General features: G+C 53.7%; 99 protein-coding genes, 4 tRNA genes, 1 pseudogene and 1 other annotated feature (2 of these 105 cut by a window edge). Of the genes and pseudogenes, 72 read left to right on the top strand and 32 right to left on the bottom strand.

Annotated elements, in window-relative coordinates; all coding sequences use genetic code 11:
- Together dcd and asmA are read left to right on the top strand one after the other, a co-directional pair.
- On the top strand, positions 1 to 313 hold the 3' portion of the coding sequence (gene dcd, locus ACTJI7_RS09015; RefSeq protein WP_028013805.1) for a dCTP deaminase. The gene continues 269 nt to the left of window position 1, outside the view; only the last 313 of its 582 coding nucleotides appear in the window; the start codon falls outside the window, past its left edge; its stop codon occupies positions 311 to 313.
- Between the two features lie 22 nt (positions 314 to 335).
- Complete coding sequence (asmA, locus tag ACTJI7_RS09010) at positions 336 to 2,186, top strand: outer membrane assembly protein AsmA (RefSeq protein ID WP_045260421.1); 1,851 nt, start codon at positions 336 to 338, stop codon at positions 2,184 to 2,186.
- Positions 2,187 to 2,278: 92 nt separating this feature from the next.
- On the opposite strand, the gene ACTJI7_RS09005 is transcribed toward asmA, so the two are convergent.
- Positions 2,279 to 3,862, bottom strand: coding sequence for a TerC family protein (locus ACTJI7_RS09005; RefSeq protein WP_045260420.1), 1,584 nt, complete (start codon positions 3,860 to 3,862; stop codon positions 2,279 to 2,281).
- A gap of 692 nt (positions 3,863 to 4,554) precedes the next feature.
- On the opposite strand from ACTJI7_RS09005, the gene ACTJI7_RS09000 reads away from it, so the two are divergent.
- From ACTJI7_RS09000 to ugd, 36 genes are all read left to right on the top strand, one after another.
- Positions 4,555 to 5,694 (top strand): polysaccharide export protein, encoded by a 1,140-nt coding sequence (locus tag ACTJI7_RS09000; protein ID WP_014170829.1) that lies wholly within the window; start codon positions 4,555 to 4,557, stop codon positions 5,692 to 5,694.
- A 6-nt stretch (positions 5,695 to 5,700) separates the two neighbouring features.
- Positions 5,701 to 6,144 carry a low molecular weight protein-tyrosine-phosphatase Wzb gene (wzb, locus tag ACTJI7_RS08995; protein WP_041909108.1) on the top strand — a complete coding sequence of 148 codons (444 nt, stop codon included), beginning with the start codon at positions 5,701 to 5,703 and terminating at the stop codon, positions 6,142 to 6,144.
- A 2-nt stretch (positions 6,145 to 6,146) separates the two neighbouring features.
- Positions 6,147 to 8,309: a tyrosine-protein kinase Wzc gene (gene wzc, locus ACTJI7_RS08990; RefSeq protein WP_045260419.1), complete on the top strand. Its 2,163-nt coding sequence runs from the start codon at positions 6,147 to 6,149 to the stop codon at positions 8,307 to 8,309.
- 116 nt (positions 8,310 to 8,425) lie between these two features.
- Entirely contained in the window at positions 8,426 to 9,268 is an 843-nt protein-coding gene (wcaA, locus tag ACTJI7_RS08985) for a colanic acid biosynthesis glycosyltransferase WcaA (protein ID WP_028013800.1), read from the top strand.
- Positions 9,268 to 9,759 (top strand): colanic acid biosynthesis acetyltransferase WcaB, encoded by a 492-nt coding sequence (gene wcaB, locus ACTJI7_RS08980; protein ID WP_045260418.1) that lies wholly within the window; start codon positions 9,268 to 9,270, stop codon positions 9,757 to 9,759. The genes wcaA and wcaB overlap by 1 nt, the downstream gene beginning before the upstream one ends.
- On the top strand, positions 9,756 to 10,973 hold the full coding sequence (gene wcaC / locus ACTJI7_RS08975; protein WP_045260417.1) for a colanic acid biosynthesis glycosyltransferase WcaC: 1,218 nt from the start codon (positions 9,756 to 9,758) through the stop codon (positions 10,971 to 10,973). The genes wcaB and wcaC overlap by 4 nt, the downstream gene beginning before the upstream one ends.
- Positions 10,948 to 12,168: a colanic acid polymerase WcaD gene (gene wcaD, locus ACTJI7_RS08970; protein ID WP_045260416.1), complete on the top strand. Its 1,221-nt coding sequence runs from the start codon at positions 10,948 to 10,950 to the stop codon at positions 12,166 to 12,168. Before wcaC ends, wcaD begins: the two co-directional genes overlap by 26 nt.
- 16 nt (positions 12,169 to 12,184) lie before the next feature.
- Positions 12,185 to 12,931 carry a colanic acid biosynthesis glycosyltransferase WcaE gene (wcaE, locus tag ACTJI7_RS08965; RefSeq protein ID WP_045260415.1) on the top strand — a complete coding sequence of 249 codons (747 nt, stop codon included), beginning with the start codon at positions 12,185 to 12,187 and terminating at the stop codon, positions 12,929 to 12,931.
- Between the two features lie 15 nt (positions 12,932 to 12,946).
- Positions 12,947 to 13,495 (top strand): colanic acid biosynthesis acetyltransferase WcaF, encoded by a 549-nt coding sequence (gene wcaF / locus ACTJI7_RS08960; protein WP_045260414.1) that lies wholly within the window; start codon positions 12,947 to 12,949, stop codon positions 13,493 to 13,495.
- 24 nt (positions 13,496 to 13,519) lie between these two features.
- Entirely contained in the window at positions 13,520 to 14,641 is a 1,122-nt protein-coding gene (gene gmd, locus ACTJI7_RS08955; RefSeq protein ID WP_003863514.1) for a GDP-mannose 4,6-dehydratase, read from the top strand.
- A gap of 2 nt (positions 14,642 to 14,643) precedes the next feature.
- Positions 14,644 to 15,609, top strand: coding sequence for a GDP-L-fucose synthase (gene fcl, locus ACTJI7_RS08950; protein ID WP_024908102.1), 966 nt, complete (start codon positions 14,644 to 14,646; stop codon positions 15,607 to 15,609).
- Between the two features lie 2 nt (positions 15,610 to 15,611).
- The gene (locus tag ACTJI7_RS08945; RefSeq protein WP_074135958.1) at positions 15,612 to 16,091 is read left to right on the top strand and encodes a GDP-mannose mannosyl hydrolase; all 480 of its coding nucleotides are present in this window, start codon (positions 15,612 to 15,614) and stop codon (positions 16,089 to 16,091) included.
- Positions 16,088 to 17,311: a colanic acid biosynthesis fucosyltransferase WcaI gene (gene wcaI / locus ACTJI7_RS08940; RefSeq protein ID WP_100169988.1), complete on the top strand. Its 1,224-nt coding sequence runs from the start codon at positions 16,088 to 16,090 to the stop codon at positions 17,309 to 17,311. Before ACTJI7_RS08945 ends, wcaI begins: the two co-directional genes overlap by 4 nt.
- 3 nt (positions 17,312 to 17,314) lie before the next feature.
- Positions 17,315 to 18,751, top strand: coding sequence for a mannose-1-phosphate guanyltransferase (gene cpsB, locus ACTJI7_RS08935; protein ID WP_028013792.1), 1,437 nt, complete (start codon positions 17,315 to 17,317; stop codon positions 18,749 to 18,751).
- Positions 18,752 to 18,860: 109 nt separating this feature from the next.
- Positions 18,861 to 20,231: a colanic acid biosynthesis phosphomannomutase CpsG gene (gene cpsG / locus ACTJI7_RS08930; protein ID WP_041909126.1), complete on the top strand. Its 1,371-nt coding sequence runs from the start codon at positions 18,861 to 18,863 to the stop codon at positions 20,229 to 20,231.
- 46 nt (positions 20,232 to 20,277) lie between these two features.
- Entirely contained in the window at positions 20,278 to 21,672 is a 1,395-nt protein-coding gene (gene wcaJ, locus ACTJI7_RS08925; protein WP_028013790.1) for an undecaprenyl-phosphate glucose phosphotransferase, read from the top strand.
- 1 nt (position 21,673) lies between these two features.
- Positions 21,674 to 23,152 carry an MOP flippase family protein gene (gene wzxC, locus ACTJI7_RS08920; RefSeq protein WP_248204050.1) on the top strand — a complete coding sequence of 493 codons (1,479 nt, stop codon included), beginning with the start codon at positions 21,674 to 21,676 and terminating at the stop codon, positions 23,150 to 23,152.
- 17 nt (positions 23,153 to 23,169) lie between these two features.
- On the top strand, positions 23,170 to 24,450 hold the full coding sequence (wcaK, locus tag ACTJI7_RS08915) for a colanic acid biosynthesis pyruvyl transferase WcaK (protein ID WP_088204823.1): 1,281 nt from the start codon (positions 23,170 to 23,172) through the stop codon (positions 24,448 to 24,450).
- Complete coding sequence (gene wcaL / locus ACTJI7_RS08910; RefSeq protein WP_047367929.1) at positions 24,447 to 25,667, top strand: colanic acid biosynthesis glycosyltransferase WcaL; 1,221 nt, start codon at positions 24,447 to 24,449, stop codon at positions 25,665 to 25,667. The genes wcaK and wcaL overlap by 4 nt, the downstream gene beginning before the upstream one ends.
- Positions 25,668 to 25,679: 12 nt before the next feature.
- Entirely contained in the window at positions 25,680 to 27,071 is a 1,392-nt protein-coding gene (wcaM, locus tag ACTJI7_RS08905; RefSeq protein WP_248204048.1) for a colanic acid biosynthesis protein WcaM, read from the top strand.
- Between the two features lie 176 nt (positions 27,072 to 27,247).
- Positions 27,248 to 28,144 (top strand): UTP--glucose-1-phosphate uridylyltransferase GalF, encoded by an 897-nt coding sequence (gene galF, locus ACTJI7_RS08900; RefSeq protein ID WP_440670219.1) that lies wholly within the window; start codon positions 27,248 to 27,250, stop codon positions 28,142 to 28,144.
- A gap of 375 nt (positions 28,145 to 28,519) precedes the next feature.
- A complete protein-coding gene (locus ACTJI7_RS08895) occupies positions 28,520 to 29,470 on the top strand; it encodes an NAD-dependent epimerase/dehydratase family protein (protein ID WP_080454789.1) in 951 nt (316 codons plus the stop codon).
- On the top strand, positions 29,470 to 30,513 hold the full coding sequence (locus ACTJI7_RS08890; RefSeq protein ID WP_063155004.1) for an MraY family glycosyltransferase: 1,044 nt from the start codon (positions 29,470 to 29,472) through the stop codon (positions 30,511 to 30,513). The genes ACTJI7_RS08895 and ACTJI7_RS08890 overlap by 1 nt, the downstream gene beginning before the upstream one ends.
- Positions 30,506 to 31,066, top strand: a complete 561-nt coding sequence (locus ACTJI7_RS08885; protein ID WP_063155003.1) for a PglD-related sugar-binding protein — start codon at positions 30,506 to 30,508, stop codon at positions 31,064 to 31,066. Before ACTJI7_RS08890 ends, ACTJI7_RS08885 begins: the two co-directional genes overlap by 8 nt.
- Before the next feature lie 38 nt (positions 31,067 to 31,104).
- Positions 31,105 to 32,991, top strand: coding sequence for a polysaccharide biosynthesis protein (locus tag ACTJI7_RS08880; RefSeq protein ID WP_063155002.1), 1,887 nt, complete (start codon positions 31,105 to 31,107; stop codon positions 32,989 to 32,991).
- A 102-nt stretch (positions 32,992 to 33,093) separates the two neighbouring features.
- Positions 33,094 to 34,179 (top strand): dTDP-glucose 4,6-dehydratase, encoded by a 1,086-nt coding sequence (gene rfbB, locus ACTJI7_RS08875; protein ID WP_063155001.1) that lies wholly within the window; start codon positions 33,094 to 33,096, stop codon positions 34,177 to 34,179.
- Entirely contained in the window at positions 34,179 to 35,078 is a 900-nt protein-coding gene (gene rfbD / locus ACTJI7_RS08870; RefSeq protein WP_063155000.1) for a dTDP-4-dehydrorhamnose reductase, read from the top strand. Before rfbB ends, rfbD begins: the two co-directional genes overlap by 1 nt.
- Before the next feature lie 52 nt (positions 35,079 to 35,130).
- On the top strand, positions 35,131 to 36,009 hold the full coding sequence (gene rfbA, locus ACTJI7_RS08865; RefSeq protein ID WP_047174557.1) for a glucose-1-phosphate thymidylyltransferase RfbA: 879 nt from the start codon (positions 35,131 to 35,133) through the stop codon (positions 36,007 to 36,009).
- A gap of 3 nt (positions 36,010 to 36,012) precedes the next feature.
- Positions 36,013 to 36,561 (top strand): dTDP-4-dehydrorhamnose 3,5-epimerase, encoded by a 549-nt coding sequence (rfbC, locus tag ACTJI7_RS08860; RefSeq protein ID WP_074147965.1) that lies wholly within the window; start codon positions 36,013 to 36,015, stop codon positions 36,559 to 36,561.
- 62 nt (positions 36,562 to 36,623) lie between these two features.
- On the top strand, positions 36,624 to 37,844 hold the full coding sequence (locus ACTJI7_RS08855; protein ID WP_041909152.1) for an oligosaccharide flippase family protein: 1,221 nt from the start codon (positions 36,624 to 36,626) through the stop codon (positions 37,842 to 37,844).
- Positions 37,841 to 39,007, top strand: a complete 1,167-nt coding sequence (locus tag ACTJI7_RS08850; RefSeq protein ID WP_440670224.1) for an O-antigen polymerase — start codon at positions 37,841 to 37,843, stop codon at positions 39,005 to 39,007. The genes ACTJI7_RS08855 and ACTJI7_RS08850 overlap by 4 nt, the downstream gene beginning before the upstream one ends.
- A complete protein-coding gene (locus ACTJI7_RS08845) occupies positions 39,004 to 40,092 on the top strand; it encodes a glycosyltransferase WbsX family protein (RefSeq protein ID WP_063154998.1) in 1,089 nt (362 codons plus the stop codon). Before ACTJI7_RS08850 ends, ACTJI7_RS08845 begins: the two co-directional genes overlap by 4 nt.
- Positions 40,093 to 40,105: 13 nt before the next feature.
- A complete protein-coding gene (locus ACTJI7_RS08840) occupies positions 40,106 to 40,975 on the top strand; it encodes a rhamnosyltransferase (RefSeq protein ID WP_063154997.1) in 870 nt (289 codons plus the stop codon).
- 74 nt (positions 40,976 to 41,049) lie between these two features.
- A complete protein-coding gene (locus ACTJI7_RS08835; protein ID WP_045629816.1) occupies positions 41,050 to 42,162 on the top strand; it encodes a glycosyltransferase family 4 protein in 1,113 nt (370 codons plus the stop codon).
- A gap of 208 nt (positions 42,163 to 42,370) precedes the next feature.
- On the top strand, positions 42,371 to 43,777 hold the full coding sequence (gene gndA, locus ACTJI7_RS08830; protein WP_028013772.1) for an NADP-dependent phosphogluconate dehydrogenase: 1,407 nt from the start codon (positions 42,371 to 42,373) through the stop codon (positions 43,775 to 43,777).
- A gap of 225 nt (positions 43,778 to 44,002) precedes the next feature.
- On the top strand, positions 44,003 to 45,169 hold the full coding sequence (ugd, locus tag ACTJI7_RS08825) for a UDP-glucose 6-dehydrogenase (RefSeq protein ID WP_440670228.1): 1,167 nt from the start codon (positions 44,003 to 44,005) through the stop codon (positions 45,167 to 45,169).
- Positions 45,170 to 45,220: 51 nt separating this feature from the next.
- Here ugd and ACTJI7_RS08820 read toward each other — a convergent pair whose 3' ends face one another.
- On the bottom strand, positions 45,221 to 46,225 hold the full coding sequence (locus tag ACTJI7_RS08820) for an NAD-dependent epimerase (RefSeq protein ID WP_063154995.1): 1,005 nt from the start codon (positions 46,223 to 46,225) through the stop codon (positions 45,221 to 45,223).
- Positions 46,226 to 46,417: 192 nt separating this feature from the next.
- Here ACTJI7_RS08820 and wzzB point away from each other — a divergent pair, with 192 nt between their 5' ends.
- Complete coding sequence (gene wzzB / locus ACTJI7_RS08815) at positions 46,418 to 47,398, top strand: LPS O-antigen chain length determinant protein WzzB (RefSeq protein ID WP_045629815.1); 981 nt, start codon at positions 46,418 to 46,420, stop codon at positions 47,396 to 47,398.
- A gap of 40 nt (positions 47,399 to 47,438) precedes the next feature.
- Here wzzB and hisIE read toward each other — a convergent pair whose 3' ends face one another.
- The 9 genes from hisIE to hisL all read right to left on the bottom strand — a co-directional run bounded on the left by hisIE (position 47,439) and on the right by hisL (position 54,655).
- Positions 47,439 to 48,050, bottom strand: coding sequence for a bifunctional phosphoribosyl-AMP cyclohydrolase/phosphoribosyl-ATP diphosphatase HisIE (gene hisIE, locus ACTJI7_RS08810; RefSeq protein ID WP_045260396.1), 612 nt, complete (start codon positions 48,048 to 48,050; stop codon positions 47,439 to 47,441).
- Entirely contained in the window at positions 48,044 to 48,820 is a 777-nt protein-coding gene (gene hisF / locus ACTJI7_RS08805; RefSeq protein ID WP_045260395.1) for an imidazole glycerol phosphate synthase subunit HisF, read from the bottom strand. Before hisF ends, hisIE begins: the two co-directional genes overlap by 7 nt.
- The gene (gene hisA / locus ACTJI7_RS08800; RefSeq protein ID WP_041909171.1) at positions 48,802 to 49,539 is read right to left on the bottom strand and encodes a 1-(5-phosphoribosyl)-5-[(5-phosphoribosylamino)methylideneamino]imidazole-4-carboxamide isomerase; all 738 of its coding nucleotides are present in this window, start codon (positions 49,537 to 49,539) and stop codon (positions 48,802 to 48,804) included. Before hisA ends, hisF begins: the two co-directional genes overlap by 19 nt.
- The gene (hisH, locus tag ACTJI7_RS08795) at positions 49,539 to 50,129 is read right to left on the bottom strand and encodes an imidazole glycerol phosphate synthase subunit HisH (RefSeq protein ID WP_028013765.1); all 591 of its coding nucleotides are present in this window, start codon (positions 50,127 to 50,129) and stop codon (positions 49,539 to 49,541) included. The genes hisA and hisH overlap by 1 nt, the downstream gene beginning before the upstream one ends.
- A complete protein-coding gene (gene hisB, locus ACTJI7_RS08790; protein WP_028013764.1) occupies positions 50,129 to 51,196 on the bottom strand; it encodes a bifunctional histidinol-phosphatase/imidazoleglycerol-phosphate dehydratase HisB in 1,068 nt (355 codons plus the stop codon). The genes hisH and hisB overlap by 1 nt, the downstream gene beginning before the upstream one ends.
- Entirely contained in the window at positions 51,193 to 52,254 is a 1,062-nt protein-coding gene (gene hisC, locus ACTJI7_RS08785) for a histidinol-phosphate transaminase (protein WP_028013763.1), read from the bottom strand. The genes hisB and hisC overlap by 4 nt, the downstream gene beginning before the upstream one ends.
- Entirely contained in the window at positions 52,251 to 53,555 is a 1,305-nt protein-coding gene (hisD, locus tag ACTJI7_RS08780) for a histidinol dehydrogenase (protein ID WP_063155065.1), read from the bottom strand. The genes hisC and hisD overlap by 4 nt, the downstream gene beginning before the upstream one ends.
- A 5-nt stretch (positions 53,556 to 53,560) precedes the next feature.
- Positions 53,561 to 54,460 carry an ATP phosphoribosyltransferase gene (gene hisG / locus ACTJI7_RS08775; RefSeq protein WP_000886595.1) on the bottom strand — a complete coding sequence of 300 codons (900 nt, stop codon included), beginning with the start codon at positions 54,458 to 54,460 and terminating at the stop codon, positions 53,561 to 53,563.
- Between the two features lie 45 nt (positions 54,461 to 54,505).
- Positions 54,506 to 54,629 (bottom strand) — a sequence feature (His leader region).
- The gene (gene hisL / locus ACTJI7_RS08770; RefSeq protein WP_001364200.1) at positions 54,605 to 54,655 is read right to left on the bottom strand and encodes a his operon leader peptide; all 51 of its coding nucleotides are present in this window, start codon (positions 54,653 to 54,655) and stop codon (positions 54,605 to 54,607) included. (Overlaps the previous feature by 25 nt.)
- Positions 54,656 to 54,830: 175 nt before the next feature.
- Between hisL and ACTJI7_RS08765 the strand changes: the two genes are divergently transcribed.
- The 4 genes from ACTJI7_RS08765 to plaP all read left to right on the top strand — a co-directional run bounded on the left by ACTJI7_RS08765 (position 54,831) and on the right by plaP (position 58,256).
- On the top strand, positions 54,831 to 55,655 hold the full coding sequence (locus ACTJI7_RS08765; RefSeq protein WP_028013761.1) for an SDR family oxidoreductase: 825 nt from the start codon (positions 54,831 to 54,833) through the stop codon (positions 55,653 to 55,655).
- Between the two features lie 41 nt (positions 55,656 to 55,696).
- Complete coding sequence (locus ACTJI7_RS08760) at positions 55,697 to 56,626, top strand: LysR substrate-binding domain-containing protein (RefSeq protein ID WP_063154994.1); 930 nt, start codon at positions 55,697 to 55,699, stop codon at positions 56,624 to 56,626.
- 219 nt (positions 56,627 to 56,845) lie between these two features.
- Positions 56,846 to 56,908, top strand: a complete 63-nt coding sequence (gene yoeI / locus ACTJI7_RS08755) for a membrane protein YoeI (protein ID WP_099458931.1) — start codon at positions 56,846 to 56,848, stop codon at positions 56,906 to 56,908.
- On the top strand, positions 56,898 to 58,256 hold the full coding sequence (gene plaP, locus ACTJI7_RS08750) for a putrescine/proton symporter PlaP (protein WP_028013759.1): 1,359 nt from the start codon (positions 56,898 to 56,900) through the stop codon (positions 58,254 to 58,256). Before yoeI ends, plaP begins: the two co-directional genes overlap by 11 nt.
- Positions 58,257 to 58,314: 58 nt before the next feature.
- Here plaP and sbcB read toward each other — a convergent pair whose 3' ends face one another.
- Positions 58,315 to 59,751: an exodeoxyribonuclease I gene (gene sbcB / locus ACTJI7_RS08745; RefSeq protein ID WP_370552060.1), complete on the bottom strand. Its 1,437-nt coding sequence runs from the start codon at positions 59,749 to 59,751 to the stop codon at positions 58,315 to 58,317.
- 198 nt (positions 59,752 to 59,949) lie between these two features.
- On the opposite strand from sbcB, the gene dacD reads away from it, so the two are divergent.
- The 4 genes from dacD (at position 59,950) to ACTJI7_RS08725 (ending at position 63,354) form a co-directional block, all read left to right on the top strand.
- On the top strand, positions 59,950 to 61,116 hold the full coding sequence (dacD, locus tag ACTJI7_RS08740; protein ID WP_048961279.1) for a serine-type D-Ala-D-Ala carboxypeptidase DacD: 1,167 nt from the start codon (positions 59,950 to 59,952) through the stop codon (positions 61,114 to 61,116).
- Positions 61,117 to 61,235: 119 nt separating this feature from the next.
- Positions 61,236 to 61,709, top strand: a complete 474-nt coding sequence (gene sbmC, locus ACTJI7_RS08735) for a DNA gyrase inhibitor SbmC (RefSeq protein ID WP_248204043.1) — start codon at positions 61,236 to 61,238, stop codon at positions 61,707 to 61,709.
- 92 nt (positions 61,710 to 61,801) lie between these two features.
- Complete coding sequence (locus ACTJI7_RS08730) at positions 61,802 to 62,860, top strand: FUSC family protein (RefSeq protein ID WP_028013755.1); 1,059 nt, start codon at positions 61,802 to 61,804, stop codon at positions 62,858 to 62,860.
- 158 nt (positions 62,861 to 63,018) lie between these two features.
- On the top strand, positions 63,019 to 63,354 hold the full coding sequence (locus ACTJI7_RS08725; RefSeq protein WP_028013754.1) for a DUF496 family protein: 336 nt from the start codon (positions 63,019 to 63,021) through the stop codon (positions 63,352 to 63,354).
- 164 nt (positions 63,355 to 63,518) lie between these two features.
- On the opposite strand, the gene ACTJI7_RS08720 is transcribed toward ACTJI7_RS08725, so the two are convergent.
- Positions 63,519 to 63,594, bottom strand: a tRNA-Asn gene (locus tag ACTJI7_RS08720).
- A gap of 161 nt (positions 63,595 to 63,755) precedes the next feature.
- Here ACTJI7_RS08720 and emmdR point away from each other — a divergent pair.
- Positions 63,756 to 65,210, top strand: a complete 1,455-nt coding sequence (emmdR, locus tag ACTJI7_RS08715) for a multidrug efflux MATE transporter EmmdR (protein ID WP_120266864.1) — start codon at positions 63,756 to 63,758, stop codon at positions 65,208 to 65,210.
- Between the two features lie 103 nt (positions 65,211 to 65,313).
- A tRNA-Asn gene (locus tag ACTJI7_RS08710) sits at positions 65,314 to 65,389 on the top strand.
- Positions 65,390 to 65,531: 142 nt separating this feature from the next.
- On the opposite strand, the gene ACTJI7_RS08705 is transcribed toward ACTJI7_RS08710, so the two are convergent.
- The 3 genes from ACTJI7_RS08705 to shiA all read right to left on the bottom strand — a co-directional run bounded on the left by ACTJI7_RS08705 (position 65,532) and on the right by shiA (position 70,161).
- Complete coding sequence (locus ACTJI7_RS08705; protein WP_440670233.1) at positions 65,532 to 67,298, bottom strand: aminopeptidase P family protein; 1,767 nt, start codon at positions 67,296 to 67,298, stop codon at positions 65,532 to 65,534.
- A gap of 18 nt (positions 67,299 to 67,316) precedes the next feature.
- Positions 67,317 to 68,771, bottom strand: coding sequence for an AMP nucleosidase (locus ACTJI7_RS08700; protein ID WP_041909184.1), 1,455 nt, complete (start codon positions 68,769 to 68,771; stop codon positions 67,317 to 67,319).
- 73 nt (positions 68,772 to 68,844) lie between these two features.
- Complete coding sequence (shiA, locus tag ACTJI7_RS08695; RefSeq protein WP_063154990.1) at positions 68,845 to 70,161, bottom strand: shikimate transporter; 1,317 nt, start codon at positions 70,159 to 70,161, stop codon at positions 68,845 to 68,847.
- A 255-nt stretch (positions 70,162 to 70,416) separates the two neighbouring features.
- On the opposite strand from shiA, the gene pagP reads away from it, so the two are divergent.
- Positions 70,417 to 70,992, top strand: coding sequence for a lipid IV(A) palmitoyltransferase PagP (gene pagP, locus ACTJI7_RS08690; protein ID WP_028013749.1), 576 nt, complete (start codon positions 70,417 to 70,419; stop codon positions 70,990 to 70,992).
- Here the strand turns inward: pagP and ACTJI7_RS08685 are convergent.
- The 3 genes from ACTJI7_RS08685 to ACTJI7_RS08675 are packed head-to-tail and all read right to left on the bottom strand — an operon-like array spanning position 70,989 to position 76,098.
- On the bottom strand, positions 70,989 to 71,954 hold the full coding sequence (locus ACTJI7_RS08685) for an acyltransferase (RefSeq protein ID WP_045629806.1): 966 nt from the start codon (positions 71,952 to 71,954) through the stop codon (positions 70,989 to 70,991). The genes pagP and ACTJI7_RS08685 overlap by 4 nt on opposite strands.
- Positions 71,951 to 75,013, bottom strand: coding sequence for an efflux RND transporter permease subunit (locus ACTJI7_RS08680; RefSeq protein ID WP_063154989.1), 3,063 nt, complete (start codon positions 75,011 to 75,013; stop codon positions 71,951 to 71,953). Before ACTJI7_RS08680 ends, ACTJI7_RS08685 begins: the two co-directional genes overlap by 4 nt.
- A complete protein-coding gene (locus tag ACTJI7_RS08675; RefSeq protein ID WP_045260384.1) occupies positions 75,013 to 76,098 on the bottom strand; it encodes an efflux RND transporter periplasmic adaptor subunit in 1,086 nt (361 codons plus the stop codon). Before ACTJI7_RS08675 ends, ACTJI7_RS08680 begins: the two co-directional genes overlap by 1 nt.
- Before the next feature lie 395 nt (positions 76,099 to 76,493).
- Here ACTJI7_RS08675 and ACTJI7_RS08670 point away from each other — a divergent pair, with 395 nt between their 5' ends.
- The 3 genes from ACTJI7_RS08670 (at position 76,494) to ldtA (ending at position 80,624) form a co-directional block, all read left to right on the top strand.
- Entirely contained in the window at positions 76,494 to 76,925 is a 432-nt protein-coding gene (locus ACTJI7_RS08670) for a universal stress protein (RefSeq protein ID WP_063154988.1), read from the top strand.
- 47 nt (positions 76,926 to 76,972) lie between these two features.
- Positions 76,973 to 79,666 carry a cation-transporting P-type ATPase gene (locus ACTJI7_RS08665; protein WP_063154987.1) on the top strand — a complete coding sequence of 898 codons (2,694 nt, stop codon included), beginning with the start codon at positions 76,973 to 76,975 and terminating at the stop codon, positions 79,664 to 79,666.
- A gap of 61 nt (positions 79,667 to 79,727) precedes the next feature.
- Entirely contained in the window at positions 79,728 to 80,624 is an 897-nt protein-coding gene (gene ldtA / locus ACTJI7_RS08660) for a L,D-transpeptidase (protein ID WP_045260382.1), read from the top strand.
- A 145-nt stretch (positions 80,625 to 80,769) separates the two neighbouring features.
- Here ldtA and ACTJI7_RS08655 read toward each other — a convergent pair.
- Positions 80,770 to 80,845, bottom strand: a tRNA-Asn gene (locus tag ACTJI7_RS08655).
- A gap of 320 nt (positions 80,846 to 81,165) precedes the next feature.
- Here ACTJI7_RS08655 and nac point away from each other — a divergent pair.
- The 3 genes from nac (at position 81,166) to ACTJI7_RS08640 (ending at position 84,578) form a co-directional block, all read left to right on the top strand.
- On the top strand, positions 81,166 to 82,083 hold the full coding sequence (nac, locus tag ACTJI7_RS08650) for a nitrogen assimilation transcriptional regulator NAC (protein ID WP_028013742.1): 918 nt from the start codon (positions 81,166 to 81,168) through the stop codon (positions 82,081 to 82,083).
- A gap of 96 nt (positions 82,084 to 82,179) precedes the next feature.
- The gene (cbl, locus tag ACTJI7_RS08645; protein WP_048998856.1) at positions 82,180 to 83,130 is read left to right on the top strand and encodes an HTH-type transcriptional regulator Cbl; all 951 of its coding nucleotides are present in this window, start codon (positions 82,180 to 82,182) and stop codon (positions 83,128 to 83,130) included.
- 161 nt (positions 83,131 to 83,291) lie between these two features.
- Positions 83,292 to 84,578 (top strand): hypothetical protein, encoded by a 1,287-nt coding sequence (locus ACTJI7_RS08640; RefSeq protein WP_063154986.1) that lies wholly within the window; start codon positions 83,292 to 83,294, stop codon positions 84,576 to 84,578.
- A 160-nt stretch (positions 84,579 to 84,738) separates the two neighbouring features.
- Here the strand turns inward: ACTJI7_RS08640 and ACTJI7_RS08635 are convergent, their stop codons facing one another.
- A complete protein-coding gene (locus ACTJI7_RS08635; protein ID WP_192979478.1) occupies positions 84,739 to 85,659 on the bottom strand; it encodes a LysR family transcriptional regulator in 921 nt (306 codons plus the stop codon).
- Positions 85,660 to 85,800: 141 nt separating this feature from the next.
- Here ACTJI7_RS08635 and ACTJI7_RS08630 point away from each other — a divergent pair, with 141 nt between their 5' ends.
- From ACTJI7_RS08630 to ACTJI7_RS08600, 7 genes are all read left to right on the top strand, one after another.
- Positions 85,801 to 86,190 (top strand): RidA family protein, encoded by a 390-nt coding sequence (locus ACTJI7_RS08630; RefSeq protein WP_192979477.1) that lies wholly within the window; start codon positions 85,801 to 85,803, stop codon positions 86,188 to 86,190.
- A 48-nt stretch (positions 86,191 to 86,238) separates the two neighbouring features.
- Positions 86,239 to 87,198, top strand: a complete 960-nt coding sequence (locus tag ACTJI7_RS08625; RefSeq protein WP_192979476.1) for a quinone oxidoreductase family protein — start codon at positions 86,239 to 86,241, stop codon at positions 87,196 to 87,198.
- Between the two features lie 277 nt (positions 87,199 to 87,475).
- Positions 87,476 to 87,682, top strand: a complete 207-nt coding sequence (locus ACTJI7_RS08620) for an AbrB/MazE/SpoVT family DNA-binding domain-containing protein (RefSeq protein WP_063154982.1) — start codon at positions 87,476 to 87,478, stop codon at positions 87,680 to 87,682.
- Between the two features lie 753 nt (positions 87,683 to 88,435).
- Positions 88,436 to 88,696 carry a hypothetical protein gene (locus tag ACTJI7_RS08615; protein ID WP_126818426.1) on the top strand — a complete coding sequence of 87 codons (261 nt, stop codon included), beginning with the start codon at positions 88,436 to 88,438 and terminating at the stop codon, positions 88,694 to 88,696.
- A 139-nt stretch (positions 88,697 to 88,835) separates the two neighbouring features.
- Positions 88,836 to 89,333, top strand: coding sequence for a hypothetical protein (locus tag ACTJI7_RS08610; protein WP_063154980.1), 498 nt, complete (start codon positions 88,836 to 88,838; stop codon positions 89,331 to 89,333).
- Positions 89,334 to 89,336: 3 nt separating this feature from the next.
- Complete coding sequence (locus ACTJI7_RS08605; RefSeq protein WP_126818428.1) at positions 89,337 to 90,902, top strand: colicin E3/pyocin S6 family cytotoxin; 1,566 nt, start codon at positions 89,337 to 89,339, stop codon at positions 90,900 to 90,902.
- Positions 90,899 to 91,153, top strand: a complete 255-nt coding sequence (locus tag ACTJI7_RS08600) for a pyocin S6 family toxin immunity protein (RefSeq protein WP_063154979.1) — start codon at positions 90,899 to 90,901, stop codon at positions 91,151 to 91,153. Before ACTJI7_RS08605 ends, ACTJI7_RS08600 begins: the two co-directional genes overlap by 4 nt.
- Before the next feature lie 99 nt (positions 91,154 to 91,252).
- Here the strand turns inward: ACTJI7_RS08600 and ACTJI7_RS08595 are convergent.
- From ACTJI7_RS08595 to ACTJI7_RS08565, 7 genes and pseudogenes are all read right to left on the bottom strand, one after another.
- Positions 91,253 to 91,516, bottom strand: a pseudogene (locus ACTJI7_RS08595) (Arm DNA-binding domain-containing protein).
- Positions 91,517 to 91,695: 179 nt separating this feature from the next.
- Positions 91,696 to 91,771: transfer RNA gene (locus ACTJI7_RS08590), tRNA-Asn, on the bottom strand.
- A gap of 164 nt (positions 91,772 to 91,935) precedes the next feature.
- Complete coding sequence (locus tag ACTJI7_RS08585) at positions 91,936 to 94,125, bottom strand: TonB-dependent siderophore receptor (RefSeq protein WP_192979427.1); 2,190 nt, start codon at positions 94,123 to 94,125, stop codon at positions 91,936 to 91,938.
- A gap of 26 nt (positions 94,126 to 94,151) precedes the next feature.
- On the bottom strand, positions 94,152 to 95,477 hold the full coding sequence (locus tag ACTJI7_RS08580; protein WP_047367864.1) for a lysine N(6)-hydroxylase/L-ornithine N(5)-oxygenase family protein: 1,326 nt from the start codon (positions 95,475 to 95,477) through the stop codon (positions 94,152 to 94,154).
- A complete protein-coding gene (gene iucC, locus ACTJI7_RS08575; protein ID WP_063154978.1) occupies positions 95,474 to 97,216 on the bottom strand; it encodes an IucA/IucC family protein in 1,743 nt (580 codons plus the stop codon). The genes ACTJI7_RS08580 and iucC overlap by 4 nt, the downstream gene beginning before the upstream one ends.
- Entirely contained in the window at positions 97,213 to 98,160 is a 948-nt protein-coding gene (locus ACTJI7_RS08570; protein WP_049000072.1) for a GNAT family N-acetyltransferase, read from the bottom strand. The genes iucC and ACTJI7_RS08570 overlap by 4 nt, the downstream gene beginning before the upstream one ends.
- A complete protein-coding gene (locus ACTJI7_RS08565; RefSeq protein ID WP_063154977.1) occupies positions 98,160 to 99,902 on the bottom strand; it encodes an IucA/IucC family protein in 1,743 nt (580 codons plus the stop codon). The genes ACTJI7_RS08570 and ACTJI7_RS08565 overlap by 1 nt, the downstream gene beginning before the upstream one ends.
- Positions 99,903 to 100,040: 138 nt before the next feature.
- Between ACTJI7_RS08565 and ACTJI7_RS08560 the strand changes: the two genes are divergently transcribed.
- Positions 100,041 to 101,252 carry an MFS transporter gene (locus tag ACTJI7_RS08560; RefSeq protein WP_048960076.1) on the top strand — a complete coding sequence of 404 codons (1,212 nt, stop codon included), beginning with the start codon at positions 100,041 to 100,043 and terminating at the stop codon, positions 101,250 to 101,252.
- Here the strand turns inward: ACTJI7_RS08560 and mtfA are convergent.
- On the bottom strand, positions 101,249 to 102,046 hold the full coding sequence (mtfA, locus tag ACTJI7_RS08555) for a DgsA anti-repressor MtfA (protein ID WP_045260370.1): 798 nt from the start codon (positions 102,044 to 102,046) through the stop codon (positions 101,249 to 101,251). The genes ACTJI7_RS08560 and mtfA overlap by 4 nt on opposite strands.
- Before the next feature lie 189 nt (positions 102,047 to 102,235).
- Here mtfA and ACTJI7_RS08550 point away from each other — a divergent pair, with 189 nt between their 5' ends.
- The 3 genes from ACTJI7_RS08550 to ACTJI7_RS08540 all read left to right on the top strand — a co-directional run bounded on the left by ACTJI7_RS08550 (position 102,236) and on the right by ACTJI7_RS08540 (position 104,898).
- A complete protein-coding gene (locus ACTJI7_RS08550) occupies positions 102,236 to 102,382 on the top strand; it encodes a DUF2256 domain-containing protein (RefSeq protein WP_072001212.1) in 147 nt (48 codons plus the stop codon).
- A complete protein-coding gene (locus ACTJI7_RS08545) occupies positions 102,379 to 103,908 on the top strand; it encodes a cryptochrome/photolyase family protein (protein ID WP_080461430.1) in 1,530 nt (509 codons plus the stop codon). Before ACTJI7_RS08550 ends, ACTJI7_RS08545 begins: the two co-directional genes overlap by 4 nt.
- A 90-nt stretch (positions 103,909 to 103,998) precedes the next feature.
- Positions 103,999 to 104,898, top strand: a complete 900-nt coding sequence (locus ACTJI7_RS08540; RefSeq protein ID WP_028013727.1) for a LysR family transcriptional regulator — start codon at positions 103,999 to 104,001, stop codon at positions 104,896 to 104,898.
- On the opposite strand, the gene ACTJI7_RS08535 is transcribed toward ACTJI7_RS08540, so the two are convergent.
- From ACTJI7_RS08535 to ACTJI7_RS08525, 3 genes are all read right to left on the bottom strand, one after another.
- Entirely contained in the window at positions 104,873 to 105,661 is a 789-nt protein-coding gene (locus ACTJI7_RS08535) for a substrate-binding domain-containing protein (protein WP_063154974.1), read from the bottom strand. The two genes, ACTJI7_RS08540 and ACTJI7_RS08535, sit on opposite strands and share 26 nt — an antisense overlap.
- On the bottom strand, positions 105,658 to 106,971 hold the full coding sequence (locus ACTJI7_RS08530; RefSeq protein WP_440670243.1) for an MFS transporter: 1,314 nt from the start codon (positions 106,969 to 106,971) through the stop codon (positions 105,658 to 105,660). The genes ACTJI7_RS08535 and ACTJI7_RS08530 overlap by 4 nt, the downstream gene beginning before the upstream one ends.
- A 209-nt stretch (positions 106,972 to 107,180) precedes the next feature.
- On the bottom strand, positions 107,181 to 107,876 hold the full coding sequence (locus ACTJI7_RS08525) for an EAL domain-containing protein (RefSeq protein WP_080461429.1): 696 nt from the start codon (positions 107,874 to 107,876) through the stop codon (positions 107,181 to 107,183).
- A gap of 962 nt (positions 107,877 to 108,838) precedes the next feature.
- Here ACTJI7_RS08525 and ACTJI7_RS08520 point away from each other — a divergent pair.
- From ACTJI7_RS08520 to stbD, 5 genes are all read left to right on the top strand, one after another.
- The gene (locus tag ACTJI7_RS08520) at positions 108,839 to 109,657 is read left to right on the top strand and encodes a winged helix-turn-helix domain-containing protein (RefSeq protein WP_157859378.1); all 819 of its coding nucleotides are present in this window, start codon (positions 108,839 to 108,841) and stop codon (positions 109,655 to 109,657) included.
- 418 nt (positions 109,658 to 110,075) lie between these two features.
- Positions 110,076 to 110,612: a fimbrial protein gene (locus ACTJI7_RS08515; RefSeq protein ID WP_047367856.1), complete on the top strand. Its 537-nt coding sequence runs from the start codon at positions 110,076 to 110,078 to the stop codon at positions 110,610 to 110,612.
- 120 nt (positions 110,613 to 110,732) lie between these two features.
- Positions 110,733 to 111,494 (top strand): fimbria/pilus periplasmic chaperone, encoded by a 762-nt coding sequence (locus tag ACTJI7_RS08510; RefSeq protein WP_063154971.1) that lies wholly within the window; start codon positions 110,733 to 110,735, stop codon positions 111,492 to 111,494.
- Complete coding sequence (locus tag ACTJI7_RS08505; protein ID WP_370552062.1) at positions 111,478 to 114,033, top strand: fimbrial outer membrane usher protein; 2,556 nt, start codon at positions 111,478 to 111,480, stop codon at positions 114,031 to 114,033. The genes ACTJI7_RS08510 and ACTJI7_RS08505 overlap by 17 nt, the downstream gene beginning before the upstream one ends.
- Position 114,034: 1 nt before the next feature.
- A protein-coding gene (stbD, locus tag ACTJI7_RS08500) for a fimbrial usher protein StbD (protein WP_063154969.1) crosses the window boundary here: on the top strand, positions 114,035 to 115,343 show its 5' portion. Its footprint extends 23 nt past the window's final position; only the first 1,309 of its 1,332 coding nucleotides appear in the window; its start codon is at positions 114,035 to 114,037; the stop codon falls past the right edge of the window.

The raw sequence follows: 115,343 nt of genomic DNA, 5'->3' as shown, positions 1-115,343 counted from the left end.
GGCGGTGACGTATGAATCCGTGACCCTGCCTGCGGATCTCGTCGGCTGGCTTGATGGCCGTTCTTCTCTGGCCCGCCTGGGGTTGATGGTTCACGTGACCGCGCACCGTATCGACCCAGGCTGGTCCGGCCGTATCGTGCTGGAGTTCTTCAACGCCGGTAAACTGCCGCTGGCGCTGCGCCCCGGAATGATGATCGGTGCGTTAAGCTTTGAACCTCTCACAGGCCCGGCAGACAGGCCTTATAACCGCCGCCAGGACGCAAAATACCGCGACCAGCAGGGTGCGGTTGCCAGCCGTATTGATAAAGACTGATCGTTAGTCCATTGAGGATGCCATGAGAAGAGTTCTGACAACGCTGATGATTTTGCTGGTAGTGCTGGTTGCTGGCCTTTCGGCGTTGGTTCTGCTGGTTAACCCGAATGATTTCCGCGCTTACATGGTGCGGCAGGTCGAGGCACGCAGTGGTTACCAACTGAAGCTTGACGGGCCGCTGCGCTGGCATGTCTGGCCGCAGCTCAGCATTCTCTCTGGCCGCATGTCGTTAACCGCGCCGGGCGCGGCACAGCCGCTGGTCTCTGCGGACAACATGCGTCTCGATGTGGCGCTGATCCCGCTCATCTCCCATCAGCTGCAGGTTAATCAGGTGATGCTGAAGGGCGCGGTCATTCAGCTTACCCCGCAGACCGAAGCCGTGCGCGACGCGAATGCGCCGGTTGCGCCGCGCGAGAATACCTTACCGGATGAACCGTCCGATACGGGCTGGTCCTTTGATATAGGCAAACTGAAAGTGGCCGATAGCGTGCTGGTGTTCCAGCATGAGGATCAGGAGCAGGTCACCGTTCGCAACATCAACCTGCAGATGGAACAGGATGAACACCATCTTGCGTCGCTGGAATTTAGCGGACGGGTAAACCGCGACCAGCGCGATCTGTCCCTCTCGTTGAATGCAAACGTGAATGCGTCGGACTATCCGCATCAGCTGACGGCCGACATCCAGCAGCTTAGCTGGCAGCTGACGGGAGCGGATCTCCCGACCCAGGGGATCGCCGGGCAGGGGACGCTGCAGGCCGTATGGCGCGAAGAGCAAAAACAGCTGGCGCTGGATAACCTTAACCTGCAGGCCAACGACAGCAGCCTGAAAGGGCAGGCGAGCGTCACGCTCGACGATAAGCCGAAGTGGGTGCTGAACCTGCAGTTTGACAAGCTCAACCTGGAGAACATCCTGCCACCGGTGCCAGCAAGCGCAACGGACAGCGATGCCGTGCAGACGGGGCAAAGCCAGTCACCGGTGTCGCGTCCGGTTATCTCATCCAACCTTGAACAGCCTGACTATAACGTGCTGCGCGGCTTCACGGCGGATATTCTGCTGAAAGCCAACAGCGTGCGCTGGCGCGGTATTGATTTTACCGACGTGAGCGGCCAGATGTTCAACCACAACGGGTTGCTGGTAATTTCAGAACTGAGCGGCAAAATGGGGGTGGGTCACCTGTCACTTCCGGGTACGCTGGACGTGCGTAAGGACGTTGCCAGCGCTGAATTCCAGCCGCGTCTCGACAACGTTGAGATTGGCAGCATCCTCAAAGCCTTTAACTATCCGATATCCCTGACGGGTCAGCTGACGCTGGCGGGCGATTTCTCAGGCACCAAAATTGATGCCAACGCCTTCCGCCGTGAGTGGCAGGGCGAGGCGCATGTTGACCTGAAAGATTCGCGAATGGAAGGGCTCAACTTCCAGCAGCTGGTTCAGCAGGCGGTGGAGCGCAGCAGCGATGTTAAAGCCCAGGAAAACTACGACAGCGCAACTCGCCTCGACAGCTTCACCACTGACCTGACGCTGGATAACGGGGTGCTGACGCTGGCCGGGATGCAGGGAACTTCATCTATGCTGTCGTTAACCGGAGAAGGCTCGCTGGATCTCGTCAAAGAGACGGCGGACACGCGCTTTAACGTCCGGGTGCTTTCCGGCTGGCAGGGCGAAAGCAAGCTGATTGACTTCCTCAAAGAGACGCCGGTTCCGCTTAGCGTATACGGCAAATGGCAGGCGCTGAACTACAGCCTTCAGGTAGATCAGATCCTGCGTAAGCATCTGCAGGATGAAGCGAAGCGTCGGCTCAACAGCTGGGCGGATCGTAATAAAGATTCCCAGAACGGCAAGGATGTGAAGAAGCTGCTGGATAAGCTTTGACGGCGGTGCGGCCTGATGCCCTCACCCGGACCCTCTCCCACGGGAGAGGGAGCAAACACTAAAACGGCAACGGGGTTGCCGTTTTGGTTTACCTAAACCTCAAAATCCAGCTCTTCCTCATCCCGCAGTGGAATTAGCTGCACTTTCTGCACGCGATGGTTTTCAATCTGCAGGGTTTTAAGCAGATAGTCGCCCACCTGAACCTCTTCTCCCGGCTGCGGGATGCGCTGCAAATACTCCATCAGCAGACCGGCAATGGTGTGGTATTCCCGTTTTTCATCCAGCGGTAGCGGCACGAACTGCACAAGGTCTTCCAGCGGCATGTGGCCGTTGGCCGTCCACGAGCCGTCAGCGTTTTTCTGAATGTCGTGGCGGGCATCAATCTCATCCACCTCGTTTGGCAGATTACCGGCGATGGTTTCCATTACGTCGCTGAGCGTGACCAGCCCTTCCACCGAACCAAATTCATCCACCACAAACGCGAAGTGGGTGCGCGCGTTGCGGAACTGCTCCAGCGCGGAGAGCAGCGGAAGCGCTTCCGGGAAGACCAGCGGCTGGCGTACCAGCGCGCGCAGATTGAGCGGCTCGCCGTGCAGCTGCTGCTGGAGCAGGTCAATCACGTGTACCACCCCCAGCAGCTCCTCTTCCTCTTCACCGCCGGTGACCACCACGCGGGTGTGCTGGTTTTTATCCAGCAGGGCGCGGATCTGCTCTTCCGGTGCCGTGAGGTCAATATGCTCAATGTCATGCCGGGAGGTCATGATGCTGCTGACCGTGCGCTGATTCAGGTTAAGCACGCGCTCGATCATCAGCCGCTCCTGCGGGTTAAAGATCTGCCCGTCGCTGTGATCGGCCAGCAGGGCAGAGGATTCGGCGTCCAGCTCGGCATCCTCTTTCCTGCCGCTCAACAGGCGCATCACGGTGTCGGCCGTGCGCTGGCGCAGGGTCTGATTCGCGGAGAGAAACCGGCGGCGGTTAAATATCGCCAGCTGGTTGAGCGCTTCAATCATGACGGAGAAGCCAATGGCGGCGTACAGGTAGCCTTTCGGAATGTGGAAGCCGAAACCGTCGGCGACCAGGCTAAAGCCAATCATCAGCAGGAAGCTGAGACAGAGGATCACGATTGTCGGGTGGCTGTTCACAAAGCGGGTCAGTGCTTTGCTCGCCATCACCATCAGCGTGATGGCGATAATTACCGCGGCCATCATGACGGCGAGATGGTCCACCATCCCGACGGCGGTAATCACCGAATCCAGGGAGAAGACCGCATCGAGCACCACAATTTGCGCCACCACCGGCCAGAATCTCGCCCCGCGTCGCTGGGTCGGGTTCTCGCTGTCCTTGCCTTCGAGCCGCTCGTTAAGCTCCACCGTGGCTTTGAACAGCAGGAACAGCCCGCCGAAGAGCATGATCAGGTCGCGCGCGCTAAAGCTCAGGCCGCGAACGGAGAACAGAGGCTGAGTGAGTGTGACCATCCAGGAGATAGAGGCCAGCAGCAGTAAACGCATCACCATCGCCAGCAGCAGACCCGTCACGCGCGCGCGGTCGCGCTGGGAAGGGGGCAGTTTTTCAGCGAGGATGGCGATAAACACCAGATTATCGATACCGAGCACTAATTCGATGACGACCAGCGTCACCAGCCCGGCCCAGATTGATGGATCGGCAATCCATTCCATAGTAATAGCAATACCTTCTGTTATATGACGAATGTCACACTTCGATCATGGATAAAGCTGGGGGAAAATGCAATGTCGGGCTGAGATTTCTCTTAATACGATGCGTAAAAAAGAGAGCAGTCTCAGATGAGTGTAAATAAGCAAAATACGTATATTTTATTATTTTGAGTGCTTTTTAGGATATATCGCAGATAATGGTTTTTACTCTCTTTTTGTCAATATAAAGAAAATCCTAAAAGGTCAAAACTTTGCTCTTAATATTAATCTTAAAAACAGATATTAGGACAGTTGTCTCCTTGCCTGCTATTAGGTTAGCTGCAACAATTCTCCCAGCATCAAATGTTAAATCTTGTTGTTGCTATTATTGTTTTGGTCTTCGGAATGGTCATTCATTATCCGTTGTGTATTTCAAGCGGCTGATATATTTCCAGAAGACCTTACTCAAGAGGGTGTCTATCCATAACACATTGTTTAGTCAGTGGATTGGTAACTGAAAGCCAAGGGCGGTAGCGTGCCTGAAAGCGTGTGAATCAGCCTCGATTATTCTGTCAATAGCCAATGGATGAATAAGCTTTTTTTAGGACTGATGCCAGTTATATTTCTATTTGATTAACTGCATGCTGAAACCCAATACGTCTCAGGCTTATTTAAATTGCACAGGATAATTACTCTGCCAAAGTGATAAATAATCAATGATGAAATCCAAAATGAAATTGATGCCATTATTGGTGTCTGTGACCTTGATGAGTGGTTGCACGGTCTTTCCCGGCAGCAATATGTCAACAATGGGTAAGGATGTGATCAAGCAACAGGATGCCGATTTTGATCTCGACAAAATGGTGAATGTTTACCCACTTACGCCACGTCTGGTCGAACAATTACGTCCACGTCCGAATGTTGCCCAGCCGAATATGTCTCTGGACCAGGAAATTGCCTCCTATCAGTATCGCGTGGGGCCGGGCGACGTGATCAACGTGACCGTCTGGGACCACCCTGAACTGACCACGCCAGCGGGCCAGTACCGTAGCTCAAGCGACACCGGGAACTGGGTACAGTCAGATGGCACCATGTTCTATCCGTACATTGGTAAAGTACATGTCGCCGGGAAAACGCTTGCCGAGATCCGTAGTGATATTACCGGCCGCTTAGCGCAGTACATCGCCGACCCGCAGGTGGACGTTAATATCGCCGCATTCCGCTCGCAAAAAGCCTATATCTCCGGTCAGGTGAATAAATCCGGCCAGCAGGCCATCACCAACGTACCGCTCACCGTTCTGGACGCCATTAACGCCGCGGGCGGTTTAACCGACGGCGCCGACTGGCGCAACGTGGTGCTGACCCACAACGGCAAAGAGCAGCGCATTTCGCTGCAGGCGCTGATGCAAAACGGCGACCTGACCCAGAACCGCCTGCTCTATCCGGGCGATATTCTCTACGTACCGCGCAACGACGATCTGAAAGTCTTCGTGATGGGTGAAGTGAAGAAACAGAGCACCCTCAAAATGGACTTCAGCGGCATGACCCTGACCGAAGCGCTGGGCAATGCTGAAGGTATCGATCTGACCACCTCTAACGCGACCGGTATCTTCGTCATCCGTCCGCTGAAGGGTGAAGGCAGCGCGAAGGGCAAGATTGCCAACATCTACCAGCTGGATATGTCCGATGCGACGTCTCTGGTGATGGCGACGGAGTTCCGTCTCCAGCCATACGATGTGGTTTACGTCACCACCGCGCCGGTTGCCCGCTGGAACCGTCTGATCAACCAGTTGCTGCCAACCATCAGTGGCGTTCGCTACATGACGGATACGGCGCGCGACATTCATACCTGGTAATCCGCGATGTTTAACAAAATTCTGGTGGTATGCGTGGGGAACATTTGCCGTTCCCCCACGGCTGAACGGCTGTTGAAACAGTACCAGCCCGAGTTAACGGTCGAGTCCGCAGGGCTGGGCGCGCTGGTGGGCAAAGGTGCCGACGAGCGCGCCGCGAGCGTGGCCCGCGATCACAACCTCTCTCTTGACGGGCATATCGCCCGCCAGGTCACCGGCCGCATGTGCCGGGAGTATGACCTGATTCTGGCAATGGAAAAACGCCATATTCATGCGCTGTGCGATATCGCTCCGGAGATGCGCGGCAAGGTGATGCTGTTTGGTCACTGGGACAACGAACGCGAAATCCCCGATCCGTATCGCAAGAGCCATGAAGCCTTCGAGGCGGTTTACACCTTACTTGACCAGTCTGCCCAACAGTGGGCGCAGGCACTGAAAGCTCAGCAGGGATAACAATGACAGAAAAAACAAGACCTTCTGCCGCCCCGACTTCGGGCAGTGATGAAATTGATATTGGTCGCCTGGTCGGCACGGTTATCGAGGCAAAGTGGTGGGTGCTTGGCATTACTGCCGTGTTTGCCGCAGCGGCCGTCGTGTATACGCTGTTCGCCACACCTATCTACAGCGCCGACGCGCTGGTGCAGATCGAGCAGAATACCGGCAACTCGCTGGTGCAGGATATCGGCTCCGCGCTGGCGAACAAACCGCCAGCATCCGACGCTGAAATTCAGCTGATCCAGTCGCGTCTGGTGCTGGGTAAAACGGTTCACGACCTCGGACTCGACATCTCCGTCACCAAAAATACGTTCCCGATCTTCGGTGCCGGCTGGGACCGTCTGATGGGGCGCAGCAATGACACCGTAAAGGTCACTGACTTTGTGCTGCCGAAAGGGGCGGGGGATCAAACCTTTACCCTGACGGTGCTGGGCCCGAAACAGTATCAGCTGACCAGCGATGCGGGCTTTAGCGCACGCGGCGAAGTGGGGCAGATGCTGAACAAAGACGGCGTTAGCATGATGGTTAGCGCGATCCACGCCCAGGAGGGCGGTGAATTCACCGTCACCAAATTCTCCACGCTGGGGATGATCAACAATCTGCAGAACAACCTGACCGTCACCGAAAACGGTAAGGACACCGGCGTGCTGAGCATGACCTTTACCGGTGAAGATAAGGATCAAATTCGCGACATCCTGAACAGCATTACCCGCAACTACCTTGAGCAGAACGTCGAGCGCAAGTCGGCGGAAGCGGCGAAAAGCCTGGCGTTCCTCGCTAAACAGCTCCCGGAAGTGCGTGCCCGTCTGGATGATGCCGAGAACAAGCTGAATGCCTACCGTCAGGATAAAGACTCCGTCGACCTGCCGCTGGAGGCGAAATCGGTTCTCGACTCGATGGTAAATATTGATGCGCAACTCAACGAGCTGACCTTCAAAGAGGCAGAGATTTCCAAGCTATACACCAAACGCCACCCGGCCTACCGCACGCTGCTGGAGAAGCGCCGCACTCTCGAAGAAGAGAAGGCGAAGCTGAACGACCGCGTGACCGCGATGCCGAAAACGCAGCAGGAGATTGTGCGCCTGACCCGCGACGTGGAGTCCGGACAGCAGGTTTACATGCAGCTGCTGAACAAACAGCAGGAGCTGAAAATCACCGAGGCCAGCACAGTGGGCGACGTGCGCATCGTCGACCCGGCCATTACCCAGCCTGGCGTGCTGAAGCCGAAGAAAGCGCTGATTATTCTCGGCAGCATCATTCTTGGCCTGATGCTCTCTATCGTTGGCGTCCTGCTGCGCTCGTTGTTCAACCGCGGTATCGAAAGCCCGCAGGCGCTGGAAGAGAGTGGTATCAACGTCTATGCCAGCATTCCGCTGTCTGAGTGGCAAAAATCCCGTGACAGCGTCAAGACCATCAAGGGCGTTAAGCGTTACAAACAGAGCCAGCTGCTGGCCGTGGGTAACCCAACCGACCTGGCGATTGAAGCGATCCGCAGCCTGCGTACCAGTCTGCACTTCGCCATGATGCAGGCTAAAAACAACGTCCTGATGTTAACCGGCGTCAGCCCGTCAATCGGTAAGACCTTTGTCTGTGCCAACCTGGCGGCCGTGGTGAGCCAGACCAACAAGCGCGTGCTGCTGATCGACTGCGATATGCGTAAGGGTTATACCCACGAACTGCTGGGCACCAACAACGTGAACGGTCTGTCGGAAATCCTGCTGGGTCAGGGAGAGATTAGCCAGAGCGCCAAGCCGACCTCGATTCCGAGATTCGACCTGATCCCGCGTGGTCAGGTGCCGCCGAACCCGTCTGAACTGCTGATGAGCGAACGCTTCACCCAGCTGATTGAGTGGGCGAGCAAAAACTATGACCTGGTGCTGATCGATACGCCGCCAATTCTGGCCGTGACCGATGCCGCCGTGGTTGGCCGTCATGCGGGTACCACGCTGATGGTGGCGCGCTATGCGGTGAATACCCTGAAGGAAGTGGAAACCAGCCTGAGCCGCTTCGAGCAGAACGGCATTGAGGTGAAAGGGGTCATCCTGAACTCCATCTTCCGTCGTGCGACCGGGTACCAGGATTACGGTTATTACGAGTACGAATACAAGTCTGACAGCAAATAACAAAACACCCCCCCTCACCCTAACCCTCTCCCCAGAGGGGAGAGGGAACTGTCCGGTGCCGCCTTTCACCCTCTCCCCTCAGGGGAGAGGGCCGGGGTGAGGGGTAGGAGGAAAAGATGACCACACAACGCCCTTTAGTTTCTATCTATATGCCGACATGGAACCGTCAGCAGCTGGCGATCCGCGCTATTAAGTCGGTCTTACGTCAGGATTACGATAACTGGGAACTGATCATCGTGGATGACTGTTCTTCCTCGTATGAACAGCTGCAAAAATTTGTCACCGAACTCAACGATCCGCGCGTGATGTATACCCATAACCCGATTAACTCCGGGGCGTGCGCGGTGCGTAATCAGGCGATTATGCAGGCCAAAGGGCAGTATCTGACCGGCATCGACGATGACGACGAATGGACGCCGAACCGCCTGTCCGTCTTCCTTTCGCATAAAGAGCAGCTGGTCACGCACGCTTTTCTGTATGCCAACGACTATGTCTGCCAGGGCGAGGTTTACTCGCAGCCCGCGAGCCTGCCGCTGTACCCGAAATCACCGTACTCTCGTCGCCTGTTCTACAAGCGCAACATTATCGGTAATCAGGTCTTTACCTGGGCCTGGCGCTTTAAGGAGTGCCTGTTCGATACCGAACTGAAGGCCGCGCAGGATTACGACATCTTCTTGCGGATGGTGGTGGAGTACGGCGAGCCGTGGAAAGTGGAAGAGGCCACGCAGATCCTGCACATCAACCACGGGGAGATGCAGATCACCTCCTCACCGAAGAAGTTTTCAGGCTATTTCCATTTTTACCGCAAGCACAAGGACAAGTTTGACCGTGCCAGCCGCAAGTATCAGCTCTTTACCCTGTATCAGATCCGCAATAAGCGCATGAACTGGCGCACGCTGCTGACGCTGCTGTCGGTGCGTAACGGCAAGCGCCTGGCTGACGGGCTTCGGGGGAAATAATGTTTCTGGAAGATTGCCGCGCAAACAGCTGGAGCCTGCGCCCGTGCTGCATGGTTCTGGCGTACCGCATCGCGCACTTTTGCTCGGTGTGGCGCAAGAAAAACGTTCTGAACAATATCTGGGCGGCACCGATTCTGGTGCTGTACCGCATCATCACCGAATGCTTTTTTGGCTATGAAATCCAGGCCGCTGCCACCATTGGCCGCCGCTTTACCATCCACCACGGCTATGCGGTGGTGATCAACAAGTTCGTGGTTGCGGGCGATGATTTCACCATTCGCCACGGGGTGACGATCGGCAACCGCGGGCCGGACAGCCTGGCCTGCCCGGTGATCGGCAATAACGTCGAGCTGGGGGCGAACGTGGTGATGATTGGCGACATTACGATTGGTAACAACGTGACGATCGGGGCGGGCAGCGTGGTGCTGGACAGCATTCCGGATAACGCGCTGGTGGTGGGAGAGAAAGCCCGCGTGAAGGTGATTAAATGAACATTCTGCAATTTAACGTACGCCTCGCAGAAGGCGGAGCGGCAGGCGTGGCGCTGGATCTGCACCAGCGTGCCCTGCAAAAAGGACTTCAGTCCCGGTTTATTTACGGCTACGGCAAAGGCGGCAAGAAAAGCGTCAGCCATGATAACTTCCCGCAGGTGCACAAGCACACGCCGCGTCTGACCTCTGTTGCCAACATTGCGCTGTTCCGCCTGTTTAACCGCGATCTGTTTGGCAACCTGAACAGTCTTTATCGCACCGTGACCCGCACTACCGGCCCGGTTGTGCTGCATTTTCACGTGCTGCACAGCTACTGGCTGAATCTGGAAGAGGTGGTGGCGTTTTGTCAGAAGGTGCAGGCCCACAAGCTCGACACCCGCTTCGTCTGGACACTGCACGATCACTGGAGCGTAACCGGACGCTGCGCGTTTACCGACGGCTGCGAAGGCTGGAAAGATAGCTGCCAGAAATGCCCGACGTTGAGCAACTATCCGCCGGTGAAGGTGGATCGCGCGCATCAGCTGGTAGACGGAAAGCGTCAGTTGTTCCGCGACATGCTTTCGCTCGGCTGCACGTTTATCTCCCCGAGCCAGCACGTGGCCGACGCCTTCAACAGCCTGTATGGGGCAGGGCGCTGTCAGATTATCAACAACGGTATCGACGTGGCGACGGAAGCCATCCTGGCCGAGCTGACGCCGGTGGCGGAAACCGCGGGCAAACCGAAAATTGCCATCGTTGCGCACGATCTGCGCTACGACGGCAAAACCAACCAGCAGCTGGTGCGCGACATGATGGCGCTCGGCGACAAAATTGAACTGCATACCTTTGGCAAATTCTCGCCGTTCGAAGGCGCTAACGTGGTGAATCACGGGTTTGAAACCGACAAGCGCAAGCTGATGAGCGCCCTGAATGGTATGGACGCGCTGGTGTTCAGCTCCCGCGTGGATAACTACCCGCTGATCCTCTGCGAGGCGCTCTCCATCGGCGTGCCGGTGATTGCCACCCACAGCGATGCAGCGCGCGAAGTGCTGGAAAAATCCGGCGGAAAAACCTTCGCCGGGCACGAGGTCCTGCCTCTGGTGCAGCTGCCGAAGGCGCAGATCGCCGAGGCCGTTTTTGGCACTGACCTGGAATCGTTCCGCAACCGCAGCCGCAAGGCCTACAGTGGACAACAGATGCTGGAGGAGTATGTCTCGTTCTATCAGAATCTGTAGTTATCTGCTGCTGCCGCTGATCTACCTGCTGGTTAACGTTAAAATTGCCCAGCTCGGCGAAAGCTTCCCGATAACCATCGTAACTTTTTTGCCCGTTCTGCTTCTGCTGTATGTCGATAAAATCAACCTGAAGAAGCTGATGATTGCCCTGGGGCTGGGCACGGGCCTGACGCTGTTTAACTACATCTTTGGCCAGTCGCTGGATGCCAGTAAATACGTCACTTCAACCATGCTGTTTGTTTATATCGTTATTATTATTGGCATGGTCTGGAGTATTCGCTTCAAAACTATTTCACCGCACAATTATCGGAAAATCCTCAGGTTCTTTTATATTGCCGTTGCGTTAATTGTTGTGCTTGCGGCAATGGAGATGGCGCAAATTATTCTCACGGGCGGCAGCAGCCTGATGGAGATAATTTCGAAATATCTCATTTACAGTAACAGCTATGTACTGAACTTCATTAAGTTTGGAGGGAAGCGTACAACGGCGCTCTATTTTGAACCGGCGTTTTTCGCTCTGGCGTTAATCTCAATTTGGCTCAGCATCAAACAGTTTGGTATCAAAACGCCTAAGACCGATGCTATGATTCTTGCAGGAATCGTTCTGTCTGGATCGTTCTCAGGGGTAATGACATTTATCCTGTTTTACCTGCTGGAGTGGGCGTTCCAGTACCTGAACAAAGATGCGATTAAGAAAAAACTGCCGCTGGCGATAATCTCTCTGACGGTATTTTTAGTGGGCGTCATATTCGCGTTTCCGTACATTTCAGAACGTCTGGGTGATTTGGGAACGGAAGGGTCATCGTCCTATTATCGCATCATTGGTCCGCTGGTGATGGTGGGTTATTCCTTAACCCATATCGATGGTGTAGTAAGATTCGGCTCACTTTACGAATATGTTGCATCATTCGGAATCTTTAACGGTGCGGATGTCGGTAAAACCATAGACAATGGTCTGTATCTGTTAATTATTTATTTTTCGTGGTTCGCCGTACTGTTGACGCTGTGGTATCTGTTTAAAGTTTTCAAAATGATGATCAACGCGTTTGGTGATAACCAGAACTTTCGCGTGCAGCTTTATCTTTTTACGCCGGTGTCGCTGTTTTTTACCGGGTCAATATTTAGCCCGGAATATGCTTTCTTGATTGTCTGTCCGTTTATTTTGCGTAAGGCGCTTAATATTACGAACGTATGACGAAATGAGGTGATTTATGTTTCTTAGCGTCATTACTGTCGCTTTTCGTAATTACGAAGGGGTGGTAAAAACCTGGCGCTCGCTGCGCAACCTGGCGCGCGATCCAAGCCTCACCTTTGAGTGGATCGTGGTCGACGGCGGCTCGAACGATGGCACGGCGGAGTTTCTGGAAAAACTCAACGGTGAGTTCAACTTACGCTACATCAGCGAGAAAGATAAAGGCATCTACGATGCGATGAACAAGGGCATTGATATGGCCCAGGGCCGTTATGCCATCTTCCTCAACTCCGGCGATATTTTCCACGACGATGTGGCGCTGTTTGCCCGTCAGCTGGCGCGCCAGAAAGAGGATGCCATGTATATTGGCGATGCGCTGCTCGATTTTGGCGACGGGCATAAAGTCTGCCGCAGCGCCAAGCCAGGCTGGTATATCTACCATAGCCTGCCGGCCAGCCATCAGGCCATTTTCTTCCCGGTAAACGGTCTGAAAAAACAGCCTTACGATTTGCAGTACAAGGTGTCATCCGATTATGCGCTGGCCGCCAGCCTGTATAAATCAGGTTACCCGTTCCGTCGAATTAAAGGGCTGGTGTCTGAATTTTCGATGGGCGGCGTGTCAACGTCTAATAATCTTGAATTATGCCAGGATGCAAAAAAGGTGCAGCGTCAAATATTACGCGTGCCGGGATTCTGGGCGGAATTGTCTTATTTATTACGCCTGCGTACGACAGGTAAAACGAAAACCTTATATAACAAAGCCTGAATATAAGGAAACGCAATGCAGGATTTAAAAGGTTTCTCCGTACCGAAAGGTTTTCGGGGCGGGAACGGTATTAAGGTACAGCTGTGGTGGGCGGTTCAGGCAACCTTATTTGCCTGGTCGCCGCAAATACTGTACCGCTGGCGAGCCTTTTTATTGCGCCTGTTTGGCGCAAAAATCGGAAAAAACGTAGTTATTCGACCTTCGGTAAAGATTACCTACCCCTGGAAATTAACCCTCGGGGATTACGCCTGGGTAGGGGATGACGCGGTGTTATATACCCTGGGCGAGATTACGATTGGCGCAAATTCGGTGGTTTCACAGAAGTGTTATTTGTGCACCGGCAGCCACGACTTTATGAGCCCGCATTTTGATATTACCGCTTCGCCTATTGTGATCGGTGAGAAGTGCTGGCTGGCAACGGATGTTTTTGTTGCACCAGGTATTTCTGTTGGCGATGGCACGGTAGTCGGTGCCCGCAGCAGCGTTTTTAAATCGCTACCGGCAAATAAAGTTTGCCGTGGCAACCCCGCAGTGGTGATACGCGAACGCGTTGAAACTGATTAAATTCATAAGTAGAGGAATATAAACATGTCTAAAGTCGCTCTCATCACCGGCGTTACCGGGCAGGATGGTTCTTACCTGGCAGAACTGCTGCTGGAGAAAGGGTATGAAGTGCACGGTATTAAACGTCGTGCGTCTTCTTTCAACACCGAACGTGTGGATCACATCTATCAGGATCCTCACGCGGCGAACCCGAAATTCCACCTGCACTACGGCGACCTGACCGATACCTCCAACCTGACTCGTATCCTGCAGGAAGTACAGCCGGATGAAGTGTACAACCTGGGGGCGATGAGCCACGTAGCGGTCTCCTTCGAGTCCCCGGAATACACCGCTGACGTTGACGCCATGGGTACCCTGCGTCTGCTGGAGGCGATTCGCTTCCTCGGTCTTGAGAAGAAAACTCGCTTCTACCAGGCATCTACCTCCGAGCTGTACGGCCTGGTGCAGGAAATTCCACAGAAAGAGACCACGCCGTTCTACCCGCGCTCTCCGTATGCGGTAGCAAAACTGTACGCCTACTGGATCACCGTGAACTACCGTGAATCCTACGGCATGTACGCCTGTAACGGCATTCTGTTCAACCACGAATCCCCGCGCCGCGGCGAAACCTTCGTGACCCGTAAAATCACCCGCGCGATCGCCAACATTGCTCAGGGTCTGGAATCTTGCCTGCACCTCGGCAACATGGACTCCCTGCGTGACTGGGGCCATGCCAAAGACTACGTGAAAATGCAGTGGATGATGCTGCAGCAGGAACAGCCAGAAGACTTCGTGATCGCGACCGGCGTGCAGTACTCCGTGCGTCAGTTCGTTGAGATGGCTGCGGCGCAGCTGGGCATCAAACTGCGCTTCGAAGGCACGGGCGTGGAAGAGAAGGGTATCGTTGTGTCCGTGACCGGCCACGACGCGCCAGGCGTGAAGCCAGGCGACGTAATTGTGCAGGTTGACCCGCGTTACTTCCGTCCTGCTGAAGTAGAAACCCTGCTGGGCGACCCAACCAAAGCGCACGAGAAGCTGGGCTGGAAACCAGAAACCACTCTGCAGGAGATGGTATCCGAGATGGTGGCCAAAGATCTTGAAGCAGCGAAAAAACATTCCCTGCTCAAGTCTCATGGCTACGAGGTTGCCATCGCGCTGGAGTCCTGAGAATGACAAAACAACGTATTTTTGTCGCCGGTCATCGCGGAATGGTGGGTTCCGCGATTGTCCGCCAGCTGGAACAGCGCGGTGACGTAGAGGTGATTGTCCGCACCCGTGACGAGCTGAACCTGCTCGACAGCCGTGCGGTACAGGACTTCTTTGCCAACGAACGCATTGACCAGGTGTATCTGGCGGCGGCGAAGGTGGGCGGCATTGTCGCTAATAACACCTACCCGGCGGATTTCATCTACGAGAACATGATGATCGAGAGCAACATCATTCACGCGGCGCATCTGCACAACGTGAACAAGCTGCTGTTCCTCGGTTCATCCTGTATCTACCCGAAGATGGCGAAGCAGCCGATTGCCGAAAGCGAGCTGCTGCAGGGCACGCTTGAAGCCACTAACGAGCCGTATGCGATTGCCAAAATTGCCGGGATCAAGCTGTGTGAATCCTACAACCGTCAGTATAACCGCGACTATCGCTCGGTGATGCCGACCAACCTGTATGGACCGCACGATAACTTCCACCCGAGCAATTCCCACGTGATCCCGGCGCTGCTGCGCCGCTTCCACGAGGCGACTGCCGAAAACGCCCCGGACGTGGTGGTGTGGGGCAGCGGGACGCCAATGCGCGAGTTCCTGCACGTGGACGACATGGCGGCAGCCAGCATTCACGTGATGGAGCTGGATCGCGAGGTGTGGCAGGAAAACACCGAGCCGATGCTGTCGCACATTAACGTGGGTACCGGCGTGGACTGCACCATCCGCGAGCTGGCGCAGACCATCGCGCAGGTGGTGGGCTACAAGGGCCGCGTGGTGTTTGACGCGACCAAACCGGACGGCACGCCGCGCAAGCTGCTGGACGTGACCCGTCTGCATCAGCTGGGCTGGTATCACGAGGTCTCACTGGAGCAGGGGCTGGCCAGCACCTACCAGTGGTTCCTGGAAAACCAGCACCGCTTCCGGGGGTAATGATGTTTTTAAGTCAGGAAGATTTTGCCACGGTAGTGCGTTCCACTCCGCTCATCTCGATTGATTTGATCGTGGAGAACGAACGCGGCGAGTTCTTGCTGGGGAAACGAACCAATCGTCCTGCACAGGGCTTCTGGTTCGTGCCCGGCGGGCGCGTGCAGAAGGATGAGACGCTGGTTGATGCGTTTGAGCGTCTCACTCTGGCGGAGCTGGGCCTGCAGCTGCCGATGGCAGCGGGCCAGTTTTACGGGGTCTGGCAGCACTTCTATGACGATAACTTTTCGGGTACCGGGTTCTCCACGCACTACATCGTGCTGGGGTTCCGCCTGAAGGTGAGTGAGGCAGACCTGCGTCTGCCTGATTCTCAGCATGACGATTACCGCTGGCTAACGCCAGAGGCGCTGCTGGCAAGCGACAACGTCCATGACAACAGTCGGGCGTACTTCCTCGCGGAACGTCAGGCCGAGGTGCCAGGACTATGAAAATCCTCGTCTACGGAATTAACTACTCGCCTGAATTAACCGGTATCGGGAAATACACCGGCGAGATGGTGGAGTGGATGGCGAGCCAGGGACATGACGTGCGGGTGATTACTGCCCCGCCGTACTACCCGGAGTGGAAGGTAGGCGAACGCTATTCCAGCTGGCGCTATCGCCGCGAAGAGGGGGCCGCGACCGTCTGGCGCTGCCCGCTCTACGTGCCGAAACAGCCCTCGACGCTGAAACGTTTAATTCATCTGGGCAGCTTTGCCCTCAGCAGTTTCTTCCCGCTGATGGCGCAGCGTCGCTGGAAGCCGGATCGCATTATCGGCGTGGTGCCGACGCTGTTCTGCACGCCGGGCATGCGCCTGCTGGGAAAACTCTCCGGCGCGCGCACCCTGCTGCACATTCAGGATTATGAAGTGGACGCCATGCTCGGTCTGGGTATGGCCGGGAAAGGCAAGGGCGGCAAGGTGGCGAAGCTCGCCAGCGCCTTTGAGCGCAGTGGCTTACACAACGTGGACTACGTCTCAACGATCTCGCGCTCGATGATGAACAAAGCGCAGGAGAAGGGCGTCCCGGCGGAGAAGGTGATCTTCTTCCCGAACTGGTCCGAAGTGGCGCGTTTTCGCGACGTGACGGAGCAAGAGGCTCAGGCGCTGCGCGCCCGGCTCGGTTTGCCTGATGACCAAAAAATCATTCTTTACTCAGGCAACATCGGCGAAAAGCAGGGGCTGGAGAGCGTTATTGAAGCGGCCCAGCTGCTGATCGAACAGCCGTGGACGTTTGTGATTGTCGGACAGGGCGGGGGAAAAGCGCGGCTGGAAAAGATGGCCAGTGAACGCGGCCTGACCAACGTGAAGTTTTTCCCGCTGCAATCGTACGACGCGCTGCCTGCGCTGCTGAAAATGGCGGATTGCCATCTGGTCGTGCAAAAACGCGGCGCGGCGGATGCGGTGCTGCCGTCCAAGCTGACCAACATTCTGGCAGTGGGCGGTAACGCGGTGATTACGGCGGAAGCCGAAACAGAATTAGGCCAGCTGTGTGGCAGCTATCCGGGGATTGCCGTGTGCGTGGAGCCGGAATCGGTCCCGGCGCTGGTCACCGGCATTGAACAGGCACTCGCCATGCCAAAAGTGAACACGGTGGCACGTGAATATGCCGAACGCACGCTCGAGAAAGAGAACGTGCTGAGCCAATTTATTGCAGATATACGGGGATAAATCATGAGTCAAACCACTTTGTATCCGGTTGTGATGGCTGGTGGCTCTGGTAGCCGGTTGTGGCCGCTGTCCCGCGTGCTCTATCCAAAACAGTTCCTCTGCCTGAAAGGGGATCTCACCATGCTGCAGACGACGGTAAACCGTCTGCACGGCGTGGAGTGTGAAAGCCCGGTGGTGATTTGTAACGAACAGCACCGCTTTATCGTTGCCGAGCAGCTGCGTCAGCTGAACAAGCTCACGGAAAACATCATCCTGGAGCCTGCCGGACGTAATACCGCGCCCGCGATCGCCCTGGCGGCGCTGGCGGCAAAACGCAGCAGTCCTGACTGTGACCCGCTGATGCTGGTCCTGGCGGCAGATCACGTTATCCAGCAGGAAGACGCATTCCGCGACGCGGTGCGTGCCGCGATCCCTTACGCCGAGAGCGGCAAACTGGTGACCTTCGGCATTGTGCCGGATCTGCCGGAAACCGGCTACGGTTACATCCGTCGCGGCAGCGTAACGCCGGGTGAGGGCGATAGCGTGGCGTTTGACGTGGCGCAGTTTGTCGAAAAACCGAATCTCGAAACCGCGCAGGCCTATGTCGCCAGCGGTGAATATTACTGGAACAGCGGGATGTTCCTGTTCCGCGCCGGACGCTATCTCGAAGAGCTGCGCAAATACCGCCCGGATATTCTGAACGCCTGCGAAAAAGCGATGGCGGTGGTGGACCCGGATCTCGACTTTATCCGCGTGGATGAAGAGGCGTTCCTCGCCTGCCCGGAAGAGTCTATCGACTACGCCGTGATGGAACGCACGGCTGACGCGGTGGTGGTACCGATGGATGCAGGCTGGAGCGACGTTGGCTCCTGGTCCTCCCTGTGGGAGATCAGCGCCCATACCCCGGAGGGTAACGTCCATCACGGCGATGTGATTAGCCACAAAACCGAAAACAGCTACGTTTACGCCGAGTCTGGCCTCGTCACCACCGTCGGGGTGAAGGATCTGGTGGTTGTCCAGACCAAAGACGCGGTGCTGATTGCCGACCGTAACGCCGTGCAGGACGTTAAAAAAGTGGTTGAGAAGATCAAGGCCGATGGCCGTCACGAACACCACATTCACCGTGAAGTGTACCGTCCGTGGGGCAAATATGACTCCATCGACGCGGGCGACCGCTATCAGGTGAAGCGCATCACCGTGAAGCCGGGCGAGGGGCTGTCGGTGCAGATGCACCATCACCGCGCTGAACATTGGGTGGTGGTGGCGGGTACGGCCAAAGTGACCATCGACGGCGAAGTGAAGCTGCTGGGTGAAAACGAGTCCATTTATATTCCGCTGGGCGCCACGCACTGTCTGGAAAACCCGGGAAAAATTCCTCTCGACTTAATTGAGGTGCGCTCCGGCTCGTATCTGGAAGAGGACGATATTGTGCGCTTCCAGGATCGCTACGGCCGCGTGTAGCACGCCGCATCATGCCCGGCGGCGCTGCGCCTGCCGGGCCTACGAATGACAAAAATAAATTTGGCCATTAAGTGGTCAGGGCCAACTGTTGCCTGAAAAAGGGGTCATCATGGAAAAATTAACCTGTTTTAAAGCCTACGATATTCGCGGCAAGCTGGGCGAAGAGCTGAATGAAGACATCGCGTGGCGCATCGGCCGCGCGTACGGCGAATATTTAAAACCTAAGACCATCGTGCTGGGCGGCGACGTGCGTCTGACCAGTGAATCCCTGAAGCTGGCGCTGGCAAAAGGGCTGCAGGACGCGGGCGTGGACGTGCTGGACATCGGCCTGTCCGGTACCGAAGAGATCTATTTTGCCACCTTCCACCTCGGCGTGGACGGCGGTATCGAAGTGACGGCCAGCCACAACCCGATGGACTACAACGGCATGAAGCTGGTGCGCAAGGGCGCGCGCCCGATTAGCGGCGACACCGGTCTGCGCGACGTGCAGCGCCTCGCGGAAGCCAACGACTTCCCGCCGGTGAACGACGCGAAGCGCGGCAGCTACAAGCAGATTAACCTGCAGAAAGAGTACATCGACCACCTGCTGGGCTACATCAACGTGGCGAACCTCAAGCCGCTGAAGCTGGTCATCAACTCTGGTAACGGCGCGGCAGGCCCGGTTGTCGATGCGCTGGAAGCCCGCTTTAAGGCGCTGAACGTGCCGGTGACCTTCGTCAAGGTACACAACACGCCGGACGGTAACTTCCCGAACGGTATTCCTAACCCGCTGCTGCCGGAGTGCCGCGACGACACCCGTAACGCGGTGATTGAGCACGGTGCCGATATGGGCATCGCCTTCGACGGCGACTTCGACCGCTGCTTCCTGTTCGACGAGAAAGGGCAGTTTATCGAAGGCTACTACATCGTTGGCCTGCTGGCGGAAGCGTTCCTCGAGAAAAACCCGGGCGCGAAGATCATTCACGATCCGCGTCTTTCCTGGAACACCGTGGATGTGGTGAAGGCCGCAGGCGGCGAGCCGGTGATGTCTAAAACCGGCCATGCCTTCATCAAAGAGCGCATGCGCGAAGAAGACGCCATCTACGGCGGCGAGATGAGCGCCCACCACTATTTCCGTGATTTTGCCTACTGCGACAGCGGGATGATCCCGTGGCTGCTGGTGACTGAGCTGCTGTGCCTGAAGGGGCAGAGCCTGGGCGAGCTGGTGCGCGACCGTATGGCGGCCTTCCCGGCGAGCGGGGAGATCAACAGCAAGCTGGCGCAGCCGGCCGAGGCGATTGCCCGCGTTGAACAGCACTTTGCCATTCACGCGCTGGAGATTGACCGTACGGACGGCATCAGCATGGCGTTCCCGCAGTGGCGCTTTAACCTGCGTTCGTCCAACACCGAGCCGGTGGTGCGTCTGAACGTGGAATCCCGCGCTGATACGGCGCTGATGGAAGCCCGAACGAAGGACATTCTGGCGCTGTTGAATCAGTAACAATTGCCCCTCCCGGCGGGAGGGGGAACCGAATACAGGAACAACGATGACGAATCTAAAAAAACGCGAACGAGCGAGAACGAATGCATCGTTAATCTCTATGGTGCAGCGTTTTTCTGATATCACCATCATGGTCGGTGGATTGTGGGCGGTGTGTCGGATCAGCGGGCTGCCGTTCTTATATATGCATCTTCTGATGGCCCTGATTGCGCTGGTTGTGTTTCAGATGATCGGCGGAATGACCGATTTCTACCGCTCGTGGCGCGGCGTGAAAATGACCACCGAACTGATGCTGCTGCTGCAGAACTGGACTCTGAGCCTGATCTTCAGCGCCGGTCTGGTGGCGTTCAGCCATGATTTTGACAACCGCTTTGTGACCTATCTCTGCTGGTACCTGTTAACCAGCGTCGGCATGGTCGTGTGCCGTTCCCTGATCCGCTTTGGCGCGGGCTGGCTGCGTAACCGCGGCTATAACCGTCGTTTCGTGGCGGTGGCAGGCGATCTGCCGGTGGGGAGGGTGTTGCTCGACAGCTTCCGCAAAGAGCCGTGGTTAGGCTTTGAAGTGGTGGGGATTTATCACGACGCGAAGCCGGGTGGCGTGCCGTCTGACTGGGCGGGCAATTACGACCAGCTGATTGAAGACGCGAAAGCGGGCAAAATTCACAACGTTTATATTGCCATGCAGATGAAAGACGAAACCCGCATCAAGCAGCTGATGCGCGAGCTGGCGGACACGACCTGCTCGGTGATCCTGATCCCGGACGTGTTTACCTTCAACATTCTGCATTCCCGCATTGAAGAGGTGAACGGCGTGCCGGTGGTACCGCTGTACGACACGCCGCTGTCGGGGATTAACCGCGTGCTCAAGCGCGTGGAAGATATCGTACTCTCTTCCCTGATTTTACTGCTCATTTCCCCGGTGCTGTGCTGCATCGCCCTGGCGGTGAAGCTGAGCTCTCCCGGCCCGGTCATCTTCCGTCAGACCCGCTACGGCATGGACGGTAAGCCAATCATGGTGTGGAAATTCCGCTCCATGAAGGTCATGGAAAACGACAAGGTGGTGACCCAGGCGACGCAGAACGATCCGCGCGTCACCCGCGTGGGGAACTTCCTGCGCCGCACTTCGCTTGACGAGCTGCCGCAGTTCATCAACGTCTTTACCGGCGGCATGTCGATTGTTGGCCCGCGTCCGCACGCGGTGGCGCATAACGAGCAGTACCGTTCGCTGATTGAAGGCTACATGCTGCGCCATAAGGTGAAGCCGGGCATCACCGGCTGGGCGCAGATCAATGGCTGGCGCGGTGAGACCGACACGCTGGAAAAAATGGAAAAACGCATCGAGTTCGATCTGGAGTACATCCGCGAGTGGAGCCTCTGGTTCGATATCAAGATTGTTTTTCTGACCATCTTCAAAGGTTTCGTGAACAAAGCGGCGTACTAAGATGAGCTTACGTGAAAAAACCATCAGCGGCGCCAAGTGGTCAGCGATGGCGACCATCGTCATCATTGGCCTCGGCCTGGTGCAGATGACGGTGCTGGCGCGCATTATCGATAACCACCAGTTCGGCCTGCTGACCGTCTCGCTGGTGATTATCGCGCTGGCCGACACGCTGTCTGACTTCGGTATCGCCAACTCCATTATCCAGCGTAAAGAGATCAGCCATCTCGAGCTGACCACGCTCTACTGGCTGAACGTGGGGCTGGGAATTTTCGTGTTTGTGCTGGTGTTCCTGCTGAGCGACACCATCGCCAGCGTGCTGCACAACCCGGATCTCGCCCCGCTGATGCGCACGCTGTCGTTTGCCTTTGTGGTGATCCCGCACGGGCAGCAGTTCCGTGCGCTGATGCAGAAAGAGCTGGAGTTCAACAAAATCGGCATGATTGAAACCAGCGCGGTGCTGGCGGGCTTTACCTTTACCGTGGTGAGCGCCCATTTCTGGCCGCTGGCGATGACCGCCATCCTCGGTTACCTGGTTAACTCTGCCGTGCGTACGCTGCTGTTCGGCTACTTTGGCCGCAAGATTTATCGTCCGGGGCTGCGCTTCTCTCTCGCGTCCGTCTCGTCCAACCTGCGCTTTGGTGCGTGGCTGACGGCGGACAGCATTATTAACTATGTGAACACCAACCTCTCGACGCTGGTGCTGGCGCGCATCCTGGGCGCGAGCGTGGCGGGGGGCTACAACCTGGCCTATAACGTTGCGGTTGTTCCTCCTATGAAGCTGAACCCCATTATCACTCGCGTGCTATTCCCGGCGTTCGCCAAGATTCAGGACGACACCGAGAAGCTGCGCGTCAACTTCTACAAGCTGCTTTCCGTGGTGGGGATTATCAACTTCCCGGTGCTGCTGGGGCTGATGGTGGTTTCCAGCAACTTCGTGCCGCTGGTGTTTGGCGAGAAGTGGAACGGCATTATCCCGATCCTGCAGCTGCTGTGCGTGGTGGGGCTGCTGCGCTCCGTGGGCAATCCGATTGGTTCTCTGCTGATGGCGAAGGCGCGCGTGGATATCAGCTTTAAGTTCAACGTGTTCAAAACTTTCCTGTTTATTCCGGCGATTATCGTCGGCGGGCATATGGCGGGCGCCATCGGCGTCACGCTGGGCTTCCTGCTGGTGCAGATCGTCAATACCGTTCTGAGCTACTTCATCATGATCAAACCGGTGCTGGGCTCCAGCTACCGTCAGTACATCCTGAGCCTGTGGCTGCCGTTCTATCTCTCATTGCCGACCCTGGCGGTGAGCTACGGTCTGGGCATTATCCTCAGCGGGCATCTGCCGCTGGCCGCGCTGCTGGCGGTGCAGGTTGCCGCGGGCGCGCTGGCGTTTGGCGTGATGATTGTGCTGTCGCGCAACGCGCTGGTGGTAGAGCTGAAGCGCCAGTTTTGCCGTAACGAAAAAATGAAAACGCTGCTTCGCGCAGGCTAGTTCTTTAAGAGGCCATTATGAAATTATTAATTCTTGGCAACCATACCTGCGGCAACCGTGGCGACAGCGCCATCCTGCGCGGTTTACTGGATGCAATTAACACCCTTAAGCCTGAGACTGAAGTGGATGTGATGAGCCGTTATCCGGTCAGCTCATCCTGGTTACTGAACCGCCCGGTGATGGGCGACCCGCTCTACAGCCAGATGAAACAGCACAACAACGCCGCGGGCGTGATGGGGCGCGTGAAGAAAGTGCTGCGCCGTCGCTACCAGCATCAGGTGCTGCTTTCCCGCGTCACCGACACCGGCAGGCTGCGCAACATCGCGATCGCGCAGGGCTTTACCGATTTCGTGCGCCTGCTTTCCGGCTATGACGCCATTATTCAGGTCGGCGGCTCGTTCTTCGTCGATCTCTACGGCGTGCCGCAGTTTGAGCATGCGCTGTGCACGTTCATGGCGAAAAAGCCGCTGTTTATGATCGGCCACAGCGTCGGGCCGTTCCAGGATCCGCAGTTTAACCAGCTCGCAAATTATGTGTTTGGCCACTGCGACGCGCTGATCCTGCGCGAATCGGTCAGCCTCGACATGATGAAGCGTAGCGAAATTGACACCTCTAAAGTAGAACACGGCGTGGATACCGCCTGGCTGGTGGATCACCAGGACAATGACTTCCAGCCGAGCTATGCGGTGCAGCACTGGCTCGACGTGACGGCGAAACAGAAAACCGTTGCGATTACCCTGCGTGAACTCGCCCCGTTCGATAAGCGTCTTGGCACCACCCAGGCAGCCTATGAGAAAGCGTTCGCCGACGTGGTGAATCGCGTGCTGGACAGCGGTTATCAGGTGCTGGCGCTCTCAACCTGTACCGGCATCGACAGCTACAACAAAGATGACCGCATGGTGGCGCTGAACCTGCGCAACCTGGTGAACGACCCGTCCCGCTACCACGTGGTGATGGACGAGCTGAACGACCTGGAGATGGGCAAACTGCTCGCAGCCTGCGACCTGACCGTGGGTACCCGTCTGCACTCGGCAATTATCTCCATGAACTTTGGCACGCCGGCCATCGCCATTAACTATGAGCACAAGTCCGCCGGGATTATGCAGCAGCTTGGCATGCCGGAGATGGCCGTGGATATTCGTCATCTGCTGGACGGATCGCTCGGTGCAATGGTGGGGGACACCCTGGGTCAACTGCCCGCGATCAATGAACGCCTGGCGGTGGCGGTGAAAGCCGAGCGCGAGAAGGGCATTGGGATGGTGAAATCGGTACTTGAACGCGTGCGGGAGGGGAAATGAAGGTTGGTTTCTTCTTACTGAAATTTCCGCTGTCGTCTGAGACCTTTGTACTGAACCAAATTACCGCGTTTATCGATATGGGATATGACGTGGAGATCGTCGCCCTGCAAAAGGGCGACACCAAAAATACCCATGCGGCGTATGCCCAGTATGGGCTGGAGGCCAAGACCCGCTGGCTGCAGGACGAACCGGCCGGGAAGCTGAGCAAGCTGCGCTACCGGGCCAGCCAGACGTTACGCGGGATCCACCGCGCGTCGACGTGGCGCGCGCTGAACGTTTCCCGCTATGGATCGGAATCTCGCAATTTAATTCTGTCGGCCATCTGCGGGCAAACGGCGCAGCCGTATCGTGCCGACGTGTTTATCGCCCACTTTGGCCCGGCGGGGGTCACCGCCGCGAAACTGCGTGAGCTTGGCGTAATTGACGGCAAAATTGCGACCATCTTCCACGGTATCGACATTTCCAGCCGCGAGGTGCTGAACCACTACACGCCGGAGTATCAGGCGCTTTTCCGCCGCGGCGACATGATGCTGCCCATCAGCGACCTGTGGGCCGGACGACTGAAAAGCATGGGCTGTCCGGGGGAGAAAATTGCCGTGTCGCGTATGGGCGTGGATTTAACGCGCTTCACTCGCCGCCCGGTTAAGGTGCCGGGAAAACCGCTGCAGATCATCTCCGTAGCCCGTCTGACCGAGAAGAAAGGTCTGCACGTGGCCATCGAAGCCTGCCGACAGCTGAAGGCGCGCGGGGTGGCGTTCCACTATCGCATTCTCGGCATTGGCCCGTGGGAACGTCGTCTGCGCACGCTTATCGAACAGTATCAGCTGGACGATGTCGTCGAGATGCCGGGCTTCAAGCCGAGCCATGAGGTTAAAGCCATGCTCGATGAGGCGGACGTGTTCCTGCTGCCTTCGGTAACTGGCGCCGATGGCGATATGGAAGGCATTCCGGTGGCGCTGATGGAGGCGATGGCCGTTGGGATCCCGGTGGTATCGACGCTGCACAGCGGGATCCCGGAGCTGATCAAATCTGATCATTCCGGCTGGCTGGTGCCGGAGAATAACGCGATGGCTCTTGCGGATCGATTGGCTGCCTTCAGCGACATCGACCAGCAGGCGCTGGAGCCTGTGCTCCAGAATGCCCGACAAAAAGTTGAAACCGATTTTAACCAGCAGGTAATCAATCGCCAGTTAGCGAGCCTGCTGCAAACGCTGTAACGCCGAGGTTGTATGCTGAAAAAGATTACCCGACGCACCTTTGTCTCTTCTCTGTCTGTTCTGGCGGCCTCGCCGCTGCTGTCGTCCCGCATGGCGCGGGCGGCAAGCGGAAAGACGGTCTCCATTAATCAGTACAATAACAACGACTGGATCGCCGCTTTTAAGCAGGCGTTTAAGGACGGTGACACCGTCGTTGTCCCGGCCGGACTTACCTGCGAAAACATCAATACGGGCATTTTCATTCCCGACGGTAAAACGCTGCTGATCCGCGGAGCGTTGACCGGCAACGGACGTGGGCGTTTTGTGCTGCAGGAAGGCTGCAAAGTGATCGGTGAAGGCAGCGGGCGCACGGAGAACATCACGCTCGACATTCGCGGCTCGGACTGCGCGATCAAAGGGCTGGCGATGAGCGGGTTTGGTCCGGTGACGCAGATCTACATTGGCGGCAAGAAACCTCGCGTGATGCGCAATCTGGTGATTGATAACATCAGCGTGAGCCAGGCCAACTACGCCATCCTGCGCCAGGGCTTTCACAATCAGGTTGATGGCGCCCGGATCACCAACAGCAAATTCAGCCATCTGCAGGGCGATGCGATCGAGTGGAACGTGGCCATCAATGACCGCAATATTCTGATCTCCGATCATGTGATCGATAACATCAACTGCACCAACGGCAAGATCAACTGGGGCATCGGCATCGGCCTCGCCGGCAGCACCTACGATAACGACTACCCGGAAAAGCAAACCGTGAAGAACTTCGTGGTGGCAAATATCACCGGCAGCAACTGTCGCCAGCTGGTGCACGTTGAGAACGGGAAACACTTTGTTATCCGCAATATAAAGGCCAAAAATATTACCCCCGATTTCAGTAAAAAGGCGGGTATAGACAACGCAACTGTCGCCATTTATGGCTGTGATAATTTCATTATTGATAATGTCGACATGGTCAATAGTGCCGGAATGTTAATCGGCTATGGCGTTATTAAAGGCGATTATTTGTCCATCCCGCAGAACTTCAAGCTTAACAATATCCACCTGGATAATCGCCAGCTAGCGTATAAGCTGCGCGGAATTCAAATTTCATCCGGTAATGCGACCTCCTTTGTAGCGGTCACCAACGTGGAGATGAAGCGGGCAACGCTTGAGCTGCACAATAAGCCGCAGCATCTTTTCTTACGTAATATCAATGTGATGCAGGAGGCAGCTATTGGCCCCGCGCTGAAGATCAACTTCGATCTGCGTAAAGATGTGCGGGGTAAATTTATGGCCAAAGACGAAACCTTGCTGTCGCTGGCGAACATTAAAGCGGTGAATGAGAAGGGGCAGAGTTCGGTGGATATTGACCGGGTGGATCAGCAGGTAGTGAATGTGGAAAGGCTGAATTTTGCGCTTCCGCACAGATAATCGACAACTTTCTTTTTTGAGACTATTCCTGGCACAGAAGTGTGATCTATTCAGATTACAACTACAGAAATTTGTGGGGCTAAGGCGTAACATTGTCAGAGGATTACGGCAAATCATGCTGGCGAAAACAGGTTTAAGAGCTATAATTCGTCAACCATTTTAAGGTGGAAGAAATAATGATTAATTTGAAAGCAGTCATTCCGGTAGCAGGCCTGGGCATGCATATGCTGCCAGCCACTAAAGCCATCCCTAAAGAGATGCTGCCGATCGTCGACAAACCGATGATTCAATACATCGTCGACGAGATTGTTGCTGCAGGGATCAAAGAAATCGTCCTGGTTACCCATTCGTCCAAGAATGCGGTTGAGAACCACTTCGACACCTCTTACGAACTCGAAGCGCTGCTTGAGCAGCGCGTCAAACGCCAGCTGCTGGCAGAAGTGCAGTCTATCTGTCCGCCAGGCGTAACCATTATGAACGTGCGTCAGGCTCAGCCGCTGGGTCTGGGTCACTCGATTTTGTGTGCCCGTCCGGTAGTGGGTGATAACCCATTCATCGTTGTTCTTCCGGACATCATCATCGATACCGCTTCAGCCGATCCGCTGCGTTACAACCTGGCGGCAATGGTGGCTCGTTTCAAAGAAACGGGCCGTAGTCAGGTGCTGGCGAAACGCATGAAGGGCGATCTCTCCGAGTACTCCGTTATCCAGACAAAAGAAGCGCTGGAGACGGAAGGGCAGGTGAGCCGCATCGTTGAGTTCATCGAAAAACCCGATCAGCCGCAGACGCTGGATTCGGATCTGATGGCTGTTGGCCGTTATGTTCTGAATGCCGATATCTGGGCGGAACTGGAAAAAACTGAGCCAGGCGCCTGGGATCGTATCCAGTTGACCGATGCAATTGCAGCACTGGCGAAAAAACAGTCCGTTGACGCAATGCTGATGACAGGTGACAGCTACGACTGCGGTAAGAAGCTGGGATACATGCAGGCGTTTGTGAACTATGGGCTGCGCAATCTGAAGGAAGGGGCGAAGTTCAGAAACCGGATTGAGAAGCTGTTGGCTAAAGACTGATATTCATTCCGCGTCCAGAACAAACGGCAGTTATCATTTTTGGTGTTGAGACATAACCAAAATGATAACTGCCGTTTTTTGTTATTAATTTTAATGATTACATAGGGTTATCTGATTCAAATCTCAGCAGCTTTGTAGCGATTTGTGCTTGTTTCTCTGGTCGTTTAGGACGACAATTAACGCCAGTTTTTGTCTGTAACCAGACAAGCAAAATCATTAATCAAACATCGCTCAGTGCACTGGTAGCTGTTAAGCCAGGGGCGGTAGCGTGCCTGGCATTTACAATTGAATTTTAAACGAACAGTTGTGAACGAGACAGTCTCACGCAAATCTGCACTACGTGCGGGCGTAAATATCAGATTGAGCGGATAGGGGATGTCAATGAAAGTAATGGTGACGGGCGGGACCGGGTTTCTTGGAACTGCTTTAGTCCAGGCGTTGAAGTCATCAGGACACGAGGTGATATTAACAACGCGCAAGCAGGAGAACCCTGAACAGGGCATTTACAACCTGGGTGATATCTCAGCAAATACCAACTGGTTAAATCTCCTGCAAGGATGCGACACTGTCATTCATACCGCAGGAAGGGCGCATATCCTTAATGATGATGCTCAGGACGCTTTAGCGGAATTTCGCCGTGTCAATCACGACGCAACGATGAAATTAGCGAGCGATGCTGCGACCAGCGGAGTTAAACATTTTATCTTTGTAAGCTCAATCGGCGTTAACGGTAATGCCACCTCAGGGATCCCATTTACTGAGGCCTCGGAACCACAACCCACTTCTGATTACGCTATTTCCAAGCGAGAAGCCGAGCAGAGCCTGCTTAATCAATTTGCAGAAAGCGATATGGCGATCACCATTGTTCGCCCGGCGTTGATTTGTGGTGAAAATGCACCGGGTAATATACAGCGCCTTTTAAAACTGGTTTCTAAAAACCTACCGTTGCCCTTTAAAAATGTCAGGAACAAGCGAGCGCTGGTGTCTCTGGATAATGTCGTCAGTTTCATCAGCGAATGCGTGGTAAATGAGAAATCTAAAAATCAACTCTATTTACTGGCCGATGCAGAACGTCCTTCAACCGAAGATATGATTAATGCCTTTGCCTCAGGAATGGGCATTAAAGCGAAACTGGTCTCATTTCCAACGGGTATCTTCAGGTTATTGCTTTCTTCAGTTGGTAAACGAGGTATTTACGATCAGCTGTTTGGCGATCTGGAAGTCGATGCCTCTAAATCCCGGGAACATTTAAACTGGACGCCCCCGATAACGCTTTTTGAAACAATGAAAAAAACGGCGAAATATTATATCGAAGGTAATAAATAATGATGAGTTTTGGGATTTTGATATTCGCTTTTTTAGTATCATGCGCGCTGACCTGGGGGCTACGCGGTTATGCCATTAAGCATAACGTTATTGACCGTCCAAACCAGCGAAGTTCGCATTCGGTACCAACCCCACGAGGGGGGGGGGTGGCTATCGTTCTGACGCTCCTGGCGGCGTTAGTCTGGTTTTATTTCAGCCGCGCGCTGACGCTGGATAGCTTCCTGGGGTTATTTATTCCAGGATTGATTGTTGCCATCATCGGTTTCCTTGACGATCACGGCCATATCGCGGCACGCTGGCGTCTGTTGATGCATTTCCTGGCGGCAGCAATCGGCATCTACTTCTTAGGTTCTTTCCCTGTCATTACGCTGTTTGGTTATGACGTTTCCTTATCCTGGGTGGGTATGATTCTGGGCTGCGTTTATCTGGTCTGGATGCTTAACTTATATAATTTTATGGATGGGATTAATGGCTTAGCGAGCTCGCAGGCCATCACTTTTGCCGCATGTAGTGCGGTATTGATCGTTATCAACCAATATTCAGACGCACCAGGCAATCTTTATCCTCTCACGCTTGCCCTTATTGGTGCCGGAGCCGGCTTTCTTGTCTGGAACTTCCCGGTCGCGAAAATCTTCATGGGTGATGCCGGAAGTGGTTTTCTTGGGATAACAATCGGACTGATGATCCTGCATATTGCGAAAGTAGACTCGCACTTCTTTATTGCAGAATTATGCCTGCTGGGCGTTTTTATCGTCGATGCCACGACAACGTTATTGAGGAGGCTCGTAGCAGGTAAAAAGGTCTATGAAGCACATGCCAGCCATGGCTACCAAATCCTCGCAAGAAAATATGGCAGCCACGTCCCGGTGACATCATTGGCAATTGCCGTCAATCTGCTGTGGCTTTTCCCCTTCGCCTTTTTTATTGCCTCAGGCAAAATTGATGGTGTTGTGGGGCTGCTCATCGCCTGGTTCCCGCTTCTCGTTGTTGCGCTGAAATGTGGTGCAGGCGTTAAAGACAAAGAGAGCAACGTCAATGCATGACTTATTGATTTTGGGCGCAGGTGGTCATGGTCGTACGCTGTACGAGACAGCGAGACTGCTGGGATATAAGGATATCGTTTTCCTCGACGATAATACCTCTGCTTGCCAGGAAATTAACCAGCTGATTATCGGAAAAATTTCCGAACTACAGTTACATATCGGTAAGGTCAGTCATGTCGCTATTGGCATCGGAAACAATAAAGTCAGAGGGCAGCTCTATCAGCAACTGCTCGACTTAGGTATTCATCCTGTAACGCTTATACATCCCTTTGCATTTGTCAGTCCATCGGCGACCCTTGCTGAGGGAACTGTTGTGTTAGCGGGAGCTGTAGTGGGTGCCAACGCAAAATTAGGTTTGGCGACGATTGTGAATAGCCACTCGACCATAGATCACGATTCCATTCTTGGTGATTTCGCTCATTTAGGTGTCGGTGTCCATCTTGCGGGCAGCGCTGTGATTGGGAAATCAGCGTTTCTCCAGGCGGGGACAGTGGGCGGTTATAATACTAAAGTAGACGATTACTCAGTGTGTCCTGCTGGTACTATTTTATAAACTGAATGCAAGCTTTAGTGAGGCGACCAGTTTTTAGTATGCTAAATTATTTAATATCTTTACCCAGACCAATTAAGCGAATTATTACTCTCTTTATAGATGTTATACTGCTCTTATGCGCTTTTTGGTTTGCATTTTGGGTGCGTATTGATTCAATGACTCCGATATATAGCACGGAACATTGGCTTTTTATTTTCTCAATAATTTCAGTTACTCTGGCAATATTTGTTAAGTTAGGGCTGTATCGGGCCGTAATCCGTTATATTACTGCCAAGATATTATTGGTCGTAACGATGGGGATGGTCATATCGTCCATTTTGCTTATTATCGCAGCGTTCTATACCAACCTCTATTTGCCGAGAACGATTCCGTTTATCTATTTCTCATTCGGCCTGCTGCTTGTTGCCGGATCACGGCTTGGAATGAGGATGTTGGTGAATCGTGGGTTGAATCTGGGCACCCGGGTAGTTATTTATGGTGCAGGTGCATCGGGTCGTCAATTACTGCCTGCGCTGAGCCAAATGGACGAATATTACCCCGTTGCTTTTGTCGACGATAATCGCGCCCTGCAAGGTCAGGTGATTCACGGGGTAAGCGTCTTCGCACCAGAAAAACTGCCCTGGCTGGTTGAGAAATACGAAGCGAAGAAAATTCTGCTGGCCATGCCAAGCGCAAGCCGGGCCAGAAAAAACGAAGTCATTAAAACCCTGGAAGGTCTGCCGTGTGAAGTGCTCTCCATCCCGGGAATGGTCGATCTGGTGGAGGGGAAGGCAAGTATTGATTCCTTGCGCAAAGTCGTTATTACAGACCTGCTGGGCCGCGATCCTGTCTCACCCATTCCGGAACTGATATCCCGTAATATCAACGGGAAAACAGTGATGGTTACCGGGGCAGGGGGGTCTATAGGGTCTGAACTTTGCCGACAGATAATTAAAAATAAGCCAAACCAGCTTATTCTGTTCGAATTGTCTGAGTTCTCCCTCTATTCCATTGATTCTGAACTGCGTAACCTGAATCTGGGTCAGGATTTTAAGGTTAAAATCTATCCAATCCTCGGAAACGTTCAGGATAAAGAGCATCTCGAAAGGTTAATCAGAGCATTCAACGTCGACACAATTTATCATGCTGCGGCGTACAAGCATGTACCGCTTGTCGAGTTCAACGTACTTGATGGCGTGCGCAATAATATCTTTGGTACGTTGAGCTGCGCTCAGGCTGCGGCAAGTTGCGGTGTTGAAAACTTTGTCTTGATTTCGACTGATAAAGCCGTTCGCCCTACCAACACCATGGGGGCGACCAAGCGCATGGCGGAGCTGGTGCTGCAAGCGCTGGCGAAGGAATCCAGTAAAACCTGCTTCAGTATGGTTCGTTTCGGCAACGTGTTAGGCTCATCAGGCTCAGTTGTGCCGTTATTTGAAAAACAGATTGCTGCAGGTGGACCGGTGACGCTGACTCACGAAGATATCACGCGTTACTTTATGACTATTCCTGAAGCGGCTCAATTGGTTATCCAGGCGGGAGCCATGGGCACGGGCGGCGATGTTTTTGTTCTGGATATGGGGGAACCAGTCAAGATCATCGATCTTGCGCACCGCATGATTACGTTGCAAGGGCTTACCGTTCGCGATGATAAAAACCCTTATGGCGATATTGCGATAAAAACAACAGGTCTGCGGCCTGGTGAGAAACTGTATGAAGAGTTGCTTATCGGCGACAATGTATCCGTTACGCAGCACCCGCGTATCAGGACTGCTAACGAGGTGATGTTGCCGTGGAGTGAGATGAGCATTATTCTCCGTGACCTCGACAACGCCTGCTGTCAGTTCGACTACGAGCGCGTGCGAGAGATACTTTTACAGGCACCTGCAGCATTTAATCCAACCGACGGTATCTGCGATTTACTTTGGAATGTAAAGGTAAGTTAAAATAGCAGATTGTCAGTTTCTCCGCCCTGGAAGCTTATCAATAGTTACCTGGGCGACAGCAACTAATTAATTGTTTCTGATAACATTAAGAGCGAAATAAACGTGAAAATTCTGGTCACTGGTGGAGCAGGCTTTATTGGGTCTGCGGTGGTACGACACATTATTAATGATACGCAAGATTCTGTTATTAACGTCGATAAACTGACTTATGCAGGGAATCTTGAATCGCTGGCCGAAGTCTCGCACAGCGAACGCTATCATTTTGAACATGCCGATATCTGCGACAGCAATGCCATGGCGCGTATTTTTGCAGAGCACCAGCCGGATGCGGTGATGCACCTGGCGGCCGAAAGCCACGTTGATCGCTCGATCACCGGCCCGGCAGCCTTTATTGAGACTAACATTGTTGGTACCTATGTACTGCTGGAAGCAAGCCGCCAATACTGGTCAGCGTTAGATGCTGATAAAAAAGCGTCTTTCCGTTTCCACCATATCTCAACAGATGAAGTCTATGGCGATCTTCCGCATCCGGATGAAATGGCCAAGGGAGCTGAACTGCCGCTGTTTACTGAAAAAACGGCCTATGCCCCAAGCAGTCCCTATTCTGCTTCTAAAGCATCCAGCGATCATTTGGTCCGTGCCTGGCTGCGTACCTATGGTTTCCCTACCATTGTGACTAACTGTTCTAACAATTACGGTCCATATCACTTCCCGGAAAAACTTATCCCGCTGGTCATTCTCAATGCGTTGGAGGGTAAAGCCCTACCTGTTTACGGTAAAGGAGACCAAATCCGCGACTGGCTGTACGTAGAAGATCACGCCCGTGCGTTATACACCGTGGTAACCCAGGGCAAGATTGGCGAAACCTATAACATCGGCGGCCACAATGAGAAGCAGAATCTTGATGTGGTAAATACCATCTGCTCATTGCTGGATGAAATCGTGCCGAAGGAAGGTTCCTATCGTGACCAGATAACGTATGTGGCTGACCGCCCGGGTCACGATCGCCGCTACGCGATTGATGCAGAGAAAATTGGTCAGGAGTTGGGCTGGAAGCCTCAGGAAACTTTCGAAAGTGGCATTCGTAAAACCGTAGAATGGTACCTGGCGAACCCAAAATGGGTAGAGAACGTGAAAAGCGGCAGCTACAAGTCCTGGATTGAAGAAAACTATGGAGATCGCGCCTGATGAATATTCTTCTGTTCGGTAAAACCGGTCAGGTGGGTTGGGAGCTACAGCGTGCTCTGGCACCGCTGGGCAATTTGATTGCGGTTGACGTCCATTCGCAGGAGTATTGCGGTGATTTCAGCAACCCTGAAGGCATTGCAGAAACGGTGCGCCGCATTAAGCCTGATGTCATCGTCAACGCGGCTGCGCATACCGCCGTCGATAAGGCCGAGTCAGAACCTGAATTTGCTCAGCTGCTGAATGCCACGAGTGTCGAGGCGATTGCCAAAGAGGCCCAAATATTGGGGGCCTGGGTTGTTCACTACTCTACTGATTACGTATTCCCGGGTAATGGCGATACGCCGTGGCTTGAGACGGACGCCACAGCGCCGCTTAATGTGTATGGCGAGACCAAACTTGCTGGTGAAAAAGCGTTAAGTGAAAATTGTTCACGCCATTTGATCTTCCGGACTAGCTGGGTTTATGCCGGTAAAGGGAATAATTTTGCGCGTACCATGCTGCGACTGGCAAAAGAGCGTTCTGAGCTGTCTGTTATTAACGACCAATTCGGGGCCCCTACGGGTGCTGAATTATTAGCAGACTGTACGGCTCATGCTATTCGGGTTGCCCTGAATAAACCTGAAGTGGCAGGGACTTATCATCTGGTTGCCAGTGGTACAACAACCTGGTACGACTATGCCTCTCTGGTATTTGATGAAGCGCGCAAAGCAGGAATTGAACTGGCATTAAAGCAACTTCATGGCGTGCCGACCAGTGCGTACCCTACGCCTGCAAAACGTCCGGCAAACTCGCGCCTCAATACGTTAAAGTTCCAGCAGAATTTCAACCTCGCACTGCCTCAGTGGGACGTGGGGGTTAAGCGTATGCTGACTGAGTGGTTTACAGCGACAGCGATTTAATAATGATCGGGATGCCTGGGAGTGGGCATCTTATGACTATAGAGATGATGAAATGAAAACGCGTAAAGGTATTATTCTGGCGGGTGGCTCTGGTACTCGTCTGTATCCAGTGACAATGGCTGTTAGTAAACAATTATTGCCTATTTATGATAAGCCGATGATTTACTATCCGCTTTCAACGCTAATGCTGGCTGGTATTCGAGATATTTTAATTATTAGTACTCCGCAGGATACACCGCGTTTTGAACAACTTCTGGGTGATGGAAGCCAGTGGGGGCTGAATCTGCAATATAAAATCCAGCCAAGCCCGGATGGTCTGGCGCAGGCTTTCATTATTGGCGAAGAATTCATTGGTAACGATGATTGCGCCCTGGTGTTGGGGGATAACATTTTCTATGGTCACGACCTTCCTAAATTGATGGATGCAGCGGTTAATAAAGAAAATGGTGCAACGGTTTTTGCCTATCACGTGAACGATCCTGAGCGTTACGGTGTTGTCGAGTTTGATAAAAATGGTACCGCCATCAGCCTCGAAGAAAAACCGCTGGAACCGAAGAGTAATTATGCAGTGACGGGACTCTATTTCTACGATAACAGTGTCGTTGAGATGGCGAAGAATTTAAAACCGTCAGCACGTGGTGAACTGGAAATCACGGATATTAACCGTATTTACATGGAGCAAGGAAAGCTTTCCGTGGCTATGATGGGCCGTGGCTTTGCCTGGCTTGATACAGGGACTCACCAGAGCCTGATTGAAGCGAGTAACTTCATTGCAACTATTGAAGAGCGTCAGGGGCTGAAAGTGGCTTGTCCTGAAGAAATTGCTTACCGCAAAGGATTTATTGATGATGAGCAGGTTAAAAAACTCGCTGCTCCGTTGTCAAAAAACCAATACGGACAATATTTACTGAAAATGATCAAAGGTTATTAATTAATGAATATCATTAAAACAGAAATACCCGATGTGCTAATTTTTGAGCCGAAAGTTTTTGGTGATGATCGTGGTTTCTTTATGGAAAGTTTCAATCAGCGAATTTTCAACGAAGCCGTTGGTAAAGAAGTGAATTTTATTCAGGATAATCACTCTAAATCCAGCAAAAATGTACTTCGTGGTTTGCACTACCAACTACAGCCCTATGCTCAAGGTAAATTAGTCCGTTGTGTCGTCGGTGAAGTTTTCGATGTCGCTGTCGATATTCGTAAAGACTCACCCTATTATGGGAAATGGGTTGGCGTACATTTATCTGCAGAAAATAAAAAACAATTATGGATCCCTGAGGGATTTGCTCATGGATTTTATGTTCTGAGCGATACAGCAGAATTTGTGTATAAAACAACTAATTATTATTCTCCTGAACATGAGCGTTCAATCTTATGGTCAGACAGCGAACTGAACATTGCATGGCCTGTCAGCCACGATTGTTCACCGAGTTTGTCTTCGAAAGATCTTGTTGGTAAAGCTTTTAAAGATTCAGACTATTAATTTCTACTCAGGCCTGTAAATAGCATACAGGCTTTTTTCACATTACTGAGTGTATCATACCAGTGAAAAAAAACATTATACTGCTATTTTTTGTTCAGGCTTCAAACTATTTATTCCCTTTGTTAACCCTCCCATATTTAATGCGAGTGTTAGGAGCCGAAAATTTTGGAATTGTAGCTATGGTCCAGGCGTGGCTACAATACATTATAATTTTTGTTGATTATGGCTTTAACTTTAGTGCGACGTTACTGGTTTCAGTTAATAAGAATAATCAATCCAAAATTGATTCTATTTATACAGCAGTAACTGCTGCTAAGTTAGCGTTATTACTGATAGTTTCATGTATTTTTGCTTTATATGTAATTATTAATGGTACGAGTATATACTCTTATCTGATCCTGTTAGGGATGATATCCGTAATAGGTACAGTTTTATTCCCTGTATGGTTATTTCAAGGGATTGAAAAAATGCAGGGTATTGCAATATGTACAACCATTGCAAAATTCGTCTCCCTTATTCTGATTTTCCTTTTAGTAAAAACGCCTGAAGATATGAATATGGCCGTTATAAGCCAATCATCAGGGATGTTTATCTCAGGTATTTTGGCTTGTTTCTTTATAAAAAAACAAAAATTGGCCAAATTTACAAGAGTTTCAATAAAAGAAATCTATTCGGTTTTATCTAAGGGATTTGACCTTTTTGTATCTAATATAACTATAAGTTTTTATACGACTTTAAATATATTAATTATAGGATATTTTGGTGGCCCGACGCTGGCAGGTTATTTCTCAGCAGCAGATAAAATCCGAACTGCAGCGCAAGGTTTGATGAGTCCTGTTCAGCAAGCGATGTTCCCAAGAGTCAGTTCATTGATTAGTGAAGGAAAAACACTCAATGAAATCTGGCACTTGTATGGTAAGAAGTTTATTGCGTTCGGATTGTTAATATCGGTCGCAATGGCTGTCATAGGATACCCTGTATCACTTTATTATTACAGTGAAGAATATCGAATATCGTCGATGATATTGTTGATGATGTCTCCTTTGCCATTTATCGTTTCAGTGGGCGTTGTATATGGACAATGGTGGTTAATACCTAATCATTTCACAAAAGTTGTCAGGAAAACATATCTTGCTGTGAGTTTTATGCATATTATAGTTTCTATACTATTAATGCATCTGACTCCAACATATGGCGTGACAATTAGCGTGATTATTACAGAAATAATTGTTTCGGCTATTTTTGTCCTTGTGAGTTTTAATAGCGAAAAGAATTCAAGATGATTAAACGAAGACCTAGAAATCCATCTTTTTATTTATGCCTGTATGTTGTCTTTGCATTAGTATTATGGGTTTCACAAAGTAGCCTCTACATCACATTTGATTCTGGTTTGATGATCCTAATTGTTTCTTATTTATATTTTTTCTTAGGATGCTATATAGGTAATAAAACAACAAGATTTCATCAGCAAGATAATCTAATAAATAATCAATCGCTCTTTAATATTTCCTTGCAGGTAAAAATTTCACTTGCAATCAACTTCTTCATATTGATTTATCTGGCGTTCCTGTTCAAAAATATAGTGACGAGTGGTATTTCGTTCGCAGAATACAGAGAAAGTTTATTTAAAGATCAATCAATAAAAGAATACTATGGAGCATTTGCAGCTTATTTATTTGTATTTGCAACCCTGGTGCCGCTTTTTGGCATTAGTTATGGTTTGTATTTGAAGATTAATAAAAATAAATCTGCAATCTTATTTTTCTCATTTTTAATGTTGGTAGGAAAAGAAAGTATCTTGATTTCAAGATACTATGTTTTCGCTCCGGTGTTGGCAGCAATTTTAATATTATATTGCTATGATAGAAAAATGACTTTGAAGAAGGTTATTTTTTCTCTGGGTGTATTTTTGATTTTGTTATTAGCCATATTCACTTTTAGAGGTGATAGCGACTTAAGTCAAAGTCTTATTAATACTCGCAATTATGCGATTGCAGGTTACTCACTTTTTACTCATGCAATTGATAGCGGTGATACTGATATCTTGTATGAGCTTTCTAGTCCATTTTCATTCTTAGGTATACTAGGCGCTAAGTTTTACGACCAAAGCGCTTTCTTCACAAAAGTACAAGATTTCGTTCTGTTAGGCAGTGCTGGTTATTTTAATGCCTTTTATACATCCTTGTTATTACCCTTCCTGTATTTCGGTAGTATAGGGTTAGCTGTACTCAGTATGTTGTTTGGATATATTGTATCGAGAAATCACAATTGCTTTATCAATAAGAACTCATTCCTTAACTTCAATTCCCTGTTTGCTTTGATTGTTATTTTCTTTTCTCATCAGTTTTTGCCGGTGCAGTTATCCTTCTTTTGGGATTATTTCCTGATTTCGTTATCAGTTCATTTGTTTGTAGTTTGTTATAGAAATATAAGGAGCAATTTTTGAAAACGTTAGCATTTTATCTTCCGCAATTTCATGAGATTGAAGAAAATAATAAATGGTGGGGAGAGGGTTTTACCGAATGGGTCAATGTTAAAAAGGCTACGCCTCTTTTTAAAAATCATAACCAGCCCAGAGAACCTCTGAACGATTATTATTATAATTTGCTCGATGTAGAAACATTAAAATGGCAATCGGAACTTGCAAAAAAGCATAATATTGATGGTTTTTGTTTTTATCATTACTGGTTTAATGGTAAGCGTTTACTGGACAAACCAGCTGAACTTTTACTGGAGAACAAAGATATACATCTCCCGTTCCTTTTTTCATGGGCTAACGAACCATGGACGCGTAGTTGGGATGGTAGTCATCGAGATGTTATCATGCCCCAAAGTTATGGTGACGAATCAGACTGGCTAAATCACTTTAACTATCTCAAGCCATTTTTCGAAGACGAAAGATACATTAAACATAATGGTAAGCCTGTATTTCTGTTATATCGTTCTGCTAGCTTTGAAAAGTGTAATGAATGGATTCAGTATTGGCGGAAACTGGCAAAAGAAACTTCTTTCGGTGATATACATTTTGTGTCAACACTTACCTCATTCGCTCAAGATTATCGTAATCTAGATTTTGATGCCGAGTTAAATTTTGAACCAATGTGTACTTTTGAACACAATATGGGGAAACTTAAACCGATATTGCGAAAAGTGATCGGAAGAATAAAACGTATTTCTAATGAAAAATTAAAAACAAATTACGTTGAGCAGATATTATCTTATCAATCAATTTGGGATAAAATCCTTGAAAAGGATTTTAGTGAAACACATTATTCAGGCGCATTCGTTGATTGGGATAATACGCCAAGGAAAAAAACTAAATCACTCGTGATGAAAGGAAGTAATCCTCAGGTATTTAAGAATAATTTCGATCAACTTTATAAAAAATCTATTTCTGCTAATGTTCCATTCTTATTCATAAATGCATGGAATGAATGGGCTGAGGGTACGTATCTTGAGCCGGACAAAAAAAATGGATATGGTTATTTGAATGCAGTAAAAGATACTGTTGAAAAATACAAAAAAAATTAATAGGTGATAGGTCGTGATTAGTTCTGTAACTGTAACATTTAACCCTGATATACTTTGCTTAGAAAAGCAATTTCTTTCTTTGCAAGGCCAAATAGACAGTGCTGTTATAATAGATAACGGCTCTCGAAATTACGAAGAGATAAAAGATTTAGCAGAAAAATTTAATTTCGTCATGATCAGTTTGCCCGAGAATATGGGTCTTTCGCATGCGCAAAACATTGGTATCGAAAATGCTATATCTCGCGGTGCCGAATATTTATTACTTCTTGATCAAGACAGTGTATTAGGTGCTAATTTCATCAGTGCCATGAACAAGATGTACACCCAGAATAACGTTGGTATCCTGGGCCCTTCTTTTTATGATCCGCACACAAACGAATTTTATTGGGGCACTAATTACATCGGTCCATTTATTAAACGAACGCCAATAGAAGAAATAACAGATGTCACCTACGTTATTGCATCTGGCTCTTTCTTTTCTTCTGAAGTTTACGAGAAAGTTGGTAAAATGGAAGAAGCATTGTTCGTGGATTATATTGATGTGGAGTGGGCTCTGCGTGCTAAAAAATTAGGGTATCGCGTTGCAATGACTAATCAGGCGTCAATGGCTCACACGATTGGTGATTCAAGGCTGAATCTGTTAGGACGTAAAATATCTGTTCATAGCCCAATGCGACGTTACTTTTTAGTCAGAAATAGCTTCTTTATGATCAGAAAGTCATATATTCCAGTGGGTTATAAAGTTCGTGAGGTTTTCCTGAATTTTGCTCGTGCTGCAATATCTTTAATTCTTAATAAAGAAAAAAAGAAAACGTTGATGATGATCTTTTACGGTATTTCTGATGGTCTTTCTGGAAGATTTGGACCATTCAAAAGACATTAATACCAGGTGTACCTGTCTCGTTGCAAGTTAATGAGCGTTAGTAACGATATACTTATCGGACTGTTTCAAAAACTATGAAAATTCTTTATATAATTACACGCGCGAATGAAATCGGTGGGGCTCAGACTCATTTGCGTGATATGACATCTGGTTTAGTAAAGGATGGTCATCAAGTTGAGTTAATCGTTGGAGAGCAAGGCGCTCTGGTTGATGATGTTCGCGCATTAAATGTGAAAGTTCACATTATCCCTGAGCTGGTAAGGGAAATATCGCCTTATAAAGATATTAAATGCGCTTTAATTATACGCAAGATTATAAAAGAATTTTCTCCGGATGTTATTGCACTTCATTCTTCTAAAGCTGGAATTGTAGGGAGGTTGGCAGCTCTTTTCCTGAAAATTCCTGTTGTTTTCACCGTACACGGTTGGTCATTCGCAAATGGTGTTCATGATAAGAAACGTCGCTTGTACATTGTTATTGAACGATTATTCAGTAAAATTACTGATGAAATAATCACAGTCTCTGCTCAAGATAAACAACTTGCAATCGAACATAACGTTGCGTCTGCCAGTCAGCAAACGGTGATCCATAATGGCGTGCCGTTAAAAAGTGCTGCTCCTCATGTTTACCATACTCATGACGTAGTGAAGTTGATTTCGGTAGCTCGTTTTTCAGAACAAAAAGATCATGAAAGCCTATTGAAAGCGTTGAGTCGATTAGAAACAAGAAACTGGGCGTTGACGCTGGTAGGAAAAGGCCCCAGGTTAGATGAGATGAAACAGCTTTCACAGGATCTTGGAATTAGCGAAAATGTACTGTTTACAGGCGAACGTTTAGACGTTGATGCCTTGCTGGCAGACAGTGATATTTTCCTGTTAATTTCTAACTGGGAAGGTTTCCCTATCAGTATTCTCGAGGCTATGCGTGCAGGCTTGCCTGTTTTAGCATCAGACGTTGGTGGCGTTTCTGAATCTGTCATTGATGGCAAAACGGGATATCTCGTTCCTCGTGCAGATATTGATGCTATCAAAAACAGACTCGCTGACTTAATTAATGATAGTGCTTTACGTGTTGAATTAGGCAAGTCAGGGAATGAATTTTTCCTTGAAAACTTCTCATTCAACGCAATGTATAATAAAACGGTTGAACTTTATCAAAAAGCAATTAATAAAAAACATAATACGTAATAGAGTTTATTATATATTGTGACTTAGTTCATTTATAAATAAAATATACCTACATGCTTTATAGGGATTTAATATCTCCCGTTTTGTGTCGTCTTGCGTGATCAAGGCCACAAATGCCTACCTCTGTCCCTGATTTATGAGTTAAGATTCTTGCAAATTATATCTGTCGGGGTTACCCGACAGTGACCACACCTGACAGGAGTATGTAATGTCCAAGCAACAGATCGGCGTTGTCGGTATGGCAGTGATGGGGCGCAACCTGGCGCTCAACATCGAAAGCCGTGGTTATACCGTCTCCGTTTTCAACCGCTCCCGTGATAAGACTGAAGAAGTGATTGCCGAAAACCCAGGCAAGAAACTCGTTCCTTTCTATACGGTAAAAGAATTTGTTGAGTCTCTGGAAACGCCTCGTCGAATCCTGCTAATGGTGAAAGCGGGCGCAGGTACCGATGCAGCTATCGACTCCCTGAAGCCTTACCTCGAAAAAGGCGACATCATCATTGATGGCGGTAACACCTTCTTCCAGGACACCATTCGTCGTAACCGTGAATTGTCCGCTGAAGGCTTCAACTTCATCGGTACCGGTGTTTCCGGTGGTGAAGAGGGCGCGCTGAAAGGTCCATCTATTATGCCTGGCGGCCAGAAAGAAGCGTACGAGCTGGTTGCGCCAATTCTGACTAAAATTGCAGCCGTAGCTGAAGATGGCGAGCCTTGTGTGACCTATATCGGTCCGGACGGTGCGGGTCACTATGTCAAAATGGTGCACAACGGCATCGAATACGGCGATATGCAGCTGATTGCAGAAGCATACTCCCTGCTGAAAGGCGGCCTGAATCTCTCTAACGAAGAGCTGGCTGAAACCTTTACCGAGTGGAACAAAGGCGAGCTGAACAGCTACCTGATCGATATCACCAAAGATATCTTCACGAAGAAAGATGAAGAAGGTAAATACCTGGTTGATGTGATTCTGGATGAAGCAGCGAACAAAGGTACCGGTAAATGGACCAGCCAGAGCTCTCTGGATCTGGGTGAGCCGCTGTCTCTGATCACCGAATCCGTCTTTGCGCGTTATATCTCTTCTCTGAAAGAGCAGCGCGTTGCGGCTTCTAAAGTGCTGTCAGGCCCACAGGCTAAACCAGCCGGTGACAAAGCTGAGTTCGTCGAGAAAGTTCGTCGCGCCCTGTACCTGGGTAAAATCGTCTCCTACGCGCAGGGCTTCTCACAGCTGCGTGCGGCGTCTGACGAGAATAACTGGGACCTGAACTACGGCGAGATCGCGAAGATCTTCCGCGCGGGTTGCATCATTCGTGCGCAGTTCCTGCAGAAAATCACCGATGCCTATGCTGAAAACGCAGGCATCGCTAACCTTCTGCTGGCACCGTACTTTAAGAAGATTGCAGACGAGTACCAGCAGGCGCTGCGTGACGTGGTTGCTTACGCTGTACAGAACGGTATCCCGGTTCCAACCTTCTCCGCTGCGGTGGCGTATTACGATAGCTACCGCGCTGCCGTTCTGCCTGCCAACCTGATTCAGGCACAGCGTGACTATTTCGGCGCGCATACTTACAAGCGCACGGATAAAGAAGGCGTGTTCCACACCGAATGGATGGAATAAGTTAACTTACTCGCTATCATCAAACCCGGAGCCTGTCTCCGGGTTTTTTTATGCAAAAAATGCCGCGCATTATTCGAAGTAGTCTGAATCTCATCCCCCTCGTTGTGATTACTCCTGGTTTGCCTTGACAGTGCTGTTTGCCAGGAGGTACAAAGCCCAACAGTTATGTTTATCGCGATGGTCTGCCGGCCATCAATACAGTTAACTAAAAGAAGTCATTAGCGAATGAAAATAACAATTTCCGGAACAGGGTATGTCGGTCTTTCTAACGGCATTCTGATTGCTCAGAACCATGAAGTGGTTGCGCTGGATATCGTGCAGGCCAAAGTGGCTATGCTCAATCAGAAGAAATCGCCGATTGTCGACAAAGAAATCCAGGACTATCTCAGCAACAAACCGCTGAATTTCCGCGCCACGACAGATAAAGAAGATGCATACCGCGATGCGGATTACGTCATCATTGCGACGCCTACTGACTACGATCCAAAAACCAACTATTTCAACACCTCAACCGTAGAAGCGGTTATCAAAGATGTTATTGCGATTAATCCTGATGCGGTGATGGTTATTAAATCGACCATTCCTGTCGGCTTTACCAAATCCATCAAAGAAAAGTTTGGTATTGATAATATCTTCTTCTCGCCAGAGTTCCTACGTGAGGGGAGAGCGCTTTACGATAACCTGCATCCTTCCCGTATCGTTATTGGCGAATGTTCTGAGCGCGCTGAACGCTTTGCCGCACTGCTGCAGGAAGGCGCAGTGAAGAAAGATATTCCGGTGCTGTTTACGGACTCCACCGAAGCGGAGGCGATTAAGCTTTTCGCAAACACCTATCTGGCAATGCGAGTCGCGTACTTCAATGAGCTCGACAGCTACGCAGAAAGTCTTGGGCTGAACACCCGCCAGATTATTGAAGGGGTTTGCCTTGACCCGCGTATTGGCAACCACTACAACAACCCCTCATTTGGCTACGGCGGCTATTGCCTGCCAAAAGACACCAAGCAGCTGCTGGCAAACTACCAGGCTGTACCGAATAATCTCATTTCTGCGATTGTTGACGCTAACCGTACGCGTAAAGATTTCATCTCCGATTCTATTCTTGCGCGCCAGCCGAAAGTGGTCGGGGTGTATCGTCTGATCATGAAGAGCGGTTCCGATAACTTCCGCGCCTCTTCCATTCAGGGGATCATGAAGCGCATCAAGGCGAAAGGCGTTGAGGTTATTATTTATGAACCGGCCATGCAGGAAGATCAGTTCTTCAATTCCCGCGTGATCCGCGATCTGGATGCTTTTAAGAAGGAAGCGGATGTCATCATCTCGAACCGCATGGCCGAAGAGCTGGCTGACGTCGCTGACAAAGTCTATACCCGCGATCTGTTCGGTAGCGACTAATTCTATTACGTTAAAATAAAAAACCCGGCTGATTTGCCGGGTTTTTTATTTTCAGACCTTATAAAACTCGCGGTACCAGTCAACGAAGTTCTTCACGCCGTCTTTAACCGAGGTTTGCGGTTTGAAACCGATCACGTCATAGAGCGCTTTCGTGTCGGCGCTGGTTTCCAGGACGTCGCCCGGCTGGAGTGGCAACATATTTTTCTCGGCTTTCTTACCCAGCGCCTCTTCCAGCGCGGTGATATAGTCCATCAGTTCTACTGGCGAACTGTTACCGATGTTGTAAACGCGGTAAGGTGCTGAACTGGTTGCCGGTGAGCCGGTCTCGACGGTCCAGTTTGCGTCAGGATGGGGAATAACATCCTGCAGGCGGATAATTGCTTCAGCGATATCATCGATGTAGGTGAAATCGCGCTTCATCTTGCCGTAGTTATAGACATCGATGCTTTTGCCTTCAATCATCGCCTTAGTAAACTTAAACAGCGCCATGTCCGGGCGTCCCCACGGACCGTATACGGTAAAGAAGCGCAGTCCGGTGGTCGGCAGGTTGTAGAGATGCGAATAGGTGTGCGACATCAGCTCATTGGCTTTTTTGGTCGCGGCATAGAGTGAAACCGGGTGATCTACGGAATCGTCAGTGGAGAAGGGCATCTTACGGTTGAGGCCATATACGGAGCTGGATGAGGCATACAGCAAATGCTGAACGTGGTTATGGCGGCAGCCTTCCAGCACGTTGAGGTGGCCAATAAGGTTGGCATCGGCGTACGCATGCGGGTTTTCCAGGGAGTAGCGTACGCCTGCCTGTGCGGCCAGGTGAATAACGCGATCGAACTTCTCGTCAGCGAAAAGCGCAGCCATACCTTCCCGGTCAGCTAATTCCATCTTGTGGAAGGTGAATCGCTCAGATTGTAGCCGTTCCAGACGTGCCAGCTTTAAATTAACATCGTAATAGTCGTTCAGGTTATCAATACCGACAACCTCATGACCGCCCTCAATGAGGCGTTTGCTGACATTCGAACCGATAAAACCCGCTGCACCCGTTACCAGAAATTTCATATCTTTCCTCAAATACCCAACGCTTACAGATGCGATAACGCATCACATGGTGACTATGATAGCGCGAAGGGGGCGAGTTACATAACGCATCTTTCCGATATAACTCATCGGATTCTTATAGAAAAATCCCCAGCAATAGATAAACTATGAAAACACAATTATGTTTGCCCTTTTTCATCTGTTAGGGAATGTATGACGCACAACAACAATAGCCAGGTCATCCGAAGCAATGACCCTGAGCAAATTGATTTACTTGATTTAGTGCTGCAGCTGTGGCGTGGGAAGTGGATGATAGCAACGTTTGTTGTTGTTTTTATTGCACTTGCTGTCGGTTATCTTACTTTCGCGAAAGAAAAGTGGACCTCAAGCGCAATTATTGCGCAACCTGATGTCGCTCAAATTGCAACATATTCTAATGCGTTGAATATCCTCTACGGTAGCGCTGCACCCTCAATGCTTGATGTTCAAACACGCGCCATTGGTCGTTTCAATTCTTCCTTCTCTGCATTGGCACAGGCACTGGAAAATCAGGACGAACCTGAAAAACTGACAATCGAGCCTGCTGTTAAAGGGGAATCGCTCCCGTTGAGTGTTTCCTATACCAGTACTTCCGCAGAAGCGGCGCAGAAGCAGCTTGCGCAATATATCCAGCAGGTTGATGAGCAAACTTCCAAAGAGCTCACGGTTGACCTGCAAAACAGCATCAAAGAGCAGATTAAAACCCTGAACGATTCTCTGGTAAACCAGGAGAAGGTCGCTCAGGAGCAGAAAGACCTGCGTATTAAACAAATTACCGAAGCGCTGAAAAACGCTGAGGCGGCGAAAATCTCCTCGCCACAGATTCAACAAACTCAGGATGTGACCCAGGAAACAATGTTCCTCCTGGGAAGCGTAGGGCTGAAATCGATGATTGAAAACGAAGCCTCTCGTCCCCTGGTCTTTTCTGCTGCATACTATCAGACCAGGCAAAACCTGCTGGACATCCAAAACCTGAACGTTAAGCCTGACACAATACACGTCTACCGTTACGTCATGAAGCCGGATCTGCCCGTTCGTCGCGATAGCCCGAAAAAAGCCATTGTGCTGATTCTTGCCGTGCTGCTGGGCGGAATGATTGGTTCAGGTGTGGTATTAGGACGTAACGCATTACGCAACTACAAACCAAAAGCCTGATTTGCAGATTAAAAAAAACCGGGGAAAATCCCCGGTTTTTTTATTTATGACGCTTTCGTAGATTCTCAATCACCGCCGTCAAATCCAGTTCCTGATCCTGCAGCAGCACCAGCAGGTGATACATCAAATCCGACGCTTCATTCGTCAACTCTTCCCGGTCATGTACGGTCGCGGCCAGCGCCGTCTCAACGCCTTCTTCACCCACCTTCTGCGCAATACGCTTAGTCCCGCTGGCATACAGCTTCGCGGTATAGGAGCTCTCAGGATCCGCGGATTTACGCTCCGCCAGGAGTTGCTCAAGCTGATACAGGAACAGCCACTGGTGGCTCGCCTCGCCGAAGCAGCTGCTGGTGCCTTTATGGCAGGTTGGGCCGATTGGGTTCACCAGCACCAGCAGGGTGTCGTTATCGCAGTCTGGCGTCATGCTGACCACGTTCAGGAAGTGACCCGAAGTTTCCCCCTTGGTCCACAGGCGCTGTTTCGTGCGCGAGAAAAACGTCACTTTGCCGCTGTCGATCGTTTTTGCCAGCGCGTCCTGGTTCATATACCCCAGCATCAGCACTTCGCCTGAGACGGCATGCTGTACAACCACCGGCAGTAATCCGTCAGTTTTTTCCCAGTCCAGCTGCGCCTGTTGTTGCTCTGTTAACATACCCTGATCTCCACGCCCTGGTCGGCCAGGTACGTTTTTAACTCGCCAATATTGATAATCTGTTTGTGGAACACGGACGCGGCCAGCGCGCCGTCCACGTTCGCATCGCGGAAGGCTTCCAGAAAGTGTTCCATGGTGCCCGCGCCGCCGGAGGCAATCAGCGGAACGTGGCACACCGCGCGAACTTTCTTCAGCTGCTCGAGATCGTAACCGTTACGCACGCCGTCCTGGTTCATCATGTTCAGCACAATCTCACCTGCGCCGCGCTTCTGCACTTCCTGCACCCAGTCGAGCGTTTCCCACTGCGTCACGCGCGTCCGGCTTTCATCGCCGGTATATTGGTTAACGTGATATTTGCCGGTCGCGGCGTCGAACCAGGTATCAATCCCAACCACTATGCACTGTACGCCAAAGCGATCGGCCAGGCGGGTAATCAGTTCCGGCTCGGCCAGAGCAGGGGAGTTGATGGAAATCTTGTCGGCGCCAAAAGAGAGAATTTTGGCGGCGTCATCAGCAGACTTAATCCCGCCCGCCACGCAGAACGGAATATCAATCACTTCCGCCACGCGCGCGACCCAGCTTTTATCGACCACGCGGCCATCGCTGGAGGCGGTGATATCATAGAAGACCAGTTCGTCAGCGCCTTCATCGGCATAGCGTTTTGCCAGCGGGACGATATCGCCAATGATCTCGTGGTTGCGGAACTGCACGCCTTTCACAACCTGACCATCGCGCACGTCAAGACAAGGAATTATCCGTTTTGCCAGCATTGAATCGCCTCCGTCACCGTAAATTTACCTTCCAGCAGGGCCCGGCCCACAATCACGCCCTGTACCCCCGTTCCGCGCAGCGCGGCGATATCGGCTAAGTCACCGATGCCGCCAGATGACTGGAATGCCACCTGCGGATAACGGGCGCAAACTTCTTCATATAAAGAAACGTTGGAACCCGCCAGCGTGCCGTCGCGCGAGATGTCCGTGCACAGCACGTGCTTCAGGCCCACAGGGAGATACGTCTCGACCAGCGCTTCCAGCGTTACGCCGGAATTTTCCTGCCAGCCGCTGACCGCCACCTGTTTATTACCCTGTTCGTCAATGCGCACGTCCAGCGCCAGTACCAGCGCGTCGGCGCCAAAGCGGCGGAACCAGCCCTTCACCGTCTCAGGCTCTTTCACGGCGGTTGAACCGACCACCACGCGCGCCACGCCCGCATCCAGAAGAGCCGCCACGTCGTCCTCGGTGCGTACGCCGCCGCCAACCTGTACGGGCACGTCAACACCAGCAACCAGTTTTTTCAGCAGCGGGATCTGGCGCTTCGCCGGATCTTTCGCGCCCGTTAAATCCACCAGATGCAGCACCTGTGCACCCTGGGCGGCATAATCCTGCAGGCGCGGTAGCGGGTCCTTTCCGTAGTCGCGCTGTTGACCGTAATCGCCCTGATGAAGACGGACAACCGTGCCGTCGATTAAATCTAAAGCGGGAATAATCATCACATCTCCAGGAAGTTTTTCAGCAGCTGCGCGCCAGCGGCGCCAGAGCGTTCCGGGTGAAACTGCACGCCGAAGAAATTGTCTTTCTGCACCGCCGCGGTAAACGCCTCGCCGTAAGTGCACTGGGCGATGGTATTGACGTTCACCGGCATGGCGTAACTGTGCACGAAGTAAAAGTACGCGCCGTCTTCGATGCCGCGAAACAGCCGGTCACCCGCTTTGGCGTACACGCGGTTCCAGCCCATATGCGGCAGAGGCAGGCCGTGGTCGGTCATTTTCGGTACGTCTTCGTCGATAATGCCCAGCAGGTCAACGCCGTTGCTCTCTTCGCTGCGGCGGCCAAGAAGCTGCATGCCCAGGCAAATCCCCAGCACCGGCTGGGTACAGGCTTTGATCAAATCGACCAGATCGCGTTCGCGAATCTGGTCCATCGCCGCCTGTGCGGTGCCAACGCCCGGCAGGAAAAGCTTGTCAGCGCGCAATACAATGTCCGGATCGCGGCTCACCACCGGCTCATAGCCGTGGCGCGCGATGGCCGATTTCACGGAGTTGAGGTTGGCGCATCCGGTATCCAGAATCACCACGTTCATTACAACACTCCTTTCGACGAGGGCAGGGCATCGCCTTCCACGCGGATCGCCTGGCGAAGCGTACGGCCAAAGGCTTTAAACAGGCTCTCCACGCGGTGGTGATCGTTTTTGCCTTTGGTTTTCAGGTGCAGCGTCAGTCCCATGGTGTAGGACAGGGAACGGAAGAAGTGCTCCACCATTTCGGTGCTGAGATCGCCGACGCGCTGGTAGGTGAAATCAGCTTTGTATTCCAGGTGCGGACGACCCGAGATGTCCATGGCGCAGCGCGCCAGGCACTCGTCCATCGGCAGGACGAAGCCGAAACGGTTGATGCCGCGCTTGTCGCCGAGCGCCAGCTTCAGGGCTTCACCCAGCGCCAGGCCGGTATCTTCCACGGTGTGGTGATCGTCAATATAAAGGTCGCCTTTTACCGCGATCTCCATGCGGAAACCGCCGTGGGTGGCAATCTGGTCCAGCATGTGGTCAAAGAAACCGACGCCGGTGTGGATCTTGCTGCCGCCTTCACGGTCCAGCCAGACTTTTACATCAATCTGCGTCTCTTTGGTGTTACGCTCAACGTGGGAATAGCGGTCGCGTTTTGTCAGTTGCTCGCCAATCTTTGCCCAGTTAAGGTCGTTACGATCGTAGCGCAGCCCCGCGATGCCCATGTTTTCCGCCAGCGTAATATCGGTGATGCGATCGCCGATGACGTAGCTGTTGGTTTTATCCAGCATATCTTCGGCCAGATAGCGCTCAACCAGCTTCACCTTTGGCTTACGGCAGTCGCACTCGTCGGCTGGCATGTGCGGGCAAATCAGCACTTCATCAAATACCACGCCCTGAGAGGTTAGCACCTGCATCATCAGGTTATGCGGGCCGTCAAAGTCCGCCTGCGGGAAACTGTCCGTACCCAGACCGTCCTGGTTGGTGATCATTACCAGCTTATAGCCCGCTTTCTGAAGCTTAAGCAGCACCGGGATCACGTCCGGTTCAAAAGCCAGCTTGTCGAAACGATCGACCTGGAAATCGGCTGGTGGCTCCGAAATAAGGGTGCCGTCACGATCGATGAAAAGGATCTTCTGGGTCATACTTTCTCCGCTTTCAGGGCGTCAATGACGCGCTGGCTCTCTGCGCGGGTGCCTACGGTGATACGTAAACAGCCACTCAGGGAAGGTTGTTTATTCTGGTCTCGTAAGATAATGCCCTGATCCCATAAAGATTTAAATACGGCACTGGAGGCGGTGAAGCGCGCCAGGATGTAGTTGGTTTCCGAGTCGAACACCTGCTCGACGCAAGGGATGTCTTTCAGCGCGGTGACAAGGTACTGACGTTCCTCCAGGATCTGCGCCACGCGTTCGCGCATCGCGTTGATACCCTGAGGCGTCAGCGCCTGTGCCGCAATATCGGCAACCGGCGTTGAAAGCGGGTACGGGGCGATCACTTTCAGCAGCAGGTCGATAACCTCTTTATTCGCCAGCGTAAACCCGCAGCGCAGGCCCGCGAGGGCGAAGGCTTTTGACAACGTGCGCAGCACAACGAGATGCGGATACTCTTCCAGCCAGCCCGTCAGCGTCGCCTGCGGGCAGAACTCGATGTAGGCTTCGTCGGCCACCACCAGCGCTTTACCACGGGTCATCTCCAGGAGGGTGCGGATATCCTGCGGGTTAATAATCTGCCCGGTTGGGTTATTTGGGCTGCAGACGAAGACGACCTTCACGCCGTCGAGATTGTCGGCAATGCCCTGTAAATCGAGCTGCCAGTTCTCCAGCGCCTGGACGTTGCGGCACGCCACGCCGAAGGTTTCGGCGCTGACGCTGTACATTCCGTACGTGGGCTGGCAGTACATCACCGCGTCTTTGCCCGGCTCGCAGAACGCGCGGATCAGCAGCTCAATGCCCTCATCCGCGCCGCGGCTGACCAGTACCTGCTCCGGCTTCACACCCGCGTACTGGGCGTAGTTTTCAATCACCGCTTTTGGCTGACACTCCGGATAGCGGTTCAGCGTTTGCTGCGACAGCTCAAACTGCACCGCAGTCGGGAATTCGTTGGCGTTCAGCCAGACGTCCCCGTTTCCGCCCAGACGACGCGCAGACTGGTAAGGCGTCAGGCGGCGGACATTTTCGCGGGCTAATTCTTCAATGTTCATGCTTGCTCCTTCAGGGCGGCAACGCGCAGCGTCACGGCGTTTTTGTGGGCGGTCAGACGCTCGGCGGCGGCCAGGGTTTCAATAGTAGAAGCCAGTGAAGCAAACCCCTCGCGGGACAGCTCCTGCACGGTCATGCGTTTCTGGAAATCCGCCAGGCCGAGGCTGGAACAGGTAGAGGTGTAGCCATACGTCGGCAGCACGTGGTTGGTGCCGGAGGCGTAATCCCCCGCGGACTCCGGTGACCAGTCGCCGAGGAACACCGAGCCCGCGCTGGTGATGCTGTCGACCAGATCGCGCGCGTTGCGGGTCTGAATGATCAGGTGCTCCGGGCCGTACTGGTTGGAGATGGAGATGCACTGATCCAGGTCGCGCGCTACAATCAGGCGGCTGGCAGACAGCGCCTGACGCGCTGTTTCCGCGCGCGGCAATTCGGCCAGCTGACGCTCAACGGCTTCGCCCACGCGTTTCGCCATATCGGCATCCGGCGTCAGCAGGATGACCTGCGAGTCCGGGCCGTGTTCTGCCTGTGAAAGCAGGTCGGAGGCCACGAAGTCCGGCGTTGCGCCGCTGTCGGCAATGACCAGCACTTCAGACGGACCGGCAGGCATATCGATGGCCGCGCCGTCGAGACGCTGGCTGACCTGGCGCTTGGCTTCGGTCACATACGCATTGCCCGGGCCAAAGATTTTGTCGACTTTAGGAATGGACTCTGTGCCGAACGCCAGGGCCGAAATCGCCTGCGCGCCGCCCACTTTATAGACCGCCTGTACGCCGCAGAGTTTTGCCGCGTAGAGGATCTCATCGGCGATCGGTGGCGGAGAGCACAGCACTATTTTCTGGCATCCGGCGATACGCGCCGGCGTGGCGAGCATTAATACGGTCGAAAACAGCGGCGCTGAACCACCAGGGATATAAAGTCCCACTGACGCAACCGGGCGCGTCACCTGCTGGCAGCGCACGCCGGGCAAGGTTTCGACATCCACGGTCTGCAGCTTCTGCGCGGTGTGGAAGGTATCAATGTTTTTCACCGCGACGGCCATCGCCTGCTTGATATCGTCACCGAGACGATTACTGGCATCAATGATTTCCTTCTCGGTAACCTGCAATGCGCCGACTTCCGTCTTATCAAACTTCACGCTGTATTCACGCAGGGCGTCATCGCCACGGGCTTTGACGTTATCCAGGATCTCCGCCACGGTGCGGGAGATGCTTTCAGAGGCGGAAATTGCCGGGCGCATCAGCATCTCGCGCTGTTGCTCGTCGCTACAGGTATTCCAGTCGATGATTGTGTTAAAGCTCATGGCCATTACTCCATCATCTTCTCAATTGGCAGCACCAGGATGGAGCTTGCGCCCAGTGCCTTCAGTTTTTCCATGGTTTCCCAGAACAGGGTTTCGCTGCTCACCATGTGCATCGCCACGCGCTGCTGATCGCCCGCCAGCGGCAGGATGGTTGGTCGCTCAGCGCCCGGCAGCAGGGCAATCACTTCATCCAGACGCTCGGTTGGGGCGTGCATCATGATGTATTTGGACTCACGCGCCTGAATCACGCCCTGAATACGGGTCAGCAGTTTGTCGATCAGCTGCTGTTTGGCGTCGGCCATCTCGCCGTCGCGCTGAATCAGGCACGCTTTAGAGCGGTAGATGACTTCCACTTCGCGCAGACCGTTCGCTTCCAGCGTCGCGCCGGTCGAGACGAGGTCACAGATGGCGTCCGCCAGACCCGCACGCGGTGCCACTTCAACGGAGCCGTTCAGCAGGCAGGATTTAAACTGCACGCCTTTCTGGTCGAGATAGCGCTTCAACAGGTGAGGGTAAGAGGTGGCGATACGTTTGCCGTTCAGCGCGGCCGGGCCGTCCCACGCTTCATCAACCGGCGTTGCCAGCGACAGGCGGCAGCCGCCGAAGTCCAGACGACGCAGGGTGAAGTAACGCGGGTCTTCACCCTGCGCGCGGCGGGTCAGCAGCTCTTCTTCCAGCACGTTTTCACCGATGATGCCGAGGTCAACGACGCCGTCCATCACAAGGCCGGGAATATCGTCATCACGCACGCGCAGAATGTCGATCGGCATGTTTTCAGCCAGAGCAATCAGGCGCTGGGTGTGCAGGTTGATTTTGATCCCGCAGCGGGCCAGCAGTTCGCGTGAATCGTCACTCAAACGGCCTGATTTTTGAATAGCTATGCGTAAACGTGAGTTATCTAACATTCTTTATTCCTCGTTAACCTGTTTTAACCTGTCTGAATTTGGTCCAAAAAAAAGCCCCCGGAAGAAGATCTTCCGGGGGCTTTTTCATGCGTTCATGCACCACTGGAAGATCCAAACGTCTTCCAGCACACATCGCCTGAAAGACTAGTCAGGATGATGGTGATGATGGTGGTGTTTAAATTGAACGCGTGTCATATAAATTCTCGATGAATGCTTATTCATTTGATGTCTTTTAACCTAAACCAGTTGTACGACATATTGCAAGGGCTTTTTTTGATCATTAATTCATTTCATATTGATGCTATGAATTGTGTGTTCTGCCGGGCTGGCGTAGCCTTATGAAAGACGAGTGAGAGTCAGGAGAATTCGCATGAAAAAGGTCGCGATTGTCGGTTTAGGATGGCTGGGAATGCCGCTGGCGATGTCATTAGCCGCGAAAGGCTGGCAGGTGACCGGGAGCAAGACCACCCGGGATGGGGTCGAAGCGGCGCGCATGTGCGGTATTGATGGCGTTGAACTGCGTCTGGAGCCTGAGCTGGTGTGTGATGCGGACGATCTGGACACGCTGATGAACGTAGATGCGCTGGTGATTACGCTACCCGCACGGCGCAGTGGCCCGGGCGAATCATTCTACCTGCAGGCGATGCAGGAGATTGTCGACAGCGCGCTGGCGCATCACGTCCCGCGCATAATTTTTACCAGCTCGACGTCGGTTTATGGCGATGCTGAGGGCGTGGTGAAAGAGAGTTCCGAGCGCCGTCCCGTAACCGCGAGCGGTCAGGTCCTGAAAGAGCTGGAAGACTGGCTGCATAACCTTCCCGGCACGCAGGTCGATATCGTTCGTCTGGCGGGGCTGGTTGGCCCGGGGCGTCATCCGGGGCGCTTCTTTGCCGGTAAGACGGCACCAGACGGTCAGCATGGCGTGAATCTTGTGCATCTTGAAGATGTTATTGGCGCGATTGAACTACTCTTACAGGCTCCAAAAGGCGGACACATCTATAATATATGTGCACCGTCTCATCCGGCGCGCAGCACGTTTTACCCGCTCATGGCACGCCAGCTTGGGTTGGCTCCGCCGGTTTTTGGTGAGGCAAAGAACGAAAGTAAAGGCAAAATTGTTGATGGCAATCGTATTTGCCATGAGCTGGGGTTTGAGTATCAGTATCCCGATCCGCTGGTGATGCCCATGGAATAAGCCCCGCAGCGGAGACAATCGCACACCGGAAGGGGGCGAGCATGAAACCGCTGCTGGATGTTCTTATTATTCTGGATGCACTGGAAAAAGAGGGGAGCTTTGCGGCTGCCTCGGCAAAGCTTTACAAAACCCCTTCGGCCCTGAGCTATACCGTTCAAAAACTGGAAAGCGACCTCAATATTCAGATCCTCGATCGCACCGGGCACCGCGCGCGGTTTACCCGCACCGGGCAGATGCTGCTGGAAAAAGGTCGTGACGTTCTTCATACCGTTCGCGAGCTGGAAAAGCAGGCCGTCAAGCTCCATCAGGGATGGGAGAATGAGCTGGTGATTGGCGTGGATGATACCTTTCCGTTTTCTCTGCTGACGCCGCTCATTGAAGCGTTTTACCAGCATCACAGCGTCACCCGGCTGATCTTCATCAACGGGGTGCTGGGCGGCTCCTGGGATGCCTTAACCCAGGGGAGGGCGGACATCTTTGTCGGTGCCCTGCACGAGCCTCCCCAGTTGAGTGACTTTGGTTTTGCCCGCCTGGGCGTTCTGGAGCAGGTATTTGCCGTGGCGCCCCATCATCCGCTGGCTCAGGAGCCTGAGCCTCTTAACCGCCGCGTTATTAAGGGGTACCGCGCAATAGTAGTCGGGGACAGTTCACGCCCCGAATGTGCGGTTTCCTCGCAGCTGCTGGATGAGCAGGAGGCCATTACCGTTTTTGACTTTAAAACCAAGCTGGAGCTGCAAATTAGCGGTCTGGGCTGCGGCTATTTGCCGCGCTATCTGGCGCAGCGCTTTATTGATAGCGGTGCGCTTGTTGAAAAACAGGTGCTTGCACAAAGCAGTAACGAATCGGTGTGGGTCGGCTGGAATGAACAAACCGCCGGGCTGGCCAGCGCCTGGTGGCGGGACGAAATTTTAGCAAATAGTGCTATCGCTGCAGTTTACTCTCAGGGGAGCGCCGAGAAATCAGCCAGTTAGAAAAAAGAAAATGACCCGGTGCGTTGCAAAGTATTGCCTTTTGTATCCGATGTGGGGCAAAATGCCGCCGCTGCAACCAAATGAATAATCGACGATATAAAAGGCGTCGGTTATTTTTTTTTGCATGTACGAAACGAAACTAAAAACCAAGAGGCCGGGCTTCGTACCGGATAGATATTTACTAAAATCCGACAGTTGTTGTCGCTGAGGAAGAAAGAAATGGGGCAATTTTTCGCTTACGTGGCGGTTATCACCGTAAAGGAGAATAACTATGTCGCATAACGCAACTCCAAACACCTCTCGCGTGGAATTACGTAAAACGCTTACGTTGATTCCGGTTGTTATGATGGGCCTTGCCTATATGCAACCGATGACGCTGTTCGATACATTCGGTATCGTATCGGGCCTCACTGACGGTCATGTGCCGACGGCTTACGGCTTTGCGCTGATTGCGATCCTCTTTACCGCGCTGAGCTACGGTAAACTGGTGCGTCGCTATCCGTCTGCAGGTTCCGCCTACACCTATGCCCAGAAATCCATCAGCCCGACGGTTGGCTTTATGGTGGGCTGGTCTTCGCTGCTCGACTACCTGTTCGCGCCGATGATCAACATTCTGCTGGCAAAAATCTATTTTGAAGCGCTGGTGCCATCGATTCCCTCGTGGATCTTCGTCGTGGCGCTGGTAGCCTTTATGACGGCCTTTAACCTGCGCAGCATCAAGTCCGTTGCCAACTTTAACTCCGTTATCGTTGTGCTTCAGGTTGTCCTGATTGCCGTGATTCTTGGCATGGTGATCTATGGCGTATTCCACGGCGAAGGCGCGGGCACCCTGGCGAGCAGCAAACCGTTCTGGTCTGGTGATGCGCATGTGATCCCGATGATTACCGGGGCGACGATTCTGTGCTTCTCCTTTACCGGTTTCGACGGGATTAGCAACCTGTCTGAGGAAACGAAGGATGCAGAGCGCGTGATCCCGCGTGCCATCTTCCTGACGGCGCTGATTGGCGGTCTGATCTTTATTTTCTCGACCTATTTCCTGCAGCTGTACTTCCCGGATATCTCGCGCTTCAAGGATCCGGATGCGTCTCAGCCGGAAATCATGCTCTATGTGGCGGGTAAAGCGTTCCAGGTCGGCGCGCTGATCTTCTCCACCATCACCGTACTGGCGTCCGGTATGGCCGCGCATGCAGGCGTTGCGCGTCTGATGTACGTAATGGGTCGTGATGGCGTATTCCCGAAAAGCTTCTTCGGCTACGTGCATCCAACCTGGCGTACCCCGGCGATGAACATTATCCTGGTCGGTGCGATCGCGCTTCTGGCGATTAACTTTGACCTGGTGATGGCAACGGCGCTGATTAACTTCGGTGCGCTGGTGGCGTTCACCTTTGTTAACCTGTCGGTTATCTCTCAGTTCTGGATCCGTGAAAAGCGTAACAAGACGCTGAAAGATCACTTCCAGTATCTGTTCCTGCCGATGTGCGGTGCCCTGACCGTGGGCGCGCTGTGGGTTAACCTGGAAGAGAGCTCGATGGTGCTTGGCCTGATTTGGGCAGGTATCGGTCTGGTGTACCTGGCCTGCGTTACGAAGAGCTTCCGTAACCCGGTTCCGCAGTACGAAGACGTTGCTTAAGTCTTAACGTATCAAAAAAAAACCGGAGACCTTGTCTCCGGTTTTTTTATATCTCACTTCAGACTATCTCTTGCGCGTACTGGAACAGGGCTTTTAACAGGATCTGTTTTTCTGCGTTGCCTTCATATTGGTTGTATAACGACTCAAGCTCCTGCGCGTAATGCTGCAGATACTCTGGCGTAAACACGTTTCGACGGTGCTGCAGCCAGCGCGCCTGTTCTGCTTCATCCAGCGTGCCGGGATAATTGCGCGCCCGGTAGTTAAACATCAGCTTTTCGATGCGCTTATCTGCGAAGGTGATGTCCAGCGCAGGTAAGTTACGCGGCTCGGTTTGCAGAACAATATTCATGGCTGCGCGGTCGGCATCGCTGAAGAAGCCGTTGTAGAGCTGGGCATCCACGTTTTCGGACGGCACGAACGGCTCCGCCTCGGCGAAGATGGCGACCACTTTCTCGCGCACTTGCGGGTTATCGCGAAGCACTTTCAGGTTATCCAGGCAGTGCTGACGGTTAATGCCCAGCCTGTCGGCATCTTCCGGACGCAGCGTGTTCGCCTGCGCCAGCACCGGACATTTATTGATGTGCACCAGCTTAACCGGCACCGCAGGCAGATCCCCGAGTTCATTTTTCGGGGTGTAAAGCCGTTCGCGCAGGGTATCGCTGTCAAGCTCCAGCAGCGGCGAAATATCGCCCGCCAGGTCCACCATGATAACCGCATTACGGTTATCCGGGTGCCACGCCAGCGGCGCAACCCAGCTGGTATTGCCGCGCCAGGCGCCAAACATGCCGGAGATATGCACCAGGGGCTTCATCTGCGGTACGTCGATAAGGGTCATGAGCTTCTGCTTGCTTCGGTGGCTCAGCAGATATTCAAACAGCCGGGGCTGTGCGGTTTTCACCAGCTTCGCCATGGCAATGGTGGCATAAACGTCTGCCATCGCATCGTGGGCATTGCTGTGCTCGATGCCGTTGGCACGCGTCAGGTGTTCCAGCCGGAAGCTGGTCAGCCCTTCCTCATTTTCCGGCCAGTTAATGCCTTCAGGGCGCAGGGCATAACAGGCGCGCATGATGTCGAGCAGATCCCAGCGTGAATTGCGGTTCTGCCAGCTCCAGGCGTATGGATCGTAGAAGTTGCGATAGAAGATGTTGCGCGTCACTTCATCGTCAAAACGGATGTTGTTGTAACCGACCACGCAGGTATTGGGAACGGTAAACAGATCGTGGATGCGGCGGGCGAACTCTGCTTCGTTAACGCCTTTTTCCCGCGCTTCATGCGGTGTGATCCCGGTGACCATGACCGCGCCGGGCTGCGGCAGGTAGTCATCAGCCGGTTTACAGTAAAAAACCTCGGGTTCGCCAATGATGTTGAATTCGTCATCGGTGCGGATGGCGGCAAACTGCGCCGGTCGGTCCAGCGCCGGATGCGTGCCAAAGGTTTCGTAGTCGTGGAATAAAAAAGTCGGGCGTGCGGCAGAGTCAGACACCAGTAATACCATCCTGTTAAAAAATGACGTCACTATGGTAAACGATCGTGCGGGTCAGACCGAATAAAAAGCGCCGCCGCGGCGCAAATTTGCGAGACCGCTTCCGCGTAAAACCTGCGTTCTGTCACATTTTTTTGCAATTAAGCCAGGTAACGACATCAGAAGTCCCGTAAAAAGGTCATCGATTTTTAATGACCTGAGGATATACCGTTGAAACGCCGTCTGTTTATTGCTGTTTCTTTACTCGCATCGAGTGTCTCATCTGCTTTTGCGGCCGAACCACTGGATTTTTCGCCGCAGCCTCCGGCCATCCAGGCTGGCTCCTGGGTGCTGATGGATTACACGACTGGTCAAATTTTAACGGCGGGCAACGAACATCAGCAACGTAACCCGGCGAGCCTCACCAAGCTGATGACGGGCTATGTGGTCGACCGGGCCATTGACAGCCATCGCATTACGCCGGATGACATTGTCACCGTAGGGCGTGACGCGTGGGCAAAGGGCAACCCGGTTTTTGACGGTTCGTCGCTGATGTTCCTGAAAGAGGGCGATCGCGTCACCGTGCGTGATTTAAGCCGCGGTCTGATTGTCGATTCCGGCAACGATGCTTGCGTGGCGCTGGCCGATCACGTGGCGGGCGGGCAGCCGCAGTTTGTGAAGATGATGAACGACTACGTGCAGAAGCTGAACCTGCGTGATACGCACTTTGAAACCGTCCACGGGCTGGACGCGCCGGGCCAGCACAGCTCGGCCTATGACCTGGCCGTGCTCTCCCGGGCCATCATTCACGGTGAGCCAGAGTTTTATCATATGTACAGCGAAAAGAGTCTCACCTGGAACGGCATCACCCAGCAAAACCGTAACGGCCTGCTGTGGGATAAAACCATGAACGTGGACGGCCTGAAAACGGGGCATACCTCAGGAGCAGGCTTTAACCTTATTGCCTCCGCGGTGGACGGTCAGCGTCGTTTGATTGCGGTGGTGATGGGCGCGGACAGCCCGAAAGGGCGCGAGGACCAGGCGCGTAAGCTACTGCACTGGGGACAACAGAACTTCGATACGGTGCAGATCCTGCATAACGGTAAAAAAGTCGGAACAGAGCGTATCTGGTACGGCGATAAAGAACAGGTGAAACTGGGCACCGACCAGGACTTCTGGCTGGCCCTGCCGAAAGCGGAAGTACCGAACATCAAAGCCAAATACGTGCTGGATAAAAAAGAGCTGGAAGCACCGATTGCCGCGCATCAGCGGGTCGGGGAGATCCAGCTCTATGACCGCGACAAGGTCGTGGCGCACTGGCCTCTGGTCACTCTGGAAGCCGTTGATAAGGGAGGCGTATTCTCACGCCTGAGCGATTATCTTCACCACACGCTTTAACCGCTGATGGGCAGACTGGCAGGGTTGCGAGTCTGCTCACATAATAAACACTCCTCGTTTGCCGATAATAGAAATCCTGCTTTATAGTGTATAAATATACAGTGCTAATCGGAGGCAGCATGGACTACAGCATCAAGCAGCAACAGAAACGTAAGATTGCGGGTTTTCATCTTGTTGGGCCGTGGGAAAAAACGGTCAAGCAGGGCTTTGAACAGCTGGTCATGTGGGTAGACGGGCGTCACATTGAGCCGCTGGAGTGGGTGGCGGTCTATTACGATAACCCCGATGAGGTTCCGGCAGAAAAACTGCGCTGCGATACGGCCGTTACCGTACCGGATGATTTCGTCATCCCGGAAAACAGCGAAGGGGTGATGATGACGGAAATCGCGGCCGGTGATTATGCCGTGGCGACGGCGCGCGTGGAAAACTACGACTTTGCAACCCCGTGGTATCAGTTTTTTAATTCCCTGCTGCAGGATAATAAATATCAGATGGCGCTTAAGCCCTGCTTTGAGCGCTATCTCAATGATGGCAACGCGGACGGCTGCTGGGATATTGAAATGTTTATCGCGGTTGAGCACAAAACGGTTTAAGCCTGCTTAATGAAGGGTTTTTCAGCCGGGAGCGATCCGCCCGGCTGAAAACACAGTACAATTGTGATTTGCCGTGTTGCTGGAGAGCGGGTGTGCGTCCCGACAAATCATTAACCCCTTTTGAAATTCGCTTATATAAACATTACCGCGTGGTGCACGGGTGTCGCATCGCGCTGGCGTTCGTGTTGACCTTTGTACTGGTCAGGTTGCTGGATATACCGGAAGGAACGTGGCCGCTGATCACGCTGGTGGTGGTGATGGGGCCAATCTCATTTTGGGGAAACGTTGTCCCGCGCGCCTTCGAGCGGATAGGTGGTACCGTGCTTGGCTCTGCCCTGGGGCTGATTGCCCTGAAGCTTGAGCTCATCTCATTTCCAGTGATGCTGGCATGGTGCGGTGCCGCCATGTTCCTGTGCGGCTGGCTGGCGCTGGGCAAACGTCCTTATCAGGCGCTGCTGATTGGTATCACTCTCGCGGTCGTGGTCGGCGCGCCAGCAGGGGATATGACCACGGCAATGTGGCGAAGCGGGGATGTTATTCTGGGCTCGCTGCTCGCCATGCTGTTTACCGGCATCTGGCCGCAGCGGGCTTTTCTGCACTGGCGTATCCAGATGGCTAACTACGTCACGGCGTTTAACCGCGTCTACCAGGCGGGGTTTTCACCGAATCTGGTTGAACGTCCCCGGCTGGAAAAGCATCTGCAAACCATCCTCAACGACGTGGTCAAAATGCGCGGCCTGATAGTACCAGCCAGTAAAGAGACCCATATTCAGAAAGCGATTTTCGAAGCTATCCAGACGGTCAGCCGCAATCTGGTGTGCATGCTTGAACTGCAAATCAACGCGCACTGGGCCACGCGTCCCAGCCATCTGTTGATGCTTAACGCCCAGACCCTCAAAGAGACGCAGATGATGACGCAGCAGACCCTGCTGACCATCGCCCATGCGCTCTATGAAGGTAATCCGCAGCCCGTGCTGGCGAACAGCGAGCGTCTCAATGAAATCGTGGCGGAACTGAAGCAGTTAATCAACGAGCGGCAGGGCGATAACGTGGCGGAAACGCCCATTCACGGCTATGTCTGGCTGAGCCTGGAGCTGGCGCGACAGCTTGAGCTGCTATCGCACCTGATTTGTCGGGCGCTGCGCAAATAAAACGCGGATGTGACGCCTGCTGCTTCGATTCAGCAGCAATTGGGGTTATGATAGCTTTAAACGATATAGCCATTGTCATTCGCAGCCGCTGTCAGTAAGGTTATTGTTACAACGGTTGCTTTAACGAATCCGAATCTCACATTATCAGGGGTGTAAAAATGGAAACTATCAAGCCTTCGTTCCAGGATGTTCTGGAATTCGTCCGCCTGTTCCGCCGCAAAAACAAACTGCAGCGTGAAATCCAGGACGTTGAGAAGAAGATCCGTGACAACCAGAAACGTGTTCTGCTGCTCGACAACCTGAGCGACTACATCAAGCCGGGCATGAGCGTTGAAGCTATTCAGGGCATCATCGCCAGCATGAAGAGCGACTATGAAGACCGCGTTGATGATTACATCATCAAAAATGCCGAGCTGTCCAAAGAGCGTCGCGACATCTCCAAAAAGCTGAAAGTGATGGGCGAAATCAAAAACGCCGAAGCTAAAAGCGAATAATCGCAGCGAATTGTGAAAAAGGCTCTCTGGTGACAGGGGGCCTTTTTTATTTGACGATCAACGGTCCGCTGATTTGTAGGTCGGGTCAGGCGCAGCCGCCAGCTGACAATTCTACCCGACGCAGAAAAGCAAAAAGCCTGCTTCAAAAGCAGGCTTTTCAAATTTGGCTCCTCTGACTGGACTCGAACCAGTGACATACGGATTAACAGTCCGCCGTTCTACCGACTGAACTACAGAGGAATCGTTGTGGAGGCTTATCTTAGCGGCGAAAAAACTTTTGTCAAACCTGATCTTAGGGAAAATCGACTGATTGCCGATTCTGTCGTCAGTTTGTTGTAAATACACACATCTTTTTCAGGAAAATACTTTGCAGGATTAGCATTTCTCCCCCATCATTTGAAATGGAGTTTCAACTATTCTCGCTAAGGTCCATTTTGAACGTCACTGCCCCTCTGCGCCAGGCGATCGTGCGCACGCCATGGTACGCAAAACGTAAAAGCTATCGTGTTCTGTTCTGGCGTGAAATCACCCCTCTTGCCGTGCCTATTTTCCTGGAAAATACCTGCGTTCTGCTGATGGGAGTGCTGAGCACCTTCCTGGTAAGCTGGCTGGGGAAAGAGGCGATGGCGGGGGTCGGGCTGGCAGACAGCTTTAACATGGTGGTGATGTCATTCTTTGCCGCCATCGATCTCGGGACGACGGTTGTGGTGGCCTTTAGTCTCGGCAAGCTGGATCCCAAACGCGCGCGCGAGGCTGCACGTCAGTCGCTGATGATCATGACCCTCTTTTCGATTGTTCTGGCGGCGGTGATCCACTATTTCGGTAAAGAGATTATCGATTTTGTCGCCGGGGAAGCCACGAACGAGGTGAAGGAACTGGCGCTGACCTATCTCGAAATGACCGTCTTAAGCTATCCGGCGGCGGCCATCGCGTTGATTGGCAGCGGCGCGCTGCGCGGGGCAGGTAACACCAAAATCCCGCTGCTGATCAACGGTGGGATGAATATCCTGAATATCATCATCAGCAGCGTGCTGATCTACGGCGCGTTCTCGTGGGATGGTCTGGGGTTCGTCGGTGCCGGGCTGGGATTAACCATATCACGCTATATCGGTGCGGCGGCCATCATCGGGGTGCTGATGACGGGGATTACCCCCTCGCTGCGTCTTACGCTTAAGAGCTATTTCCGGCCCTTTAATTTCGCCATTATCTGGGAAGTGATGGGGATTGGTATTCCCGCGAGCATTGAATCCGTGTTGTTCAACGGCGGGAAGCTGCTCACGCAGATGTTTGTCGCCGGAATGGGCACCGACGTTATCGCCGGTAACTTTATCGCCTTCTCCATCGCCTCGCTGATTAACCTGCCGGGTAACGCCCTTGGGTCGGCATCAACCATCATCACGGGGAAACGTCTCGGGAAAGGGCAGATAGGCCAGGCGGAGCGGCAGCTGCGCCATGTGTTCTGGCTGTCGACGATTGGGCTGACGCTGATCGCCTGGGGCACCGCGCCGTTTGCCGGGCTGATGGCCGCGTTCTATACCCACGAAGATGACGTGAAAGAGGTGGTGAAGATCCTTATCTGGCTCAACGCCGCCTTTATGCCCATCTGGGCGGCATCCTGGGTGTTGCCTGCCGGGCTGAAAGGAGCGCGCGATGCCCGTTTTGCCATGTGGGTGTCCATGCTTGGCATGTGGGGGTGTCGCGTTGTGGCGGGCTATACGCTGGGCGTGGTGCTGGGCTGGGGCGTGGTGGGCGTCTGGCTGGGGATGTTCCTTGACTGGGCCGTACGCGGGGCGCTGTTCTACTGGCGCATGGTCAGCGGGCGCTGGCTGTGGAAATATCCGCGACAAAATGCCTGACAATTGCGCGAAATGGAGAATAATTCGGCAAACGATCGGAAATATGCATTCTGCCTTTGACATCATCGGGGAGCATCGATAATATGCGCCCCGTTCACACGATTCCTCTGTAGTTCAGTCGGTAGAACGGCGGACTGTTAATCCGTATGTCACTGGTTCGAGTCCAGTCAGAGGAGCCAAATTTGAAAAGCCTGCTTTTAAAGCAGGCTTTTTGCTTTTCTGCGCAAGGTAAATGCAAAACGGCAACCTTGTTGCCGTTTTTAGTGTTTTCACCCTCTCCCGTGGGAGAGGGATGGGGTGAGGGCATCAGACCGCACGAAATTACACACGAACCGGCGCCGTCGCCGCCTCCAGCCACGAACGCGCCTCGCTATTCACCAGCGGTGACAGCGCCTCACGTACCTGCTGATGATACTCATCCAGCCACTGCTTTTCCTGCTCGCTCAACAGATCCAGCTCGACCTGGCTTAAATCAATCGGGATCAGCGTCAGCGAGGCAAACTTGCAGAACCCCGGTCGGCTCTCCACAATTTCTACCTGGTTTTCAATACGGATACCGTGGCTATCGCCCAGATAGTATCCCGGCTCAATGGTCATGATGTTCCCTGCCACCAGCGGCCACGGGTTCACCTTTTTGGCGATGCGATGCGGGTTTTCGTGGATCAGAAGCTGGTGGCCCACGCCGTGCCCGGTACCGTGATCGTAATCCAGCCCCATCTCCCACAGCGGACGACGCGCGAAAGCATCCAGCTGGTGCCCCTGCGTACCGGAAGGGAACTGCAGGGTAATCAGCGACAGGAAGCCTCTCAGCACGGCGGTGTAGTGCAGACGCTGCTGCGAGGGGACATTACCCCACGCCAGCGTGCGCGTGGCATCGGTGGTGCCGTTAGCGTACTGACCGCCCGAATCGTTCAGGTAAAAATGGTTATGGCCGATGGGCTTGTTGCTGGCCTCGCTTGAATGATAGTGGCACATCGCCGCATTGCTCGAAGAGGCGGAAATGGTCGCGAAACTCTGCTCGATAAAACCGGGCTGCTGTTTGCGAAATGCCAGTTGCTGCGCCTGCACTTCCAGCTCCGTTAGCGGTTGTCCCGCCGCCGCACGCAGCGGCACTTCGCGGCTCAGCCAGGCCAGGAAGTTGACCCACGCGGCGCCGTCCTGGAGATGGCACTCGCGATACCCTGCCAGCTCGACCGGGTTTTTGGTAGCCTTAATGAGGGTAATGGGATCGGTTCGCCAGACAATTTCACCGCGCGGTTCAATGGCAAAGCGCAGGGCCACCGGCGCGGAATCGGCATCTACCATCACCCGCTTCCCTTCAGCAAGTTGCTGACAGCGTTCAATAAAAGTGTTCTGTGGCGCAATCGTGAAGGCGTTCAGAACTGCATCAGAGAGTTCTGCGAGCTTATTGTCGTTAACAAACCACTCAACGCGGCCGTCGCGACCGAGCAGGGCAAATGAGAGCGGTACCGGACTGGTGGGGATATCTGAGCCGCGCATGTTGAGCAGCCACGCAATGTTATCCGGCAGCGTAACGGCCAGGTAGTCAGCGTTGTTCGCGGCCAGCACGGCGGCAACGCGCTGACGTTTGTCTTCGCTGCTTTCACCGCTTATCGCAACCGGCATCTCACGGATAAGCCCCGCCGGTGCGGCAGGGCGATCGGTCCATAAGGCGTCAAACGGTGACGCGTTCAGCGGCACGAGCGTGCACGGTGTGGCAGACAGCTGCGTAAACTCGGTATTCGTCATCAGCATTGGGTCAAAACCAATACGCGTGCCCGCCGCGACGTTGGTCGTCAGCCAGTCTGCCAGCGGCTCGTTGTGCAGATGGTGGATCTCAACCTCATCCATATTCACCTGAACGCGGGCCTGCACCTGATAGCGCCCGTCGACGAACAGCAGCGCTTTATCCCTCAGTACCAGCGCGACGCCAGCAGAGCCGTTAAAGCCTGTCAGCCAGGCCAGCTTTTCGTCGTTCGACGCGCAATTCTCGCTTTGCCAGGCATCGGTGAGCGGAACGATCATCCCGTCGAGGCTGTTTTCCTGAAGCCACTGACGCAGGGCAGAGAGCGGAGTAGGGGTGTGCATGGTTTTTCCTTATTGTTATTAGCGGAACGGCGGCTCGTTGAAGGTGCGCAGCTTACGCGAATGCAGTCGGTCGCCTTCCGCCCGCAGCAGGTCGATGGCGCGAATGCCGATCTGCAAATGTTCGGAAATCGCCCCTTCATAGAAACGGTTGGCCTGACCCGGCAGCTTAATTTCGCCGTGCAGCGGCTTATCGGACACGCACAGCAGCGTGCCGTAAGGAACGCGGAAGCGATACCCTTGGGCGGCGATGGTGGCGCTCTCCATATCAATCGCCACCGCTCGGCTCAGGTTGAAGCGCAGCGCGGAGGCGGAGTAACGCAGCTCCCAGTTGCGATCGTCGGTTGTGACGACTGTGCCTGTACGCAGGCGCTGCTTCACCTCTTCACCCGGCATGCCGCTCACCTCTTTGGTGGCGTCATACAGCGCGCGCTGTACTTCGGCGATGCTCGGGATTGGGATATCCGGCGGCAGTACCGCATCCAGCACGTGGTCGTCGCGCAGATAAGCGTGGGCCAGCACGTAATCGCCAATCAGCTGGCTTTCGCGCAGGCCGCCGCAGTGGCCAATCATCAGCCATACGTCGGGGCGCAGCACCGCCAGATGGTCACAGATGGTTTTGGCGTTCGACGGGCCGACGCCGATGTTGATCAGGGTGATCCCCTGACCGTCGGCGGTGATCAGGTGCCAGGCGGGCATCTGGTGTTTTTTCCACGCCAGATCGGAGATGGCCTGCTCGGGCGCTTCGGTCTCGGCGGTGATCCAGATCCCGCCCGCGCAGGAGAGGGCGATATATGGACTGTCCGGATCCAGGATCTGGCTACAGCCCCAGCGAACGAACTCGTCCACGTAGCGGGTGTAGTTGGTAAACAGCACAAACGGCTGGAAATGCTCGGCGGGCGTGCCGGTGTAGTGGCGCAGGCGCGCCAGGGAGAAATCCACCCGACGGGCGTCAAAGTGCGACAGGGGGGAAAACTCTGCCGGGTGATAAATCCCGTCAGCCGTCTCATCGCCAATCTGTGACAGCTCGGTCGTTGGGAAGTGGCGGGTCAGTCCCGCGCTCATGGAGCGGTCAAGAGTTAGCGCCGAACCGTCAATCACGTACGGGTACGGGATCTCATGCTGCGAAGGCTCCACGGCAATATGCGCGCCGTAATCCTGATACAACAGCGTTAGCTGCTCTTCCAGATAGGGGCGGAACAGTGCAGGGCGGGTGACGGTGGTGCTGTAGCAGCCGGAGTGGGTAAAACGGGCGTAGGCGCGGGTTTTCGGCGTCGTGCTTGCGCTGCCGTCCCAGGTCACAGAGAGCGATGGATAAACAAAAAGGCCTTCGTTTCTGGCCTTTTGATCGGGAAGTTTCCCCGTTTCGATGTATTCGCTGATGGCGCTGCGCAGCGCGTTGACGGACTGTTCATACAGCGCGTCGAGTTTTTCCAGCGCCTGAGCCGGGGTCAGGCTGGAGCCCTTATTATTCATCTCTGTCTCCTTGTTCCACAGGTGTGCGACTCTATCCGATAGTATGTCACACGCCTGTGAAACAAAAGGGAGATCAGCGGTGGCTCGTCTCTTTCATCAGAAGCGCCGTCGCTGCCGACAGCAGGCAGCCGGCCAGCAGATAAATCGCCACGCTGTGCCAGTTACCGCCGGAGAAGGTCACCAGCGCGGCGGCAATAAACGGCGTAAACCCGCCGCCGACCACGCTTGCCACCTGGTAGCCCACGCCCGCGCCGCTGTAGCGGTAGCTGGCGCCGAACAGTTCGGTAAACATCGGCTGCTGCACGCAGACCACCATATCGTGAGCGATGTTCGCGAGCATAATGGCGAAGAAGACAATCCAGAACACAGACTGCGCCTCCAGCGCCATAAAGAACGGCCAGGCGCTGAGGCTGCCAATCAGCGCGCCGGTGATGTAGACGCGGCGGCGGCCAAACCGGTCCGCCAGCCAGGCGAAGCAGGGGATGGTCAGGCAGCTGATCCCGCCGACCAGCAGGCCAATATTCAGGAACAGTTCGCGCGGCAGGCCGAGATTCTGCGTCGAGTAGTTCAGCGCAAAGGCGGTAACGATATACATCGTCAGCAGCTCGCACAGGCGCAGGGCGATGATTTTCAGAAAAGCGCCAGGGTGCCGAATCAGGGCTTCCATCACCGGCAGCCGCTTTTTGACGGACGGCTCCTCACGCTGCTGCTGTTCGAACTCTGCCGACTCATCCATCCCGTTGCGGATCCACAGGGCGGCAATGACCAGCACGATGCTGAAGATAAAAGGGATGCGCCAGCCCCAGCTCAGAAACTGCGCGTCGGTGGTGAGCTGGCTGATTAACGATACCAGCCCGGTGGAAAGCAACAGCCCGACGCCGTACCCGACCTGCACGCCGCTGCTGTAAAACGCTTTCTTGTTTTTTGGCGCGCTCTCAACGGATAACAGCGCCGCGCCGCCCCATTCGCCGCCCACGGCGAAGCCCTGAATGGCGCGTAATGTCACCAGCAACACCGGCGCCCACCAGCCGATGGCGGAAAACGACGGGAGAATGCCAATCAGCGCGGTGGCGATCCCCATCATCCAGACGGTAAGCATCAGCATGCGCTTGCGGCCAAGCCGGTCGCCGAAGTGGCCGAAAATCACCCCGCCCAGCGGGCGAAACAGAAAGCCGACGCCGAAGGTGGCAAACGCGGCGAGCGTGCCCATCGCAGGGCTGACCTGGGGAAAAAACTCGCGGTTAAACACCAGCGCGGCGGTAATGCCGTAAAGCAGAAAATCATACCAGTCGACGACGGCACCTGCGAAGCTGCCGAGTGCAGCGCGGCGGGCGCGATTGAGCGAAGGTGTCTCCTCGTTGGGACGATCGGAGATGAGGGTGGAGTCCATAGTTATCCTGTCCGTACTGTTTTTTATTATTGGTATAAGAAAAGGTCACTCACATAGCTGCCGTCATATAAACGGAACCTATGAGACTACCGCGACAAAACGCCTGAGAAAACGTTTTTATCTTTCCGGAAGGCGCTGAATAAATAAATTTCATTTTCCCCTGCCTCGAGATAAATCAGTCTGTTTGGCTCCGGTTCGTGCTGAATGGATTACAGTAATAGATACCGCTGCGTGACTAAAGCTGAGGGAAAAACGATGCAACGTAACTTTTCGGCATTCTGGATGGTCCTGTTTTTATTCGCCGCACCGCTTCATGCCGAGCCGAAAGTCTATGGCGAACAGCGTATTAGCGGCTGGTGGAATGCGCTGACGGATGATATCTCCCAGACCTGGGAAGAGCCGCAACGTTACGATCTGTACCTGCCGTTTCTGAGCTGGCACGCCCGCTTTATGTACGATAAAGAAAAAACCGACAATTACAACGAAATGCCGTGGGGCGGCGGCCTGGGCGTGTCCCGCTATAACGAAGAGGGCAACTGGAGCGCGCTTTTCGCAATGATGTTCAAGGACTCGCACAACGAATGGCAGCCCGCGATGGGCTATGGCTGGGAGAAGGGCTGGTATCTGGATAATGCCAAAGATTTCCGCCTTGGGCTCGGTGCCGCCGCGGGCATCACGGCGCGAGATGATTTTGCGAACTATGTGCCTCTGCCGTTCATCTTCCCGCTGTTTTCTGCCGGCTATAAGCGCGTTACCGTCCAGTTCACCTATATTCCCGGAACGTATAACAACGGCAACGTGCTCTTTGCCTGGCTGCGCTTAGGCTTTTAAAGGGTGATCACCTTTTTTGCCACGGCGTTAGACAATACCAGCATGGAGAAGAGAACAGAGGTGACGAACGTAAGCACAATCAGCGCCAGCTTCATGCCGAGAGAGGTCACCGGTATCAGCGCCGTCAGCAGATGAAACACCGAGTAGTGCACAATATATACGCCGGTCATCGTTTTGCTGATGGCGGCCAGAATGGACTCCTTTAATTCAGCATTGCGGCGAAAGCGAACGCCGTTCGCCGCAATCACCAGGGCAATAATCAGGATGTAGATCTGCGAGCCGGTGAGAATAAAGGCGTTTCTGTCGGCCTTAAACAGGGCAAAAAAGAAGTGGCGCTCGTAAAACCAGGTGAAGAGATAGATAAACGGGATGGCGACAACCGCCGCCCGAACCACGTTTTTGCGGCTTATCCACTCGGCGACTTTTGGGTCGCAGAAGAGCTGCCCGGTCAGATAAAACAGCAGCCATGTCCACAGCCGATACTGCGGCGAAAGCGAAAGGACGTGTGTTTCAGGATAAAGCGCCGATAACAGATCGTATCCGTAGGAAAAGCACAGCAGAGCAGCAATCGCGCCGCAGAACAGCGATCTCCGCTGGCTAAGCCACTCCACCGCCGGGTGGAAGGTGTAAATCACGACAAATGCGAACACGAACCAGGGCTGAATTAAATACCCGCGCTGATAAGGCTCCCAGAGGTAGTAGATCGTTATCCAGAACAGAAAAACAATCACCAGACTTTTTATTTTACCCAGCTGCCAGCGTGTGCCGTGCCGTGATTGCCCGTCGAGATAGCCCGACACCACAAAAAACAGCGGCGTGGCGATGGTCGAGATAAAGGTTAAAAAGCCCAGGATCCAGTGATAGTCATAGTCATAATGATCCCAGGTATTGTAGATGGTGAAGAAGGTGACCGCCGTCATACAGCCCAGCGTCTTGATAATGTTCAGCCCTGTCGCATTCATTGTTGTTTGGCTTCGTCCTTACGATGGAAACACGCATAGATCACGGGGAGTACCAGTAGCGTCAGGATTGTAGCAAACCCCAGTCCAAACATAATCACAACGGCCATGCTCTGGAAGAAAACATCCAGCAGCAGCGGTGCCAGGCCAAGTACGGTCGTGAACGCGGTGAGCAGGATAGGGCGCAGGCGCGAGGTGGCGGCATAAACGATCGCGCTGTGCTGATCCTTGTGCGTTTTCTGCTGTTCAATCTCTTCCACCAGCACGATGCCGTTGCGGATGAGCATTCCGCTCAGGCTCAGCAGACCAATCAGCGCCATAAAGCCAAAGGGAATGCCGGTAATTAAAAATCCTGGCGTGACGCCAATCAACGCCAGCGGTACGGTCAGCCAGATCGCGACGGCATTTTTTACCGAGCTGAACATCAGCACCGTAATAACAAACATCACCAGATACCCGAGAGGTAGCGTAGTGAACAGCCCTTGCTGCGCTTCGCTGGAGTTTTCCGCGTCGCCCCCCCACTCGATGCTGTAGCCGTGTGGCAGGGGAAGGGCATCCACCTGCGGCTTCACGCGGGCGAGAATATCACCGGAGGTTTGCTGGCTCAGCGGATCCGGATCCGTCTGAACCGTCAGTACCCGCGAGCGGTCGCGTCGAAGGATGAGCGGATCTTCCCACTCCAGCGTGAAGCTGCTAACGACGTTACTCAGCGGGATATACTGCTGCCGCGCCTGGCTCCACACCAGCACGTTGTTCAGGTGGCTGGCGTCCAGCCTTTCGCTTTCCGGAGGCCTCACCACCACAGGCAGCAGGTCACTGCCTTCCCGATACAACCCCGCCCGGCTGCCGGAGAAATTCATCTCCAGCGCGTTGTCGACGTCCTGCTTATCCACGCCAAGCTCGCGTCCCAGCGCGGCGACGTACTGCGGACGGATCACTTTGCTGCGGTTTTGCCAGTCGTTTCGGACGCTCCCCGTGGCCGGGTCGCGCGCCAGGATATCGTCCACCTGGCTGGCAATCAGACGCAGCCTGTCAGGATCCGGGCCTTTAATGCGCACTTCAATGGCGCTGTCGCCGGAGGGCCCAAACATCACCCGTTTCGTGCTGGCGTTGACCTGCGGGTAGTTACGCGCGATGTACTCATCCACGTAGCGCGTCAGCGCGGAGATGCTGCGCTGGTCATCCATACGCACCATGATCTGCGCGTAGTTGCTGTACTGCCGCTGTCCGCTGTAGGTCAGAATAAAGCGCATGCTCCCCTGACCGATGGTCGAGACGGTGGTTTCCACGCCGGGCCGTCCCTTGATGGTTTTCTCAATATCGCCAGTCATTTTCTCGGTCCATTTGATATCGGTCCCGTAGGGTAACCAGAGGTCGACAAAGAAAATCGGGGTATTGGACGACGGGAAAAAGTTTTGCCGCACCGCGCCAAACCCCCAGACAGACGCGGTCAGCAGGGCGGCCATCACTACCAGCGTAGGCGCTTTATGGTGCAGCAGTGCGTTCAGCAGGTGCTGGTAGAGGCGGTAGAGACGTTTGTCGTAAGGATCTGACTCATCAGTGGCGTCCGGCGCGCTGTCGTTTTTAAACAACCACCACTTAATCAGCACCGGGGTGAGGGTGAGCGCCGAGAACCAGCTCAGCATCAGGGAAATCAGCAGCACCTGGAACAGAGATTTACAGTATTCCCCGGTGGAATCCTGCGATAGCCCGATAGGGGCAAACGCAAGGATGGCGATCACCGTCGCCCCCAGCAGCGGCAGGGCGGAGCGGCGGATGATGTTGTTAACGGCGGTTAACAGCGGGGAGCCCTGCTGCCGGGCAATCAACACCCCTTCGACAATCACGATGGCGTTATCCACCAGCATGCTGAGGGCGATAATCAGCGCCCCGAGCGAGATGCGCTGTAGCTCAATGCCACACAGATACATAATCAGCAGCGTGCCCAGCACGTTAAGGGCGAGAGAAACCGCGATGATGATCCCGCTGCGTACGCCCATAAAGATCAGCAGCACGCCGATGACAATCGCCAGCGCCATCAGGAAGTTAATAATAAAACCGTTAACAGAATGGCCCACTTCGGCTGCCTGATCGTAAAACAGATCTATCTGTATGCCTGCCGGTTTTTCCGCCGACATCTGGTTTAGCTTCGCCTCCAGCGCGTGGCCCACGTCGATCACGTTCACGCCGGGAATAAACGAGACGCCCATGGTGACGGCTTTTTTGCCGTTGGCATGGTAGATACTGGCGGGCGATTCGTTCAGCCCGCGCGACAGCGTGGCGATATCCCGCAGGCGCGTCGCCGCCCCGGTGCCGGAAGGCGTGATGATGAGATCCGCCAGTTCATCGAGATTCTCGAACTCACCAGTGGGGTGCAGACGAATGGATTCGCTGCCCGAGGTGATTTCTCCGGCGCTGGAAACGACGTTGAGCCTGCTGAGCAGGGCGGAAAGCTGGTTCAGCGTAATGCCGCGCGCGGCCATTTTGGTCAGGGAAATATCGATGTTGACCTGTTGGCTAATGGCCCCGCCGATGGCGACCTTCGCGACGCCGGGAACCAGAATCAACGCGCGGCGCAGCTGCTCTGCATATCTCACCAGTTCAGGATTACTGAATTCATCCCCGGAAATGGCGAAGAAGAAGCCGAACACGTCGCCGAAATCGTCATTCACAAAGGGCGTGACGACGCCGGGCGGGAACTGACGCGAGGCATCGCCCACGCGGCGGCGCAGCTCATCCCAAATCTGCGGCAGTTCGTTCGAGTGATAGCGTGAAGCGATATTGACGGTGATTTGCGACAGCCCGTTTGAAGAGATGGAGCTTACGTTGTCCAGATAAGGCAGCTGCTGAAGGGCATTCTCCAGCGGCAGCGTCACCTCTTCTTCAACCTGCTGAGCGGATGCGCCGGGGTAGTGGGTGACCACCACTGCGGTTTTGATGGTAAAGGCGGGATCTTCCAGCCTGCCGATATTCAACAGGGCGAAAATCCCCCCAATGCCCAGCAGCAGAATCGTTAGCCAGACGCGAACCGGGTTATTAATAAATTGACGAGTGATATCCATTACAGTCCCCGCTCACGCGTCCAGATACGCACCGGCTGGTTAGCATGGAGCTCTCCCACGCCTGCGGCCACCACGCGCTCGCCCGCCTTAAGCCCGCTGGTGATCGTCACGCCTTCGGTTATCACTTGCCCCACGCTGACCTTGCGGTCTTCAAGATGGAGCGTGTCGCCTTCTCCCGCCACAACCCAGACGTGCGGCTCATTGCGTGGGCTGTTGTCCGGGTTAAAGACGGCCTCAACCGGTACAACCAGCGCCTGAGCGCCCGCGCCAGCCGGGAGGTTGGTTAAATTGATGGTAACCGTACCGCTTACGCCACCGACGGCGGGAAAATCATCTGGTCGCGGCATGGTCAGTATCACCTGCCAGGTCAGGGTATTACTGTCGCTGCTGCCCGAGTGCTCTTTGTAGACGGCGGTAAATTCCCGATCCGGAATGGCGTTAATTCTCACGACCGGACGATACTGCGCGTTGCGGATATCAAAGGTCTTAAACAGGTTTTCAGGGATGCTGAACACCACGTCAAGCAGATCGGTGCGGGTTAACGTCGCGATGGGCTGACCGGCAGACACCACCTGATGGTTTCGGACATGTACGCTGGCCGCCGTCCCGCTGAAGGGGGCGACGAGCGTCATCTGATTCAACTCTTCTCGGGCAATCTGCAGCGCCGCATTCGCCGAATCGCGGTTCGCACGCTGCACGTCCATTTCGGCTTTCGAAATCGCCTGGCGGCCCGCCAGCGTCTGGAAGCGATCGAACTGCCTCTGGGCCAGCGTCGCCGCCGTCTGCCTGTCGTTAACCCGCTGCTGGGCTTCACGGGCGTTCAATCTTGCAAGCTGTTGGCCCTGCTTGATGGCTGCGCCCTGACGCACATCGAGCGCTTCAATTTGACCCGCGCGCTTGAAGGAAAGGTCTGTGGCATCGCCCGATTCAATGCGGGCGGGAAAAACGCGCTGCTGGGCATGACCGGGAACCGTCACCTCCGCCACTTTAACCATTCTGGGCAGGGGGGAGGCTTGTTCAGGTTTAGGATCGCACGCCGTGAGCGTTAACAAAACGAACGGTAAAAGAGAGAGGTAGCGGTTCACTGTATTCCCCTAATAAATAACTGTTTTATTTATTCCATAACCTGGACAGGGGTGACACTATTCTGCCAGAACAGTGACGACCATATAGGTAAATAAACCAATCGCCGTGCTGGCGATAATGGCAAGCGCAATAAACATACCCAGTCGGATCAGGCTTATGCCATACATACATTCCTCCATGAGCCGGAAGCGGTAACTCACTATGAGCATAGTCGGCGAAAAGATAAATGTTAAATAACCATTAGCAGTGGGGACGCGCTAAACCTGAAATTCCTGTGCTACGTTTAATATTATTCATCTCTTTTACCGTAACTGGCATTAAGGGCAACCCCCTGCATTTAATGCGTTTTTTTGCTTCATTCACTCTCATGTTGGTTATAAAAAGGATGCTCGATATGTATAAAAATATTCTCGTTCCGGTGGATGTCTATGAGACAAGCCTGGCGGATAAAGCGTTGCAGCATGCACATTTTCTGGCGCAAAGCGCATTGGGTGACATTCATTTGCTGCACGTCATGCCAAAATTTTCAGCCGAGCTGACGCGCGGTTTTATTTCAGATGCGCGAAAGATGGATGAATATATGATTAATAATTCAAAAGAAAAACTGTCTGACCTGGTCAAAAAATTGAATTTGCCAGAAGAGCGCGTTCACCTCCATGTTCGCAGCGGAAATGTTCGTGATGAGGTTATTAAGCTGGCGGATGAACTTGCTGCTGGCGCGATTATCGTCGGCTCCCGCAATCCAAATATTCAAACCCATTTGTTAGGATCGGAGGCGGCAAGTATTGTCCGTTACGCCCATGTTCCTGTTTTCGTTATTCGTTAATTTCATGAAAGCAAGGTGATTTCTGAATAGAACCTGAGGAAGTAACAATGAAAACAGGAAAACCTGAACGTCCGTATTATCAACAAACCGTTGATGAAACCCTGTCGAATATCCACTCCACTCTGGAAGGACTTAGCGGCACTGAGGCATCAGCCCGACTTCAGCAGCATGGTGAGAATGCGTTACCTCAAAAAAAGGGCAAACCCGCCTGGCTGCGCTTCCTGGCGCATTTTAACGATGTACTGATTTACGTTCTGCTGGTGGCCGCGTTGCTTAAGCTCTTTATGGGCCACTGGGTAGACATGTTTGTGATCCTCGGGGTTGCCATCATTAACGCGCTGATCGGCCATATCCAGGAGAGCAATGCTGAGAAATCGTTGCAGAGTATTCGCAATATGCTCTCCAGCGAAGCCGTGGTGGTACGACAGGGGAATCATGAAACGATCCCCACTACGGCGCTGGTCCCGGGCGATATCGTGGTGATCCGCGCCGGGGATCGTATCCCTGCGGACCTGCGCGTGATTGAGGCGCATAACCTTCGCGTGGAGGAGGCCATCCTGACTGGCGAATCCACCGTTGTTGAGAAAAACAGCGATGCGTTAAGCGGGGAACTGCCCTTAGGCGATCGCTATAATCTGCTCTACTCAGGCACCACCGTCAGCTCCGGCGGCGGTAAAGGCGTGGTGGTGGCAACCGGGGGCGAGACCGAGCTTGGCCACATCAATCAGATGATGTCCGACATTGAAAAGCACCGCACGCCGCTGATGGTGCAGATGGACAAGCTCGGTAAGACCATCTTCATCACTATCCTTGTGATGATGGTAGCGCTGTTCGTCTTTAGCCTCCTGTTCCGGGATATGCCGGTTTCTGAACTGGTGCTGTCGCTTATCAGCCTCGCCGTTGCCGCCGTGCCGGAAGGCCTGCCGGCCATCATTTCCATCATCCTTTCGCTTGGCGTACAGGCCATGGCGCGTCGCAAGGCCATTATTCGCAAGTTGCCCACGGTGGAAACCCTGGGCGCAATGACGGTCATCTGCTCGGATAAAACCGGCACCCTGACGATGAATGAAATGACGGTCAAAGCGGTGATTACCGCTGACACGACCTATCGCGTGGAGGGCGACAGCTACGAACCGGTGGGGAATATTCACACCGTAGATGACCCGACGCCCGTCAGCGTGACGCAGGGTTCCCTGCTGGAACGCTACCTGCGCACCATTGACCTCTGCAATGACAGCCAGCTGATCAAAGACGAGCAGGGGCTGTGGAAAATCACCGGAGGACCAACCGAGGGCGCCCTGAAGGTGCTGGCGGCGAAAATCCCGCTCCCACCGCTTGATACAGAAATGCGCAGTAAAATCCCGTTTGATTCGCAGTATAAATACATGTCCACGCTCTACCGACTGGGTGAAGAAGAGGCGATTTTAATCACCGGCGCGCCGGACGTCCTGTTCCGGCTCTGCCAGTACCAGCAGACGAATGACGGACTGCAGCCGTTCGATCAACCTTACTGGGAAGGGAAGATTGAAGAGTATGCCCGGGAAGGGCTGCGCATGGTGGCGGCGGCCTGGAAACCTGCCCGCGAAGGACAGCGCGATCTGGATCACCCGGACCTCCATGATGGCGTGATCCTGCTGGGTATTGCAGGAATGATGGATCCGCCGCGTCCGGAGGCCATTACCGCGATTGCCGACTGTCTGCAGGCCGGGATTCGCGTGAAAATGATCACCGGCGACCACCCGCAAACGGCCATGAGCATCGGGCAAATGCTGGGGATTGGTAACGCCGCAAGCGCGATCACCGGACGCGAGCTGGAGGCGATGGATGACCGTCAGCTGAGCGACGCCGCGCAGCAGTACGATATTTTCGCCCGAACCAGCCCGGAGGATAAATTCCGCCTCGTGCAGGCCCTGCAAAGTAAACAGGAAGTGGTGGGCATGACCGGGGATGGCGTAAACGATGCCCCGGCGCTCAAGCGGGCGGATGTGGGTATCGCCATGGGGATTAAGGGGACTGAGGTCACCAAGGAAGCCGCCGACATGGTGTTAACGGATGACAACTTTGCCACCATTGCCAGTGCGGTCCACGAGGGACGGCGGGTTTACGATAACCTGAAAAAAACGATTCTGTTCGTTATCCCGAGCAACATCGCGCAGGCCCTGTTGATCATCATCGCGCTGCTGGCGGGGAACCTGATTCCGCTGACGCCGGTCCTGATCCTGTGGATGAACATGGCGACATCAGCAACCCTGTCGTTTGGCCTGGCGTTTGAAGCGGGTGAGAAGGACATCATGAATCGGCCACCGCGCAAGGCGAATCTGCATGTGATGGACGGCTACGCTATCTGGCGCGTGGTGTTTGTCGGTCTGATGATTGCCATTAGCGCCTTCGTGCTGGAAGCCTGGCTACAGCCGCGCGGCTACTCGGCGGAATTCATTCGCACCGTGCTGCTGCAAACCCTGGTGACCGCGCAGTGGTTCTACATGCTCAACTGTCGCGTTAATGACGGCTTCTCGCTGAGCAAAGGTCTGCTGGCGAATAAAGGGATTTGGATCGTGAGCGGCGTACTGCTGGCGCTACAGCTTCTTATCATTTACGCCCCGTTCATGCAGATGCTGTTTGGCACCGAAGCGCTGCCGTTCCGCTACTGGGTCATTACCTTCCTGATTGGTTTTGTGATGTTCCTTATTGTCGAGGCGGAAAAAGTGCTGACGCGCAGATGGCGTAAAATCGAAGCGTAATAGCGTAAACTGAGAAAGCCTGCCTGAGTCCAGGCTTTCTCTTTTGTGAGCACAGGAAATTATGATGCGACTTACCTGGTTCGTCCTTACGCTGTGTGCCGCTGTTCCCAGTGCGTTTGCCGTAACCTATACCCTACCGCCGGAAGGCAGTCGGCTGGTGGGAACCCCGATTACCATCACCGTTCCCGAGCGCAATACGTTACCGCTTGAGGCCTTTGCTGCACAGCACGGGCTGGGGCTCAGCAATATGCTGGAAGCGAACCCGGGCGTGGATCCGTTTTTGCCCAAATCCGGCACCCGGCTGGTCATTCCTCAGCAGCTGATTTTACCCGACACCGTGCGCGAGGGGATTGTCGTTAACGTGGCGGAAATGCGTCTTTACTATTACCCGCCGGGCAGCAATACCGTTGAAGTACTGCCCATCGGCATCGGTCAGGCCGGTCGCGAAACCCCGCGTAACTGGGTCACGGCGGTTGAGCGCAAGCAGGAGGGCCCCACCTGGTCACCTACGCCGAACACGCGTCGTGCCTATGCGGCAGAGGGGAAAACGCTGCCCGCCTTCGTGCCCGCCGGGCCGGATAACCCGATGGGGCTGTATGCGATATATATCGGCAGGCTATATGCCATACACGGCACAAACTCCAATTTCGGCATTGGGCTACGGGTGAGCCAGGGCTGTATTCGTCTGCGTAACAACGACATTAAATATCTTTTCGATAATGTCCCCGTGGGCACCCGCGTGCAGCTTATCGATCGGCCCGTTAAGGTGACCACGGAGCCGGACGGCAGCCGCTGGGTGGAGGTTCACGAACCGCTGTCGCGTAATCGGGCGGAATTTGAATCGAGCCGGAAAGTGCCTCTGCCCATCTCCGCCGCACAGCAGACACAGTTGATAAACGAGGGGGCGGGCGCTGAACTGGAACGGCGGTCGGGGATGCCGGTTAAAATCGGCATGTGAAGGCATAGTGCGGGCTGGTGCCCTCACCCCAACCCTCTCCCACGGGAGAGGGGGAACACACTAAAAACGGCAACCCAGTTGCCGTTTTGCATTTACCTTGCGCAGAAAAGCAAAAAGCCTGCTTTAAAAGCAGGCTTTTCAAATTTGGCTCCTCTGACTGGACTCGAACCAGTGACATACGGATTAACAGTCCGCCGTTCTACCGACTGAACTACAGAGGAATCGTGTGAACGGGGCGCATATTATCGACCTGCGTTCGCCTTGTCAAAGGGTGGATCAACGCCTTTTGATCGTTTGCTGACAAAATCGACAAAATGATGTTTTTGACAGCGGAATGCACCGTAATGGTGCGGATATACCTCTAATGGGGCAGATCGTAAACTGCTGTTTCAGTAATAAATCACCCCTCCATAATTAGGTTTCCTTATTTTCAGGCGGTTAGCGAACAATTCAGACCGCACGGTAAAAGTGGCATTCATATTGCAAAACCTGTTCAACAACGACAGCCGGTTCCGGCAATGCATTTCGAACAGGGGGCAAAATGAACTTAAGACGACTGAAATACTTCGTAAAAATCGTCGATATCGGCAGCCTGACTCAAGCGGCAGAAGTGCTGCACATCGCGCAGCCTGCGCTGAGCCAGCAGGTGGCTACTCTGGAAGGCGAGATGGATCAGCAGTTACTGATCCGCACCAAACGCGGCGTCACGCCAACGGAAGCAGGCAAGATCCTGTATACCCATGCCCGCACTATCCTGCGTCAGTGTGAACAGGCGCAGCTGGCGGTGAACAACGTGGGCCAGACCCTGAGCGGGCACGTTTCTATCGGGCTGGCGCCGGGAACGGCGGCGTCCTCTATCACCATGCCGCTTCTGCAGGCCGTGCGCGCTGAGCTTCCGGAAGTGCTGGTCTATCTGCATGAAAACAGTGGTTCTGTACTGAATGACAAGCTGCTCAACGGCCAGCTGGACATGGCGGTCCTTTACGATCGCTCCCCGGTTGCCGGGATCACCAGCCAGCCGCTGCTCAAGGAAGATCTCTACCTCGTGGGCACCCGCGACTGTCCGGGCCAGAGCGTAGATCTTACCGCCGTGGCAGAGATGAACCTCTATCTGCCGCGCGACTACAGCGCCGTGCGCGTGCGTGTGGACGAAGCGTTCTCCCTGCGCCGCCTGACGGCCAAAATCATCGGCGAAATCGACTCAATCTCCACGCTTACCGCGGCCATTGCCAGCGGAATGGGTGTCACCGTACTGCCGGAATCCGCCGCGCGCTCGCTGTGCGGTGCGGCAAACGGCTGGATGGCGCGGATCACCACGCCTTCGATGAGCCTGCCGCTGTCGCTGAACATGTCCGCTCGCGGCTCGCTTTCGCCTCAGGCGCAGGCGGTAAAAGAGATTTTGATGTCGCTGGTCAGCAAGCCATCGCTTGAGAACCGTGAACTCCAGCTCGTGAGCTGATATTCCATAAAAGCATAAGATGCTGGTTTTTATTATTTGTTCTGCAGCTCGGCTGACTCTAACAATAGAGCTATGTCAGATGCGCCGGAGTGAATCGTGAATTTCCAGCAACTTAAAATTATCCGTGAGGCGGCCAGGCGGGACTACAACCTGACCGAGGTCGCCAATATGCTTTATACCTCTCAGTCCGGCGTCAGCCGCCATATCCGCGAGCTGGAAGAGGAGCTGGGCATAGAGATCTTTATCCGCCGCGGCAAGCGGCTGCTCGGCATGACGGAGCCGGGTAAAGCATTGCTCACCATCGCTGAGCGGATCCTCAACGAAGCCAGCAACGTGCGCCGTCTGGCGGATCTCTTCACCAACGATGCCTCGGGCGTGCTCACCATCGCCACCACCCACACCCAGGCGCGCTACAGCCTGCCGCCGGTGATTAAAGCCTTCCGCGAACTTTTCCCTGACGTCCGTCTGGAGCTTATCCAGGGCACGCCGCAGGAAATTGAAGTGCTGCTGCAAAACGGTGGGGCAGATATCGGCATTGCCAGCGAGCGGTTGAGCAACGACCCGCTACTGGTGGCCTTCCCCTGGTTCCGCTGGTACCACAGCCTGTTGCTCCCGCTCGATCATCCGTTGAATCAGGTTTCACCGCTGACGCTGGAAGCGATCGCGAAATGGCCGCTGATTACGTATCGCCAGGGCATAACCGGACGCTCGCGCATAGACGAGGCCTTCAACCGTAAAGGATTAACGCCGGACATCGTGCTGAGCGCGCAGGACTCTGACGTGATCAAAACCTACGTCGAGCTGGGTCTGGGCATTGGCCTGGTGGCGGAACAGTCCAGCGGAGAACGCGAAGACGGGAACCTGGTGCGCCTGGATACGCGGCATCTGTTTGACGCCAATACAGTGTGGCTGGGCCTGAAGCGCGGGCAGCTGCAGCGCAACTATGTGTGGCGCTTTATCGAGCTGTGCAATGCCGGGCTGTCGGTGGATGAGATCAAACGCCAGGTAATGGAGCCGGAAGAAGTGGCGATTGATTATCAGATTTAATAATCCAATTTAGACAAGCAGTCTGTTATCGTTTATGCCCGGTGCGTTAGTATCGCGGCATAAATTTTATGAAGTATGCATGCAGGAATAAATACTGAATATTGATAGCAAAAGCTTAGGCGTGTTAAAAATGGAGGCTAGGTCGATGCCGGGAGGGCACAATGGCAAATGTTATTCATGATTTTATTTATGATATCTGCCACTCAGGAAATCTTGAGGCAGCTGTTCAACAATATGCACTCTATTACCACTATCTTGACGATTATACCTTCATTTTTGCAGCGGAGAAAGGTGCGACTCCGGGCTTATCGGTTAACAGGAACTTCAGCAGTGGTTCTGCCGTGCGTAGCTTATTCAAAACGCCGCATGTGTTTATTCTTACACCAGACATATTCAGAGAAATGTTTATCTCTGGTAACCGCGTTACATTTCCCATCGACTATTCTATCTCGCTCGATACGCAGGTATTAAGTTATCTTAAGCCTTTCTTTGAAGGGCAAAGATCGCGACTTCCTGATGATTTTGAAGAAATTTTTGACTTCATCGCCAGAGAGGAAGTCAATGTTGATCCTTTGCTGTATGAACTCGAAAATCTTTGTAATTTTAGCGATCTCAATAAACAGGAAAAAATCTTCGAACGCATTCGAGCTTATGAGATGTTACGCAACCTGGATGTTGCGGCTTGGCAGCAGCATAGGCAGTTAAAATTTAATGTGTCTGAACAGGAAATTATAGTTAAAACGCAGCAATATATGGCACGTAAAAATTATGAGTTTATAAATAAGTCGCTAATGGAAGAGCTGGCTCGTGACTATAATCGCTTATATGTATATGTGTTAAAAATGTGCGCGATTCACCTGCGGAACCCAAAAACAAGTGCTAAGCAGGTGCAGGAAAAATTACTCGAACTGCTAGAATTTACTCACAATGAAGCCCATTTCTTTGGCATTAGAGAGATTTTGCTCGCTAAGCGTTTTTTTGAAAATGGTTCTAAGGAAGCCTTTTTTCACAAAGTGAACCGTAATACGGCGGGATTTTGGGAGTACGTTAGAGGTATGGCCTGGGATCTTCGCCATCAGCGCTTTCTCGAATTTGTTATTACCTTAAATATTGATAAAAACGCGGCATTCTTTTTTCCCGCAATCTTAACCTGTGATAAAAAATTCATTGAAGTTCTGGATGCTCATAGCGTCAAAGTCATCGTTTTTAATAACAAAACTAAAGAAATTCTTCCATTTTATGATATTGATTTTATTGAAGAGATAGCGTCATGCGGTGAGCGAGTCAAAGAACGATTAACTTTGCTCTCTACCGAAGAATACCAGTTACAACGTCGCCAGTATCAGGAAGGGCCAGACTATCTTCAATCGTTGGTTAAAACACTCGAAGCCGAACTTGAGGGCATTTGCGGTATTGCCTGTGAAAAGAATCCGCTTGGTAACTATTAGTGGATCACAGATGCAAAAAGCCGGCTTCAAAAGAAGGCTTTTCAAAAATGGCTCCTCTGAATGGGTTCGACTTTGCCAGTAACAGACAAATAAATATTTCCCTTTCTGTCAAAACCGCCTGAATGACCACCAATCGGCGGTGATGAGCGAATAGATATAGTCACTTAATGGTAGAAGTAGGGACATGCTGCTGCATCAACTCAACGATCCAGTCAATAAAAACGCGCAGTTTAGCGTTGACGTGGCGGTTAGGCGGGAATGCCAGGTACAGGGGCATTGGAGCGATACGCCAGCGTTCAAATAGCGGAATCAAGGCACCGCGAGCCTGATGTGCTGCCGCCATATAGACCGGCAGCGCAATCACGCCCAATCCCGCTAGCCCAGCTTCGAGGTAAGCATTGCCATCATCCACTGCAAGCACATAGCTGCCCGTAATTTCAATACGTTCACTCTCACCATGCAGCACCAGAGGATCAATCTTACCGGTGCGTGAGGACAAGAATCCCACGATGCGATGGTCCGTGTTTTCCAGCTCTCGCGGATGCGCGGGGGCGCCGAGGCGTTCCACATAACTCGGTGCGACGTAAACACCGATTTGCAAATCGCCAACATGGCGCGCGATCAGTGACTGGTCATTGATTTCGCCACCCCGCAGGACGCAATCCACGTTGTCGCCGATCAGATTCACCACCCGGTCACTTACGCCCATGTCGAATTGGATATCAGGGTAGCGCGCGTGAAAAGCCGGTAGCGCGGGCACCAGCACAAGGCGGGCGAGAGGAGTGGGCACATCCACCCTTAGGCGTCCCCTGGGCGTCATCGCCGCACTGGACAGGCTGTTTTCAGCATCCTCCATGTCCGCCAGCAGGCGGATAACGCGCTCGTAGTAGACCGCGCCATCGGGAGTGACGCCGAGCCTGCGGGTGGTGCGATGGAGCAGCTTGACGCGCAGGCGCGCTTCCAACTGCTGAATAAGCTGCGTCACCGTGGTTTTGCTCATATGGAGCGTTTGGGCAGCCTTTGTGAAGCTGCCTGCCTCCACCACGCGAGCAAAGGCGCGCATCGCATCGAAACGATCCATCCCATGTCCTCTCTTTTCACCGATTGTTTGGATACTACAAACAATGATGGACAAAGTCGCTTGTTTATCCGCCCGATCTGGCGCCTGTAAAGTGTCTGTATGTTCAACGGGCAGAGTTCGCCCCATTACAAAGGTACACATATGACAATACGCGAAGCCGTTTTTCCCTTCGGGCGCCGGGCGCTCTATGAGCGCAATCGCTATTCACCCGCCATCAAATCTGATGGCTTCTTGTTTGTTTCGGGGCAGGTGGGTAGCCGGGAAGATGGTTCGCCTGAAGAGGATATAAAAGCGCAGATCCGTCTGGCGTTTGATAACCTTAATGCTGTTCTCACGGCTGCGGACTGCACGTTCGATGACGTGGTTGACGTTACCCTTTTTGTTGTCGATCCCGAGTCAAACCTCGACGCTATCTGGAGTGTCCTGCCAGAATACTGGGGGGAAGCACCTTACCCAACCTTGACCGGGATCGGCGTGACGTGGCTGTACGGATTCCAGTTTGAGATAAAGGTGATTGCCAGGCTACCCTGAGCGTTACGGATCTTTCTGACGGTCAAAAGACGAGACAGAGGAAAATTTATGAAGGCAGCGGTTTATGACGTGGAAGGCGCTCCCGGCGTCCTGCAATATGTCGATGTTCCGGATCCGGTCGCAGGGGCTGACGATGTGCTGATTTCAGTCGAGGCTATCTCAATTGAAGGGGGAGATCTGATCAACCGACGTTCAACTCCGCCACCTTTTCCTTCATGGATTGTTGGCTACGCGGCCGCGGGGACGGTGGTTGCCGTCGGGTCGCAAGTCCGTAGCCGCAAGGTTGGAGACAGAGTGACTGCTTTTAGCATGCAGGGATCGCATGCGGAACGTTGGGCTGTGCCTGCGGAACGAACGTGGCTTATAGCAGACGGAGTGGATGCAGCAGAAGCGGCGGTGGTACCGATCTCCTTTGGAACAGCATATCACTGCCTCTTCACACGAGGCATGCTCCGGCACGGAGAAACCGTTCTGATTCAGGCAGCAGCGGGTGGCGTGGGGCTCGCGGCCGTTCAGCTTGCCTCACAAGCTGGCGCGACGGTCATCGCCGTGGCAAGCGGAACGCAGCGAAAAAACCGGTTGCTGGAACTGGGGGCCGATCATGTTGTGGATCGTGTAGAGAATAACGTCGTGGAGAGTGTCCGACAGGTCACTCGTGGCACCGGTGTTAACCTCGTCATCGATCCGGTAGGGACGACGTTGCCTGCGTCGCTTTCTGCACTCGCGCCGGAAGGGCGTCTCGTTTTCGTCGGTAATGCGGGCGGTGGCAGCCTGACAGCCGACTTATGGCCGGCAATGCAGTCTAACCAGACGCTCATGGGGGTATTCATGGGCCCCCTTTTTGAAAGGCCTGAGGTTCGGGCAAGCGTGGACGAGATGTTGCAGGCTGTAGCGGCAGGGCGCATCAGGGTTGTCATTGACCGCATCTTCCCCCTGGCTGACGCCGCCGCGGCCCATGAATACGCGGAGACAGCGAAACCGCTTGGCCGTATTGTTATGAAGCCATGATGGGGGTTGACCTTAGCCTGGCCCCCACAATGCTCCCGATGCGGAAGCCGCCTCGCATTTCGTTTATCCGAACCGCCATAATTCTTTTAACAGTAAAAACAGTTTTTTATTATCAGCCTTCTTAGTGACGCAATTCGTTCCCACCAGCGCTGCCCTTCGATGGATAACGGCTCTCTGCCCACTTAATTACGAAAAGGAAATCACCATGAATCTGATGAATAACTGCGCATCTCCTGGCATAAATGTTATATTAAAATATAATATTAGGAGGTGCGCTATGTATAAAACTCGCCTGAAAAAGGTCGGCGGATCCATCATGTTGGCGGTTCCTCCCGCCGTGTTGAAAACGCTGGAGCTGTCGACGGACAGCGAAGTCGGCATGACCATTAACAATGGCTGTCTGATCATTGAACCCCAAAAACGGCCTCATTATTCGCTTGAGGAGCTGCTGGCGCAGTGCGATCCGCACGCTGAAATGAGTTAAGAGGATCGAGAATGGATTGATGCGCCTGCGGTGGGAGAGGAGATTCTGTAAATGGACAGAGGGGAAATAAAAAGTTTTCACAGAAGAAACTTTGGTTTCCACAGAAGAAACTTAAATTTCCGTACAGAAAACTTTCTTCGTGAAATATCTTTTAAATATAAAAGATTATGCCTCCTTAATACTATAATATGTTTAATAATCTTAACGGGGAGTGTGCCGGTGAAATGGCACCGTCTATTTTTCTGCTTTGTTTTTACTTGATGTTATGGACAGCAAGTGATTGTTTTATACAATCACGAAGCGCTGCTGATTTTTTAGTAAATATACAATTGTTTTTCCTCTACGTTATAGCGGCTACGCCGCAATCCTTTATGGATAAATCCATCATTAACAGGGATGAACCCTGTTTCAGCAATGTGATTGTTTTGGACAATCACGAAGTGCTGCTGCGGATATTTTTTTTCTGTAAACTTAAGAGTAAATGTTATATATCGAAAAAGGAACTGATCTTCAGTAAAAGGATTCTTTCCATATGCAATTAAATAATGGAAAATATGTTAGCCATTAAATCCCATTGGATATCAGCGTCAGGGCGTAGCCGTGCGGCAGCACATGAGCGTTAGCTCATAAGATAAATATCTTTTCAAAAAGTGAGTAATAAACAGGCAGTAAACCTGTTCTGAAGGGTAAGTTAAATTGGATTTTCTTCAACAGGAAATGGTATTTTTTATATAAGATAAGGAGGAGCATACAATGAAAGCTATAAAAATAATAAACATCTTTAAAGCGAAAGAAAACTTTCCCTTTATGACCTGTTTGATCACCAGCATGGAGGAAAATGAAAAAGGAATAAACCTCACGCTGGAAAGTGGTGAAAGCATCTGCATTAAAGATTACGGTTATTACTTACTGCCAGAAGCTGACGGTGATTTGTACAGAGAACAAATGATAAACAGCTACAGAAGGCTATTTTCTGAACTCTGCGAGATAAGTAAAGGGACCGTAATTCATTAATGCCCTGATCTGAATACGTCATCATTGTTGGTTTTATCGTTGGTTTTTTATAACCTCATGACAAACATCGCTTTTAAGTCAAATTTCAAATCGGTTAGTATTGCATCAACTTAACCACAAATATGACAGGGAAAATGGAATGGAGCGTCAATACGACAATGAACTGACCCCGGAACTGCTGGCAAGACTGAATCACTCCTCGTTTACAGCGGAAGAGCTGGCAGAGTTGGATGATGAAGTCCGTGCGCTGGTTGCAGAGCAGGAAGCATCCCGTCGCCAGCATCCGATTATTGCCATTTACCGACCGGCTGTAGCAGGATGTCTGACCCGGAACGGTGGAACGGGTGATGAGTTTAATCCTGATTCAGAGAAAGGACGCAAAATCCGTCTGAAAAATGGAGTCTGGGCGAGTGTTCTGACTGAAAGCTGTACGGTTTCTTATCCTGACGGTAGCCACGCCCGCATTGTCAGCAGTGCGGGAAATCGTAACAGACTGAATGGGCAAGGTGTGGCTGTGGTTGGCAGCATACTAGATAATGGTGATGAAATTATCAGCACTCCACAGGGAAGTAATATAATGATCGTCCGGGAAGGTGCGATGCTGCCGGACGATTTTTTGGTTACCCCTGGAGTGTAACCAATGGGATATCGCACAGAAAATTATGGACGCGGGCAGGCTTTTGAAAATGATAAAACGACGACCGGGGCAAGATGTATTGCCTCCATTAATGACAGCGAGTTTGATCGCCGGATAGTCCGGGTGGGAGATATGACCACGCCCTGTCCAAAATGTGGAGAACCGGGACGGATTATTAATGGCGAATCGCGGGTTGAATTCTTCGGAAAAGCTGTTGCAATGGACGGCTCTGAAGTCAGTTGTGGCTGTCCTCGTGGCACAAATCGTGTAATAGCCCCGGCGGGCCAATGGATGGGGAGGGGCAGAGATCCCGTTGATATCGCAAGGGAAGAACACGCAGCCAGAGTAGTTGCAGAGAGACAAGCAGAAGAAAAGCGACTGGCTGAAGAACGTGACCGCAATCGGGTATTCGCTAAATCCTGCCTTCGGGGTGAAGGTTGTAATGATGCCGGAGTAGATCAGGAGCCTCATACCAATTTCGCTGCGATGGCATTTTATCAGGCTGTACCACCTGCCGACCCTGCATCAGATAATGATGTTGTCCAGCACGCCCAGACTGCCAAGAAGAAGAAGCCTGCTGAAGATATTCCAGAGCCAAAGAAACGAAGCGCCCTGTATAAATGGTGGTTCGGTAATCATGAGGAAGTCGAATACCAGAGGGCAATAGCCGCAGCTACGAGTGCTGCCAATGTTCAAACGGCTGTTGAAGGTGCCAGTGTCCTTGGGTTGGTAGGTGGAAGTGCTATTACGTCAGGAACATGGGCTGTTCGTGGTGCAACGGCGGTAGGTGAAATAGCGGCAGCAGGTCACGGAGCGCCATTAGCTGCATTACTGGTAGGAATGTATCCCGGTAAGCTCAATGAGGGTGAGCAGGATTTTATTGATCGCATGAGACTTGAGCAAATGCGTGAAGCACCAAGCCGTGTGCGTTACACATGGGAACAGGATGATAAAGGTAATCCTGTTCCTCATGGCTGGCACACTCCACCCGGTAAAGATATGGTGCGTGTGCGCAAAATGGAGTGGGACAGCAGTCGAAAAGTGTATACGTTCACCACAGAGGAAGATCCGCGTATCACCATTATCTGGACGCCCGACAGTTCAGGTGTCAATGTTCCTTCAAATACAGGCAACCAGAACCCAGTAAGGATACCAAATCCGGTAGTTGTCGATCCGCTGCCAGAAAATACCAGTATTGAGGCAACGACCACTCCGACCCCGGAAGAGAAGAATTTTGCGGATTATATTCTTGTTCTGCCACTGCCTAATATTCCACCAATTTATATTTATCTGAATGCTGATCATAAATATCATGTGGCTCCAAAGGGAAATCCTCCATTACCTGCCTTCCCAGAAGCTAAAACGGCTAAAAAAAGAACCCCGGTTAAGGGCGGGGGATCATTGCGTTCAAGATGGAAAGATTCTAAAGGGCGTATCTATGAATGGGATTCACAACACGGTACGGTCGAAATTTATGATCGTTCAGGGCGCAATCATTTAGGCGAGTTTGACCCAATAACAGGTGAGCAAACTAAACCAGCAGATCCGACAAGAAAGGTAGAAAAATGACAATTGTTTATACTATTGATGCTTTCGAACGTGTAGATGAACTACTCGTCTTCGAAATCGATATACCAAAAGAAAAACTCCCGGAAATAGCTAAAGTCATGGTTTGGACGGATGAAGACTATAGTGACTTTACTGCAGGGATCGGTGGATGGGATCTTACCAGCCAACAGGTCAAGGCAATTGAGAAAATCTTGGATAAAAACTTTTTCCAAGAAGATTTAGATTTTCAAATATCAGGTGGGGAACTCTGAAATAGAGTTATCCTCGCTTTAAAGCGCGTTTTCAATTACCTATCCAACATAAGCAGCACAACACACCTTGTGTGCTGCTTCGTCTTTAAGCTCCTTAACCTAGGCCTGTTTCTTTGCATTAGGGTCATTGCCCTGAGCAAGAAGCCTTTTGGCCTCATCGCGTCGCTGTCTTGCGTCAGAAAGAGAAACAGCAGGGTAAGACACCTATAGAGAAGAGTTTTTCTTCCCTTCGAAACGATAGGCCATTTGCCAGTATTTCGAACCTTTAGGGGTAACACGAATGAACATACCAAAGCCATCAGTTAGCTTGTATTCCTTCTCAAGGGGTTTTGCATTTTTTGCTTTAATATCAGTCAGTGACATGAAAACGCCCCTCGCTTGTTGGTAAAAGGGAAATTGAACCAGCATTACCAGCATTTTTACCATCAAAATGATATGGCTTCGAGTGGTTTTTAGTGAACGAGGGCGAACGACTGAGAGGGGATAACCAATTGATAGAAATGCAGAAAGCAGACGTTAGTGAACGTCTGCTTCCCTTAAATTGGCTCCTCTGACTGGACTCGAACCAGTGACATACGGATTAACAGTCCGCCGTTCTACCGACTGAACTACAGAGGAATCGTGTGAACGAGGCGCATATTATCGACCTCGGTACGCCTTGTCAAAGGGTGAAAACGCGCTTTTTGTTCGTTTGCCGACTATTTCAGCAAATCGCTGATTTTATAGCAAATTCGCGTTGAAATTACACAACGAAATGCGCCGCCCGCAGGCGGCGCGAAGGATCAGAACAGCACGGAGTAGTTCAGACCAAACGTACGACCGCGGCCTTTATAGGTGTACAGGCCTGGTGCACCGTAGGTTGGGCTATACAGCCCCGGCGCGCGCTGGCCCCAGGCGGTGGTGTAGTCTTTGTCCAGCAGGTTTTCCACGCTGAAGCTGACTTTCCCCACCGGCAGGGCGTAGCTACCCAAGAAATCGACCGTGTTATAGCCATCGATCTTCTTGCCGTCAGCGTCAGACACGTCAAAGGTCTGCGTGCTCTGCACGCGCAGGGTCCAGTCGCCCGGCGCCCAGTTCACCCATGCGCTGGCTTTCGACGGGCTGGCGCTGTCGACCGTCAGCTTCTCCCACTTCCCGTTTTCGCGGGTTTCAGACTTGATGGCGTTAAAGTTCGCGCCGGTGCTCCAGTCGCTGTCGGTGAAGAAATAGTCCACCTGGCCTTCAATCCCGTAGATACGACGCTTATCGTCTTCCAGGTTGATGGTCATATCTGTCTTGTTGATGGTGATGGTTTTATCCGAGAGCGAGTAATACGCCGCGACCTGCGTGCGCAGGTTGTCACCGGTGAAGCGCCAGCCCAGCTCGTAGGCGTTGACCTTGATGCCGTCCAGCGTTGAGTCGTTGACGTTCACGCTGTTCAGCAGGCGATAGTGGCCGTTGCTGAGTTGGTAGGTGCCGGAGCCGTAGTACTTCGCCAGATCCGGAATTTCGAAGCCCTGGGAGAAGTTAAACCACAGCTGCTGCTGTTCGGTCAGACGACCGAGGATCCCGGCGTTAAACAGGAAGTTGTTGTAATCGGTTTTCCCGCCCGGCACCGCGTCGGCGGAGGTGGCTTTCCCGGTGGCGATGGCCTGCTGCTGAGCGTAGCCAACAAAATCATCCACCTTGTTTTCGGTGTACTGGTAGCGCACGCCGCCGCTCAGGGTGATGGCGTCAATGTCATAGCTCGCCTGCAGGAACGGAGCGAGGTTGGTGATGCTGTAGCCCGGATAACGGCCCACGTTGTAGGCGTTGTCCAGCTCCATGCCGCCGGTCGCCGCCGCTTTGCTCAGGTCAAAGAACTGCTGGTTGGCATCGAACGTTTCGTGGTCGGCATCAACACCCCAGGTCAGCGTCAAATCGTCCACTGGCTTGCTGTTCAGCGTCAGCTTGCCGCCGTAAAAATCGGTTTTCTGCTGCGACGCGCCGATGCTGCTCACCACGCCTTTGGTCAGGGTCGGGAACGGGTAGTAGGTCAGGCTCTCGTCACGGTAGTAAATCTGCGCGACCAGATCCTGGCCCCAGAAATCAGTATTAGAGTACTGCAGGTTAATCAGATGGCGCTCGGTGCCCGGCACGCGGTCAGAGTCGAGATTATCCTTGTTGTACGCGGTGGCATCGCCCGTTACCGCCGAGAAGTTCTTCCCGAGATACAGCCCATGCTTGCCGTCGGACTCGCTCTTGTAGTACTGGGTAGTGAGCTGCAACTGCTGGTGATCGTCGATGTTGAGGGTGCCTGTTCCCATCACATCAATACGGTCGGAATACTGTAGGCCGGTCTGGGTGTTATCGATGATCACCTCGTCGCCGTTGCCGTCATACCAGCCGCCGTAGCGCTGATACGACACCGACAGACGGCCGGAGGCGTTGTCGTTGCCGCCGCTGACCGCAGCCGACACGTTCTCATCGTGGTCATTGTGGCTGTTAAACCCGCTTTTTGCTCCGGTCTGGAACTCAACTTCGGTCTCCGGCTGGCCCTTTTTGGTGACGATGTTCACCAGGCCGCCGGTGCTGCCGCCGCCGTACAGTGACGTGGCGCCGGAGATGACTTCGATGCGGTCAATGTTGAACGGGTCGATGGAGTCGAGCTGGCGGCTGTCGCTGCGGGACGAGTTCAGGCGTACGCCGTCCACCATCACCATCATGGAGCGGCCGCGCAGGTTCATGCCGTAATTGGTACGCCCCTGGCTGCTGACGTCCATACCCGGGATCAGCTGCGCCAGCACCTCTTTAATCTCTTTCCCGCCCTGAACCTGCTGCTCGATCTCAGATCGTTCAATGACCCAGGTGGTCTGCGCCATCTCGGCCACGCTGCGGTGCGCGCGGCTGGCAGAGACCACGATATTTTCTTCCTTTTGTTCTTCCGCCCACGCAGAGGTAGAAAGCATTGCAAGCAAGCAAGGATTTAAAACCCAAAGATGAGAACGTTTCATTGTTATGTTGATCCTGATTGTGTGTGTCAGTACTCAGTGGTTTTTGCTAACGATTTAAAAACCTGGCTGCTCTCCGGGCTGGTGGTGCTCCGCCAGTGGATAACGCCAGGGGTGGTGGCCAGTTCAAACGGCTCGTCGGCATGTGCGCGATTCAGAATTCGCGCCGCGCGCCAGGCCATCAGGCTGAGCTGGGGTTCGGCAATGCCGAGACGATGCATCCCGGCGTTCACGGCGAACAGGCGGTTGCTCTGCGGACCGTCCCATTCGAGGGTGAAATCGTTGTTAATGCAGAACGCTTCGTCCGCATCCAGATGCAGGCGGTGAGACAGCGGTGCGAGGAACGCGGGCTGCACGGCGCGGTAGCCGGTGGCGAAAATCACCACGTCGCTCTCCAGCTGCTCGTGGCCGCCGTCGAGGTGATGCTGTATGCTCAGGCGCTGACCGTTTTCCTGGCGCGTCAGGGCCGTCACCGAGCGGGACGGCATCAGGTGCGCCCAGGGTTTTTCACGCAGCACTTCGAAGCGGTGATACATGGCGCGGTAAATCGCCAGCAGTGACTCGGTGGTGATACCGTCGGAGGTCATCTTCTGCTCGTGCAGCATCTGACGACGCGCCTCTTCACCGAGCGTGGAGAAGCTGTCCACGTACTCCGGCGTGAAATACTCGTTAGCAAAGGCGGCTTCATCCAGCGCATTGTAGTTGTTGCGGCGCGAGACCCAGTTCAGGCTCAGCGGCTGGCCCCATTCGCCACGGAAAATATTCAGGAACAGGTCGGCGCCGCTCTGGCCGCCGCCGACAACGGTGACGCGCTTGCCGGCGAGATCCGGCGTGCGCAGCATCATCTCGCTGGCGTGGAAGCAGGTATCGTCCTGCGCCGTGACGCAGTCAGGCAGGTTGATCTGTTTGCCAATCCCCACACAGACGTGGCGCGCCAGGAAGCGGTCGCGCTGGGTCACCACCTCAAACAGGCCGTTTTTCTCATCAAAGCTCACCTGCTGCACCTGCTGGCTGAAGGCGAGGTTGGTGAGGTTGTCCGCCGCCCAGCACAGGTAGTCCGCAAATTCTTCGCGGGAAACCGTGCGCTGCTCGGTGGTCAGGAAGCGGTAGAACTTTTTGCGCTGTACCAGGTAGTTCAGAAAGCTGTGGCGGTTGGTCGGCTCCACGGCGCTGACCAGATCCTTCAGGAAGCTGGTCTGCATGTGGCAGTCCGGCACCATCATGCCCGGGTGCCATGAGAAGTGCGGTTTACGCTCAAGGAACAGCGAGCTAAAGCCGTCCAGACCTTCTGCGAGGGCGGCGACGCTGAGGTTAAACGGGCCAATACCAATGCCGATGAAATCATAGGTTTTCATTGCGCGGACTCCCGGGAGGCCAGAAAAAGAGGGTTATCAAGATCGGTAACGTAGTTCGGCAGCATGCGGCTGCCGCCGTCGTGTTCGGAGAAGGTCAGTTTGACCGGGTTGAGGATCACGCGAATAATCTGCGGCTTAAACAGATCGAATTTCGCAAAGCGCTCCGCAAGCTCCGGGTGCGCGGCCATATAGCGGTGCAGCACCCCGGCGAGGATCTGATAGAAACGCGTTTCGCTGACGCCGCTTTGCAGCGTGAGGCGTGAAATAAAGCGCAGCACCGTCACAAAGTTGCCGGTTTGCAGGTCGTGGATGATGTAATCCGCGCTCAGGCGCGCCGTCACCGCTTTTACCTGCTCCGGCAGGCTCTGCGCCTGTGGGAAATCCTCGTCCACCAGGCGCATATCGCCCTGGAAATCCTTCAGCAGGATCCGCTGCGGGACGTAGTCCTTCATCACCAGCGTCACGTTCTGGCCGTGGGCAATCAGCGCCACGCCGTAGCGGCAGAGCAGGTGGTAGAACGGGATCACCGTTGCCTCGAACAGCTTTTCCAGCCACGCGTCGGCGGTTAACCCCGAGCGCGTGATCCACGCGTCGATCAGCGGACGCCCGGCGTTGTCGGTTTCCATTAGCGCCGCCATCAGCACCGCCTGCTCGCCGTCCTGCAGATAGCAGGATGGGTTCTCGCGCCAGATCACGCCCAGCATCTCCTGATAGCGGTAGGGCGCTTTCGGCAGCGCCGCGTAGCCCGGATGCGACAGATACCCGGCGGCGGGTTCGCCCAGCACCTGCGCGCCGGAGCGGATCAGCGTGGCGTCAGCGGCGAACTGCTGCTGCAGCCAGCGCGAGGCCAGAGGACCGGCGGCAATGTACTTGCCCGGAATGCCGCGATAGCAGGAGGTGTTGTAGATGGTCAGCGGCAGCTTGATGTCATACGGCGCGCGACGGCTGGCGTTGGTGAGCGTGCGCAGGGACTGCTGGGCCAGGTACTCATCGCCAAACTCGCCCAGCTCAACCATTTCACCGCGTGCCAGCTGCGCAAGAAAATGAATGGCAATTTTTTGCTGCCACTGCCACGGGTGCAGCGGCACGGGCAGACAGCCGTCGTCGAGACCCAGCGCCTGCCAGCGAGCGTCAAACCGGGCGCGCTCGGCATCATCCATGGTGCTGGCCAGCAGAGCGTGAATGTCGCAATCGGCGTCGCTGCTCCAGACCAGATGTTCACGCTGGACGGCGACCCAGTGCAGGCGGAAGCGCCCGCGGTATTCCGGCGCGTACTGGCGCAGCGCGTCCAGACCCCAGCCGCGGCGGCCTTTGTTGAAAATAAACTTCGGGTGGCCGCTCATCAGACACTGTAATTCGTCCGGGTCGAGGTGGATCAGCGCGTCCGCGTCCAGCGCTTCACGCGCCTGCAGCAGCTGCATGTCGCCGCGCAGCGTGGCGTAGAGATCTTCCATGTGCTCCGCCGTTTGCGCGTCGCTCATCTCCAGCACCGTCGCCAGCTGCAGCAGCGCGCTCTCCGCTTCCACGGCGGCGCCGCTGGCGGTGGTCAGGCTGTCCGGATCGATATGCAGCCAGCCCCAGATCCCGCGCGCGGCGCGAAACTGCCAGGACTCGTTGCCCATGGCGATGCGCCAGCCGTCCGATGAAACCGGCTCAGCGCGCAGGGTGCGTTCGTATTCCAGCTCCGCGAGGATCTTCGCCACCATCTCGCGGTTCACTTTCTGCCAGAGCGCGTTCACAGGCCCACCTCGCTGAAGAAGCGGTGACGCTGGCTCATGATGAGGCGCGAGCGCTTGTGCGGGAAGTCGAACTCTTTTACCGTGTCGAAACCGGCGGAGGCCAGATGGCGGAACAGGCGCTGGTTGTCGAAGCGCGGCTCGGCCACGATGCGCGCGGTGCGCGGTTCATCGAGATACAGATAGTGGCTCAGGCCGCGCAGCCAGCTGCGGATATACTGCGCGCCGCGCCAGTTTTCTTCGCCCACCAGCATGTGCAGCCCGCGGTCAAACGGCTGCCAGCGGTAGTGACGGCCAATGCGGTCTTCTGCCGCCCAGTAGAGTTCAAAATAGCCAAACGGCTGGTCGTCGAAGCAGCCGATAACCGGGTAGCAGTAGGTCGAGTCAAGCTGGCGGCGCAGGTAGTTTTCCTGCTCGGCCTGCGGGCCCGCCATCTCCCAGAAGGCGTTCACGCGCGGGTTATTCATCCATTGAGTGAAACGCTCGCCGTCCAGCGCCACGTCCGCCACGCGGAAGCTCAAAGTGCGCTTGATTTGCGGATCGTAACGGCGATACACCTCGCCCTGCGGGCGACGAGGACGCAGCGGGAAGTACAGCTGGCGGCTCTCATCAAACTGCATCCCACCGCTTGCCTGCGGACGTTCGCCTTGCAGCCACAGCGGCAGCTGCCAGAAGGTTGCACGCGCCAGATAATCCCCGTGGGCCTGGCTAAACAGCGCCTGCGCCTGGGGTTCATCCTGCCAGTCCGCCCACGGCAGGGTAATGCCGGTCAGGGCGGGCGCGGCAACAAACAGCTGATCGAGGGCTTCCACCAGCCAGCCGGCCGGGATCCCGGTCAGACGCTCCAGCACCGCGCTGCCGTCAAGACCCAGCGTCAGCGGCAGATTTTGTTCCGTTGCGGTGCAGCGAAAGCCGTAGCCGGAATGGACGATATTCGCGATGGCCATCACGCCTTCTCCTTGTAAAACGGGTTGCTAAAGTCGAAATAGATCACCGCCGGATCGACGATGGTGTTCTCATTGCGATCGTGCAGGTAGCAGAAGAAGTTGCCTTTGCAGTTCCAGGTCGGGCTGTCGAGCACGTAGTCGAGGCAGCGGGTCTGCTTCGCCGTCGTGCGCAGCCCGGCCAGCGCGTCACGCACGCGGGACATCAGGTGCTCTTCGCTGTCGAAACCGGCGGCGGCGAGAGCGGCGGTGACCGCAAGGGTGGAGTTCAGCAGCAGGTAATAAGGGAAGTAGCGCAGCAGCTGGCTTTCACCGAAGCGGTTTTCCACGTCGGTTTCGCCCGCCTCTTTCAGCCACGCGTCGGCCCCTTCGGTCCAGGCGCTGCCCTGGCAGTCGCGGTAGATCAGCCCGACGGGGAAATCCTGCTGCATCTCAACGAGGATATTTTGCTGGTGCGCCAGCAGCACCAGACCGTAGTCCGCCTCGGCGCTGAACAGCGGAAGCAACACGCGGTCGCAGTAGGCGTCCAGCCAGCAGCGGGCGGCCTGGGCGAGCGGTAAATCCAGACGCTGGCTAAGACGGCGTACCGCTGCGGCCAGCAGACTGTCGCCGCCGTCAGGCGCGGCCTGCGTCAGGCTGACCAGCACGTTGGTCTGGGTGTCTGGCGTGTCAAACAGCAGGTTAACGCGCAGGGCCATAAGGCTCTCTTCCTGAACGACGCCGTTTTCATCACGCAGTCCCGCCCAGCCGTCTTCCTGCATCACGCGCATGGTCGGGTAGCGGGCCTGTAAATCTTGCCAGCGTTCTGTTTTCGCCAGCCGCGCCAGGCGCATACCGCGCTTAACCTCTTTGACCGACAGCGTGCGCACGGAGTTGGTCAGGCGCACGCTGAGGGAGAATTTAATCATGTCGCTGTTGGTTTCGCTGTACAACGAGCGTGAGGAGCTGGTGGGCAGCCACTGTGCGCCCGCTTCACCCAGGTCCTGTAATGAACCGTTTGCCGCCAGACGCTGACACCAGTCCTGCTCCAGCAGATAGTCGGCCTGCCACGGATGCATCGGCAGCAGCCAGCGGGTGTCGGTGAAGTGGCCGAGCAGTTCGGGCGCGCTCTGGGCGGCGAAGCGCAGCAGACGCTCGCGCAGGGAGACGTTCAGGCTGTCGCCGGCAACGAGCGTGCTCTCAACGGCAAACCAGCGCAGCGGGAAGCGGGAGCCGAAATCCGGCAGATACCGGCGCGCCTCGGTTTCGTTGAATGGCTCGTGGGATTTTGGCGCAGGGTGAAACGCGTGGCCCACCAGCAGCGCCTGTTCCGCTTCGGCAAACGTCAGCGGCTTGTCGCGCAGCGTTGCCCAGCCGTGGCGCAAATCAATCGCCTGCCAGGTATGGGTATGGCTTTCCAGCGCGCGCAGTTTAAAACGCGTCAGCGTATCGGCATCCAGTGAGCCTTTTACTGAGGGTTTTTCAAGAATTAAATCAATCAGTTGAGTGAAAGTGACGGCGTCACCACTGTCGCTATCGCTCTGAATAAGCGTTGCCGGGAAACGGTACTGATGGTGCTGGGTTGGTGAGAAATAGCGTACCGGAACCCGAAGGGCCTGGGAGGAAGAGAGTGGAATATGAATGTGCGCTAACTCATCCGCTGCGGCTGCGGGGAGATAGCGCCAGTCCTTCGTTTCGCGTAACAGGGCGTTTAAAAAACACTGGGCTGCAACGTCTGTACCGGCAGAGCGGGGCAGAGCACGCATAGATGTACCTCATTCCATGACTGATAATAATTCTCGTTATGATATTCATTCTGTTTACAGTGGCAACTATTTTTGCAATATTTGTTTTCATTAACTTCATAATTTCCACACATTTATTGACACTATGTTCACATTCTCATGCACGTTGATTCTGAAACGTTGACCGAAAACATCACCACCAAAGCCAACTGGCCCCTGGCGCTCTGCGCGGGCCTGCTGGGCATTGGGCAAAACGGTTTGCTGGTCATGCTTCCGCAGCTGGTGACCCTGACCGGACTTTCACTCTCGGTCTGGGCCGGGCTGCTGATGTTCGGCTCCATGCTTTTTTTACCCGCGTCCCCCTGGTGGGGACGCCAGAGCGAGCGCCGCGGCTGTAAGGTCGTTATGGTGGCCTCCCTCAGCGGCTATCTCGCCAGCTTTGGCGTCATGGCGCTGGTGGTCTGGGCGATGGCGGCAGGGAGGCTGGAAAGCACCTGGGGGCTGGCGGGGCTGATCCTCTCGCGTCTGCTGTATGGCCTGACGGTGTCGGGCATGGTGCCTGCCGCGCAGACGTGGGCCATTCAGCGTGCGGGCCTGGATAAACGCATGGCGGCGCTGGCAACCATCAGTTCCGGCCTCAGCTGTGGCCGCCTGCTGGGGCCTCCGCTGGCGGCGCTGATGCTCAGCGTTAACCCGGTCGCGCCGCTCTGGCTGATGGCGATCGCGCCGTTAATCGCTCTGCTACTGGTGCTGCGCGAAGTGGCGGATCCGCCGCTGCCGCCGGTGGCACACCAGGCGACCCGTCTGCAGATGACCATGCTGCCGTTCCTGCTGCTGGCGATGCTGCTGGCGGCGCTGGTGAGTTTGATGCAGCTCGGCCTGTCACCGCACCTCAGCCCCTTGCTGGACGGCAACGCCCGGGATATCAGCCATCATGTTGCGCTCCTGCTGAGCCTGGCCGCACTGGCTACGCTCGCGGCGCAGTTCCTGGTGGTTCGTCCGCAGCATTTCAGCCCGCTGACCCTGCTTTGCATGGCGGCGGTGCTGATGGTGGCTGGGCTGGCGCTAATGTGTATCGCCGAACTGGCGCTGTTCTATGTGGGGATTGCTATCACTTCGCTCGGCGCGGCAATGGCAACGCCGGGCTATCAGCTGCTGCTGAACGATCGCCTGACCACGGGGAAGGGGGCGGGCGCTATTGCGACCAGCCACACGCTGGGCTATGGCGTAAGCGCGCTGCTGGTGCCCGTTGTGACGCGCTTTTTCGGCGAACACTATTTAACGACGGCGGCCTTTGGCGTGGCGGCGCTGTTTTTAGCGCTGAGCATCGGGGTACGGTTAACCGAGCGTACCCCTGTCGAAAAAAATTAATGGACGTGGTGGGATGAAGGGCCGCCTGCGCCCTCATTTTGCCGCAGGCGCTGGAGCGGATCCTGCTGATAAAACTGGCTGAAACGCTGCCACAGCGCCGGGAAACGGGGCGCGAAGAGTTCGGGGGCGCTGAAGAAGTACTCCGAGAGCACCGCAAAGCACTCGGCGGGGTCAGTTGCCGCATAGGCATCAATGCTGGCCGCGCTTTCGCCCACCAGGTCTATCTCATCCTGGATGTTATCCATTGCCGCATGCAGGTCGTGCTCCCATCCTGCGACTTCACGTAGCGGAATAAAAGGCACGCCGCTGGCGCGATCGCCGTTGCGGGTATCAAGCTTATGCGCCACCTCGTGAATAATCAGATTAAAGCCTGAGGCGTCGAACGAGTCCTGAATGTCGAGCCAGTTGAGGATAATTGGCCCCTGCTGCCAGCTTTGCCCGGACTGCACCACCCGCTGGTTGTGTACCAGCCCGATATCATCCTCCCACTCGTCATCGACGACGAACGGTGCAGGATAAATCAGCACTTCATGAAAACCGTCCAGCCACTCAATGCCGAGCTCCAGCACCGGCAGGCAGAAAAGCAGGGCGATGCGGGCGTTTTTCAGCGGATCAAGCTCGAACCCCTGCAGCGGCACCAGGCGTTTTTGCTGCAAAAAACGATCCGCCATCTGAACCAGCTTCGATTGTTCATCCGGCTTAAGATTCGCCAGAACAGGGATCGCCAGCGCGTCATCCCACGGCAGCGCCATATCCCGGCCAGCCTCATTCGTTTTCCAGGGCCACTTAATCATCGCTTTGCTCGCAAACTCGTCACTTGAATACAAAGGGGAACGTTATCATTGCAACACTTACAGCCCGAATAAACTATCATTTCGTACGTAGCGGTGGGTAGCGCTTTGCAGGCATCACCTTCATTTTGTGACGTCTGTCGTAGCCTTTATCCGCAGGTGGGGTGAATAAATCAGTACGGTATTGAAAAGATGAGCGATTTCAAAGGCAACAAGCAGGACCTGCCCAGTCGGCTGTGTGTGCACTGCCAGCGGCCCATGACGTGGCGCAAAAAATGGGCAAAATGCTGGGATGAGGTCAAATACTGTTCCGAGCGTTGCCGCAGGAGCCACCGTTGACCGAGCTGCGCCTGATCCTGGGCGATCAGCTTAATCCGCATCACAGCTGGTTTGATACCCGCAACCCAAACGTCATTTACGTGATGCTGGAACTGCGGGCGGAAACCGCATACGTGCTGCATCATGCCCAGAAAGTTATCGCTATCTTCGCCGCCATGCGGGCGTTTGCCTCAGCGTTGAAAGAGAAGGGGCATCGGGTAAGGTATGTCCGGCTCTCTGACGGTTCAAACCGCGGCGCGCTGGAAGACAATCTCAACGCGCTTGTTACGCATTACAGCGCCGGAAGGGTGTTGTGGCAGGAGCCCGACGAATGGCGTCTTGATGCGCAGCTGCAGGCGTGGGCGAAAACAGCGTCCGTCGAAACAGCCTGCGTTAGCAGCGAGCATTTTTTCACCCCCCGGGACGCGGTAAGCGCGTTTTTTGCGTCGCGTAAAAGCTGGCGAATGGAATACTTTTATCGGGAAATGCGCCGTCGGCACGGGATTCTCTTGACCTCTGAAGGCGAGCCGGAAGGGGGGAAATGGAATTATGATGCTGAAAACCGCAGGCGCTGGTCCGGCGAGCCGCCCGCACCGGGTGACTCGCGCCCCCGCCAGGATCGTTCAGCCTTGTGGGCAGAGATCCAACGCTGCGGCGTAAAGACCTTCGGCGAACCGCAGGCCGACAATTTTCGCTGGCCGCTCAACCGTTCGGAAGCCAAAGCCAGTCTGGATGCGTTTATTTCTCACGTGCTCCCGCAGTTTGGAAACTGGCAGGATGCGATGCACGCGGAAGAACCTTTTCTTTTTCATTCGTTAATTTCTTTTGCGCTGAATACCAAAATGCTTAATCCCCGGGAAGTTGTGGCCGCCGCCCAGCAGGCATGGCGTTCTGGCCACGCGCCGCTGCCTGCCGTTGAAGGGTTTATCCGACAAATCCTCGGCTGGCGGGAGTACGTGCGCGGGATCTACTGGTCGCAAATGCCGGGCTATCGCGAGCTGAATGCCCTGGAGCAGCACGCCCCGCTGCCGGACTGGTTCTGGACGGGCAAAACGCAGATGCGCTGCCTGGCGCATGCCGTTGGGCAATCGCTCACCGAGGCTTACGCCCACCATATCCAGCGCCTGATGGTGATCGGGAACTTTAGTCTGCTCAGCGGTCTGTCGCCGCAGGCGGTCCATGAGTGGTATCTGGGGGTCTATATTGATGCGTTTGAATGGGTGGAGCTGCCCAATACTCTCGGCATGAGCCAGTTTGGCGATGGCGGGTTACTGGCCAGTAAGCCCTATGTCTCAAGCGCATCCTACATTCATAAGATGAGTAATTACTGTCAGGGGTGTCGGTATCAGCACAACCAGCGCACCGGAGAGCTGGCGTGCCCGTTCAATGCCCTCTACTGGGATTTCTTTGCGCGCAACCGGGCGCGCCTCGGTAACAATCCCCGCCTGGGCATTGTCTATAAACAGCTTGCGGATATGAAGGAAGAGGAACGGCAGGCGATTGCTGACCAGGCCGGGCGCATTCGCCTCATTCTCAACGACCTCTGACCTATTTCAACACCGCGCCGGTTGCGGAAGGTCAATAAGACGCTATTATTTTTGACTTTGTTGCTTTCCCTGACAGGACATCCAGACGCTATGCCCGTGAATTTCGACCTTAACGATCTCTATGCCTTCAGGGCGTTAGTGGAATACGGTAACTTCCGTGTCGCCGCTGAATCAATCTGCATATCCCAGTCGGCGCTGAGCCGCAGGATCGAAAAGCTGGAAGCCGCGCTGGGAACCAGGCTGTTTGACCGAACCACCCGCCGCGTCGCCCTGACGTTATACGGGCAAAACTTTGCTGAACGCTCAGCACAGCTGCTCGACAACGTAGAATCAATGCTGGCGGATGTCGATAAGGCCAGTGAAGAGCGGACGGGGCTGATTACGGTCGCCGCGGTACCTTCCGCCGCCTGTTACTTTATGCCTGATGTGATCCGTCGCTTTCAGTCCCGCTTTCCGCGCGTTCGCATTAAGCTCATCGACAGCAGCGCGGGGAATGTGATTGACGCCGTGGCCCGAAGCCAGGCGGATTTTGGCATCTGCTTTGCGGGAAACCTGCCGTCTGAAATTGAATTTTTCCCGCTGGTGGAGGATGTCTACGTTGTGGCGTGCAGAAAGGACCACCCGCTGGCGCAGAAGAGCCACCTGACCTGGCAGGCGTTTTACCAGCAGGACTATATCTCCCTCGATAAAACGTCGGGGAACCGCAACCTGCTGGATCGGATGCTGGGGGATATCATTCCCGAGCGCCCCAGCGTCTGCGAAACGCGCCACGTCACCACGATGCTCGGTATGGTTGAGGCGGGGATCGGCATTGCCGCCGTTCCCGCCATGTCGATGCCGACGTCAGAGTACACGCCGCTGACGCATCTGCCACTGGTGGCGCCGGAAGTGAAACGCACCGTGGGGCTTATCCGGCGCCGGGGGCGCATCCAGTCTTATATCGCGGCTGAACTGGAAAAAGAGATCACCGAGCGGTATCGCCGGACGTAACGGGGATCATCCCCGTCTTCTCGATGACGGCACGCGAGGGCGGTGAGGCGAGATAGGTCAGCAGCGCTTTCCCCTCGTCAGGATGTTCAGCGTGACGGGTGACCGCGCCTGCGAAGCGCGTGATGTACTGCAGATTATCCGGGATTTTACCGATAAAAGTGACGCCCTGAACCGGCAGCAGCTCGCTCACCTGCTGGAAGCCCACGGCGTATTTCCCTTTTGCCACTTCCGAAGCAACCGGAATGCGTTCGATCATCGTTGCTTTAGCCGCCGCCTCCTTTTCAATCCCCAGCTTTTTAAACAACGTCTGGCTGACATACCTGCCGCTGGCGCTGTCTGAGTAGGCGATGGAGCTGGCCTGAAGCAGCGCGTTACGTAGCGTCGCCTCGCTGCTGATATCAGGGACATCCGCCCCTTTTTTCACCACCATTCCGACGGGGGAGTCCGCAAGTTCCGTTCGCGAACCCGGCTGGGTCTGGCTGGTTTTTTCGAGCTTCGCCAGCGCATCGCCCACCATAATCACCACGTCGGCTTTCTCGCCGCGCGCGAGCCGGTTTGGGATCGCCTGCGGCGTAGCGCCCATTGACGGACCGGGAATAATCACGATGGTATCGCCGGTCTGGCGTTCATATTCCGGTGCCAGCTTTTCAAGGGCGGCTTTGAAACCGCCTGAAATCATCACTTTCACCTCCTGAGCGCAGGCATTGGCGCTCAGGAACGTCAGCATCAGCGCGGTAACGGTATAACGAGAAGTGCGAGTCATGCGGCCTCCTGCGACTTAACGGTGTTTTGCACCGAAACCGCGCGACGACGGTAAAGGTAGAGGGTTGCCAGCAGGGCACACACCGCGGCGAAGCTCATCCAGTAGCCCGGCGAGGCTTTGTCACCAGTGTATTCAATCAGCGCGGTGGACATCACCGGGGTAAAGCCGCCGAAGATCGCCGTTGCGAGGCTGTAAGCCAGAGAGAACCCTGCCACGCGGACTTCAGCGGGCATAATTTCCGTCAGCGCCGGGATCATCGCCCCGTTATACAGCCCGTACAGGAAGGAGAGCCACAGCAGGACGCACAGCATCATGGAGAAGCTTGGCGCGTCAGCCAGCAGCGTCAGGGCCGGGTAGCTGGTGGCCAGCGCCAGCAGGGTCATGGCAATCAGCACCGGTTTACGCCCGAAGCGGTCCGACAGCGCGCCGCCCACCGGCAACCAGATGAAGTTAGAGATCGCTACCAGCAGCGTGACCAGCAGGCTGTCCGAGGCGCTCAGCATCAGCACTTTTTTGCCGAAAGTTGGCGCGTAGATGGTGATCAGGTAGAACGCGGTGGTGGTCATCGCCACCATCAGCATGCCCGCGACCACCACCTGCCAGTTGCCAAGCAGCGTTTTAAAGACCTGACGCATCTCCAGATGATGGCGGCGCGCGCTGAACTCTTCCGTCTCCTCCAGCTTGCGGCGCAGGAAAAAGATAAACGGCACGATTAAACAGCCGAACAGGAACGGGATGCGCCAGCCCCATTCACGAATGGCGCTCTCTTCCATCAGCGCGTTCAGGGCAAAGCCCATCGCCGCGGCGACCATAATGGCAACCTGCTGACTGCCGGACTGCCAGCTGGTATAGAACCCTTTGCGGCCCGGCGTGGCGATTTCAGCGAGATAGACCGAGACGCCTCCAAGCTCCGCACCGGCGGAAAAGCCCTGCAGCAGACGGCCCGTCAGTACCAGCAACGGTGCCCAAAGCCCGATGCTTTGATAGGACGGGATCAGCACGATCAGGAAGGTGCCTGCCGCCATGATGGAAAGCGTCACGATCAGCCCTTTGCGGCGACCGACCTTGTCAATATAAGCCCCCAGCACAATGGCCCCGACTGGACGCATCAAAAAGCCCGCGCCGAAGACCGCGAAGGTCATCATCAGCGACGCAAATTCACTGCTCGCCGGGAAGAACGTGTGGGCGATGTAGGTGGCGTAGAAGCCGAAAAGAAAGAAATCGAATTGTTCAAGAAAGTTGCCGGACGTCACGCGAAGTATCGCGCCCGCCTTAGAGCGTACGGTTGCAGGTGAGGTTGAGGAAAACATGGTTATCTCCAGTTTATTGTTGACGTTTTACGCGTCTGTTTCTGAAAACTGGATCAGTGAGGGAAAATTAATAAGCGCAAATTACACATAAGCTGATGCGTGACATGCATCAATCCTTCATGGTGTAGCTGGATGACTATAATTTACAATAAGTTAACATCTATTTAATTATATGGTTACGATAGGAGGGCGGCATTTTGCTATTACGGTTATGTGACATTGCGCATTTGTCTCTGGAGGGTTTGAACCGACGGGGCCTGCACCGCATGGATTTTTTTCTCCGGCCAGTAAAATCCCTGCGCCAGATCGGCCCCCGCCAGCGATGCCGCTCTGACGTCTCTCTGACTCTCAACCCCTTCCGCAAGGACGAACGTTCCGAAACGTCGTGCTTCAGCGATCAGGTGCGCTAAACCCGCGCTATCGTTGCGATACTGCTGGAACGCAGCGCAGTCGAGTTTCACCCCATCGAATTCCAGCCCGCTATCGGCAAGCGTACTGCCATAGTCGCTGAGATAATCATCGAGCCAGACCTCCATACCGGCATGCCGAAGACGCCGGAGATTTTTATCCAGTAATGCGAGCCTGGTCGCGTCAAGACGGGCGATTGCCATTGGGTCCTGAAGCTCAACGACCCCCGGTAAAGGGCCTTGCAGAAGCGCCGCGGTCCCCTCTTCGCTGGCGAGAATGGCTGTGGTGAGGTTAACAAAGAGCTTTACGGTGATTTTTTGACTTTCAAGCATCCTGAGCTGCCACGTTCTCAACTGCAGGAGTTGGGCGGATGAGCACTGTTCAAACCACTCTGCAATATTGAGCTCAGTGGGAGGCTCAGACAGCACTTCATATCCACAGAGTTGCCTCGTAGTGAGTGACATTATGGGCTGCAGTCGAATAGTAAAACGTTTCATGACGACGTGAGTGTGCGATTTTATAGGTGATAAATTCTATATCCCTTCCTTTATTTAATGGTGTTAATCTTTGTGAACAGTGTAAAAATAGTTTTTTATACTGGTCTGGATGCCTTTTATCGGCCCGTTTAATGTTTTTCTGCGTCTGTTTATCCCTTGTTCATCATTTGTTGTTTTTGAGTTAAGTTAGTCAGTCTGCTCAGTAGTGTAATTAAAAAAGTCAGAAAGAATTGTAAATATTTAACCGGCCATCAAAGTACAATTGCGCTATTTTTAATCGCCTTAATCACAGGAGCCAAAACGTAAGAACGGAAGGTAATATTGTGGGTATACAGGCGATCTTTTCTTATATCCGGCTGATTTTTCGACAGGTTTGTTGAGGCGAATGAGCGATGTGAGGTCTGAGCTGTATTTGTGAACTGATTTTTAAGGATAAATCTCACCTAAATTTGATTTAGATCAATTTTAAACTGTATTTTCAGTTTTTTCTCAACTTAAAGATGATTCTTGCGATGTATCAAAATAACCACTGCAATGTTTAACTTGTTGAATATTAATGAATTTTACTTTCAGGGTTATAGTGTTGAGTACACGTTCAGCGTTCAGATATGCCCCTTTCTTAATTTAATAATTCTGATTATTCCTGAATATTCCTGATTGCTGAAATAGAGTCGGGTAAGGCGATTAAAATTTATTAATATTTTTCAAGATTAAAATATTAAATTTTTGTTGTTTTTAGTAAATGATGCGATAACTTGTCTATGATACAGTACAAAATTCTGACTATGGGGCCTGCACTGTGTAATGTATCCTGGACTTCGCAAAAAAAATAAACTTAACAAGATGAAAATATTAAAAATGATCTGCGTCACGTGCCCAAGCGAGGTAACGCGTCAGGAGCCATTTCGCGCATGCCCGGAGGAAAACTTACTTAATAAGAGTTTATGCATATGAAATTTATAATGAATAAGCAGATAATATTTGACTCAGATATGAGTACACTGGGCCTCGAAGGTTCTCAGGATGAGTTGATTCAAATCTCAAACCCTACGAAGAGACTTTTATTGTTGCTTATTGCCCATAAGGGAGAGGCAATAAAAAGGGAAGTAATATTTAAGAAAGTCTGGGACGACTATGGCATGGTTTCCAGCAACAATAATCTTAACCAGTGCGTAAGCAAGTTACGTAAGATTATGAAGAATCTTGGCATGGATGAGGAGGTGATTGTCACCGTACCCAAAATAGGCTTTATGCTGCATCAGCACGTTGACATCGAAAAATGCTCAGAGCCGGTTGACGTCATCATGGGGGCCCCTTCAGAAACCGAAACCGCTTATATTGCCAACGGACGTTTACTAAAAGGCAAAACTGCCGAAAGCAGCGCGGGCGAAGTATCACGCTGGCGTACGATGAAAACAGGAATAGTAAATCAGCTGGTGCTTTTTTTCGCTGTTGTGGCGCTGGGCGGGGCTGCAGGATTCTGGGTTGCCAGTAAGCCCGTTGAACGTAATGAGATTTACATGGGAAATGCTGGCTCCTGTAAGGTCATGATGTCTGAACAGGCGCTGGACAGTATAACCAATCCTGACGTAAAGAAGGTTGTGATGGATTTAGCGGTAAAGCTTAACCCCGTCTGTAAGAGTAATGAGTATGTCCTGATCATCAAAAGCAGTACGTTCAAAACGTATTCTTCCAATCTCTCGCGTCTCTATTTTATGCGTTGCGGCATGTTGAGTGACGGCAAAGAAGAGATATGCTGGGGGTTATTGCCACCACGTTGAGTGCATTATCCTTTATTTTCCCGGTATTCGCCGGGAATTTAATCTTCCCTCCCGATCACCGGTTTAATTCTCCCAGAGAATCAACATCCTTTTCTCATTGAAAATCTTGAGAAAAGCATAATTTCTTTTTTTTCTCCCTCGCTGGCGCATAAGTAATCACTGCAATTATGACGCGACTGGCATAAAAAACTTAATCGCACATTAAATTACCTCATCTGTAGAGTTATAATCTTAAGATTTGCGATTTAATGGTTAATTATTTTTGTGATAGGGATTTTCGTATAGATTTGTTCCTGCAGCTCATCGGGCAGGGTTTACGCGTTCGCCTTTATTTGGCGTTCAATTTCATATGACCGGTTTGTCTGTAAAAAAGGAAGTTTTCATTATCGGTTCAATTGATAAAACAGGAATAAGCGTTATGAACAAGAAAAATATTATTGCGTTAGTTCTGGGGGCGTCACTGGTCTCTGGTGGGGCTTTTGCTGCGTCTGACAACACCATCACCTTCCAGGGGGAGGTGACGGATGAAACCTGTTCAGTTGCCGTAAACGGTAACAGCGCCTCTCCGGTGGTTTTATTGCCAACGGTCAGCGCCTCCGATCTTGCCGCCAGCGGTGATACCGTGGGATCGGTCACGTTTGATATCGGGGTAAGCGGCTGCACGGGCAACGCCAGTGGGGAAACGAAAATCTCGACGGTGTTTGTCGGTAATCAGGTGACGTCTAACGGCAACCTCGGCAACACCGGCACTGCGAAGAACGTTGAAGTCCAGATCCTGGATACCGCCAATGCCGTTGTGAACCTGAGCAATGGCTTTACCGGTAATGGCGACCTCAAGCTGGCCGCGAACCAGACGGACGCCTCCGCTACCTATACCGCGCAGTATTACGCCAACGCAGCGGCGACGGCGGGTACGGTAGAAGCCACGCTGCAATATGCCGTTTCCTACCAGTAACAGGCCGCACTGGAACTAACGTGTGCACGTTTTGCAGGATGCAAACGTGCACATTCCACTCAGCGCATTGCAGTCAGGGTCTCGCCACACCAGGTTCATTCGACCCGGGAGTTGTTAATAATGATAAGCGCACATCTTCAGCGTATCGCTCAGTACCTGACTTATTTGATATGTGTACTGATGCTGGCAAACACCGCATCCGCAAGCGTCACGATACTGGGCAGCCGGATTATTTATCCTGCCGGGGCCTCGTCCGTTGACGTGCAGCTCAAGAATAATGATGACATTCCTTACGTGATTCAAACCTGGTTTGACGAAGGTAATGTTAACGCGACTCCGGCTGAGGGCGCGAAAATCCCTTTTCTGACGACCCCTCCCGTGTTTCGAATCCAGGCGAAAGCGGGACAAGTTATCCGCGTGACCCATACCGGCGCGCGCGATTTACCGCAGGATCGGGAATCCCTGTACTGGTTCAATGCGCTCCAGGTCCCTCCCTCGAATCTCGAGAGTGAAAAAGGGCAGAACAGAATGCTGGTCATGCTACGTACCCGGGTAAAAGTGATTTACCGGCCAGCCGGCATTGGCTCCCCAAAAAATCAGCTGAACGGGCTGCGGGTCAACACCACTTTCGATGCGCAAAAGGGGTATGGGATTTCCATAGAGAACCCGCAGCCGTGGTATGCGTCATTAACCCTCATTGAGGCTGAGGCGGGGGGGAAAAAGCATACCCTCACTGCTGATACGGTAGCGCCTTTCGATCGTCAAACGTTTTGGTTTAACAACTGGAAAACCAAAACCGTGGGAAACGGTACGGTCAGGGTATGGCTTGTTAACGATCAGGGAGCACGGATCAATGGGCAATACCCTGTCTCGTACCCCTGAGTTTCGTCGCAATCTGCTGGCGCTGTGTATCTCGTTGAACTGCACGGGGCTGGTGGAGGCGAAAGAATATGTTTTTGACTCTTCACTGCTGCAGGGCTCGTCCTGGGGCATGGATCTGGAGCAGTTCAACCGGCATCAGATCGCACCCGGACGTTATCTGGTGGATGTATACGTCAACAATACGCTGGTGAAAAGCGAAGAAAAGATCGTCTTCCGCGCTAAAGCAGATGGTAGCGATCCTGAACCCTGTCTGGGCAAATCGCTCATGCAGGCCGCAAAACTGAAAGCAGCAGACCGCGATGAGGGGACAGCGTGTCGCCTTTTGAGTGAGTGGGCTGAACATGCAACCTGGCTGTTTGACCAGGCCTCACTGCGCCTCCAGCTGGCTATTCCGATGACGGAACTCCAGCGTACGCCTCGCGGCTATATTCCGGTAAGTGAATGGGACGCGGGGATGGCGGCGATCTTTTTGCGGCATAACACCCGCTACACGTTCACGGAAAATACAGACACTCGCTACCGCTATCACTATTTGTGGAGCGGCATCAATGCCGGAACCAACCTTGGGCTGTGGCAGGTTCGACATCAGGGAAACCTGCGCTATGCGGACAGCAGCATAAGTGGAAGCGATTCGAGTTATAACGCCGTTCGAACCTGGGTACAGCGTCCCATCGAACCGATCGATAGCGTGCTGGCGCTGGGGGATAACTATACCGACAGCAGCCTCTTTGGCAGCCTCTCGTTCAATGGGGTGAAACTGGCAACCGATGAACGCATGTGGCCGCAGGGGAAGAGGGGCTATGCTCCGGAAGTCAGGGGCGTTGCATCCAGCAGCGCACACGTGGTGATTAAGCAGCTAAATAACGTCATTTATGAAACCAACGTTCCGCCTGGACCCTTCGTTATCAACGACTTATACAACACCCGCAGTCAGGGGGATCTTGAGGTTGAGGTCATTGAGGCCAGCGGAAAAACATCCCGTTTTACCGTGCCTTATTCCGCTGTGCCTGATTCCGTGCGTCCGGGCAACTGGCAATACGGACTCTCATTCGGACGCGTTCGTCAGTACTACAGTATTGAAAACACCTTCCTGGAAGGCGTGTTACAGCGAGGGCTGAGCAATGAAGTCACCAGCAACCTCGGCCTGCGCGTGGCAAAGGACTACACGGCTTTTCTGGCAGGGGGCGTGCTGGCGACTGAAATTGGTGCAATTGGTCTGAATGCCACCTGGTCTGATGCCCTGGTTGAAAATGATGACCGGCAGCAGGGATGGCGTGCAGAAATCAGCTACAGCAAGACGTTTACGGCAGGCACTAACCTCGTGCTTGCCGCATATCGCTATTCGACGAGTGGTTATCGCGATCTGGAGGATGTGCTGGGCGTTCGCCGCCAGCAGAAAAGCGGTACGGAGTACTATTCAGACACCCTGCATCAGCGCAATCGACTGACGGCAACGGTCAGCCAGCCGATGGGAAGCTGGGGGGTACTTAATTTGAGTGCCAGCACGGCGGATTACTATAGCAATCAGTCGCGTATGACCCAGCTGCAGCTGGGCTACAGCAATCAGTGGCGACGAATTAGCTATGGGATGAACGTAGCCAGACAACGGACGAGCTGGGACTACGGACGCTTTTATACCAGTACCCGCGAGCCGGTTGATGACAGTTCAAAAGAGAAATACACCGAAAATACCGTCTCCTTCAACGTGTCGGTCCCCCTGGACTGGGGCAGCAACCTGGCGTCGGTGGCTTACAACTACAACCAGTCGCGCGCCAGCCGCTCCTCGACAGTATCGCTAACCGGCACGGCAGGGGACGGTCGTGACAGATCGTACTCCGTATACGGCGGATATGAACGTTATCGGGATGGGAGCAGCGGTAACGCCACGACGTTTGGTGGAAATGTTCAGGAAAATACCCGCGTGGGGTCCGTACAGGCCAGCTATGACCAGGGGGATAACTACCGGCAGGCAGGGCTTGGTGCATCCGGAACACTGGTGCTACATCCGGGAGGATTAACGCTCGGGCCGTATACCAGCGACACGTTCGCACTGGTACACGCCGATGGTGCCCAGGGTGCGCGCGTGCAGAACGGACAGGGGGCGACTATTGACGCGTTTGGCTACGCCATTCTGCCGTCGCTTTCCCCTTACCGTAGCAACAACGTCAGCCTGGACTCGCGCACTATGATGGCGGATGCCGAACTGAAAGGCGGAAGTCAGCGCGTCGTGCCCTATGCGGGGGCAGTGGTCCGGGTGGACTTTGCCACGCTGAAAGGCAAAGCCGTTCTCATTACTCTTAGTACCCGTGACGGAGAACTACCGCCAATGGGGGCGGAGGTGCGGGATACCGAGGGAACATTGATTGGCATGGTGGGGCAGGGTGGCCAAATTTATGCCCGTGTCCCGGAAGCCTCCGGTGTGTTGCGCGTGAAATGGGGCAAAGAGCGCGACCAGCGCTGCCGTGTGCCGTATCAAATTACCGGGCGAAACGCAGAGCCGTTGGTTTACCTGAGCCAGATATGTGAAAAGGAAAATTAAAATGCAGGACAGGTTAAAACATTTTCTGGTGCTGGGGCTGTTTTTGCTGATAAGCCAGCCCGCGTGGGCAAACTGCATCAGGGTGACCAGCACGTCATCACTCTCCAGCATGGCCATCGCGGCAGGGTATACTGCCGCCGACTGGTCGGGTGCATGTGATACCTGCCATGGCAATATTGGGCTGCCGGCGGTAATCAGTATCAACAGTGGCACTAACTTTCAGCCGTCGGGAACGTTGCTTGCCAGCGCGGTGGGCAATTTTTTAACGGCAGCGACTAATAAAACCTATGCCAGTAATCAAATTCTGTTCCGCTGCGCCCTGTCTGACGCCGGAAGTTTATATGAAATGTATGCTACCAACGGCGATAATGCCTATACCGGCATGTATGCCTCCGCTGAAATTGAGGGTGCGTATTATGATGTCGCAAAAAACGTCGCCGTAAGAATGACCAATCTCAGCACCGGGGAATATTACAGCCGCTACTGGAAGCAAAGACAAATCACCTCGGCAGACTGGTATCAGGATGGAACCTATATTTACATTCCAGCCAGCGCATTCAGCAATGTGCTGTATGAAATGTATAAGATTTCATCCACCACCTATTATCTTAACGCCAGCAATTACTATAAAGATGCCTATACCCAACCGCGGGGCTATATAGCTTTTAAAGGCCCCGGGCTGGCATCAAATTCAATCGTGGTGGGCCAGGATAGCGCGATTTATTATTATGGCTGGTATACAAACTGGCCCGGCGCATGGAGTACCTACAATGCCGTGACCTACGTCCGTGGTGCACTATGTCAGGTTAAAGACTATCCCGCCGTTGTGCTTTTACCCACCGTCAGCTCCGCCGCGTTGCAGGCCGGAGGTACCAGTCAGGCTCCGTTCTCGGTCAGCCTCGAGTGCGAGTCAGGCGCGGTTTCCGGTACCGCCACGTCCACGGCCAGCAAGGCAAACGTGGCCATGGGCTTTTTAGTCAACCAGCCCGTTGCTGTCAGTGCTGCGCAAGGGCTGGGGCTGGTGACCAGCGGTGGGGGTCTAACCTGGCTACTGGATTCGCATTACGGTAACAGCGGCGTGGCTTCTGGCGTGGGTATAAAAATCCTTAACCGGAGTGGGACGGCAATCAATTTGTTACCCGACAGGAGCATAACCGGCACGGGAAACTCGCGCGGCTGGTATGCGTATCAGGATCTTACCAGCCTGACGTCGACGGGGGCGGTAAACACCTATACCGGTGATTTTACCGCATCATTAGAGGCCCTCAGTGGGCAAACTGTGACGCCAGGTACGGTTAATGCGCAATTAC

Origin of the sequence: Enterobacter sp. 22499, from assembly GCF_052044815.1 — a bacterium.
GTDB lineage: Bacteria > Pseudomonadota > Gammaproteobacteria > Enterobacterales > Enterobacteriaceae > Enterobacter > Enterobacter bugandensis.
The sequence above is the reverse complement of the archived record's forward strand: the minus strand, read 5'-3'. Positions and strand labels throughout refer to the sequence as shown.

Excerpts from the sequence above, each read along its gene's own strand:
- asmA (WP_045260421.1), top strand. The coding sequence starts at position 336 with ATGAGAAGAGTTCTGACAACGCTGATGATTTTGCTGGTAGTGCTGGTT.
- ACTJI7_RS09005 (WP_045260420.1), bottom strand. The coding sequence starts at position 3,862 with ATGGAATGGATTGCCGATCCATCAATCTGGGCCGGGCTGGTGACGCTG.
- ACTJI7_RS09000 (WP_014170829.1), top strand. The coding sequence starts at position 4,555 with ATGATGAAATCCAAAATGAAATTGATGCCATTATTGGTGTCTGTGACC.
- wzb (WP_041909108.1), top strand. The coding sequence starts at position 5,701 with ATGTTTAACAAAATTCTGGTGGTATGCGTGGGGAACATTTGCCGTTCC.
- wzc (WP_045260419.1), top strand. The coding sequence starts at position 6,147 with ATGACAGAAAAAACAAGACCTTCTGCCGCCCCGACTTCGGGCAGTGAT.
- wcaA (WP_028013800.1), top strand. The coding sequence starts at position 8,426 with ATGACCACACAACGCCCTTTAGTTTCTATCTATATGCCGACATGGAAC.
- wcaB (WP_045260418.1), top strand. The coding sequence starts at position 9,268 with ATGTTTCTGGAAGATTGCCGCGCAAACAGCTGGAGCCTGCGCCCGTGC.
- wcaC (WP_045260417.1), top strand. The coding sequence starts at position 9,756 with ATGAACATTCTGCAATTTAACGTACGCCTCGCAGAAGGCGGAGCGGCA.
- wcaD (WP_045260416.1), top strand. The coding sequence starts at position 10,948 with ATGTCTCGTTCTATCAGAATCTGTAGTTATCTGCTGCTGCCGCTGATC.
- wcaE (WP_045260415.1), top strand. The coding sequence starts at position 12,185 with ATGTTTCTTAGCGTCATTACTGTCGCTTTTCGTAATTACGAAGGGGTG.
- wcaF (WP_045260414.1), top strand. The coding sequence starts at position 12,947 with ATGCAGGATTTAAAAGGTTTCTCCGTACCGAAAGGTTTTCGGGGCGGG.
- gmd (WP_003863514.1), top strand. The coding sequence starts at position 13,520 with ATGTCTAAAGTCGCTCTCATCACCGGCGTTACCGGGCAGGATGGTTCT.
- fcl (WP_024908102.1), top strand. The coding sequence starts at position 14,644 with ATGACAAAACAACGTATTTTTGTCGCCGGTCATCGCGGAATGGTGGGT.
- ACTJI7_RS08945 (WP_074135958.1), top strand. The coding sequence starts at position 15,612 with ATGTTTTTAAGTCAGGAAGATTTTGCCACGGTAGTGCGTTCCACTCCG.
- wcaI (WP_100169988.1), top strand. The coding sequence starts at position 16,088 with ATGAAAATCCTCGTCTACGGAATTAACTACTCGCCTGAATTAACCGGT.
- cpsB (WP_028013792.1), top strand. The coding sequence starts at position 17,315 with ATGAGTCAAACCACTTTGTATCCGGTTGTGATGGCTGGTGGCTCTGGT.
- cpsG (WP_041909126.1), top strand. The coding sequence starts at position 18,861 with ATGGAAAAATTAACCTGTTTTAAAGCCTACGATATTCGCGGCAAGCTG.
- wcaJ (WP_028013790.1), top strand. The coding sequence starts at position 20,278 with ATGACGAATCTAAAAAAACGCGAACGAGCGAGAACGAATGCATCGTTA.
- wzxC (WP_248204050.1), top strand. The coding sequence starts at position 21,674 with ATGAGCTTACGTGAAAAAACCATCAGCGGCGCCAAGTGGTCAGCGATG.
- wcaK (WP_088204823.1), top strand. The coding sequence starts at position 23,170 with ATGAAATTATTAATTCTTGGCAACCATACCTGCGGCAACCGTGGCGAC.
- wcaL (WP_047367929.1), top strand. The coding sequence starts at position 24,447 with ATGAAGGTTGGTTTCTTCTTACTGAAATTTCCGCTGTCGTCTGAGACC.
- wcaM (WP_248204048.1), top strand. The coding sequence starts at position 25,680 with ATGCTGAAAAAGATTACCCGACGCACCTTTGTCTCTTCTCTGTCTGTT.
- galF (WP_440670219.1), top strand. The coding sequence starts at position 27,248 with ATGATTAATTTGAAAGCAGTCATTCCGGTAGCAGGCCTGGGCATGCAT.
- ACTJI7_RS08895 (WP_080454789.1), top strand. The coding sequence starts at position 28,520 with ATGTCAATGAAAGTAATGGTGACGGGCGGGACCGGGTTTCTTGGAACT.
- ACTJI7_RS08890 (WP_063155004.1), top strand. The coding sequence starts at position 29,470 with ATGATGAGTTTTGGGATTTTGATATTCGCTTTTTTAGTATCATGCGCG.
- ACTJI7_RS08885 (WP_063155003.1), top strand. The coding sequence starts at position 30,506 with ATGCATGACTTATTGATTTTGGGCGCAGGTGGTCATGGTCGTACGCTG.
- ACTJI7_RS08880 (WP_063155002.1), top strand. The coding sequence starts at position 31,105 with ATGCTAAATTATTTAATATCTTTACCCAGACCAATTAAGCGAATTATT.
- rfbD (WP_063155000.1), top strand. The coding sequence starts at position 34,179 with ATGAATATTCTTCTGTTCGGTAAAACCGGTCAGGTGGGTTGGGAGCTA.
- rfbA (WP_047174557.1), top strand. The coding sequence starts at position 35,131 with ATGAAAACGCGTAAAGGTATTATTCTGGCGGGTGGCTCTGGTACTCGT.
- rfbC (WP_074147965.1), top strand. The coding sequence starts at position 36,013 with ATGAATATCATTAAAACAGAAATACCCGATGTGCTAATTTTTGAGCCG.
- ACTJI7_RS08850 (WP_440670224.1), top strand. The coding sequence starts at position 37,841 with ATGATTAAACGAAGACCTAGAAATCCATCTTTTTATTTATGCCTGTAT.
- ACTJI7_RS08835 (WP_045629816.1), top strand. The coding sequence starts at position 41,050 with ATGAAAATTCTTTATATAATTACACGCGCGAATGAAATCGGTGGGGCT.
- gndA (WP_028013772.1), top strand. The coding sequence starts at position 42,371 with ATGTCCAAGCAACAGATCGGCGTTGTCGGTATGGCAGTGATGGGGCGC.
- ugd (WP_440670228.1), top strand. The coding sequence starts at position 44,003 with ATGAAAATAACAATTTCCGGAACAGGGTATGTCGGTCTTTCTAACGGC.
- ACTJI7_RS08820 (WP_063154995.1), bottom strand. The coding sequence starts at position 46,225 with ATGAAATTTCTGGTAACGGGTGCAGCGGGTTTTATCGGTTCGAATGTC.
- wzzB (WP_045629815.1), top strand. The coding sequence starts at position 46,418 with ATGACGCACAACAACAATAGCCAGGTCATCCGAAGCAATGACCCTGAG.
- hisIE (WP_045260396.1), bottom strand. The coding sequence starts at position 48,050 with ATGTTAACAGAGCAACAACAGGCGCAGCTGGACTGGGAAAAAACTGAC.
- hisF (WP_045260395.1), bottom strand. The coding sequence starts at position 48,820 with ATGCTGGCAAAACGGATAATTCCTTGTCTTGACGTGCGCGATGGTCAG.
- hisA (WP_041909171.1), bottom strand. The coding sequence starts at position 49,539 with ATGATTATTCCCGCTTTAGATTTAATCGACGGCACGGTTGTCCGTCTT.
- hisH (WP_028013765.1), bottom strand. The coding sequence starts at position 50,129 with ATGAACGTGGTGATTCTGGATACCGGATGCGCCAACCTCAACTCCGTG.
- hisB (WP_028013764.1), bottom strand. The coding sequence starts at position 51,196 with ATGACCCAGAAGATCCTTTTCATCGATCGTGACGGCACCCTTATTTCG.
- hisC (WP_028013763.1), bottom strand. The coding sequence starts at position 52,254 with ATGAACATTGAAGAATTAGCCCGCGAAAATGTCCGCCGCCTGACGCCT.
- hisD (WP_063155065.1), bottom strand. The coding sequence starts at position 53,555 with ATGAGCTTTAACACAATCATCGACTGGAATACCTGTAGCGACGAGCAA.
- hisG (WP_000886595.1), bottom strand. The coding sequence starts at position 54,460 with ATGTTAGATAACTCACGTTTACGCATAGCTATTCAAAAATCAGGCCGT.
- ACTJI7_RS08765 (WP_028013761.1), top strand. The coding sequence starts at position 54,831 with ATGAAAAAGGTCGCGATTGTCGGTTTAGGATGGCTGGGAATGCCGCTG.
- ACTJI7_RS08760 (WP_063154994.1), top strand. The coding sequence starts at position 55,697 with ATGAAACCGCTGCTGGATGTTCTTATTATTCTGGATGCACTGGAAAAA.
- plaP (WP_028013759.1), top strand. The coding sequence starts at position 56,898 with ATGTCGCATAACGCAACTCCAAACACCTCTCGCGTGGAATTACGTAAA.
- sbcB (WP_370552060.1), bottom strand. The coding sequence starts at position 59,751 with ATGGTATTACTGGTGTCTGACTCTGCCGCACGCCCGACTTTTTTATTC.
- sbmC (WP_248204043.1), top strand. The coding sequence starts at position 61,236 with ATGGACTACAGCATCAAGCAGCAACAGAAACGTAAGATTGCGGGTTTT.
- ACTJI7_RS08725 (WP_028013754.1), top strand. The coding sequence starts at position 63,019 with ATGGAAACTATCAAGCCTTCGTTCCAGGATGTTCTGGAATTCGTCCGC.
- emmdR (WP_120266864.1), top strand. The coding sequence starts at position 63,756 with ATGGAGTTTCAACTATTCTCGCTAAGGTCCATTTTGAACGTCACTGCC.
- ACTJI7_RS08705 (WP_440670233.1), bottom strand. The coding sequence starts at position 67,298 with ATGCACACCCCTACTCCGCTCTCTGCCCTGCGTCAGTGGCTTCAGGAA.
- ACTJI7_RS08700 (WP_041909184.1), bottom strand. The coding sequence starts at position 68,771 with ATGAATAATAAGGGCTCCAGCCTGACCCCGGCTCAGGCGCTGGAAAAA.
- shiA (WP_063154990.1), bottom strand. The coding sequence starts at position 70,161 with ATGGACTCCACCCTCATCTCCGATCGTCCCAACGAGGAGACACCTTCG.
- pagP (WP_028013749.1), top strand. The coding sequence starts at position 70,417 with ATGCAACGTAACTTTTCGGCATTCTGGATGGTCCTGTTTTTATTCGCC.
- ACTJI7_RS08685 (WP_045629806.1), bottom strand. The coding sequence starts at position 71,954 with ATGAATGCGACAGGGCTGAACATTATCAAGACGCTGGGCTGTATGACG.
- ACTJI7_RS08680 (WP_063154989.1), bottom strand. The coding sequence starts at position 75,013 with ATGGATATCACTCGTCAATTTATTAATAACCCGGTTCGCGTCTGGCTA.
- ACTJI7_RS08670 (WP_063154988.1), top strand. The coding sequence starts at position 76,494 with ATGTATAAAAATATTCTCGTTCCGGTGGATGTCTATGAGACAAGCCTG.
- ACTJI7_RS08665 (WP_063154987.1), top strand. The coding sequence starts at position 76,973 with ATGAAAACAGGAAAACCTGAACGTCCGTATTATCAACAAACCGTTGAT.
- ldtA (WP_045260382.1), top strand. The coding sequence starts at position 79,728 with ATGATGCGACTTACCTGGTTCGTCCTTACGCTGTGTGCCGCTGTTCCC.
- nac (WP_028013742.1), top strand. The coding sequence starts at position 81,166 with ATGAACTTAAGACGACTGAAATACTTCGTAAAAATCGTCGATATCGGC.
- ACTJI7_RS08640 (WP_063154986.1), top strand. The coding sequence starts at position 83,292 with ATGGCAAATGTTATTCATGATTTTATTTATGATATCTGCCACTCAGGA.
- ACTJI7_RS08635 (WP_192979478.1), bottom strand. The coding sequence starts at position 85,659 with ATGGATCGTTTCGATGCGATGCGCGCCTTTGCTCGCGTGGTGGAGGCA.
- ACTJI7_RS08630 (WP_192979477.1), top strand. The coding sequence starts at position 85,801 with ATGACAATACGCGAAGCCGTTTTTCCCTTCGGGCGCCGGGCGCTCTAT.
- ACTJI7_RS08625 (WP_192979476.1), top strand. The coding sequence starts at position 86,239 with ATGAAGGCAGCGGTTTATGACGTGGAAGGCGCTCCCGGCGTCCTGCAA.
- ACTJI7_RS08620 (WP_063154982.1), top strand. The coding sequence starts at position 87,476 with ATGTATAAAACTCGCCTGAAAAAGGTCGGCGGATCCATCATGTTGGCG.
- ACTJI7_RS08615 (WP_126818426.1), top strand. The coding sequence starts at position 88,436 with ATGAAAGCTATAAAAATAATAAACATCTTTAAAGCGAAAGAAAACTTT.
- ACTJI7_RS08610 (WP_063154980.1), top strand. The coding sequence starts at position 88,836 with ATGGAGCGTCAATACGACAATGAACTGACCCCGGAACTGCTGGCAAGA.
- ACTJI7_RS08605 (WP_126818428.1), top strand. The coding sequence starts at position 89,337 with ATGGGATATCGCACAGAAAATTATGGACGCGGGCAGGCTTTTGAAAAT.
- ACTJI7_RS08600 (WP_063154979.1), top strand. The coding sequence starts at position 90,899 with ATGACAATTGTTTATACTATTGATGCTTTCGAACGTGTAGATGAACTA.
- ACTJI7_RS08585 (WP_192979427.1), bottom strand. The coding sequence starts at position 94,125 with ATGAAACGTTCTCATCTTTGGGTTTTAAATCCTTGCTTGCTTGCAATG.
- ACTJI7_RS08580 (WP_047367864.1), bottom strand. The coding sequence starts at position 95,477 with ATGAAAACCTATGATTTCATCGGCATTGGTATTGGCCCGTTTAACCTC.
- ACTJI7_RS08570 (WP_049000072.1), bottom strand. The coding sequence starts at position 98,160 with ATGGCCATCGCGAATATCGTCCATTCCGGCTACGGCTTTCGCTGCACC.
- ACTJI7_RS08565 (WP_063154977.1), bottom strand. The coding sequence starts at position 99,902 with ATGCGTGCTCTGCCCCGCTCTGCCGGTACAGACGTTGCAGCCCAGTGT.
- ACTJI7_RS08560 (WP_048960076.1), top strand. The coding sequence starts at position 100,041 with ATGCACGTTGATTCTGAAACGTTGACCGAAAACATCACCACCAAAGCC.
- mtfA (WP_045260370.1), bottom strand. The coding sequence starts at position 102,046 with ATGATTAAGTGGCCCTGGAAAACGAATGAGGCTGGCCGGGATATGGCG.
- ACTJI7_RS08550 (WP_072001212.1), top strand. The coding sequence starts at position 102,236 with ATGAGCGATTTCAAAGGCAACAAGCAGGACCTGCCCAGTCGGCTGTGT.
- ACTJI7_RS08540 (WP_028013727.1), top strand. The coding sequence starts at position 103,999 with ATGCCCGTGAATTTCGACCTTAACGATCTCTATGCCTTCAGGGCGTTA.
- ACTJI7_RS08535 (WP_063154974.1), bottom strand. The coding sequence starts at position 105,661 with ATGACTCGCACTTCTCGTTATACCGTTACCGCGCTGATGCTGACGTTC.
- ACTJI7_RS08530 (WP_440670243.1), bottom strand. The coding sequence starts at position 106,971 with ATGTTTTCCTCAACCTCACCTGCAACCGTACGCTCTAAGGCGGGCGCG.
- ACTJI7_RS08525 (WP_080461429.1), bottom strand. The coding sequence starts at position 107,876 with ATGAAACGTTTTACTATTCGACTGCAGCCCATAATGTCACTCACTACG.
- ACTJI7_RS08520 (WP_157859378.1), top strand. The coding sequence starts at position 108,839 with ATGAATAAGCAGATAATATTTGACTCAGATATGAGTACACTGGGCCTC.
- ACTJI7_RS08515 (WP_047367856.1), top strand. The coding sequence starts at position 110,076 with ATGAACAAGAAAAATATTATTGCGTTAGTTCTGGGGGCGTCACTGGTC.
- ACTJI7_RS08510 (WP_063154971.1), top strand. The coding sequence starts at position 110,733 with ATGATAAGCGCACATCTTCAGCGTATCGCTCAGTACCTGACTTATTTG.